This window comes from Pseudomonas putida W15Oct28, from assembly GCF_000708715.2.
GTDB lineage: Bacteria > Pseudomonadota > Gammaproteobacteria > Pseudomonadales > Pseudomonadaceae > Aquipseudomonas > Aquipseudomonas putida_R.
In genome coordinates this window covers 1-113083 of the sequence record NZ_JENB01000004.1, presented here as the reverse complement: position 1 = coordinate 113083, position 113083 = coordinate 1, and the positions used below count along the sequence as shown (strand labels likewise).

Sequence of the window (113083 nt, the reverse complement as noted above, 5' to 3'; positions counted from 1 at the left end):
CGGCTGCCGAGCAGGTCGATGAAATCGGTGACCAGGCGCTTGGCTTCGGTCATCCACGGCGTATTGGCAGGTAGCTGGCGCAGTTGCAGCAGCAGGCATTCGCCCAGGTTGCGGGCGCCGACACCCGCCGGTTCGAACTGCTGGATGCGGTGCAGCACCGCTTCGACTTCGTCCAGCTCGATGTCCAGCTCCGGGTCGAAACCGGCGCAGATTTCTTCGAGGGTGTCTTCCAGGTAGCCCTGGCCGTTGATGCTGTCGATCAGGGTAACGGCGATCAGGCGGTCGGTGTCGGACATCGGCGCCAGGTTCAGTTGCCACAGCAGGTGGCTTTGCAGGCTTTCGCCGGCCGATGTGCGGGTGGTGAAGTCCCACTCGTCGTCATCGTTGCTCGGCAGGCTGCTGGCGCTGGTCTGGTAGATGTCTTCCCAGGCGGTATCGACCGGAAGCTCGTTGGGAATGCGCTCGCTCCATTCACCGTCTTCCAGGTTGTCGGCACTGACGGTGCTTTCCTGGAAGCTGTTGTCCTGGGCTTCGGCTGTCGGCTTGTTCTCGGCGTTGTCCGCCATCGGGTCGCTGTTGTCGAAGTCCTCGCCGTCTTCCTGACGTTCGAGCATCGGGTTCGACTCCAGCGCTTCCTGGATTTCCTGTTGGAGGTCCAGGGTGGAAAGCTGGAGCAGGCGGATGGCCTGTTGCAACTGCGGTGTCATCGTCAGTTGCTGGCCCATTTTTAGGACGAGCGATGGTTTCATGGCAGGGGCTTGTACCTTGTTCGCCGGCGCGCATGCGCCATCCACTACACGAGGGCGCCGGGGCGCCAGATCAAGCAAGTTTTATGCCTTAAATTGTAGCGTTTGCCTAGAGCACCGTAACAACTTTACCCGCCGTTGTGCGGCTATTTTCCGGTGCTCCAGGCGCGTGCCGGGGTCAGAGACGGAACTCGTGGCCCAGGTACACCTCTTTGACCAGGTCGTTGGCCAGGATGGTTTCGGCGTCGCCTTCGGCGATCAGTCGGCCATCGTTGACGATATAGGCGGTTTCGCAGATATCCAGGGTCTCGCGCACGTTGTGGTCGGTGATCAGTACACCGATGCCCTTGGCCTTGAGGTGGTGGATGATCTGTTTGATGTCGCCGACCGAGATCGGGTCGACACCGGCGAATGGTTCGTCCAGCAGGATGAACTTGGGTGCGGTCGCCAGGGCGCGGGCAATTTCGACGCGACGGCGTTCACCACCAGAGAGGCTCATGCCGAGGTTGTCGCGGATGTGGCTGATGTGGAACTCCTGCAGCAGGCTTTCCAGCTCCTTGCGCCGGCCGTCGCGGTCGATGTCCTTGCGGGTCTCGAGAATGGCCATGATGTTGTCGGCCACCGACAGCTTGCGGAAGATCGAGGCTTCCTGCGGCAGGTAGCCAATGCCAGCACGGGCGCGGCCGTGCATGGGCTGATGGCTGACATCGAGGTTGTCGATGAGCACGCGCCCCTGCTCGGCCTGGACCAGCCCGACGATCATGTAGAAGCAGGTGGTTTTGCCGGCGCCGTTGGGGCCAAGCAGGCCGACGATCTGGCCACTGTCGATCGACAGGCTGACATCACGTACCACCTGCCGGCCCTTGTAGCTCTTGGCCAGGTGCTGGGCTTTGAGGGTTGCCATTTACTCGGCCTTCTTCTTGGGCTGGATCACCATGTCGATACGCTGACGCGGTGTAGTCACGTTGCCACCACGACCGGCGGTCGCCACCTGGGTCTGGGTGTTGTAGACGATTTTCTCGCCTTCGGTGGTGTTGCCTTCGTTCTCGACCTTGGCGCGGTCAGTGAGGATCACCAGGTCTTTCAGCGACTGATACTGGATGGTCACGCCCCAGCCTTTCATCTTGTCGGGCTTGGCCGCGCTTTGCTGCTGCTCGAAGTAGGCCAGGTTGCCCACCGAGGTCACCACATCGATGTCGCCGGAAGCGGAGCGGGTGATGGTCACGGTGTTGCCTTTGATCATCATCGAGCCCTGGGTAATGACCACGTCGCCGGTATAGGTGGCTACGCCTTGCTTGTCATCCAGGTGGGCCTGGTCGGCCTGGATGCGGATCGGCTGATCACGGTCATTCGGCAGTGCGAAGGCGCTCGCGCTTCCCAGTGCTGCGCTCAGGCTGAGCAAAAGGGGGAGGGTTTTAACGAGCCTCATACTGTCCTCTTACGTTAGAGAGCAGGTCCATCCTGCTTTCTTTCAAATACGCTTTCATTCCTTTGCCCGTAGTTGTGCCACCGGCGCCGTCGATTCTAACGGCTTGCTCGGTCTGCGCATATTGCTTCTGCGGGAACACGGTCATGCGTGAGCTGGTAATGATGGTTTCACGCTGCTTTTCGTCGATGCGTGCAATCCGTACCTTGTCGATCAGTTCGACCTCGGTGCCGTCCGGATTGACCTCGGCGCGGGTGCTCTGAACGTGCCACGGGTATTCAGTACCGCGGTACATGTGCAGGTCCGGCGTGGTCAGCAACGTGATTTCGCTGGCCTTGAGGTGCTCGACCTTGTCGGCAGTCATTTCGTACTGCAGCTTGCCATCAGGCAAAAACTGCACGCTGTGGGCGTTGATCGCATAGTAGTCGATGGCGCTTTCGTCGACCTGGGCCACAGGCTTGTCGAGGAAGCTTTCAGGGCTGACATTCCAGTAGCCGACCGCCGCCAGCAGGGCGGCAATCACTGCTAGCAGCGCAACATTGCGGGCTTTCTTGCTGAACATGGGCAGCCTTACAGGTAGTTGGCGTTGGCAGCGTCCAGGGTGCCCTGGGCCTGCATGATCAGTTCGCAGAATTCACGGGCTGCGCCTTCGCCGCCGCGTGCCTGGGTCACGCCGTGGGCGTGCTGGCGAACAAACGGTGCGGCGTTGGCCACGGCCATGCCCAGTGCTACCCGGCGAATGACCGGCAGGTCGGGCAGGTCGTCGCCCAGATAGGCCACTTGATCATAGCTTAGGCCCAGTTCGGCGAGCAGGCCGTCAAGCACGACCAATTTGTCCTCGCGCCCCTGGTACAGGTGCGGGATGCCGAGGTTTTTCGCCCGGCGCTCGACCACAGGGGTTTTGCGCCCGCTGATGATCGCGGTGGTCACGCCCGAGGCCATGAGCATCTTGATGCCCTGGCCGTCGAGGGTGTTGAAGGTCTTGAACTCGCTGCCGTCCTCGAGGAAGTACAGGCGCCCGTCGGTGAGCACGCCGTCCACATCGAACACTGCCAGCTTGATGGCTTTGCCACGTTGCATGAGATCCTGGTTCATTCCATCGCTCCTTACATTACACCGGCGCGCAGCAGGTCGTGCATGTTCAGGGCGCCGGTCGGGCGGTCCTCGCGGTCCACCACCACCAGTGCGCCGATCTTGTGGTCTTCCATGATCTTCAGGGCTTCGGCAGCCAGCATTTCGGCGCGGGCCGTCTTGCCGTGCACGGTCATCACTTCGTCGATCAGGGTAGTGTGTACGTCGATGTTGCGGTCCAGGCTGCGGCGCAGGTCGCCGTCGGTGAAGATCCCGGCCAGCGTGCCGTCGGCTTCGACGATCACGGTCATGCCCAGACCTTTGCGGGACATTTCAAGCAGCGCATCCTTGAGCAGGGTGCCGCGGGGTACCTGGGGCAGCTCGTCGCCGCTGTGCATCACGTTCTCGACCTTGAGCAGCAGGCGGCGGCCCAGTGCACCGCCCGGGTGCGAGAAGGCAAAGTCCTCGGCGGTGAAACCGCGGGCTTCGAGCAGGGCGATAGCCAGGCAGTCGCCCAGCACCAGCGACGCCGTGGTGGAGGAGGTGGGTGCCAGGTTAAGCGGGCAGGCCTCTTGCTCGACGCGGGCGTCGAGGTTGACCTCGGCGGCCTGGGCCAGGGGCGAATCCGGGTTGCCGGTCAGGCTGACCAGCTTGATGCCCAGGCGCTTGATCAGTGGCAGCAGGGTGACGATTTCGGCAGTGCTGCCGGAATTCGACAGGGCAAGGATGACATCGTCGCGGGTGATCATGCCCATGTCGCCATGGCTGGCTTCAGCCGGGTGCACGAAAAACGCCGGCGTACCGGTGCTGGCCAGGGTGGCGGCGATCTTGTTGCCGATATGCCCGGACTTGCCCATGCCGACCACGACCACTCGGCCCTTGCTGGCCAGGATCAGTTCGCAGGCTTTGACGAAATTGTCGTCGATGCGCGCCAAAAGGGCCTCTACGGCCTCGAGTTCCAGGCGCAGGGTGCGTTGGGCGGATTGGATCAGCTCGCTGGATTGGCTCATGTCGAGAAAGCAATGCCTGATGAAAAGGCCGCGATTATACGCGCAATGACGAAAACCCTCACCCCTTCGATTGCTGTAGCGAATGTCATCAAAGCCTGTCACAGGGCTGAACGACTGCTTGCCTGGCCTTGGGGCGGCGCCGTCAGCGGTGCTATAGTTCGCCGCTATTCGGCCTGCCAGGGGCGCTTGTGCCTTCCTGATGGAGGCCGGCGTCCACTAGGACGAGGCTGCACTAGCAAGGAGTCTAGATGAGTGTGGATAGCGCCTACGCGGTCGAGTTGAAGGGGGTTACCTTCAAACGCGGTTCGCGCAGCATTTTCAGCAACGTCGACATTCGCATCCCGCGCGGCAAGGTCACCGGCATCATGGGACCATCGGGTTGCGGCAAGACCACGTTGCTTCGCCTGATGGGCGCGCAACTGCGCCCCTCCAGCGGTGAAGTATGGGTTGCCGGCCAGAACCTGCCGACGCTGTCGCGCAGCGATCTGTTCGACGCCCGCAAGCAGATGGGTGTGCTGTTCCAGAGTGGCGCGCTGTTCACCGACCTCGATGTGTTCGAGAACGTCGCGTTTCCGCTGCGCGTGCACACCCAGCTGTCGGACGAAATGATCCGCGACATCGTGCTGATGAAGCTGCAGGCCGTGGGCCTGCGCGGTGCCATCGACCTGATGCCTGACGAGTTGTCCGGTGGCATGAAGCGCCGTGTAGCGCTGGCCCGGGCAATTGCTCTGGACCCGCAGATCCTCATGTACGACGAACCGTTCGTCGGCCAGGACCCGATCGCCATGGGCGTACTGGTGCGCCTGATCCGCCTGCTCAACGATGCCCTGGGCATCACCAGCATCGTCGTCTCCCACGACCTGGCAGAAACCGCCAGCATTGCCGACTACATCTACGTGGTAGGCGATGGGCAGGTGCTGGGGCAGGGTACGCCCGACGAGCTGATGGGCTCGGACAACCCTCGCATCCGCCAGTTCATGAAGGGCGACCCGGACGGCCCGGTACCCTTCCACTTTCCTGCGCCTGACTACCGCGCCGACCTGCTGGGAGCGCGTTGATGCGCAGAAAATCCTTACTCGAACGTGTCCGCCTGCTGGGCCGTTCGGCAATCGACGTGCTGGCCGTGCTCGGGCGTTCCTGCCTGTTCCTGTTCCATGCGCTGGTCGGCCGTGGCGGCATCGGCGGCGGCTTCCAGCTGCTGACCAAGCAGCTGTACTCGGTAGGCGTGCTGTCGTTGGCGATCGTTGTCGTGTCCGGTGTGTTCATCGGCATGGTGCTGGCGCTGCAGGGCTACAGCATCCTGACCAAGTACGGTTCGGAGCAGGCGGTGGGGCAGATGGTCGCCCTGACCCTGTTGCGCGAGCTTGGCCCGGTGGTAACGGCGTTGCTGTTTGCCGGCCGTGCAGGTTCGGCGTTGACCGCCGAGATCGGCAACATGAAATCCACCGAGCAGCTGTCGAGCCTGGAAATGATCGGCGTCGACCCGCTCAAGTACATCGTCGCGCCGCGCCTGTGGGCCGGTTTCATCTCGCTGCCGCTGCTGGCGCTGATCTTCAGCGTGGTCGGCATCTGGGGTGGTTCGTGGGTGGCCGTGGACTGGCTGGGCGTCTACGAGGGCTCGTTCTGGGCCAACATGCAGAACAGTGTTTCTTTCACTGACGACGTGCTCAACGGCCTGGTCAAGAGCCTGGTGTTCGCCTTCGTCACAACCTGGATCGCCGTATTCCAGGGGTACGACTGTGAGCCCACCTCAGAAGGGATCAGCCGTGCCACCACCAAGACCGTTGTCTATGCCTCGTTGGCAGTGCTGGGTCTGGACTTTATTCTGACCGCCTTGATGTTTGGAGATTTCTGATGCAAAACCGCACCCTGGAAATCGGTGTCGGCCTGTTCCTCCTGGCCGGGATCCTGGCGCTGCTGCTGCTGGCCCTGCGTGTCAGCGGGCTGTCGGCCAGCCCGAGCAGCGATACCTATAAAGTTTATGCCTACTTCGACAATATCGCCGGTTTGACGGTCAGAGCTAAAGTGACCATGGCCGGTGTGACCATCGGCAAGGTTACCGCCATCGATCTGGACCGCGATTCCTACACCGGTCGGGTGACGTTGCAGCTGGACAAGACGGTGGACAACCTGCCGACCGACTCCACTGCCTCGATCCTGACCGCCGGTTTGCTTGGCGAGAAATACATCGGCATCAGCGTGGGCGGTGAAGACGAAGTGCTCAAGGATGGCGCGACCATCCACGACACCCAGTCGGCACTGGTGCTGGAAGATCTGATTGGCAAGTTCCTGCTCAACTCCGTTGGCAAGGAACCGAAAGAAGCGCAACCGGCTAATTAAGGAGTTTCCATGATTTCGATCCTGCGACGTGGCCTGCTGGTCCTGCTGGCGGCTTTCCCCCTGTTGGTCGTGGCCGCGCAGACGCCCCACGATGTGGTTCAAAGCACCACCACCGAACTGTTGGGTGACCTCAAGGCTAACAAGGAACAGTACAAGTCCAACCCAGGTGCCTTCTACGATGCGCTCAACCGCATCCTCGGCCCGGTGGTTGACGCCGACGGTATTTCCCGCAGCATCATGACCGTCAAGTACTCGCGCAAGGCCACGCCTGAGCAGATGCAGCGCTTTCAGGAAAACTTCAAGCGCAGCCTGATGCAGTTCTATGGCAACGCGCTGCTCGAATACAACAACCAGGGCATCATCGTCGACCCGGCCAAGGCCGATGACGGCAAGCGCGCCAGTGTCGGCATGAAGGTCACCGGCAACAACGGTGCCGTGTACCCGGTGCAGTACACCCTGGAAAACATCGGTGGCGAGTGGAAGGTGCGTAACGTCATCGTCAACGGCATCAACATCGGCAAGCTGTTCCGTGACCAGTTCGCCGATGCCATGCAGCGCAACGGCAACAACCTGGACAAGACCATCGACGGCTGGGCCGGCGAAGTGGCCAAGGCCAAGCAAACCGCCGACAGCTCGCCAGACAAGGAAGTGAAATGAGTGATGCCGGTGTGAGCATGGCCGAACCAGGCGTGCTGCGCCTGGCTGGCGTGCTGGATTTTCGCAGCGGCCCGGGCTTGCGCAAACAAGGCAAGATGTTGATCGAAGCCTCTCGCGAGCCACGCCTGGTGCTTGATTGCTCGGCTGTCGAGAAGTCGTCGAGTGTCGGCCTGTCGCTGTTGCTGGCGTTCATTCGCGATGGCCAGGCCGCCGGCAAGGCCTTCGAGGTGCGTGGCATGCCCGACGACATGCGGGAAATTGCCGAGGTTTATGACCTCGATGAAGTGCTGGCGAGCTGATGGCTCGCCACTGATTGAGGCCCCTCGGTCAGCGCACGCCCTATGTGGGCTTCGCAGGCGAGGGGCTTTTTTGTATGATGGCCGACCCGTGCGCATCGGGCGCCGATTGAGGTTGAGCATGCAGGCCCTAGAAGTTAAGAGCTTCCTTGAAGAAAAATTGCCGGGATCCCTGGTCGAAGTTGAAGGCGAAGGCTGCAACTTCCAGTTGAACGTGATCAGCGACGAGTTGGCTGGCCTGAGCCCGGTCAAGCGCCAGCAGGCGATCTATGCTCACCTTAATCCCTGGATCGCCAATGGCAGCATCCATGCGGTAACCATGAAATTTTTCAGCAGCGCAGCCTGGGCTGAGCGCACCTGAGCCAACTTGGCGGCGAGACTCCAATGGACAAACTGATTATTACTGGCGGCGCTCGCCTTGACGGCGAGATCCGCATTTCGGGCGCGAAGAACGCAGCCCTGCCGATTCTGGCGGCGACCCTGCTGGCCGATGGCCCGGTCACCGTGGGCAACCTGCCGCACCTGCACGACATCACCACCATGATCGAGCTGTTCGGCCGCATGGGCATCGAGCCTGTGATCGACGAAAAGCTGTCGGTGGAGATCGACCCACGTACCATCAAGACCCTGGTCGCGCCTTACGAGCTGGTCAAGACCATGCGCGCCTCGATCCTGGTACTGGGCCCGATGGTTGCCCGTTTCGGCGAAGCCGAAGTGGCCCTGCCTGGCGGTTGCGCGATTGGTTCGCGCCCGGTCGACCTGCACATCCGCGGCCTCGAAGCCATGGGCGCGAAGATCGAAGTGGAAGCTGGCTACATCAAGGCCAAGGCGCCTGAAGGTGGCCTGCGCGGCGCGCACTTCTTCTTCGACACCGTCAGCGTCACCGGTACCGAGAACATCATGATGGCCGCTGCCCTGGCCAAGGGCCGCAGCGTGTTGCAGAACGCCGCGCGCGAGCCTGAAGTGGTCGACCTGGCCAACTTCATCAATGCCATGGGTGGCAATGTCCAGGGCGCCGGTACCGACACCATCACCATCGATGGCGTCGAGCGCCTGCACTCGGCCACCTACCGCGTGATGCCGGACCGTATCGAGACCGGTACCTACCTGGTCGCTGCTGCCGTCACCGGTGGCCGCGTCAAGGTCAAGGACACCGACCCGACCATCCTTGAAGCCGTATTGGAAAAACTCAAGGAATCCGGTGCCGACATCAACGTCGGCGAAGACTGGATCGAGCTGGACATGCACGGCAAGCGGCCGAAAGCCGTCAACCTGCGTACCGCCCCGTACCCGGCGTTCCCGACCGACATGCAGGCGCAGTTCATTTCGCTGAACGCCATTGCCGAAGGCACTGGCGCGGTGATCGAGACCATCTTCGAAAACCGCTTCATGCACGTTTACGAAATGCACCGCATGGGCGCGCAGATCCAGGTCGAAGGCAACACTGCCATCGTCACTGGCGTCAAGTCGCTCAAAGGCGCACCGGTCATGGCCACCGACCTGCGTGCTTCCGCCAGCCTGGTGCTGTCGGCGCTGGTTGCCGAAGGCGATACCCTGATCGACCGCATCTACCACATCGACCGTGGTTACGAGTGCATCGAAGAAAAACTGCAGATGCTCGGCGCGAAAATCCGCCGCGTACCGGGTTAGTAGCCCGCTGGTGCAAGGATGCACCTTTCGAATTGAATGCGGCCAGGTCGATGACCTGGCCGGCAGTAGCCGCTTAAGGACCGACGTTCCAATGTTGACCATCGCGCTTTCCAAAGGCCGTATTCTCGACGATACCCTGCCGCTGCTGGCCGAGGCCGGCATCGTGCCGACCGAAAACCCGGACAAGAGCCGCAAACTGATCATCCCCACCACGCAGGACGATGTGCGCCTGCTGATCGTGCGTGCCACTGACGTGCCGACCTATGTCGAGCATGGTGCCGCCGACCTGGGTGTGGCGGGCAAGGACGTGCTGATGGAGTACGGCGGCCAGGGTATGTACGAACCCCTGGACCTGCAGATTGCCCAGTGCAAGCTGATGACTGCTGGCGTGGTCGGCGCACCCGAGCCCAAGGGCCGCCTGCGCGTGGCCACCAAGTTCGTCAACGTAGCCAAGCGCTACTACGCCGAACAGGGCCGCCAGGTCGACATCATCAAGCTGTACGGTTCGATGGAGCTGGCACCGCTGATCAACCTCGCCGACAAGATCATCGACGTGGTCGACACTGGCAACACCCTGCGTGCCAACGGCCTGGAGCCCCAGGACCTGATCGCCACGATCAGCTCGCGCCTGGTGGTCAACAAGGCCTCCATGAAAATGCAGCATGCCCGCATCCAGAGCCTGATCGACACGCTTCGTCAGGCGGTCGAATCCCGACACCGCGGTTGACTCCTGCGCGCGACCTTCGCTGTCGCGCCCGTCTATCCGCGTCATAGCCACTTTTCTCGGGTGCCCGCGCGGATGGACTGGTAGCTTGGGATTGTGCGAAAAGTCGCCGAGCGGCGATCAGGCAAGATGAAAACAGATGAGGAACGGCCGGGGTCGCGCCCGACTTTGCTGGTTGCAAATGAGCATTCCGAGCCTGTTTTTAACGTAGCATGATCGTCGCGCAGGCACTTTTCGCACAATCCCCTAGGGCGCCTGAGCATTCGCTAATATTACGAGGCCCTCGCCATGACCGTGTCCACTGCAATTGCCCGTCTCAACGCTGCTGATCCGGATTTCGCCCGACATCTGGATCATCTGCTGAGCTGGGAAAGTGTGTCCGATGACGCGGTCAACCAGCGCGTGCTCGACATCATCAAGGGCGTGCGCGAGCGCGGCGATGCGGCATTGGTGGAATTCACCCAGCGTTTCGACGGCGTTGCCGCCAACAGCATCGATGACCTGATCCTCGGCCGCGAGCGCCTTGAGCTGGCCCTGACCCGCATTACCCCAGTCCAGCGCGAAGCCCTGGAAAAGGCCGCCAACCGTGTACGCATGTACCACGAGCGGCAGAAGCAGGACTCCTGGCAGTACACCGAGGCCGACGGCACCGTGCTCGGCCAGAAGGTCACCCCGCTGGACCGTGCAGGCCTGTATGTGCCGGGCGGCAAGGCGTCGTACCCGTCGTCGGTGCTGATGAATGCCATCCCGGCCAAGGTTGCCGGCGTCGCCGAAGTGGTGATGGTAGTGCCGACCCCGCGTGGCGAAATCAACGAACTGGTGCTGGCTGCCGCCTGCATCGCCGGTGTCGACCGCGTGTTCACCGTCGGTGGTGCCCAGGCGGTCGCAGCGCTGGCGTACGGCACCGAAAGCGTGCCGCAGGTGGACAAGATTGTCGGCCCGGGCAACATCTACGTGGCCACTGCCAAGCGCCACGTGTTCGGCCAGGTGGGCATCGACATGATCGCCGGCCCGTCGGAAATCCTCGTGGTATGCGACGGCCAGACCGACCCGGACTGGATCGCCATGGACCTGTTCTCCCAGGCCGAGCACGACGAAGACGCCCAGGCCATCCTGGTCAGCCCGGATGCTGCGTTCCTCGACCGCGTTGCCGCCAGCATCGACAAGCTGATGCCGACCATGGAGCGTGCCGGGATCATCGAGAAATCGATCAACGGCCGTGGTGCGCTGATCCAGGTGCGTGACATGCAACAGGCCATGGAAGTGGCCAACCGCATCGCCCCGGAGCACCTCGAGCTGTCGGTGGCCGACCCGCAAGCCTGGCTGCCACACATTCGCCACGCTGGCGCGATCTTCATGGGCCGCCACACCAGCGAAGCGCTGGGCGATTATTGCGCCGGCCCCAACCACGTGCTGCCTACCTCCGGCACCGCGCGTTTCTCGTCGCCGCTGGGGGTGTATGACTTCCAGAAGCGTTCGTCGATCATCTTCTGCTCCGAGCAGGGCGCGTCCGAGCTGGGCCACACCGCTTCTGTGCTGGCCCGTGGCGAGTCGCTGACCGCCCACGCCCGCAGTGCTGAATACCGTATCCTGACCCAAGAGAAGGGGAACTGAGCATGAGTCGATTCTGGAGCCCCTTCGTCAAGGACTTGGTGCCTTACGTGCCGGGCGAGCAGCCCAAGCTGGCCCGTCTGGTCAAGCTCAACACCAACGAAAACCCCTATGGCCCGTCGCCCAAGGCGCTGGAGGCCATGCGCGGCGAGCTGAACGACAACCTGCGCCTGTACCCGGACCCGAACGGCGACCGGCTTAAGCAGGCGGTTGCCGAGTACTACGGCGTGACCCCGGGGCAAGTATTTGTCGGCAACGGCTCGGACGAGGTGCTGGCGCACATCTTCCACGGCCTGTTCCAGCACGATGCACCGCTGCTGTTCCCGGACATCAGCTACAGCTTCTACCCGGTCTATTGCGGCCTGTACGGGATTGCCTTCGAGCAGGTGGCGTTGGACGAGCAGTTCCAGATTCGCATCGAGGACTACAACAAGCCCAACGCCGGCATCATCTTCCCCAACCCCAACGCGCCGACTGGCTGCCTGATGCCGCTGCAGGCGGTGGAGCAGTTGCTGCAGGCCAACCGTGACTCGGTGGTGGTGGTCGACGAGGCCTACATCGATTTCGGTGGCGAGACGGCCATCAGCCTGGTGGACCGCTACGACAACCTGCTGGTGACCCAGACCCTGTCGAAGTCGCGCTCCCTGGCCGGCCTGCGGGTTGGCCTGGCGGTCGGGCACCCGGACCTGATCGAGGCGCTGGAGCGGATCAAGAACAGCTTCAACTCCTACCCGCTGGACCGTGCGGCGATCGTTGGCGCGGCGGTGGCGTTTGAAGACCGCGAGTACTTCGAGCAAACCTGCCGCAAGGTCATCGACAGTCGCGAAGTGCTGGTCGGGCAGCTTGAGGCCAAGGGCTTCGAGGTACTGCCTTCGGCCGCCAACTTCATCTTCGCACGCCACCCGCAGCAGGATGCCGCCGAGCTGGCAGCACGTCTGCGCGAGCAAGGCGTGATCGTGCGTCACTTCAAGCAGTCGCGCATTGCCCAGTTCCTACGCATTACCATCGGCACGCCAGAGATGAACCAGGCGCTGCTTGATGCGTTGAACTGACGCTTTCCGCAGACTTTGTGGGAGCGGCCTCGTGTCGCGATAGGGCCGCGCAGCGGCCCCAGGATTTCAGCATTCAAGCAAGAATTGCCGGGGCCGCTTTGCGGCCCTATCCGACCGGTCCGGCGCCCCGGCAAGGCCGCTCCTACAAAAAGCGCGCCTTCCATCTAGTAGCTGCTCTCTTCAATGACAAACGCCTTGGCGGCTGGCCGGTTGCGCACCGCCGTCGGTGTGCCATCAAGCACCAGCACGTAATCGTTCTGCTTCTCCATCCCCTGCGGATCAGTCCATTGCCCGTCCCTGGCCGGTACCTGTGCAACCACATGCCCGTTCTTCAGAATCGTCAGGTAGCCAGTGGCATTGCTGTTCCAGCGTAACCGCCCCTTGTGTTCATCGGCTCGAACCTTGCGCGCACCGGTTTTACCCAGCAAAGGCGTGCCATCCAGTCGCCATTCCGGCTGCAGCGTCAGGCCCATGTGGCGCAGCACAGTAGGTGCCACCGAAGTCTGCGCGGGAAGGCCGTACAGGCTGTTGGGCCCAGGCATTTCCGCAGGAATGCTCAGCTCGGTCAGCTCCTGATTCAGCGGCTTGTTGCTGGCGATGAAGATGCTCTTTTCCTGCTCCGAAGCGCTGCCATGGCCTTTCCCCCAGTAATCGCGCCCATGGTCTGTGCTGATGATCACCAGCCAGTCTTCCTGCCGGTGCAGGCGCCGGCGTTCGTCGACCTTGTCCAGCAAATGCCCGATCTGGCTATCGAGTGTGCGCAACGCCTGCTGATAGTGATCGCCAAAGCCACTGTCGTGCCCGACCTGGTCTGCCGCATCCAACTGAATGAAGGTGAAGTCGGCGGGCGTGTTGGCCAGGATCTGCAACGTTCGTTCGATTACCCGCGCATCTGACAAACCGCTCTCGCGTACATCGGCACCATGGGCATCTTCCAGCAGGAATGCCGTGTTCAGCGGTGACCAGCCGACCACGCTGGACAGGTAGGCGTTGGGCATGGCCAGGCGCAGTCGTTTGAACAGGCTGGGAAACGCCGGATCTACCCGCAACGATTCGGTATCCGAATCGACGCCATGCTTGTTGCTCCAGACGCCGGTCAGCAGCGTGACCCAGCCTGGGCCGCTCAAGGTAGGCTGCTCGCTGGCCTTGCCATTGACTCCGCCAGTGTAGGCCTTGCCGTAATACAGCCGTTGTTTCAGGTGGGTGGCATCGCCCAACTGCAGATATTGCTCCAGTTGCACACCGTCGAGCCCGATAAGCAAGGCTTTGGGACGGCTGGGGTGTCTGGCCGGATCGCAACCCGGCAGCATTGCCAGAAACAACATTAACAGCAGGCTCGCCAGTCGCATGTAAGTACACCCTTGAAAGAACAGCACGAGCGTTGCAACAAAGGGTTTTGTTCACAACTGGCAGAAATACCAGGTGGTTTGCGGCGTTGACCGGCATCCATTAAGCTGTGCAAATTCATCGGATGATTGGTTGAGTAAGATGAGCACCGAGTTGACCAAGCGTTCCCTGGTCGAACTGGCTGTGGAGCGCATGCGCGAGCGCATCGTCATGGGCGACTGGCAAGTCGGCCAGCGTTTGCCGACCGAGCCGGAGCTGGCACTTGAGCTGGGCATCAGCCGCAACACCGTGCGCGAGGCCATGCGCGTGCTGGCGTTCAGTGGCCTGGTGGAAGTTCGCCAAGGCGACGGCAGCTACCTGCGCACGGCCCAAGACCCTTTGCAGGCGGTGCAGGCCATGTCCCGCTGCACCCCCGAGCAGGCCCGTGAAACCCGCCATATCCTCGAAGCCGAGGCCATTGGCCTGGCGGCGTTGCGCCGTACGGATGCCGACCTGCAAGCGCTGCGTGATGCCCTGGCCGGCAGTGCCGGGCACTTTCACGGCGATGTCGATGCTTATGTAGCCTGTGACCTGGTGTTTCACCAGCGGCTGGTCGATGCCGCCCACAACCCGGCATTAAGCGAGCTGTATCGGTACTTTTCCGGGGTGGTGGCTGCCGCACTGCAGCGCAACATGGCGACCGTGCCCCGTTGCCAGGCAACGTTCGATCTGCATGGGCAGATCCTCGACGCCATCGAACAACGTGATGCGGAGCAGGCCAAGCGCCTGAGCCGTACCCTCATCGAATCCTGACTCCGAGAAGGCCATGGCTGAATCCATCACCCGTAACAACCCGCGCAACCAGCGGGACCTCGACGAGCTGCTGATCGACGCTGAAGCGGACGACGAGCAGGTGCAGCAACAGCCTGTGGTGTTGCGGCGGCCGTGGCTGTTGCTGCTTGGCCTGGTGCTGGTGGCATTGAACCTGCGCCCTGCGTTGTCGAGCATGGCGCCGGTGCTGGGGCAGGTTACCGAAGGCCTGGGGCTGAGTGCCTCGCAGGCCGGGTTGCTGACCACCTTGCCGGTGCTGTGCCTGGGGCTGTTCGCCCCACTGGCGCCGGTGCTGGCGCGGCGCTTTGGCAGCGAGCGGGTGATCTTGGGCATCCTTGTCACCCTGGCGCTTGGCATTGTGGTGCGAAGCACCTTTGGGGCCATCGGGGTGTTCCTCGGCAGCCTGATGGCGGGGGCCAGCATCGGCATCATCGGCGTGTTGTTGCCAGGTATCGTTAAACGCGACTTCCCGCAACACGCTGGCACGTTGACTGGCGTGTACACCATGGCGTTGTGCCTGGGCGCGGCCATGGCGGCGGGGGCGACTGTTCCTTTGGCCCAGCATTTCGACGGTAGCTGGGCGGTGGGGCTGGGCTTCTGGATGCTTCCGGCGCTGCTGGCCATGCTGGTGTGGCTGCCGCAGGCCCGCCAGGGGCATGGCCTGCACAAGGTGGCCTATCGCGTGCGTGGCCTGTGGCGTGACCCGCTGGCTTGGCAGGTGACCCTTTACATGGGCCTGCAGTCATCGCTGGCTTACATCGTGTTCGGCTGGTTGCCATCGATCCTCATCGGCCGCGGCCTGAGCCCGACCGAGGCGGGCCTGGTGTTGTCGGGGTCGGTGATCGTGCAACTGGTCAGCTCGCTGAGTGCGCCCTGGCTGGCCACCCGCGGCAAGGACCAGCGGCTGGCGATCGTGCTGGTCATGCTGATTACCCTGGCTGGCCTGTTCGGTTGCCTGTATGCACCGGTGTCCGGGCTGTGGGGATGGGCCGTGGTGCTGGGCCTGGGGCAGGGCGGAACCTTTGCCCTGGCGCTGACCTTGATCGTGCTGCGCTCGAAAGATGCCCATGTGGCGGCGAACCTGTCGAGCATGGCCCAGGGGGTAGGTTACACCCTGGCGTCGATGGGGCCGTTTGCGGTGGGCCTGGTGCATGACCTGACAGGGGGCTGGGCGGCAGTAGGGTGGATCTTTGCTGTGCTGGGTATTGGCGCCATTGTGTTCGGGCTGGGTGCCGGGCGGGCGTTGCATGTGCAGGTGACCAGCGAAAAAGTCTGAAGCTGCTGTCGGCAACACTGGCCCTATCGCCGGCAAGCCAGCTCCCACAAGGAAACCACAATCTTCGGAGCCGTGAGCTTCCTGTGGGAGCTGGCTTGCCGGCGATAGGGCCGGTACTGGCGTAAGCCACCGGGGCAGATTATCGTGGCTGCTTTCGACCCCAGGACGGACCTGCCCCATGAGCGACGCCAACCGCGACCTGATCACCCGCTTCTACCAGGCCTTCCAGCGCCTGGACGCCGAGGCCATGGTGGCCTGCTACAGCGACGATATCGTTTTCAGCGACCCGGTTTTCGGCACCCTGCGCGGCAAGGATGCCGGCGACATGTGGCGCATGCTCACCACCCGCGCCAAAAACTTCACCCTGACATTCGACAGCGTCCGCGCCGACGAGCGCAGTGGCGGTGCGCACTGGGTGGCAACCTACCTGTTCAGCCAGACCGGCCGTATTGTGGTCAACGACATCCAGGCCCGCTTTGTGATCCGCGATGGGCTGATCTGCCAGCATGACGATACCTTCGACCTGTGGCGCTGGTCGCGACAGGCGCTGGGTGTGCCGGGTATGTTGCTGGGCTGGTCGCCACTGGTGCAGAACAAGGTGCGCCTGCAGGCATTCAAGGGATTGCGCGCATTCCAGCAGGCCCAGGGTGAGTGATGTCCTTGAAACGGTTGTTGGCAAACCCTGGTATGTCTACCTGGTAAGGGCTGCCAATGGCTCGCTGTACTGTGGCATCAGTGATGACCCGCAGCGCCGGTTTACCGCGCATCAGAAGGGGCAGGGTGCCCGTTACTTCAAGACCAGCCCTGCCCAGGCGCTGGTGTATGTGGAGCAGTGGCCGGACAAAGGCGAGGCGTTGCGCCAGGAGCGGTTGGTCAAGCGGCTGCGCAAGTCGGCAAAGGAGGCGCTGGTGGCCTCCTTCAGCGGCCTTGGGGGTATCAGTCCTTGCGCCGCTTCAGCTGGTCCACCAGGGTTGTAGGCAGGCCCTTGATGATCAAGGTCCCTGCCTCTTCGTCATACTCCACCTTGTCGCCCAGCAAGTGCGCCTCGAAGCTGATCGACAGCCCCTCGGCACGCCCGGTGAAGCGGCGGAACTGGTTGAGGGTGCGTTTGTCTGCGGGGATTTCCGGCGACAGGCCGTAGTCCTTGTTGCGGATATGATCGTAGAACGCCTTGGGCCGGTCCTCGTCGATCAGGCTGGACAGTTCTTCCAGCGTTACCGGCTCGCCCATTTTGGTCTGGCTGGTCGCGTACTCGACCAGGGTCTGGGTTTTTTCGCGGGCGGACTCTTCTGGCAAGTCTTCGCTCTCGACGAAGTCACTGAAGGCTCTGAGCAGGGTGCGGGTTTCGCCCGGGCCGTCGACGCCTTCCTGGCAGCCGATGAAGTCGCGGAAATAGTCCGAGACCTTTTTGCCGTTCTTGCCCTTGATGAACGAAATGTACTGCTTGGAGCTTTTGTTGTTCTTCCATTCCGACAGGTTGATGCGCGCTGCCAGGTGCAGTTGGCCAAGGTCGAGGTGGCGCGAAGGGGTCACATCAAGCTCGGCGTTCACCGCCACGCCTTCACTGTGGTGCAGCAGGGCAATTGCCAGGTACTCGGTCATGCCTTGCTGGTAGTGGGCAAACAGGGTGTGGCCGCCGGTGGACAGGTTGGACTCTTCCATCAGTTTTTGCAGGTGCTCCACTGCCACGCGGCTGAAGGCGGTAAAGTCCTTTTCTTCGTCGAGGTACTGCTTCAGCCAGCCACTCAGCGGGTAGGCCCCGGACTCACCGTGAAAAAAACCCCAGGCCTTGCCTTGCTTGGCGTTGTAACTGTCGTTGAGGTCTGCCAACAGGTTTTCGATGGCGTCAGAAGCGGCCAGCTCAGCGTCGCGGGCATGCAGTACAGCAGGGCTGCCATCGGGCTTTTTGTCGATCAGGTGAACGATGCAATGACGGATTGGCATGGGATTCTCGGCGAGCTGCAAAAGGCGTCAAGTTTACCCTAGACACAAGGTGATGCAGTGGCCGTATGTTGGCAGATATGTCGGTTGTTCGTTTTTTGTTCAGTTTTGCGCGTTTTAGGCTAAAACCCCCGAAAAACCTGCATTAAATCGAAGTGCGCAGCGGATATTTATCCATTCCTGTGGTAGTTTTGCGCGGTCTTGCGCCCCTCGTGTGGCGCATTGCTGGCAGCGTGCTGTCGTCGTGTCGAACCAAACGCCGATTTACGTATCTACATACGCGATTGGCGCGGCCCTCCACTGTAAGGGGCTGGCCCGATAACGTCGTAGTTCGCTGCATAACCATCGAATTTGATAGGGAAGGAACATCACCATGGCATTGACCAAAGACCAACTGATTGCCGACATCGCCGAATCGATCGCCGCGCCAAAAGCCACCGCTAAAAACGCTCTGGAGCAACTGGGCCAGATCGTTGCCGACCAACTGGAAAACGGCGCTGAAATCACTCTGCCAGGCATCGGCAAGCTGAAAGTCTCCGAGCGTCCTGCCCGTACCGGCCGCAACCCTTCGACTGGCGCTGCCATCGAAATCGCTGCCAAGAAAGTCGTCAAGTTCGTTCCAGCCAAAGTGCTGACCGACGCCATCAACAAGTAATTGTTGAAGCGTTGACAAAAACCGCGCCTGGCTTGCCCAGGCGCGGTTTTTTCATGCCTGTGATTTACGCTGGGCGTGCCAGGCCTGGCGCGCGGCGGCGTCCTGGAAGCTCCAGGCGACCATGCGGCTCTGTTTTTGCCCCTGGCCCATCTCAATGATGCGCACGGCCTTGGCGCCGGCCTTTTTCAGCGCGGCCTCGATCCCCGGAAGGTTGCCGGCCTTGGACACCAGGCTGGTGAACCACAGCACCCGTTGGGCGTATTGCACGCTTTCGCCAACCAGTTGGGTGACAAAGCGGATTTCGCCGCCTTCGCACCACAGTTCATTGTTCTGGCCGCCGAAGTTCAGCACCGGCAACTTGCGCTTGGGGTCCTGCTTGCCGAGGTTCTTCCACTTGCGCTGGCTGCCACGGGTGGCTTCCTCGCGCGAGGCATGGAAGGGCGGGTTGCACAGGGTCAGGTCGAAGCGCTCGTCATCCTGCAGCAAGCCGCTGAGGATGTGCGCGCGGTTGGCCTGCTGGCGCAGGGTGATGGCCTTGCCCAGGCCGTTGGCCTGGACAATGGCCTTGGCCGAGGCCAGGGCCACGGGGTCGATGTCCGAGCCGAGGAAGCGCCAGCGGTAGTCGCTGTAGCCCAGCAGCGGGTAGATGCAGTTGGCGCCAACGCCGATATCCAGCGCACGCACCTTGGCGCCCTTGGGGATCTCACCGGCATTGTCGTCGGCCAACAGGTCGGCGGCCGCGTGGATGTAGTCGGCGCGACCCGGAATGGGCGGGCACAGGTAATCGGCGGGAATGTCCCAGTGCTGGATGCCGTACTGGGCCTTGAGCAGCGCACGGTTGAATACCCGCACGGCTTCGGGGTTGGCGAAGTCGATGCTGGGTTTGCCGTGGGGGTTGGTGATGGTGAAGCGCGCCAGGTCAGGGTGGGCCTTGATCAGGCTGGGGAAGTCGTAACGGCCCTGGTGGCGGTTGCGCGGGTGCAGGGTGGGTTTGTTCGGGGTCATGGCAGTGTGTCCAGCCCTATACGAGCGGTGGCTTAATAGAGCCTAGGGCTGCTTTGCAGCCCTTTCGCGACACAAGGCCGCTCCCACAGGATGGTAGCGCCTGTAAACCCGGCGCCGTCCTGTGGGAGCGGCCTTGTGTCGCGAAAGGGCCGCGCAGCGGCCCCGACGGTCTCTCTAGTGATTAGAGCGCTGCAATCCGCGCATGCTGCTCGGTGAAGTTGGCCAGGGCCTGTTCGGACTCGGCCAGCTTGGCGCGTTCCTTCTCGATCACCGCAGGCGGTGCCTTGTCGACGAAGGCGGCATTGGACAGCTTGCCACCCACGCGCGCGACTTCGCCTTGCAGGCGCTGGATTTCCTTGTTCAGGCGCGCCAGCTCGGCATCCTTGTCGATCAGGCCGGCCATTGGCACCAGCACTTGCAGGTCACCGACCAGGGCCGTGGCCGACAGCGGCGCTTCGTCGGCATCGCCAAGGACGGTGAACGACTCGACCTTGGCCAGCTTCTTCAGCAGCGCTTCGTTTTCGTGCAGGCGGCGCTGGTCGTCGGCGTTGGCGTTCTTCAGGAACAGCGGCAGCGGCTTGCCCGGGCCGATGTTCATTTCGGCGCGGATATTGCGCAGGCCGACCATCAGTTCCTTCAGCCACTCGATGTCGCCTTCGGCAGCCACATCGATGCGGCTTTCATTGGCCACCGGCCACGGCTGCAGCATGATGGTCTTGCCTTCGATACCGGCCAGCGGCGCGATGCGCTGCCAGATTTCTTCGGTAATGAACGGCATGAACGGGTGCGCCAGGCGCAGTGCCACTTCCAGTACGCGAACCAGGGTGCGACGGGTGCCGCGGGCGCGCTCGACCGGGGCGTTTTCGTCCCACAGTACCGGCTTGGACAGCTCCAGGTACCAGTCGCAGTACTGGTTCCAGATGAACTCGTACAGCGCCTGGCTGGCCAGGTCGAAGCGGAACTGCTCCAGCTGGCGGGTCACTTCGGCTTCGGTGCGCTGCAGCTGCGAGATGATCCAGCGGTCGGCCAGCGACAGCTCGTAGGCTTCGCCGTTCTGGCCGCAGTCCTCGCCCTTGTCCAGCACGTAGCGGGCGGCGTTCCAGATCTTGTTGCAGAAGTTGCGGTAGCCTTCGACGCGGCCCATGTCGAACTTGATGTCGCGGCCGGTGGAGGCCAGCGAGCAGAAGGTGAAGCGCAGGGCGTCGGTGCCGTAGCTGGCAATACCTTCGGGGAACTCGGCCTTGGTCTGCTTGGCGATCTTCTCGGCAAGCTTGGGCTGCATCATGCCGCTGGTGCGTTTTTCCAGCAGGGCGTCGAGGGTAATGCCGTCGACGATGTCCAGCGGGTCGAGGACGTTGCCCTTGGACTTGGACATCTTCTGGCCCTGGCCGTCACGCACCAGGCCGTGCACGTACACGGTCTTGAACGGTACCTGCGGGGTGCCGTCTTCGTTCTTGATCAGGTGCATGGTCAGCATGATCATGCGCGCAACCCAGAAGAAGATGATGTCGAAGCCGGTCACCAGCACATCGGTGGAGTGGAACTTCTTGAGAAACTCGGTCTGCTCCGGCCAGCCCAGGGTGGAGAAGGTCCACAGGCCCGAGCTGAACCAGGTGTCGAGTACGTCGTCGTCCTGGCGCAGGGCCACGTCGGCGCCCAGATTGTGCTTGGCACGCACTTCTGCCTCGTCGCGGCCAACGTAGACCTGGCCGGCCTCGTCGTACCACGCCGGGATGCGGTGGCCCCACCACAGCTGGCGGCTGATGCACCAGTCCTGGATGTCACGCATCCAGGAGAAGTACATGTTCTCGTACTGCTTGGGCACGAACTGGATACGGCCATCTTCCACGGCAGCAATGGCAGGTTCTGCCAGCGGCTTGGTGGAGACGTACCACTGGTCGGTCAGCCACGGCTCGATGACGGTGCCCGAACGGTCGCCTTTCGGCACTTTCAGGGCGTGGTCGTCGATGCTCACCAGCAGGCCCTGGGCGTCCAGGTCGGCAACGATCTGCTTGCGCGCGACGAAGCGGTCGAGGTTGGCGTACTGGGCCGGCAGGCGGGTGTCGACCTGCTCGTTGATGCTGCCGTCGAGGTTGAAGGCCTGGGCGCTGGCCAGCACGAAGGCATTCTTGTCGAAGATGTTCAGCAGCGGCAGGTTGTGGCGCTTGCCGACTTCGTAGTCGTTGAAGTCGTGAGCCGGGGTGATCTTCACGCAGCCGGTACCGAACTCAGGGTCGCAGTAGTCGTCGGCGATGATCGGAATGCGGCGGCCAACCAGCGGCAGTTCGACGAACTTGCCGATCAGCGCCTGGTAGCGTTCGTCGGTCGGGTTGACCGCAACGGCCGCGTCACCCAGCAGGGTTTCCGGACGGGTGGTGGCAACCACCAGGTAGTCCAGGCCCTCGGCGGTCTTGGCGCCGTCGGCCAGCGGGTAGCGCAGGTTCCACAGGTGGCCTTTTTCGTCGTGGTTTTCCACTTCGAGGTCGGAGATGGCCGTGTGCAGCTTGGTGTCCCAGTTGACCAGGCGCTTGCCGCGGTAGATCAAGCCGTCTTCATGCAGGCGCACGAAGGCTTCCTTGACTGCTTCGGACAGGCCGTCGTCCATGGTGAAACGCTCGCGGCTCCAGTCTACAGACGAGCCCAGGCGGCGGATCTGGCGGCTGATGTTGCCACCGGACTGGTCCTTCCATTCCCAGACTTTTTCCAGGAACTTCTCGCGGCCCAGGTCATGGCGGTTCTGGCCCTTGGCTTCGAGCTGGCGCTCGACCAGCATCTGGGTGGCGATACCGGCGTGGTCGGTACCTGGCTGCCACAGCGTGTCGCGGCCTTGCATGCGGCGGAAACGGATCAGGGCATCCATGATCGCGTTGTTGAACCCGTGGCCCATGTGCAGGCTGCCGGTCACGTTCGGCGGCGGGATCATGATGGTGTAGGACTCGCCTGCACCTTGTGGGGCGAAATAGTTCTCGGACTCCCAGGTGTTGTACCAGGAAGTTTCGATGGCGTGCGGCTGGTAGGTCTTATCCATGCGCGGCGGGACCCTGTGCATTTATTCGGGAAAGCCGGGAAGTATAACCAAGCTGGGGTGTTGAGGCGACAGCCGCTGGGGCTGCTTTGCAGCCCATTCGCGGCACAAGGCCGCTCCTACAGGCACCGCGATCCCTGTAGGAGCGGCCTTGTGCCGCGAATGGGCCGCAAAGCGGCCCCGGAATATCACTCGGTACGCTTGATCAACCGCTCGATCCGCGCATCCAGCCGGCGCTTGATCTCGTTCTCGATATGCGGGGTGAAGTCGTTGATCACGTCCTGCATGATCATCTGCGCCGCTGCGCGCAGCTCGCTTTCCAGGTGCAGCAGGGTGTCCTGCCGGCGTGTCTGCGAGTCGTCCTCGGGCTGGGCGGCTACCGGCTCGACGACTGGCGCAGGGTTACCGGCAGGTTCTTCCAGCAGCAACGGGATCTGCTCCACCGTCTCGGTCAGCAGCGGCGGTTGCAGGTCGGCGTCGCCAAGCAGCTGGCGGATCGACTCGAGGTCATCGAGCAGATGGGCGGAGTCGGGCAAAGGTGAGGGCTTGTCCATCGTCGTCAAAGTCGCTGTAAGCGGTGGTCTTGCAGAGCATAGCCCTGTTCGCGGTAGAAACGGAATCGCTCACGGGCTGATTGGCGGATGCCAGGCTCTTCGACCACGATTTCGGCCACCCGCTCGAACTGGCCGACGAAGCCCGGCACGCCGGCCCCCAGGTTGATCAGCAGGTCGCGGTGCTCGCCCGCGTTGTCAGCCAGGCCAAGGGCCACGCCGGCATCGGCATGCAGCTCGGCCAGGTCGTGGGGCACGAAGGCCTCGCCCTTGAAGCGCCACAGACGCAGGTCCAGCTCGCTGCGCTGTTCTTCATCCTGGCAATGCAGATAGACCCGGTGGCCGAGGCGCCAGGCCTTTTCGCACAGTTTGCAGGCGAAATCGAGCCGCGCCGACAGCGAGTCGGTGGGCAAGATGTAGAAGTCGACTTTGCTCATGTTTGTAATCGCCGGCCGGTGGTGCGCAAGGCACCCCCGGCCTCAGGCGTCAGGCGCCAGCGCGGTCCAGCAGGTACTGGGTCAGCAGGGGCACCGGGCGGCCTGTGGCGCCTTTGTCCTTGCCACCACTGATCCAGGCGGTACCGGCGATGTCCATGTGCGCCCAGTTGTAGGCCTTGGCGAAGCGCGACAGGAAGCAGCCTGCGGTGATGGTGCCGGCCTTCGGCCCGCCGATGTTGCCCATGTCGGCGAACGGGCTGTCCAGCTGCTCCTGGTATTCATCGAACAGCGGCAGCTGCCAGGCACGGTCGTCGGCGCGCTTGCCGGCGTCGAGCAACTGGCCGACCAGGTCGTCGTTGTTGCCCATCAGGCCGGTGGTGTGGCTGCCCAGGGCGACGATGCAGGCGCCGGTCAGGGTGGCGATGTCGATCACCGCCTGCGGCTTGAAGCGCTCGGCGTAGGTCAGGGTGTCGCACAGCACCAGGCGGCCTTCGGCGTCGGTGTTGAGGATTTCCACGGTCTGGCCGCTCATGGTGGTGACGATGTCACCTGGGCGGGTGGCGCCGCCGCTTGGCATGTTCTCGGCACAGGCCAGCAGGCACACCAGGTTGATTGGCAGTTGCAGTTCGAGCACCGCACGCAGGGTGCCGAACACGCTGGCAGCACCGCACATGTCGTACTTCATTTCGTCCATGCCGGCGCCTGGCTTGAGGCTGATGCCGCCGGTATCGAAGGTGATGCCCTTGCCCACCAGCACGAACGGCTTGTCAGCCTTTTTGCCGCCCTGGTAGTTGAGCACGATCAGGCGGGGTGGCTGGTCGCTGCCCTGGCCCACGGCGTAGAACGCGCCCATGCCCAGGTCCTTGATCTTCTTCTCGTCCAGCACCTCGACCTTCAGCCCCTTGTGCGCCTTGCCCAGCTCCTTGGCCTGTTCGGCGAGGAAGCTTGGGTGGCACAGGTTAGGCGGCAGGTTGCCCAGGTCGCGGGTGAAGGCCATGCCGGTGGCAATGGCGCTGGCGTGCTTGACGGCGCGCTCGAGCTCGGCCTGGCCGGCCTTGTCGGCCAGCAGGGTGACTTTTTTCAGGGCGCGTGGCTCGACCTTCTGGCTCTTGAAGCGGTCGAACACGTACTCGCCGTCGAGCAGGGTTTCGGCCAGCAGGCGGTATTTGCCGTAGTGTGCATCGCGGTTGTTGACCGCGACATCGTCCAGGGCCAGCACTGCATCGGCGCCATTCAGGCCCTTGAGCACGCCGGCCACGCTGGCGACCAGTTTGCGCCAGGTGCGATCGCCCAGGGCTTCGTCCTTGCCACTGCCTACCAGCAGCACGCGCTCGGCTTTCAGGCCCTGCAGGTTCTGCAGCAGCAGCGTCTGGCCTGGCTTGCCAGCCAGGTCGCCGCGCTTGAGCACGGCGCTGATGGCACCTTCGCTGGCAAGGTCGACAGCCTTGGCAACAGCGCCCAGCTTGCGGTTTTCACCTACCGGAATGACCAGGGTGGCGGTTTTTACGGATGCAGCAGCTACGCTTTTTACAACCAGTTCCATGTCAGGGTCCCCGAATGATCGATACGAATGGCGCTGTGTGTTCCAGCGCTCTGGACGGGCCTGGCGGCACAGTCGCGCGCCAGCGGAAAAGCTGCCAGTTTGAGCCTGCGGCAAGCGTGCTGACAACCCCGTTATGCGCCTTCATGCGCGGCCAAGTGACAGGCGCGGTCAATCACAGGATAATGCGCGCACTTTACATGGAGGTTCGCCTTTGGCGAACCGGCATTGGTCTTGGCTGTACTAAGTCATTGTTTGGCGCCATTGCATGGCAGTCCGCCCTGACAACCCAGGAGTGTCTGGTTTGATCGTCTTTCGTTATCTGTCCCGCGAGGTCCTGGTGACCTTGAGCGCCGTCAGCGCTGTGCTGCTGGTGATCATCATGAGTGGGCGCTTCATCAAGTATCTGGCCCAGGCGGCCCAAGGCGTGCTCGACCCGGGCGTGCTGTTCCTGATCATGGGTTTCCGGCTGCCGGGTTTCCTGCAACTGATCCTGCCTCTGGGGCTGTTCCTCGGCATTCTCCTGGCTTACGGGCGGCTGTACCTGGAAAGCGAGATGACCGTGCTGTCCGCAACCGGTATGAGCCAGCAGCGGCTGTTGGGGCTGACGATGGCGCCGGCGGCGCTGGTCGCCCTGCTGGTGGCCTGGCTGAGCCTGAGCCTTGCGCCGTTGGGCGTTGCCCAGGTGCAGCAGATCATCGCTCAGCAGGACACGCTGACCGAGTTCGACACCCTGGTGCCGGGCCGCTTCCAGACTTTGCGTGACGGCTCGCGGGTTACCTACACCGAGCAGCTGTCGGACGACCGCGTCAACCTGGCCGGGGTGTTCATCTCCGAGAAGCGTTTCAACCAGGACAAGACCAAGGACCGCGCCCCATCGGTACTGGTCGCTGAAAAAGGTCACCAGGAGATCCAGGCCGACGGCAACCGCTACCTGGTGCTGGAAAACGGCTATCGCTATGACGGGAACCCGGGCCAGGCCGATTACCGCGCGATCAAGTACGACACTTATGGTGTGCTGCTGCCCAAACCGGAAGTCGCCGAGGAAGTGACCGAGCGCGAAGCCATCCCCACTTCCCAGCTTATCGGCAAGAAGGGCCTGCGGGAGCGTGCCGAGCTGCAATGGCGGCTGTCGCTGCCGATCCTGGTATTTGTGGTTACCCTGTTGGCGGTACCGCTGTCCCGGGTCAACCCCCGCCAGGGCCGCTTCCTCAAGCTGCTGCCGGCAATTCTCTTGTACATGGCCTACCTGACAATGCTGATTTCCGTACGCGGCGCCCTCGAGAAGGGCAAATTGCCGATTGGCCTGGGCATGTGGTGGGTCCACGGCCTGTTCCTGCTGATCGGCCTCGGCCTGTTGTACTGGGAGCCGATGCGCCTCAAGCGCGCCGCCCGTCGTGCGGAGGTGGCCCATGGGTAAGCTGGACCGCTACATCGGCCAGAGCGTACTGCTGGCCATCCTGGCTGTGCTGGGCATCATCCTCGGCCTGGCCTCGCTGTTCGCCTTCATCGACGAGATGAGCGACCTGAGTGACACCTACACAGTGATGGAAGCGGGCAACTTCGTCCTGCTTACAGCACCTCGGCGGCTGTACGACATGCTGCCGATGGCCGCCTTGATCGGCTGCCTGATCGGCCTGGGCAGCCTGGCCAGCAGCAGCGAACTGACCATCATGCGTGCGGCCGGGGTGTCCATCGGCCGCATCGTCTGGGCGGTGATGAAGCCGATGCTGGTGCTGATGCTGGTCGGCCTGCTGATCGGCGAATACGTGGCACCGGTGACCGAGAACAAGGCCCAGGCCGACCGTTCCCTGGCCCAGGGCGGTGGTGAGGCGCAAAGCTCCAAGCGCGGTATGTGGCACCGCCAGGGTGAAGAGTACGTGCACATCAACGCCGTGCAGCCCAATGGCCTGCTGCTGGGTGTGACCCGTTACCGCTTCGACAGCGAGCGCAAGATTGTCACCTCGAGCTTCGCCCGCCGCGCGCAGTACCAGAGCGACCACTGGTTGCTCGCCGACGTGCGTACCACCTACTTCCGTGGCGACCACACCGAAGTTGTCAGCGCGCCGCAGGAGCGCTGGGACGTTTCGCTCACGCCAGAACTGCTCAATACGGTGATCCTGGCGCCGGAGTCGCTGTCCATTACCGGGTTGTGGGATTACATCCACTACCTGTCCGACCAGGGCCTGAACAACGCCCGTTACTGGTTGGCGTTCTGGACCAAGGTGCTGCAGCCGATGGTCACCGCGGCGCTGGTGCTGATGGCGATTTCCTTCATCTTCGGCCCGCTGCGCTCGGTAACCCTTGGCCAGCGCGTGTTCACCGGTGTACTGGTGGGCTTCGTGTTCCGCATCGCCCAGGACCTGCTGGGGCCTTCGAGCCAGGTGTTCGGTTTCCCGCCGCTGCTGGCAGTGGTGATCCCGGCTGCCATCTGTGCGCTGGCGGGTGTGTGGTTGTTGCGCCGGGCAGGGTAGTGGCCTGAGCTGCACAAAAAAGCCGACCCTAGGGTCGGCTTTTTCATGGGTGTGGGCTTGTGCTGGCCTCTTCGCGGGCATGCCCGCTCCCACAGGGATCGCGCAGATTTCGGATCCTGTGCTGTACCTGTGGGAGCGGGCGCGCCCGCGAAGAGGCCCGAGCAGGCCATACAAGTCTTTGGCTTACTTCTTCTGCTTAGGCACCCGCACCAGCTGGGTTTCCGAATAGATGTCATGCCAGCCACGCTTGCGCTTGTCGATCAGCACCCAGAAAAAGCCCAGCCCCAGGCACAGCCAAGAGGCAATCGACACTACGAAACGCAACAATGCCTGCCACAGGCTGATAGCCGAACCATCGGCATTCTGCACGCGCACGCCCCACACCTGCATGCCCAGCGTCTGCCCGCCATGGGTCCAGAACTTGGCAAAGAAGCCGAACAAAGCGAACAGCAGTACCGTCGACAGTAGCGGGTCGCCGTCCAGTGCGCCGGCTTCGGTCAGCTCACGCATGCGCGCTTCGCCAATGATCGCCATCTGGATCAGTTTGTAGGCACCGGCGGTCACGATCAGCAGCGCAGTACAAAGCAGGAAGTCGTAGAACATCGCAGCCAGTCGTCGGCCGAGGCCAGCGGCGGGGAAGTCACCCTGCGGGAGAAGGTGTGGCTTGGGCATCGCTGGGCAGCTCCAGAGAGGAAAAAAGCTCATTCTATGGAATTGCACGCAAAAAAAAGCCCCTGCGCGTCAACGCAAGGGCTCTTTTTTAGAAGTATCAGGCTTCTGGCTGGACTTCGTCAGCCTGCATGCCTTTTTGGCCTTGTACAGCAACGAAGGTCACTTTCTGGCCTTCTTTCAGGCTCTTGAAGCCGTTGCCTTGGATGGCGCGGAAGTGCACGAACAGATCCGGACCGCTCTCTGGGGTGATGAAACCGTAACCTTTTTCGTCATTGAACCACTTGACGGTACCGTTCTGACGCTGGGACATTGTCTTAATTCCTATGAAACTTAAATTGTTATGACAGTTACTTTCGCACTTGTTTGTAAGCGAAAGATTACTGGGCTGGGTTGCAGGAAAGTAAGAGACGTCGAACGGGTTGTAGCAAATTGCGGCTACTGGCCCAGGTCACGAACTGTTGCGACCCATGCAAACACAGTGCTGAGACTCTACGACAACTCCCGAGCGAAAAACAAGCCCTTGGTCGTATGGGAAATCGGCCGCTTGCCGATAACCGACCAATTTGTCGGAAACGGCATGGCGCCTGGCCTGGCGCCATGTTCAAAAGTTATTGGGCAGGTTCGAAAACGAATATGTCGAACCTGCCCATAACCTTCACAAAGCTGTTTCAACCACGGTAGTAACGTTGCGCCACGAAAGGCATTTTGCTGACTTTCAAGGCAACCTTCTTGCCGCGCACCACGGCAAACAGTGCGGTGTCGAGTGCAGCATGTTCACTATCGATATAACCCATTGCGACAGGTGCGCCGAGTGTCGGGCCAAAGCCGCCGCTGCACACTTTACCCACCGGTTTATCGTTTGCATCGACAATATCCGCGCCTTCACGTACCGGCGTGCGCTCCTGCGGCAACAGGCCGACACGTTTGCGTGCCACACCGTCGCGCTGGTGGGCAAAGATCGCTTCGGCGCCGGGGAAGCCGCCCGCACGTGCACCGTCGGCACGGCGCACCTTGGAAATCGCCCACAACAGGCTGGCTTCGATCGGGGTGGTTTCGGTATTCATGTCATGGCCATACAGGCACAGGCCGGCTTCCAGGCGCAGCGAGTCGCGCGCGCCCAGGCCGATAGGCTGTACTTCGGGCTGATCCAGCAGGTGGCGGGCCAAGGCGTCGGCAGCGTCCACCGGTACCGAAATTTCGTAGCCGTCTTCGCCGGTGTAGCCCGAGCGGCTGACGAAGCAGTCTTCACCCAGCAGTTTTACCGGGCGGAACTGCATGAAGGTCATGCCGGCCACTTCCGGGGCCAGGCGCTCCAGCACCTTGACCGCTGCCGGCCCTTGCAGGGCGAGCAGGGCACGTTGCTCGAACAACGGCTGCACTTCGCAACGGCTGCCGATGTGCGTTTGCAGGTGGGCCAGGTCCTGGTCCTTGCAGGCGGCGTTCACCACCAGGAACAGGGTGTCGTCGCCCAGGTTGGCAACCATCAGGTCGTCAAGGATGCCGCCTTGTTCATTGGTGAACATGGCATAGCGCTGCATGCCCACCGGCAGGTCGATGATATCCACCGGCACCAGGCTTTCCAGGGCCTTGGCGGCCTCGGCACCGCGCAGGATGATCTGGCCCATGTGCGAGACATCGAACAGGCCGGCCTGCTCGCGGGTGTGCAGGTGTTCCTTGAGCACGCCCAGCGGGTACTGCACCGGCATGTCGTAGCCGGCGAACGGCACCATGCGCGCACCCAGTTCCAGGTGCAGGGCGTGCAGTGGGGTCTTGAGCAGTGTTTCGGACATCGGTGACTCCTTGGTTTTATTGTTGGGTCAACATTCGATGATGTTGACGGCAAGACCGCCGCGGGCGGTCTCCTTGTATTTGCTTTTCATGTCGGCGCCGGTCTGGCGCATGGTGCGGATGACCTTGTCGAGCGACACGAAGTGCTGCCCGTCGCCGCGCAAGGCCATGCGCACCGCGTTGATGGCTTTCACCGAACCCATGGCATTGCGCTCGATGCAGGGCACCTGTACGAGTCCGCCTATCGGGTCGCAGGTCAGGCCAAGGTTGTGTTCCATGCCAATTTCCGCAGCGTTCTCCACCTGTTGCACGCTGCCACCCATCACTTCGCACAGCGCCCCTGCGGCCATCGAACAGGCCACGCCAACCTCGCCCTGGCAGCCCACTTCGGCGCCGGAGATGGAAGCGTTCTCCTTGTACAGGATGCCGATCGCCGCGGCGGTGAGCAGAAAACGCACCACCCCGTCGTCGCTGGCGCCCGGCACGAAGCGCATGTAGTAGTGCAGCACCGCCGGGACGATGCCCGCCGCGCCGTTGGTGGGGGCGGTAACCACCCGCCCGCCATTGGCGTTTTCCTCGTTCACTGCCAGGGCGTAGAGGTTGACCCAGTCGAGCACCGACAGCGCATCGCGCAGGCTGGCCTCTGGGTGACGGCTCAGCTGGCGGTACAGGGCTGGCGCCCGCCGCTTGACCTTGAGCCCGCCCGGCAGGATGCCTTCATGCTGGCAACCGGCTTCGACGCAATCCTGCATCACTTGCCAGATATGCAGCAGCCCGGCGCGGGTCTGTGCCTCCGGGCGCCAGGCGGCCTCGTTGGCCAGCATCACCTGGCTTACCGACAGGTTCTGCGTGGTGCAGTGGCCAAGCAGTTCCTTGGCGGTCTTGAACGGGTAGGGCAGCACGGTGCTGTCCTCGACGATGCGGTCGTGGCCGGCGGCGTCCTCATCAACCACGAAACCACCGCCCACCGAGTAGTATTCGCGGCTGCGGATTTGCAGACCGGCGTCATCGAAGGCGCGGAAGATCATGCCGTTGGGGTGGTAGGCCAGCGGCTTGCGGATCATCGCCAGGTGCTGCTTTTCGATGAACGCAATGCGCTGTTCGCCCAGCAAGTTGATGTGACCGCTTTCGCGGATGGCCTGCAGGCGACCGGGGATGGCGTCGGTGTCGACGGTGTCGGGGTGTTCACCTTCAAGGCCTAGCAGTACGGCCTTGTCACTGCCGTGGCCCTTGCCGGTGGCGCCCAAGGAGCCATACAGCTCGGCCTTGACGCTAACCGTGCCGGCCAGCAGGCCGTCGCGGCGCAGGCCTTCGGCGAACCGCGCGGCGGCGCGCATCGGGCCGACCGTGTGGGAGCTGGAGGGGCCGATGCCGATCTTGAACAGGTCGAAGACGCTCAGTGACATGGTGAGACCTCCTGATTTGGGGCTGCTGCGCAGCCCTTTCGCGACACAAGGCCGCTCCTACAGGGATAGGTGCCGCCCTTGTAGGAGCGGCCTTGTGTCGCGAAAGGGCCGCAAAGCGGCCCCAGCTTTTCCAAGGCCGCGTCAGGCGTCCTGATAGCTCTCGATCGACGGGCAGGCGCACACCAGGTTGCGGTCGCCGAACACGTTGTCGACCCGGCCGACCGGCGGCCAGTACTTGCTTTCCACCAGGCTTGGCAGCGGGTAGACCGCCTGCTCGCGGCTGTAGCCGTGGGCCCACTCGCCAACCAGCTCGGCCGCAGTGTGCGGGGCGTTCTTCAGCGGGTTGTCGTCCTTGTCCAGGCTACCGCTTTCGACCGCACGGATCTCTTCGCGGATCTGGATCATCGCGTCGCAGAAGCGGTCCAGTTCTTCCTTGGCCTCGCTTTCGGTCGGTTCGATCATCAGCGTGCCAGCCACCGGGAAGGACATGGTCGGGGCGTGGAAGCCGAAGTCGATCAGGCGCTTGGCCACGTCGTCGACGCTGATGCCGCTGGTGTCCTTCAGCGGGCGCAGGTCGAGGATGCACTCGTGGGCCACCAGGCCATTGCCACCGGTATACAGAACAGGATAGTGCTCTTCCAGGCGGCGGGCGATGTAGTTGGCGTTGAGGATCGCCATCTGCGAAGCACGCTTGAGGCCGGCACCGCCCATCATGCGAATGTACATCCAGGTGATCGGCAGGATGCTGGCGCTGCCGAACGGTGCGGCGCATACCGCACCTTCGGTGTTTTCCAGCTGCGCATGGCCTGGCAGGAACGGCGCCAGGTGCGACTTGACGCCAATCGGGCCAACGCCCGGGCCGCCACCACCGTGCGGGATGCAGAAGGTCTTGTGCAGGTTCAGGTGGGACACGTCGCCGCCGAACTTGCCCGGTGCGCACAGGCCGACCATGGCGTTCATGTTGGCGCCGTCGATGTACACCTGGCCACCGTTGTCGTGGATGATCGCGCAGATTTCGCCGATCGCTTCCTCGAACACACCGTGGGTCGACGGGTAGGTGATCATGATCGCGGCCAGGCGCTCGCGGTGCTCGATGGCCTTGGCGCGCAGGTCCTCGACATCGACGTTGCCGCGGGCGTCACAGGCGGTGACGACGACGCGCATGCCAGCCATGTGTGCGGTGGCCGGGTTGGTGCCGTGGGCGGACGACGGGATCAGGCAGATGTCACGGTGGCTTTCGCCACGGCTGCGGTGGTAGGCGCGGATGGCCAGCAGGCCTGCGTACTCGCCCTGGGAGCCGGCGTTGGGCTGCAGCGACACGGCGTCATAGCCGGTGGCGGCGCAGAGCATGGCTTCCAGCTCGGTGGTCATCTGCAGGTAGCCTTGGCTCTGCGCGGCCGGGGCGAATGGGTGCAGGTTGCCGAACTCGGCCCAGGTGACCGGGATCATTTCGCTGGCGGCGTTCAGCTTCATGGTGCACGAGCCCAGCGGGATCATGCTGCGGTCCAGCGCCAGGTCCTTGTCGGCCAGGCGGCGCAGGTAGCGCATCAGCTCGGTTTCGCTGTGGTAACGGTTGAACACCGGGTGTTCGAGGATGGCCGACTGGCGCAGCAGGGCGGCAGGCAGCAGCGAGCCGGTGCTGGCGGCCAGGGCGGCGAAGTCAGGCTGGGCCTTGTCGTCACTGAACAGCTGCCACAGGGATTCTACGTCAGCCTGGCTGCTGGTTTCGTCCAGCGACAGGCCCACGTGGGCGGCGTCGACCTGGCGCAGGTTGATGCCCTGGGCGCGTGCCTTGTCATGCAGCGTTGCGGTGGCAGTGCCAGTCGCCAGGGTCAGGGTGTCGAAGGCGCTGGCGCCCACTACCTGTACGCCCAGCGCCTTCAGGCCGGCGGCCAGGATCGCGGTCAGCGCATGGGTACGCTCGGCAATGCGTTTGAGGCCGGCCGGGCCGTGGTACACGGCAAACATGCTGGCGATGTTGGCCAGCAGCACCTGGGCGGTGCAGATGTTGCTGGTGGCCTTTTCGCGGCGGATATGCTGCTCGCGGGTTTGCATGGCCAGGCGCAGGGCGGTTTTGCCGAAGCGGTCGATCGATACGCCGACCAGGCGGCCCGGCATGTCGCGCTTGAACGCGTCACGGGTGGCGAAGTAGGCCGCGTGCGGGCCACCGAAGCCCAGTGGTACGCCAAAACGCTGGGCGCTGCCGATGGCCACGTCGGCGTCGAACTCGCCCGGTGGGGTCAGCAGGGTCAGGGCCAGCAGGTCGGCCGCGACGGCGACCAGGGCGTTGGCGGCGTGGAAGCGCTGCACCACTTCACGGTAGTCGAACACATCACCGTTGCTGGCCGGGTATTGCAGCAGGGCGCCGAAGAAGGCGCTGACATCGCCCAGTTCGCGCTCGTCGCCGACGACTACCTCGATACCCAGCGGCTCGGCACGGGTGCGCAGCACGTCGAGGGTTTGCGGATGGCAGTGCACGGAGGCGAAGAAGGCATGGCTGGCCTTGTTCTTCGACAGGCGCTTGCAGAAGGTCATGGCTTCGGCCGCCGCCGTGGCTTCGTCGAGCAGCGAGGCGTTGGCGATCGGCAGGCCGGTCAGGTCGCTGATCAGGGTCTGGAAGTTCAGCAGGGCTTCCAGGCGGCCTTGGGAGATTTCTGGCTGGTACGGGGTGTAGGCGGTGTACCAGGCCGGGTTTTCCAGCAGGTTGCGCAGGATCGGCGCCGGGGTGTGGGTGTTGTAGTAGCCCTGGCCGATGTAGCTTTTGAACAGCTGGTTCTTGCCGGCGATGGCCTTTAGCGCGGCGAGCGCGTCGGCTTCGCTCTGGCCGTCGTGCGAGCCAAGTACGCTGGTGCCCTTGATGCTGTCGGGGATGACTGCGGCGGTCATGGCGTCCAGCGAGTCGAAGCCCAGGGCCGAGAGCATGGCTTGCTCGTCAGCGGCGCGCGGGCCGATGTGGCGGGCGATGAATTCGTTGGCGGTGCTGAGGTTGATGGTCATGGTGGGGTTCCTCAGGCGTCGTCGTTGGCTTTGATCAGGCGGTCGTAGGCGTCCTGGTCGAGCAGGGCGGTGACTTCGCTCATGTCGGCCGGGTTGAAGCGGAAGAACCAGCCTTCGCCCATCGGGTCTTCGTTGACCAGTTCCGGGCTGCTTTCGAGCTGGCCGTTGACCTCGACCACTTCGCCGGTCAGGGGCATGTACACGCCGCTGGCGGCCTTGACCGATTCGACGGTGGACGCTTCGCTGCCTTTCTCATACTGCTGCAACTCGGGCAGTTGCACGAAAACCACATCGCCAAGGGCGTTCTGGGCGTAGGCGGTGATGCCCACGGTGACGCTGCCATCGGCTTCGACGTGCAGCCATTCGTGATCTTCAGTGAAACGCAACTCGCTCATGGGGAATCCTCGGGAAGCAGGGCGTTGGGCGCGGTGGCTCCGCGCTCTTGAGTTGGGATTCCCTAAGCAATATTGCGGCCAATCACAAAAAGCCTTTTAAATCAGCTAGTTAGAAAATTACTGAACTGTATTTGTGATTCTTGTGGAATGAAAACGCTACAGTTGGCGAGAAGGGGGAAAGGGTTTTGGGATCAAACCCTTGTGCAGACGCATTCGAATGCGTGTGTATCGATTTCAATCCGTCGTATTGAAATCGATACACGTGAGGGTTGTGGGGGTTCAACCTCCAGTAAGGAAGGGCAATGCCAGGTACAACTTGATCACGATCACATTGATGATGTCGATGAAGAATGCCCCCACCATCGGCACCACCAGGAAGGCAATGTGCGAGGCGCCGTAGCGCTGGGTTACCGCCTGCATGTTGGCGATGGCCGTTGGCGTCGCCCCCAGGCCGAAGCCGCAGTGCCCGGCAGCCAGTACTGCTGCATCGTAGTTGCGGCCCATCACCCTGAACGTCACGAAGATCGCGAACAGGGCCATGACCAGTGTTTGCGCGGCCAGCAAGATGAAGAAGGGTAAGGCCAGTGCGGCCAGGTCCCACAATTTGAGCGACATCAAGGCAATGGCCAGGAACAGCGACAAACTGACATTGCCCAGTACCGATACTTCCCGCTCGAATACACGGTAGAAGCCGAATGCGGAAAGACCGTTGCGCAACATCACGCCGACGAACAACACGCACACGAAGGTCGGTAATTCAAATGCAGTGCCTTTCAACAAACCGTTAAGCAAGGTGCCCGCCAGCAAGCTGACCGCAATCAGTGCCAAGGTTTCGATAAATGAAAATGATGTAATCAGGCGCTCTTTATTCGGCTGTTCAAAGCCTTTTGGCAGTTGGGGTGCTTCTTCTTCGATGCCGTGTGTTTTTACCCGCTTGATCAACAGCCTGGCAACCGGGCCACCAATCAGACCGCCCAGCACCAGGCCGAACGTTGCAGAGGCCACCGCCAGTTCCGAAGCCGAAGCCAGGCCAAACTTTTCGGTGAACGTCGCGCCCCAGGCAGCGCCCGTGCCGTGCCCACCCGACAGGGTGATCGAACCGGCCAGCAGGCCCATCAGTGGGTCGAGCCCCAAGGCCGTGGCCAGGCCGATGCCCATGGCGTTCTGAACCAGCAGCAAGCCAGTCACCACCAGCAGGAACACGGCGACCACACGCCCGCCTTTCTTCAGGCTGGCGAAGTCTGCACTCAAACCGATGGTGGCGAAGAACGCCAGCATCAACGGTGTTTGCAATGAGGTATCAAACTGGACCTGTACATCGAAACTGCGCAATGCCAAGAGCGCCAAGGCAACGACCAATCCGCCTGCAACAGGTTCCGGGATATTGTAAACGCGCAGAAAACCAATGCGTGCGACCAGCCCGCGCCCCAATAGCAGTACTAAAGAGGCGGCTACAAGTGTCCCGTAAAAATCGAGTTCAAACATCAAGGTACTCTTCGTTCAAGGTGACATGCGAAATTACGATGTCACCATTCTACGGCGAGCACTCCAGTCAATTGCGGCTACGCGGCTAGGAAAAGTCTGAATGAGCTGTCGGTTTTGACGACACGTATCAAAGTTTCCCGGATATTCCATACTTACGCAGCCGCTGGGCAATAGCGGTATGCGAAGTTTGCAAGCGCCCGGCCAGTTGCCGTGTCGACGGGTAACTGGCATACAGGCGCTGTAACAGTTCGCGCTCGAAATCACCCACGGCCTGTTCCAGGCTGGCCACTTCGCCGTCCTGCCCGCGGGCCACCGAGGTGCCGGCAATGTCCAGGTCGCCGATATCCACCAGGTTGCCCTCGCAGATGGCCGCTGCGCGGAAAATCACGTTCTGTAGCTGGCGCACATTGCCCGGCCAAGGGTTGGCCAGCAGTGCAGAGTGGGTGGCGGGGGTGAGCCGGCAAGGTGGGCGCTGGATCTGTGTGCAGGCTTGCTGCATGAAGAAGTGCGCCAGCATCAGGATGTCCTGGCCCCTGTCGCGCAGGGGCGGTACCTGCAGGTTGAGCACGTTGAGGCGGTAGAACAGGTCTTCGCGGAAGCTGCCTTCGGCGACCATGCGCTCCAGGTCGCGGTGGGTGGCGCTGATGATGCGCACATCCACCTTCACTTCGCGGTCGCCGCCCACCCGGCGGAAGCTGCCATCGCTGAGAAAACGCAGCAGCTTGGCCTGCAGGTACGGCGACATTTCGCCAATTTCATCGAGAAACACCGTGCCCTGGTTGGCCAGCTCCATCAGCCCGGGCTTGCCACCGCGTTGCGCGCCGGTGAAGGCGCCGGGGGCGTAACCGAACAACTCGCTCTCGGCCAGGCTTTCGGGCAGTGCGGCGCAGTTCAGGGCCAGGAACGGTGCGGCGTGGCGGCTGCTGATGGCATGGCAGGCGCGGGCTACCAGCTCTTTGCCGGTGCCGGTTTCGCCATGCACCAGCAGCGGTGCATCGAGCGCCGCCACGCGCAGGGCGCGGGCCTTGAGGGTGCGGATGGCGGGCGACTCGCCAAGCAGGGCATCGAAGCCTTCGGCATGGTCGTGGTGCAGGGCCGACAGGCGTTCGCCCATGCGCGTTGGGGGGTACAGCGTCAGCAGGCCACCGGCGTTGGTGATCGGCATGGCGTCCAGCAGCAGGCTTTGGCCGTTCAGCTGCATCTCGCGCATGGGCAGGTGGAAGTTGTTGTCCAGCAGCGCTTGCAGCAGCGCGGGGTCGCCAAACAGTTCCCCCACCGAGCGCCCGGCGGATTCGCGGCCGCACAGGGCGATCAGCGCCGGGTTGGCCAGCAGCACCATGCCTGCGCTGTCCACCGCCAGCACCGGGTCGCTCATCGCTGCCAGCAGGGCATCGAGCTGCAGGTGGCGGCGCTGGCCGGGAAGGATGTCGACCACGTCCACCGATTGCACGCCCTGCACCTCGAATAGCGCGTCATGCAGTTCTTCGAGCACGGCGGGGCTGAGGGTGGGGGCGTCGATGTAGACGTTCGGCGGGACCATCTCCACGGCGTCCAGGTTGAGGTGGCGGGCACCGAGCAGGGCGAGGACTTCCTGGGTGATGCCGACGCGGTCGATGAAGCTGACGTGGATGCGCATGGGGAGGCGAAAGGTGGTGGCCGGGGAGGGCGGTAGTATGCCTTAACATCGCCGGGGCCGCTGTGCGGCCCTATCGCGACACAAGGCCGCTCCTACAGGCTGCGCGCCGGTTTCAGGCTTCGCGCGGTATCTGTAGGAGCGGCCTTGTGTCGCGAAAGGGCTGCAAAGCAGCCCCAAAATTCTGAAATCATTCCAGATGTTCAGGCTTGATAGAGTCGCCCGACTTCACATCCAGTTTGGCGCGGATGTCTTCGAACATCGCGTCGTAGATCTTGTGTGGCGAGCTGAGGGTTTCGAATTTCTTGGGTGCTGCAAGATGAGCCTGGGCCTTGCGGCTCAGTACCATCAAAAAGCTGGGCAGTGCCTGATCCTTGGGCAGAAAGAACTTTTCATCGACCGTCTTGCCCTCGATGCTGCCATGCATGTGGAACAGTATCCCTCGGCCTTCCTTGGGATCTTGTGTCGTCGCCTCGTACTCGATGTTGAGGTCGTAGCTATGGTCGGCGCTGTTCAGCGCAGTGCGCTCGATGTGCACGTGACCGGGTTGAAACTGAGCCATGGCGGAATTCTCCGGAAGGTCGAAAACGACGGGCGCCAGGCGCCCGCCCACTGCATTCAACGGTAGCTGATCCCAGGCTTCGCGGTGGAAACGCGGGTGCCGGCGGTGCCCTTGACGATGTCCTCGATGTTTTCCAGCGAGCTGATCACCGCCACCTTGCCGGTGTTGCGGGCAAAGTCACTGGCAGCTTGCACTTTCGGCCCCATGGAGCCGGCGGCGAAGCCGAGGCGTTCGAGTTCGTCCGGGTGGGCCTGGGCAATGGCTTTTTGCGTCGGCTTGCCCCAGTCAATGTAAGCCGCATCGACGTCGGTGGCGATAATCAGAAGGTCGGCTTCCAATTGCTCGGCCAGCAGTGCCGAGCACAGGTCCTTGTCGATCACCGCTTCGATGCCTTTGAGCTTGCGGTTTTCATCGTACATGGTGGGGATGCCGCCACCGCCTGCGCAAATCACGATGCTGTTCTTTTCCAGCAGCCACTTGATCGGGCGGATTTCAAAGATGCGCTTGGGTTTCGGGCTGGCCACCACACGGCGGTACTTGTCGCCATCGGCCTTGACCACCCAGCCTTTCTCTTTGGCCAGGCGCTCGGCCTCTTCCTTGCTGTAGACCGGGCCGATGAACTTGGTCGGGTCCTTGAAGGCGGGGTCGTTGGCGTCCACTTCCACCTGGGTCAGCAGGGTGGCGAACGGCACCTCGAAGGCCAGCAGGTTGCCCAGCTCCTGTTCGATCATGTAGCCGATCATGCCCTCGGTTTCGGCGCCCAGCACGTCCAGCGGGTAGGCCTCGTCGGGCTTGTAGGACAGCGCCTGAAGCGACAGCAGGCCGACTTGCGGACCGTTGCCGTGGGCAATGACCAGTTCGTTGCCAGGGTGGATCTTGGCGATCTGTTCGGTGGCGGTGCGGATATTGGCACGCTGGTTGTCAGCGGTCATGGGCTCGCCGCGACGCAGCAGGGCGTTGCCGCCCAATGCAACAACGATACGCATGGGGAATGTCCTTTAACGAAAGATGAATGTGCTGCTGCACTGAAAACTGTGGGGTTCCCTGTGGGAGCGGGCATGCCCGCGAAGAGGCCAGACCAGACATCACCAATGATGCAGCTGACGTTTTCGCGGGCTCGCCCGCTCCCACAGGTCCCTTGCAGTCTCGGCGGTAGCGGAAGCTACTTACAGGTCAGCCAGGGTCGAAACCAGTATCGCCTTGATGGTGTGCATGCGGTTTTCCGCCTGCTCGAAGGCGATGCAGGCCGGCGACTCGAACACGTCGTCAGTCACTTCGATGCCGTTGGCCAGGTCCGGGTACTGTTCGGCGATCTGCTTGCCTACTTTGGTGTCGGAGTTGTGGAACGCCGGCAGGCAGTGCATGAACTTGGTCCGCGGGTTGCCGGTGGACTTCATCAGGTCGGCGTTCACCTGGTAAGGCTTGAGCTGCTTGATGCGCTCACCCCAGGCTTCGATCGGCTCGCCCATCGATACCCACACGTCGGTATGCACAAAGTCCACACCCTTGACCGCCGCTTTCGGGTCTTCGGTGAGGGTGATGCGGGCGCCGCTTTCTTCAGCGTACTTCTTGCAGCGCTCGACCAGGTCGTCATGCGGCCACAGTGCCTTCGGCGCGGCGATGCGCACGTCCATGCCGAGCTTGGCGCCAATCAGCAGCAGCGAGTTGCCCATGTTGTTGCGGGCGTCGCCCAGGTAGGCGTAGCTGATGTCGTGCAGCGGTTTGTCGCTGTTCTCGCGCATGGTCAGCACGTCAGCGATCATCTGGGTGGGGTGGTACTCATCGGTCAGGCCGTTGAACACCGGCACACCGGCGAACTTGGCCAGTTCTTCGACGATTTCCTGCTTGAAGCCACGGTACTCGATGGCGTCGTACATGCGCCCCAATACGCGGGCGGTGTCCTTCATGCTTTCTTTGTGGCCGATCTGCGAAGAGTTGGGGTCGATGTAGGTAACGTTCGCGCCCTGGTCGTAGGCCGCCACTTCGAAGGCGCAGCGGGTACGGGTGGAGGTTTTTTCGAAGATCAGGGCAATGTTGTTGCCCTTCAGGTGCTGCTGCTCGGTACCGGTGTACTTGGCGCGCTTGAGGTCGCGGGACAGGTCCAGCAGGTAGCGCAGCTCGCGGGTGGTGTGGTGTTCCAGGCTGAGCAGGTTACGGTTGTGAATGTTGAACGCCATGATTGCTTCTCCTTGAGTTCGGTAGTGTCCCGGCCGGCGCTTTGTGGGCGCGGCCGGGTGCAATGGTCGTTAGTAGTCGATCGGGTCGCGCACAATCGGGCAGGTCATGCAGTGGCCGCCGCCACGGCCCCGGCCCAGTTCGCCGGCGCTGATGGTGATGACCTCGATGCCGGCCTTGCGCAGCAGGGTGTTGGTGTAGGTGTTGCGGTCGTAGCCGATGACCACCCCCGGCTCGATGGCCACCACGTTGTTGCCGTCATCCCACTGTTCGCGCTCGGCGGCGAAGCTGTTACCGCCGGTCTCGACCACGCGCAGCTTGTCTTTCTTGCCCAGCAACTGCTCGGATACCACCTCGAGGAACGAGGCATCCTGCGGCGCGATGTTCATGCCATAGGGCTTGCTGGAGTCTGGGGTGATGATGAATGGCTTGATCTCTTTCACCACCTCTGGGAATACCGTTACCAGGTCGCGGTCGCAGAAGCTGAACACGGTGTCCAGGTGCATCGCCGCGCGGGACTTCGGCAGGCCAGCGACGATGACTTTCTCGGCCGCGCCTTTCTCGAACAGGTTCTGAGCCAGTTGTCCGATGGCATGGCGCGATGTGCGCTCACCCATGCCGATCAGCACGATGCCCTTGCCGACCGGCATCACGTCGCCGCCCTCGAGGGTGGCGTTGCCGTGATCCTTGTCCGGGTCGCCATACCAGACCTGGAAGTCGGCACCGGTGAACTCTTTGTGGAACTTGTAAATGGCTGTGGTCAGCAGGGTTTCCTGGCGTCGCGCAGGCCAGTACATCGGGTTGAGCGTCACGCCACCGTAGATCCAGCAGGTGGTGTCGCGGGTGAACTGGGTGTTGGGCAGCGGCGGCAGAATGAAGCTGGAGTGGCCCAGGTACTTGTTGTACATCTTGATCACTTCGGCGCCTTCGCTTACTGGAAGGTCCTGGCCTGCCACGCCGCCAATCAGGAACTCCGCCAGGTGGCGTGGTTCCAGCCCTTCGAGCCAGCTGCGCACCTCGTTGGTCAGGCCGACACCCACGGTGTCAGAGGTAATCTTGCGGTCCAGGATCCACTTGAGGGCTTCGGGTTGCTGCACGATGTCGGTCAGCAGGTTGTGCATTTCCAGCACATCCACGCCGCGCTCGCGCATTTTGGTGACGAAGTCGAAATGGTCACGCTTGGCCTGGTCGACCCAGATAACATCGTCGAACAGCAGCTCGTCACAGTTGCTCGGCGTCAGGCGCTTGTGCGCCAGGCCCGGCGAGCAAACCATCACTTTGCGCAGTTTGCCGGCTTCGGAGTGGACACCGTACTTCTGTTTTTCAGCGGACATGGTTTCATTCCTCCAATTGAACGAAGACGTGGATCAAAGAGTCAGGAAGCCGTCATACAGGCCAAAGGCTGCCACCAGGGCGCCGATGACCACGGCTGCGAAGATCAGTTTTTCCACGTTGGTGAAAACGGGTTGGCCTACTTCACGCTTGGCCTTGGCGAACAGGATGGCGCCAGGTGCATAGAGCAGGGCCGAGAGCAGCAGGTATTTCACGCCGCCGGCATACAGCAGCCAGAGGGCGTACAACAGGGCGATGCTACCGATGACCAGGTCTTTCTTGCGTTCGGCCAGGGCCTGCTCGTAGGTTTCGCTGCGCAGTGCCAGCAAGAACGCATAGGCCGCCGACCACAGGTAAGGCACCAGGATCATCGAGGTGGCGAGGTAGATCAGCGACAGGTAGGTGCTGTTGGAGAACAGCGTGATCACCAGGAAGATCTGCACCATGGCATTGGTGAGCCACAGGGCGTTGGCCGGTACCTGGTTGGCATTTTCGCGGCGCAGGAACTCCGGCATGGTGTGGTCTTTGGCGGCGGCGAACATGATCTCGGCGCACAGCAGTACCCACGACAGCAGGGCCCCCAGCAGCGAGATGATCAGGCCGACGCTGATCAGCACCGCGCCCCAGTGGCCGACCACATGCTCAAGTACGGCAGCCATCGACGGGTTCTGCAGCTTGGCCAGTTCCGGTTGGGTCATGATGCCCAGCGACAGCACATTGACCAGCACCAGGAACAGCAGCACGGTGACAAAGCCGATGACAGTGGCCTTGCCCACGTCAGAGCGTTTTTCCGCCCGTGACGAGAAGATGCTCGCGCCCTCGATGCCGATGAACACCCACACGGTGACCAGCATCATGTTGCGCACCTGGTTCATCACGCTGCCCAGCTCCGGTGTACCCAGGGCCCAGATGTCGGCGGTGAAGATGTCGAGCCTGAAGGCGAACAGGCAGATCAGGGCGAACAGCACCAGCGGCACCACTTTGGCCACGGTAGTGACCAGGTTGATGAACGCCGCTTCCTTGATGCCACGCAGCACCAGGAAGTGCACTGCCCACAACAGAACCGACGCGCCCACGATGGCGGCCGGCGTGTTGCCTTCACCGAAGATCGGGAAGAAGTAGCCCAAGGTGCTGAACAACAGCACGAAGTAGCCGACGTTGCCCAGCCAGGCACTGATCCAGTAGCCCCAGGCCGAAGAGAAGCCCATGTAGTCGCCGAAACCGGCCTTGGCGTAGGCATACACCCCGCCATCCAGGTCAGGCTTGCGGTTGGCCAGGGTCTGGAACACAAATGCCAGGGTCAGCATGCCGACCGCGGTGATGCCCCAGCCGATCAGCACAGCGCCAACCCCTGCGCTGGCGGCCATGTTTTGCGGCAACGAGAATATCCCGCCGCCAATCATCGAGCCGACGACAAGTGCAACTAACGCGCCGAGCTTTAGTTTTCCGGATGAATCAGACATTTAACAACTCCTGCCAGGAGAAAGTTGACGTCAGCATAAATCCGACGCCGTTGCCGTAAGCTGACTTGTGTCAGTTTAAGGCGACGTGAAGGTAGGAAATTTCCTTCACGGGTGCTCCTGGAGAGTGCCGACAGCTGATGCTGCAAGCCTTGCGCGCTGGCACCTCCATGTCTTTCTAGAGCAAACGCTCTGTTCAGCTTGCGATGCTTGAAGCTAGCTGCTTTTGCCGCTTTCGCAAATTTTTCACAAGAATTTTGAGTTTTATCAGGAACTTTTCTAGTTGCTGTGCAGCTGCTAGCTTTTAAAGGAATGGTGCATAGACAAAGCAGTTATGAGTGCTATAGCTTGAATGGCTTGTTCCATTATAAGTAACAACATCTATATGGCCCGCAGGGCTGTTTCAAAGGCATGACAGCGCGAGAAAATGGGGGTTGCATGAGCGAACCGGGACAGAAGCTGCGCCTGGGCGCGCTGATCGCGCTGGTGGTCGGCTCGATGATTGGTGGCGGGATTTTTTCGCTGCCGCAGAATATGGCGGCGCGTGCCGATGTCGGGGCGGTGCTGATCGGCTGGTGTATCACCGCCGTTGGCATGCTGGCCCTGGCCTTCGTATTCCAGACCCTGGCCAACCGCAAGCCGGAACTGGATTCGGGGGTGTACGCCTATGCCAAGGCAGGCTTCGGCGACTACATGGGCTTCTCTTCGGCCTGGGGCTACTGGATCAGCGCCTGGCTGGGCAACGTCGGCTATTTCGTACTGCTGTTCAGTACCCTGGGCTTCTACTTTCCGGTTTTCGGAGAAGGCAACACGCCGATCGCCATCGGTTGTGCCTCGCTGCTGCTGTGGTCGGTGCATTTCCTGGTGCTGCGCGGCATCAAGGAAGCCGCGTTCATCAACCAGGTGACCACCGTGGCCAAGGTGGTGCCGTTGCTGATGTTCGTGGTGATTGCGGCGTTCGCCTTTCGCGCCGACATTTTCACCCGTGACATCTGGGGCTTGAGCAACCCGCAATTCGGCAGCGTGCTGGAGCAGGTGCGTAACATGATGCTGGTGACCGTATTCGTGTTCATCGGCATCGAGGGGGCCAGCGTGTACTCCGGGCGCGCCGAGCGTCGTTCGGACGTGGGCAAGGCCACCGTCATCGGCTTTCTCGGGGTGCTGGCGCTGCTGGTGCTGGTCAACGTGTTGTCGCTGGGGGTGATGACCCAGCCGGAACTGGCCGGGCTGCAGAACCCCTCGCTGGCCTCGGTGCTGGAGCATATCGTCGGCCCCTGGGGCGCCTTGCTCATCAGCCTGGGCCTGGCGGTCTCGTTGCTAGGCGCCTTGCTGTCCTGGGCGCTGCTGTGTGCCGAGATCCTCTTTGCCACGGCGCGGGACAAGACCATGCCGCGCTTCCTGGCCAAGGAAAACGCCAACCATGTGCCCGCCAACGCCCTGTGGCTGACCAACTGCATGATCCAGGGCTTCCTGCTGATTACGCTGTTCTCGGCCGGTACCTACACCAGCCTCATCTACCTGGCATCGTCGATGATCCTGGTGCCCTACCTGTGGTCGGCAGCATACGCTGTGCTGCTGGCGGTACGTGCAGAAACCTATGCCGGGCAGCCAGGGTTGCGGCGCAAGGACTTGCTGGTGGCGCTGGTTGCCTTGCTGTATGCCGTATGGCTGTTGTATGCCGGCGGGCTCAAGTACCTGCTGCTGTCGGCGCTGCTGTATGCCCCCGGTGTGATCCTGTTTGCCAGGGCCAAGCATGAGCAGGGCAAGGCGTTGTTCACCACCTGGGAAAAGCTGATTTTCGCCGCCGTGCTGGCGGGCGCTGCACTGGCGGCCTACGGCCTGTATTCAGGGTTGTTGAGCTTGTGACGGGGCAGGGCAGGCGTGCTCCGGGCGTGACCAGATCCACAGGTTGCCCAGGGTCATGCCGGCGATTGCCAGGAACACCGGCCAGTGGTGTTCCAGAAACGTCAGCATCAGCCCCGCGCACAGCAGCATGCTGATGGTCGCGCTTACCTTGGCCCGACGCTGGATCACCTTGCCATTGCGCCAGTTGTAGAGGATTGGCCCGAACAGCCGATGGTTCTCCAGCCAGGCAGACAGGCGCGGCGAGCTGCGGGTCGCCGCCCAGGCGGCCAGCAGGATGAATTCGGTGGTGGGCAAGCCGGGAATGACGATCGCGACCAGGCCCACCCCGAGGCTCACGTAAGCCAGGATTCCATACAACAGGCGGGCGATCTTCGAGCGGGCAGGTTGGGTCATGGTCTCACTGCAAAACGGTTCGGCCACCGGTAGGGTGGCCGGGTACGGCGTATCAGACCAGCGCGGCATCCGCAGCATAGGCATGTTTGAGCAGTTCGGTGAAACGCTCGAAGGCCGCAACTGCACCGCGCTCGGCAGCGGCTTCCTCTTCAGCCGACAGCTCAAGGCCGTCGAGGATGCGAGTGAACTGTTTCCAGCCCTCGGCACGTCCACCGGCTGGCTCGCCCAGGTGGCGGGCACCGAAGCTGTCGGACAGCTCCAGGGCCACGGCACGCTTGATCAGAAACGCAGCGCCCAGTTTGGAGCCTTCAGAGACGAAGATCCAGCCCATTGCCTCGCCCAGGCTCGGCTTGCCCACGGCGCCCGGCACGGCGGCTGGCACTTCGGTGTCGAGGTCGGCGAGGTCCAGGCGGGCCTGGTCGGCACGGCAGCGCTCGGCCAGGTCGGGGACGATGGCGATCAGCTGCGGGTCGTTGTACAGGGCTTGCAGCTCGGACTGGAACAGGTACTGGGCAACGACGAAGCGGGCGAAGCTTTCGCGGCTGTCGAAGGGCGCGTGGGATTTGACCAGGGCATCCAGCTCGGCGTGCGGGGCGTGGGTGATCTGGTTCAGGCGCTGGGAGCGCAGGGCTGGGCGTTCGGTCATGGGGGCAGTCCTTGGAAAGAGGGGCGTCTAGATACAAGACGAAACAGAGGGGGCGGGACAGTAAAAAAACTGGGTTTTAGTGTTGTCTGTACCGGCCTCTTCGCGGGCATGCCCGCTCCCACAGGTTCAACGCAGGCCTTGGACCTGTGATGTTCCTGTGGGAGCGGGCGCGCCCGCGAAGAGGCCGGTACAGGCGTGAGGGATCAGATATCCCAAACCACATTGATACCGAAGTTGCGCCCCGGCATGGTCAGGCGGTCGATGTTGGCTGGCTGGGTCACAGCCGCTTCACCCTGGCCGTCGTAGCTGCGTACCGAATCCCACTGCCAGTACTTCTTGTCGGTGAGGTTGTACAGGCCGGCGTTGATGGTCACGTCGTCGGTGACCTTGTAGAAGCCGGTCAGGTCCAGCACGCCGTAACCCGGGGTGCGGAACTTCGAACTTGAACCGTCGGGCGAGTAGAAGCTGGAGTCGTCGACACGGGTCTTGCGCTTGACCAGCGTCCAGCTCAGCAGGCCGCCGTAGTTCTGCTGCTCGTAACCCAGGCCGAGCACGCCCTTCAGCGGGTTGATGCTGTTCAGTGGCTCACCGGTGTCATCGTTGCGACCATAGGTGTAGGCAATCGAACCCTGGGTATACAGGCCTTGCGGCGCGCCGAAGTGGTCGAGGTTCAGGCGGCCCTTGAACTCGGCCCCCTTGATGGTGGCGTGCTTGATGTTGTTGGCCTGGAAGGTCTGTTCCAGGTTGGCGCTTTGCACCGCATCTTCGTCGATGAAGTCGCGGTACTTGTTGTAGAACACCGCCACGTCGAAGTTACCTGCGTCGAAGTTGCCACGCAGGCCGGTTTCGTAGCTCTTGCTCTTTTCCGGTTCCAGGCCTGGGTTGCCTTCTACGCGGTAACCTTCCTCAAGGTTGACGAATTTCCCGTACATGGACTTGGCGGTCGGGGTGCGGAAGCCTTCGGCGTACTGGCCATACCAGGTGTAGTTGTCGTTGAAGGTGTAGGTCATGCCGAACTTGGGCGAAACGCGGTGCCACTTCTTGTCCGAGTCGTCCTGGGAGGTGGGGGCTGTGCCGGTGGACTCCAGGCCACGCAGGAATTCTTCGGTGAACTTCGGTTCCATGTGCGTGTAGTCGTAGCGTGCACCGGGCATGAAGGTCCAGTTGTTCCAGCGGATTTCGTCCTGCACGAACAGGCTGTAGGTGTTCACGGTCGGGTCCGGGAAGTCGCTGACCAGCACCTGGCCGTCTGCCGGGCGTTCGGCGCCGGCGGCGGAGCAACCGGAGCCCACGGCCAGGCAGGTGCCGGTGCCGCTGCGCGAACCCGTGATTTTCTCGTGCTTGATCGTGGTGCCATAGGTCAGCAGGTGGTCGGTGACGCCGATGCTGAAGGCCTTGTCCAGCTGGGCGTCGAACACCCACTGGCGGTCCTTGTAGGTGGTGTCGCGGGTGCGCAGTACCTGGCGACCAGGTGGTGCGTAGACTTCTTCGGTGTGCTGGTCGGTCTTGGCGATCTGGTAGTTCAGGCTCCACTTGACGTGGTCAGCGACCAGCGAGTCCAGGCCGAACTCATGGTTGATGCCGAAGCGCTCGCGGCTGATGGTGTCGTTGCCACTGCGCGCCTTGTAGTAGCCCGTGCCGCCAAAGCCCGGAATGAACGGCCCGCCCACGGCGCTGAGGATGTTCTGGTCGCGGTCATCCTTGTAGCGCTCGTAGGTGACGCCCAGGCGCGCGTCGTCGGCGTAATTCCAGCCAAGCTTGGCCAGTACGTTGGTGGTGCGCACGTCCATCGGGTTGGCTTCGGTGCGCGACAGGCCGGCACCGCTGTGGCTGCCGTGGGTTTCGGTCTCGTGGCCGTTGCGTTGGCTCAGGTGCAGCAGGCCATCGAAATCACCCTCGCGGCCGGCGACGGTGGCGGAGGTCAGCCAGCTCTCGTCGGCCGAGCTGTAGCCGGTCTTCAGCCGCGCACCCACGTCCTTGCCGGGCTTGATGATGTCGTCGGGGTCGAGGGTGAAATAGCTCACCGCGCCGCCGATGGCGTTGCTGCCGTACAGCACCGAGGCCGGGCCGCGGAGGATTTCCACGCGCTTGACGATTTCCGGGTCGACGTAGTTGCGTTGGGTCTGGGCATAGGGGCCGTAGAAGAAGCTGTCCGGGATCGACACGCCGTCCACCTGGGTGAGGATCCGCTCGCCGTCGATACCACGGATGTTGTAGCCGTTCGTGCCGCTGCGCTGGCCGGTACCGGCCACCGACACACCCGGCTCGTAGCGCACCAGGTCCTGGATGTTGTTGACGTTCTGCCGGTCCAGTTGCTCGCGGGTCTGCACGCTGACGGTGCTCGGCACCTGGCTGACGTCCTGGGCGCTACGGGTGGCGCTGACGGTCACCTGCTGCAGGGCGATCACGTTGCCGCCAGTCTGGCGCTCAAGCACCACGTTGCCGTTGCTGATCTTGCGAAAACTCAGCCCGGTACCCTGCAGCAGGCGCTTGAGGGCGGCATCTGGCGGCAGTGAGCCTTGCACACCCGGCGAAGCCACGCCGTCGGCCAGCTCGGCGCTGAAGCCGACCTGCCAGCCGGTGACCTGGCTGAAGGCGTTGATCGCCGACACCAGCGGCTGCTGGCCGATGCTGAAGCGGTAGTCACCCATGCGCGGGCTGCTGGCCTGGGCCGGATCGGCGGCAAGCGCCGGCAGGCTGCAGGCGCCACTGGCGAGCAGGGCAAGATTCAGCAACGAAAGGCTCAGCAGGGACAGTTGCCCTGTACGGCCAGGAAGGGTGGACGAGCGGGTTGGACCAGTGGACATCGAAAGCGCTCCCTGATGCGCGGGCTGTTATAGGTGATTGCTGTTCTCGTTTTCAAACAAGAATCAGTTGCATTGGCTATAACGAGACGGGCGGGGCAGGGCGATCGCGTAAAAATAATTTCGGGGTCAGTTCAGAATCACCAGCGCAGGGTACTCATGCAGCTGTGCCGAGGTGATGTGGGCCAGTGCGCGCAGGGTTTCCAGCGGCTGGTCGAGGCGGTAGTTGCCAGTGACTGCAACGTCTTCCAGCTGGGCATTGCGGCTGATGATCCAGCCTGGGTAGTAGCGCCGTACTTCAGCCAGCACCTGGCTCAACGGGCAATTCTCGAACACCAGGCGGCCGTCGACCCAGGCCAGGTCCTTTTGCATGTCGGCGCGTTGGCGTTGGCCGAAGCCCTGCGGGCCAACGCTGATGCTGTCTCCGGCACTCAGGCGGATGCGCTGGTCGCGTGCCCCTTGCAGGTCGACATCGCCGCGTTGCACCCGCACCTGGGCCTCACCATCGAGGTAGCGCACGGCAAAGTCGGTATCGCGCACCTGTGCGCGCAACGGCCCGGCCTCTACCTCAAGCGGCAGCAGTGCGCCCTCGGGTATCTGGAAGTAAGCCTCACCCTGCAGCAGGCGGGCGACCTGGCGGCCGTCCCGGCGGTCGCTGGCAAATGCCGAGTTGGTGTTGAGCAGCACTTTCGCGCCGTCTTCCAGCTGCAGGCGCTGGCGCTCGCCCACCACGGTCAGGTGGTCGGCCTGCAAACGGGTGGGCAGGTTACCGACGGTGAACAGCCCGACCAGCAGCACTGCGGCGGTGGCCAGGGGTTTCCAGTGGCTGCGCATGCGCCCGCGCCACGAGCGGCGTTGCTGCTGGTGCATCTGCGTGGCCGCCTGGTGCAACGGCGTACCGTTCCACAGTGCTTCTGCCTCGACATAGGCCTCGGCGTTTTCCGGTGCGGCGCTCAGCCAGGCTTCAAAGGCCTGGGTGTCCTCGGTATCGGCGCATTGCAGGCGCACCAGCCAGTCCAGCGCCTCGTCCATGGCACGAGCACGGGCACAGGGCCCGGCAGGTGACGGGCGAGAGGCGGGGCTGTCAGTCACGGCGAATCCTTGAATGGTTTTTGCGAATGATCAAGGCTAAGGCGGGGTGTGGCAAGGGCTTTGCGTTACCGCTCGGCTGCGCCCGGACTACTTGAGGCGCTCGGCAACACCCATGCAGATCGCCATGATCAGTTTCAATTCCTTCTGCACCGTGCTGGGCGAAACACTCAGTTGTTCGGCAATTTCCAGGTAGGTGGCGCCATGCAGTCGGCTGAGGATGAAGATGCGCTGCTGGCGTTCGCTCAGCTGGTTGAGGCTGACACTCAGGTGCTTGAGCAACTGCTCGGCATGGGCGGCATCCTCGCTGCTGGTAGCGGGCGCGGCCACGCTGTGCAGCACTTCGTCAGGGACATCGTCGACCAGCATGCGTGCCTGCACCCGGCGTGCGCGCAGGTGGTCCAGCGCCAGGTTGCGCGCGGTCTGGAACACGAACGGCTCGATATGCTCGATGGGCCGCTCGCCCAAGGCGCGAGACACCCGCAGGTAGGTTTCCTGCAGCAGGTCTTCGGCCGTGCTGGGGTTGCCGACCATGCGCTGCAAGGTGCGCAGCAGGGTAAGGCGCTGGACGAGGAAGACGGAGTTGAACCGGGACTGACTCACGGGGGGACCTGGCCGACGAAAGGTTAATGATAATGCTTATCATCTATGCCGTTGGTCAAGTGTGGAAATGTTAGGAAAAGGTAAAGATTGTGAGTAGCTGGCGGTCGGAGTGCTTTTTGTGGGAGCGGCCTTGCGTCGCGAAAGGGCTGCAAAGCAGCCCCAGAAATTTCTGCGCAAATGCCGAAATCCGGGGGCCGCTTTGCGGCCCTTTCGCGACGCAAGGCCGCTCCCACAAAGGCTGCGTCAGCCTGCCCGATGTAACGCCAGGCAGTTATCCAGCATGCGGTTGCTGAACCCCCACTCGTTGTCATACCACGCCAGCACCTTGAGCATGCGCCCGTTGGCCCGGGTATGGTTGGCATCGAAAATGGAAGACAGCGGGTTGTGGTTGAAATCGCAGGAAACCAACGGCAAGGCGTTGTAGCCCAATACCTTGGAATGCTTGCTGGCTTCAAGGAACAGCTGGTTGACCTGCTCGGCCGTGGCCTCGCGTTGGAGGTTGACGGTGAGGTCCACCAGCGACACGTTGATCACCGGCACCCGCACGGCCATGCCGGTCAGCTTGCCGGCCAGCTCCGGCAGCACCAGGCCCACGGCCTCGGCGGCGCCGGTCTTGCTCGGGATCATCGACTGGGTGGCCGAACGCGCACGGTACGGGTCGCTGTGGTACATGTCGGTCAGTACCTGGTCGTTGGTGTAGGCGTGAATGGTGGTCATCAGGCCTTGTTCGATGCCGAACTCGCGGTGCAGCACCTGGGCGATCGGCGCCAGGCAGTTGGTGGTGCAGGAGGCGTTGGAAATGACCTGGTGCGAGGCCCGCAGGATGTCATGGTTGACCCCGTACACCACAGTGGCATCGGCACCCTTGGCGGGTGCCGAGACAATCACCTTGCCCGCCCCTGCAGCAAGGTGTGCAGCGGCCTTGGCGCGGTCAGTGAACAGCCCGGTGCATTCGAACACCACGTCGATCGCCTCGGCCTTCCAGGGCAGCTCGGCCGGGTTGCGGATGGCACTGACCGCGATACGGTCACCATTGACCGTCAGGCTTTCATGGTCGGCCTCGACCGTGGCGTCGAAAGTGCCGTGCACGCTGTCGTACTTGAGCAGGTGGGCGTTCATGGCGCTGTCGCCCAGGTCGTTGATGGCGACGACCTGCAGGTCCTGGCGGTAGCCTTGGGTATACAGTGCGCGCAGGACGTTGCGCCCGATGCGGCCGAATCCATTGATGGCGATGCGTAGGGTCATGGCAGTACCTCTGGCAGTCCGAGTGAAACCTGTGGCAAAAAGGAGCTTCACTGAAACGGTTTTGTTGTTGGAATTACAAGATTATTCACTGGGCGATAGAAAACAAGCCTTTTTAGTGGCAGTATTTTGTTTAAACATACAACGAGTGGTTGGGCGATGTGCTTCCACCGATGCAGCAGGCTCCTTACCTTGAGCCTAGGCCGCAATCGTTTGGAGGGGAAATGCCCGGTAAACCGCCCTTACAATTAGCCTGGAGTCCAGTACATGCATCCGCGCATCCTTGAGGTCACCCAGCGGCTGATCGAACGCAGCCGTGCCACCCGCGAACGCTACCTGCAGCTGATTCGCGGCGCGGCCAGTGAAGGCCCCATGCGTGCCAGCCTGCAGTGCGCCAACTTCGCCCATGGCGTGGCCGGCTGCGGCAGCGAGGACAAGCAGACTCTGCGCCTGATGAACGCGGCCAACGTGGCCATCGTCTCGGCCTACAACGACATGTTGTCTGCCCACCAGCCGTACCTGCACTTCCCCGAACAGATCAAGCAGGCCCTGCGCGAGGTCGGCTCGGTCGGCCAGTTCGCCGGTGGCGTGCCGGCCATGTGCGACGGCGTGACCCAGGGCGAGCCGGGCATGGAGCTGGCCATCGCCAGCCGCGAAGTCATCGCCATGTCCACGGCGGTAGCGCTGTCGCACAACATGTTCGACGCCGCGCTGATGCTGGGCATCTGCGACAAGATCGTCCCTGGCCTGATGATGGGTGCGCTGCGCTTCGGCCATCTGCCGACCATCTTCGTCCCGGGCGGGCCGATGGTGTCGGGCATTTCCAACAAGCAGAAGGCCGACGTGCGCCAGCGCTATGCAGAAGGCAAGGCCAGCCGTGAAGAGCTGCTGGAGTCGGAAATGAACTCCTACCACAGCCCGGGTACCTGCACCTTCTACGGCACCGCCAACACCAACCAGCTGGTGATGGAGGTGATGGGCCTGCACTTGCCGGGCGCTTCGTTCGTCAACCCGTACACCCCCCTGCGCGACGCACTCACCGCCGAGGCCGCGCAGCAGGTGACCCGCATGACCAAGGCCAGCGGCAGTTTCATGCCGCTGGGCGAAATCGTCGACGAGAAGGCACTGGTCAATTCCATCGTTGCCCTGCACGCCACGGGCGGCTCGACCAACCACACCCTGCACATCCCGGCGATTGCCCAGGCGGCAGGTATCCAGCTGACCTGGCAGGACATGGCCGACCTCTCCGAAGTGGTGCCGACCCTGTCCCACGTCTACCCCAACGGCAAGGCCGACATCAATCACTTCCAGGCCGCCGGTGGCATGGCCTTCCTGATTCGCGAACTGCTCGATGCCGGGCTGCTGCACGAAGACGTCAACACCGTGGCCGGCCACGGCCTGCGCCGCTACACCCAGGAGCCGTTCCTCGACAATGGCCAACTGGTATGGCGTGAAGGGCCGCAACAGAGCCTGGACGAAAGCATCCTGCGCCCGGTGGCGCGGCCGTTCTCGGCTGAAGGCGGCCTGCGGGTGATGGAAGGCAACCTGGGCCGTGGCGTGATGAAGGTTTCTGCCGTAGCCCCCGAGCACCAAGTGGTCGAGGCCCCGGCGCTGGTGTTCCACGACCAGCAGTCGCTGGCCGATGCGTTCAAGGCCGGCGAGCTGGAGCGTGACTTTGTCGCCGTGGTGCGCTTCCAGGGCCCGCGTTGCAACGGCATGCCCGAATTGCACAAGCTCACACCGTTCCTCGGTGTGCTGCAGGACCGTGGCTACAAGGTAGCGCTGGTTACCGACGGGCGCATGTCCGGTGCCTCGGGCAAGATCCCTGCTGCCATCCACGTTTGCCCTGAGGCGTATGACGGCGGCCCGCTGGCGCGGGTGCGCGATGGTGATATCGTGCGAGTCGATGGTGTCGAAGGCACGTTGCGGGTGATGGTGTCGGCCGAAGAACTGGCCAGCCGGGACCTGCCGCCGGCCCCCCAGGGCAACGACCTGGGCTGCGGCCGTGAGCTGTTCGGCTTCATGCGCATGGCGTTCAGCCCGGCAGAGCAGGGCGCCAGTGCGTTCACCTCGGCCCTGGAGCACCTCAAATGAAGGACCTGCTGGTTGGCGACATCGGTGGCACCAATGCCCGTTTTGCGTTGTGGCGTGACAACCAGCTGCATGAGGTAAAAGTCTTCGCCACTGCGGATTACACCAGCCCGGAGCAGGCCATCGAGGTTTACCTCGAAGGCCAAGGCATCGCCCGCGGCGGGTTGGCGGCTGTATGCCTGGCGGTAGCCGGGCCGGTCGATGGCGATGAATTTCGCTTTACCAACAACCATTGGCGCCTGAGCCGTACGGCTTTCTGCAAGACCTTGCAGGTCGAGCGGCTGTTGCTGATCAACGACTTCACCGCCATGGCGCTGGGCATGACCCGCCTGCGCGAAGGGGAGTACCGCGAGGTGTGCCCCGGTCAGGCTGACCCGTTGCGGCCTGCGTTGGTGATTGGGCCTGGCACTGGCCTGGGCGTCGGTTCGCTGCTGCGCCTGGGTGAACATCACTGGCAAGCCTTGCCGGGGGAGGGCGGCCATGTCGACCTGCCGGTGGGCAATGCCCGCGAAGCGGCGATCCACCAGCAGATCCACGGGCAGATCGGCCATGTCAGTGCCGAGACCGTGCTCAGTGGCGGTGGCCTGGTGCGGCTGTACCAGGCAATCTGTGCGCTGGATGGCGACACACCCAGGCACAAGACCCCAGCGCAGATTACCGACGCCGCGCTGGGCGGCGAGCCCCGGGCGCTGGCGGTGGTCGAGCAGTTCTGCCGGTTCCTTGGGCGTGTGGCGGGTAACAACGTGCTCACGCTGGGGGCGCGAGGTGGGGTCTATATTGTCGGCGGCGTGATTCCGCGTTTTGCCGAGCTGTTCCTGCGTAGCGGGTTTGCTGCGAGTTTTGCCGACAAGGGCTGCATGAGTGGCTATTTCGCGGGCGTGCCGGTGTGGCTGGTGACGGCAGAGTTTTCCGGGTTGCTGGGCTCTGGTGTGGCCTTGCAGCAGGCTTTGGATCATAGCTAGGCGTAAGGGGGCCGCTGCGCGGCCCATCGCGACACAAGGCCGCTCCTACAGGGACCGCGCAGTGTGTAGGAGCGGCCTTGCGTCGCGATGGGGCGCGAAGCGGCCCCAATAACAGGCATCCAAGACCTGTAACTGACAAGAGGAAGGACCACCTTGAGCACTGCCGGCAAATCGATCCTGATGGTCGACGACGACCAGGAAATCCGCGAACTGCTGCAAACCTACCTGAGCCGCTCCGGCTTCCAGGTGCATGCCGAAGCCGATGGAAAGGGCTTTCGTCACGCGCTGGAAACCACCCCCTGCGACCTGGTCATCCTCGACGTCATGCTGCCCGACGAAGACGGCTTCAGCCTGTGCCGCTGGGTGCGTCAGCACCCGCGCCAGGCACGGGTGCCGATCATCATGCTCACTGCCAGCTCCGATGAAGCCGACCGGGTCATCGGCCTGGAACTGGGCGCTGACGACTACCTGGGCAAACCGTTCAGCCCTCGCGAACTGCAAGCAAGGATCAAGGCCCTGCTGCGCCGCGCCGAATTCGGCCAGTCGGCGCCGGGCAGTGCCGTGCTGGCCTTCGACGACTGGCGCCTGGACACGGTCAGCCACCGTCTGTTCCACCACGACGGTGAAGAGGTGATTCTGTCCGGCGCCGACTTCGCCCTGCTCAAGCTGTTCCTCGACCATCCGCAGCAGATTCTCGACCGCGACACCATCGGCAACGCCACCCGTGGTCGCGAGCCGATGCCGCTGGACCGCATCGTCGACATGGCGGTCAGCCGCTTGCGCCAGCGCCTGCGCGACACCGACAAGCCCCCCCGGCTGATCCGCACGGTGCGTGGCAGCGGCTACCTGTTGGCGGCGCATGTCTGCAGTGCGCCCTGAGCGGCGCTGGCGCCTGCTGCCACGCTCGCTACTGGGGCGCATGCTGCTGCTGACCCTGTTGGTGGTGCTGCTGGCCCAAGGTTTGTCGAGCATCATCTGGGTGGCCCAGTTGCGCGCCAGCCAGCTGCAGGGCCTGCGCGCCAGCGCCAGCAGCCTGGCCCATTCCATGAGTGCCAGTGTCAGTTACTTCCGCTCGTTGCCGGTGGCCTATCGGCCGATGGTGCTCGACCAGTTGCGTAGCATGGGCGGCACGCGCTTTTTCGTCTCGCTCAACGCCAAGCCGCTGGACATGCAGGTGCTGCCCATCACCCCACGCAAGCAGGCAGTGATCGATGTGTTCCAGCAGGTGCTGCACGAACGGCTGGGCTCGCAGATGGATATTTCCGTTGAGTTCGTCGCGCCCGACGAGCTGCGCATTTTCAACAGCGGCCTGAAACTCGACGAGCTGCCAAGCTCCTGGGCGCATTACTCGCTGACCCTGGAGCCGCTCAAGCCGCCGGTACTGGTGACGCAGATCCGCCTGGGCGAGGGCGAGTGGCTGTACATTGCCTCGCTGCTGCCCGAGCCCTATACCAGCCTTGAGGCCGAACGCCTGCCACGCCAGCAGATCGGTTTCATCGTGCTCACCACCGCCTTGCTGCTGTTGTTCATCGGTTTGCTGGTGCACTGGCAGAGCTGGCCGCTCAAGCGCCTGGCGCGCGCTGCGCGGGAGATGTCGCTGGGCGCGGATGTGGCGCCAGTCGCTGAAGGCGGTGGCAGCGAGGTGGTCGAGGTAAGCCGGGCGTTCAACAGCATGCGTGAGCGTATCAGCCGCTACCTGACCGAACGCAGCCAGCTGTTCAGCGCCATCTCCCACGACCTGCGCACGCCGATCACCCGCCTGCGCCTGCGTGTCGAACTGCTGGAGGACGAGCGCCTGCAGGCCAAGTTCAGCCAGGACCTGGACGAGCTGGAGCTGCTGGTCAAAGGTGCGTTGCAGTGCGTGAAGGACACCGATATCCACGAGAACATAGAGCCGGTCGACCTCAACCAGGTGCTGGAGATTCTGGCCGAGCCTTATCTGCGTGATGGCCGCATCACGGTCGAAGGCCGGGCGCTGGCGCCTTACCCAGGCAAGCCGCTGGCGCTGCGACGCTGCATCGGCAACCTGATCGACAACGCCATCAAGTACGGCGAGCGGGCACGGCTGCGCATCATCGACAGTGCCGAGGGCTTTGTGCTGCAGGTGGACGACCAGGGGCCGGGGGTGCCGCAGCAGCAGCTGGAGCAGGTGTTCGAGCCGCATTTCCGGCTGGCCGGGCAGCAGCAGGGGTATGGGCTGGGGTTGGGGATTGCGCGCAACATTGCCCACAGCCATGGGGGCGAGGTGAGCTTGCTGAACCTGCGCGAGGGCGGGTTGCGGGTGACCTTGTACCTGCCGCGGGGTTTGGACTGAATTGTTGTGCTGCCGTCACCGGCAATGTAACCAAACGATGACATTCACGCATCGCTTCGTTACCTGGCGGGGCGGGCACGCTGTTTAGACTCCATGCAACGCAAGCGACCGACTTGCACGGCATAACAACAAGAAAGGTGCTTCGATGAATCCCACGCTCCGTCTCGCTGCCGCAATTTCCCTGGCTTCCTTACTCCCGCTCAGTGCCCAGGCTGCCGAACCCAAAGGCAGTGTCGAGGTGGTGCACTGGTGGACCTCCGGGGGTGAAAAAGCGGCTGTCGATGTGCTCAAGGCACAGGTCGAGAAAGACGGCTTTACGTGGAAGGATGGCGCCGTCGCTGGCGGTGGCGGTGCCACGGCCATGACCGTGCTCAAGAGCCGCGCCGTAGCCGGCAACCCGCCGGGTGTCGCACAGATCAAAGGGCCAGACATCCAGGACTGGGCGGCCACCGGCCTGCTCGACGGCGATGTACTCAAGGATGTGGCCCAAGAGGAAAAGTGGGACGCATTGCTCGACAAGAAAGTCGCCGACACCGTGAAGTACGACGGCGATTATGTCGCCGTGCCGGTAAACATCCACCGTACCAATTGGCTGTGGATCAACCCCGAAGTCTTCAAGAAAGCTGGCATCGACAAGGCGCCCACCACCCTCGACGAATTCTACGCTGCTGCCGACAAGCTCAAGGCTGCCGGTTTCATCCCGCTCGCCCATGGCGGTCAGCCGTGGCAGGACAGCACGGTGTTCGAAAGTGTGGTGCTGTCGGTAATGGGGACAGACGGCTACAAGAAGGCCATGGTCGACCTCGACAGCGCCGCCCTGACCGGCCCGGACATGGTCCGGGCGCTGACCGAACTGAAAAGGGTCGCCACCTATATGGACCCGGATGGCAAAGGCCAGGACTGGAACCTGGAAGCGGCCAAGGTCATCAACGGCAAGGCCGGCATGCAGATCATGGGCGACTGGGCCAAGAGCGAATGGACCTTGGCGCAGAAAACCGCCGGCAAGGATTACCAGTGCGTGCCGTTCCCCGGCACCGAGAAGGCCTTCCTCTACAACATCGACTCGCTGGTGGTGTTCAAGCAGAACAACGCCGGCACCTCTGCCGGCCAGCAGGACATTGCCCGCAAGGTGCTGGGCCAGGACTTCCAGAAGGTCTTCAGCAGCAACAAAGGGTCGATCCCGGTGCGTAACGACATGCTCGCCGACATGGGCAAGTATGGCTTCGATGCCTGCGCGCAGGCGTCAGCCAGGGACTTCCTGGCCGACGCCAAAACTGGCGGCCTGCAGCCGAGCATGGCGCACAACATGGCCACCACGCTGGCCGTGCAGGGCGCATTCTTCGATGTGGTGACCAACTACATCAACGACCCCAAGGCCGACCCGGCCGATGCGGCGAAGAAGCTGGCGGCGGCGATCAAGTCTGCCCAATAAAGCGACGTCAGGCCCGTGCGGGCTGGTTGTGGGAGCGGCCTTGCGTCGCGATAGGACCGCGAAGCGGTCCCAAAACCAGGCCGCGTAGTCCTTTCAGAGCAGCTTCGTTCATCAGGCCCCCGGGGCTGCTGCGCAGCCCTTTCGCGACACAAGGCCGCTCCCACAAAAAGCGTGCGGCGGCGCCTTTGAGGTGAACCATGACCACAACTACCGCCCAACTGCGGGCCTCACCCCTGGACGCGCTTCAGCGCTGGCTGCCCAAGCTGGTGCTGGCGCCCAGCATGCTCATCATCCTGGTGGGCTTCTACGGCTACATCCTCTGGACCTTCGTACTGTCCTTCACCACCTCGACCTTTCTGCCCACCTACAAGTGGGCCGGCCTTGCGCAATACGCCCGGCTGTTCGACAACGACCGCTGGTGGGTGGCAAGCAAGAACCTGCTGCTGTTTGGTGGCCTGTTCATCGCCATCAGCCTGGCCATCGGTGTGTTGCTGGCGGTGCTGCTGGACCAGCGCATTCGCCGCGAGGGCTTCATCCGCACCATTTACCTGTACCCCATGGCGCTGTCGATGATCGTCACCGGCACCGCCTGGAAGTGGCTGCTCAACCCCGGCATGGGCCTGGACAAGTTGTTGCGCGACTGGGGCTGGGAGGGCTTTCGCCTGGACTGGCTGATCGACCCCGACCGGGTGGTGTATTGCTTGGTGATCGCGGCCGTGTGGCAGGCCTCGGGCTTCATCATGGCGATGTTCCTCGCCGGCCTGCGTGGCGTCGACCCGTCGATCATCCGCGCGGCGCAGATGGATGGCGCCAGCCTGCCGCGCATCTACTGGACCGTGGTGCTGCCCAGCCTGCGCCCGGTGTTCTTCAGTGCACTGATGATCCTTTCGCACATTGCCATCAAGAGTTTCGACCTGGTGGCGGCGATGACCGCGGGCGGCCCGGGCTACTCGTCCGACCTGCCGGCAATGTTCATGTACTCGTTCACCTTCAGCCGCGGCCAGATGGGCATGGGCTCGGCCAGCGCCATCCTCATGCTCGGGGCGATCCTGGCGATCCTCGTGCCGTACCTGTACTCGGAGCTGCGGAGCAAACGCCATGCATAGCCCTGTCGACAAACCGGCGCTCAGCCTGAGCCGCATCGCCATCCACGCGGTGTTGCTGATCGCTGTGCTGCTGTACCTGGTGCCGCTGGTGGTGATGCTGCTGACCAGCTTCAAGAGCCCCGAAGACATCAGCACAGGTAACTTGCTGAGCTGGCCGACGGTGATTACCGGCATTGGCTGGGTCAAGGCCTGGGGCACGGTCAGCGGTTACTTCTGGAACTCGATCATGATCACCGTGCCAGCGGTGCTGATCTCCACCACCATTGGCGCGCTGAACGGCTATGTGCTGTCGATGTGGCGTTTCCGTGGTTCGCAGCTGTTCTTCGGCCTGCTGCTGTTCGGCTGCTTCCTGCCCTTCCAGACCGTGCTACTGCCGGCCTCGTTCACCCTCGGCAAGTTGGGCCTGGCCAGCACCACCGGCGGCCTGGTGCTGGTGCACGTGGTCTACGGCCTGGCCTTTACCACGCTGTTTTTCCGCAACTTCTACGTGAGCATCCCTGATGCGCTGGTGAAGGCCGCGCGCCTCGACGGTGCCGGCTTCTTCACCATCTTCCGGCGCATCATCCTGCCGATGTCCACGCCCATCATCATGGTTTGCCTGATCTGGCAGTTCACCCAGATCTGGAACGACTTCCTGTTCGGCGTGGTGTTTTCCAGCGGTGATTCGCAACCGATCACCGTGGCCCTGAACAACCTGGTCAACACCAGCACCGGGGCCAAGGAATACAACGTCGACATGGCGGCAGCGATGATCGCCGGCCTGCCAACCCTGCTGGTGTACGTGGTGGCAGGCAAATATTTCGTCCGCGGGCTGACGGCCGGCGCGGTAAAGGGGTAAGTCATGGCAACGCTCGAACTTCGCAATGTGAACAAGACCTACGGCAGCGGCCTGCCGGACACCCTCAAGGACATCCAGCTGTCGATCAAGGATGGCGAGTTCCTGATCCTGGTCGGCCCCTCTGGCTGTGGCAAATCGACCTTGATGAACTGCATCGCCGGCCTGGAGCAGATCACCGGCGGTGCGATCCTCATCGATGAGCAGGACGTCAGTGGCATGAGCCCCAAGGACCGTGACATCGCCATGGTCTTCCAGTCTTACGCGCTGTACCCCACCATGAGCGTGCGCGAGAACATCGAATTCGGCCTGAAGATCCGCAAGATGCCGCAGGCGGCCATCGACGAAGAAGTGACGCGAGTGGCCAAGCTGCTGCAAATCGAGCACCTGCTGGCGCGCAAGCCGGCACAACTGTCCGGTGGCCAGCAGCAACGGGTAGCCATGGGCCGGGCGCTGGCGCGACGGCCGAAGATCTACCTGTTCGATGAACCGCTGTCCAACCTCGACGCCAAGCTGCGGGTGGAGATGCGCACCGAAATGAAACTGATGCACCAGCGCCTGAAGACCACCACCGTGTACGTCACCCATGACCAGATCGAGGCCATGACCCTGGGTGACAAGGTGGCGGTGATGAAGGACGGCATCATTCAGCAGTTCGGCACCCCGCAGCAGATCTACAACGACCCGGCCAACCAGTTTGTCGCCAGTTTCATCGGTTCGCCGCCGATGAACTTCATTCCGGGGCGTTTGGCCAGGCAGGATGGCCGCTGGCTGGCGCTGCTGGACAGCGGCCAGGCGCGCTGCGAGTTGCCGCTGGGGCTGGCGGCTGACGAACTGGATGGCCGCGAGATCATCCTGGGCATCCGCCCTGAGCAGATCGCCCTGGGCGCTGCAGAGGGCAATGGTTTGCCGGCTATTCGCGCCGAGGTGCAGGTTACCGAACCTACCGGCCCGGACCTGCTGGTGTTCGTCACCCTCAACCAGACCAAGGTGTGTTGCCGCCTGGCGCCGGATGTGGCGTGCCGTGTAGGTGACACCCTCAACCTGCAATTCGACCCGGCCCGGGTGCTGCTGTTCGACGCCGACAGTGGCGAGCGCTTACACCTGGCCAGCACGGGCGCAACCGCAAAGGACAACGTGGCTCACTTCAAAGGCCGTTGACTCGTCTACACCATCAATAAGAAAAAAGAGGACGCAAAGGGATGGAACAGCGCAAACGTATCAGGACATTGGGCTCGCTGGCTTTGCTCGCCGTTGTCGGCAGCAGCGGCGCGCAGGCTGCCGAGGCCTTTTCCAGCGAATCGAAATGGATGACCGGCGACTGGGGCGGCACCCGTACCGAGCTGCTGGACAAGGGCTACGACTTCACCCTCGACTACGTCGGCGAGGTGGCTGGCAACCTGCACGGCGGCTACAACGACGACAAGACTGCACGCTACAGCGACCAGTTTGCCCTTGGCGCACACCTGGATTTGCAGAAGATCTTCGGTTGGCACGATGCCGAGTTCAAGCTGGCGATCACCGAGCGCAGCGGCCGCAACCTGTCCAACGACCGCATCAGCGACCCGCGGGCCGGGCAGTTCAGCTCGGTGCAGGAAGTGTGGGGCCGCGGCCAGACCTGGCGCCTGACCCAGATGTGGATCAAGCAGAAGTACTTCGACGGCGCGCTGGACGTGAAGTTCGGTCGCTTCGGCGAGGGCGAGGACTTCAACAGCTTCCCCTGCGACTTCCAGAACCTGGCCTTCTGTGGCTCCCAGGTGGGCAACTGGGTGGGCGGCATCTGGTACAACTGGCCGGTCAGCCAGTGGGCGCTGCGGGTGAAATACAACATCACCCCGGAATTCTTCGTACAGGTCGGCGCCTTCGAGCAGAACCCCTCCAACCTGGAAACCGGCAACGGCTTCAAGCTCAGCGGCAGCGGCACCAAGGGGGCGATATTGCCGGTGGAAGCGGTGTGGTCGCCCAAGGTCAACGGCCTGCCGGGCGAGTACCGCCTGGGCTACTACTACAGCACGGCCAAGGCCGACGATGTGTTCGACGACGTCAACGGCAACCCGCAGGCGCTGAGCGGCGGGGCCTTCAAGTCGCATTCCAGCAAGCACGGTTGGTGGGTAGTGGCGCAGCAGCAGGTCACTGCCCAAGGTGGCGACGTCAACCGAGGCCTCAGCCTGTTCGCCAACTTCACCGTGCACGACAAGGCTACCAACGTGGTCGATAACTACCAGCAGGTGGGGCTGGTCTACAAAGGCGCCTTCGACGCCAGGCCCAAGGATGACATCGGCTTCGGTGTGGCGCGTATTCATGTGAATGACGACGTTAAGAAGCGCGCTGAACTGCTCAACGCCCAGAGCGGTATCAACGATTACGACAACCCAGGCTTCGTGCCGCTGCAACGCACCGAGTACAACGCCGAGCTCTATTACGGCTTCCACGTCACCAACTGGCTGACCGTGCGGCCCAACCTGCAGTACATCAAGAGCCCGGGCGGGGTGGATGAAGTGGACAACGCGCTGGTCGCAGGCTTGAAGATTCAGTCGTCATTCTGAGGGCATTTGTTGTAAATTTACGCCAATCCCTTTTCGGTTCCCGGCATCCACTGGCCTGCAGTGGTTGTCGGGGATAGGCCGAGACAGCGCTATCTCAAACAACAAGAGCTCTGAACCATGCCCGAACATCCGCTCCATCGCTTCTTTTCCTCGCAGCGGCCAAGGCCGACATTCGAGTGGGAGCGTTACCAGCAGCGCGATGTGCTGATCATCGATCACCCCCGTTGCCAGGCGGTGTTCAGCCGCCAGGGTGCGCAGCTGCTGCACTTTCAGCCGGCAGGTGAACGGCCGTGGCTGTGGTGCGCCGAGCAGTGGCCGCAGGTGGGGGCCATACGTGGCGGCGTGCCGGTGTGCTGGCCGTGGTATGGCCGCCACCCCAGCGAGGACCTGTGGCCGGCCCATGGCTGGGCGCGCCTGCTGGACTGGAAGCTGGTGGACAGCCGCGAAGACGAGGAGGGCGTGACCTTGAAGTGGCGCCTGGACCTGTGCGACTGGCAGGTCGACCTGCACGCAAGGCTAGGTAGCCGGATGGAGCTGAGCCTGAGCACCGAGCACCAGGACAGCGAACCCTGCCAGCTGAGCCATGCGCTGCTGGCCTACTGGCGTATCAGCGACGTGTCCGAGATAGCGCTGTCTGGGCTGGAGGATATCGAAGGTTACGACCGCCTCAACCGCCAGGCCTGCCGTGAAGAGGGCGCGCTGAAGCTCAAGGGCGGCTGTCAGAAGGTGTACCCGGGCACGCCGCGGGTGCAACTGCAGGACCCGGCCTGGCAGCGCGAGCTGTGCATCGATACCGGCGACAGCGACGACACCGTGGTCTGGCACCCGGGCAACCGACCGCTGATGGGCGTGACTGGCCGCGAAAGCCAGCGCTTTGTCTGCGTCGAGGCTGCCAGCGGCAGTGGCGAGGGCCTGAGCCTGGCGCCGGGGCAGCGCGCGCACCTGCGCCTGCAGGCGCACCGGCTCAGTTGAGTTCGTCGTCCTCGATCGGGTAGCGGCTGGCGTTCAGGCTTTCCTTGATCTTGCGCAGGTGCGGCTGGAAGTCGACGCCGCGGCGCAGGGTCATGCCGGTGGCCAGTACATCAAGCACCGTCAGCTGGATGATCCGCGAGGTCATCGGCATGTAGATGTCGGTGTCCTCCGGCAACGGAATGTGCAGGCTCAGGCTGCAGGCGTTGGCCAGCGGCGAGCCGGCGGCGGTCAGGCCCAGCACCGAGGCGCCGTTTTCACGGGCCAGGCGGGCCACTTCGACCAGTTCGCGGGTGCGCCCGGTGTAGGAAATGATCACGAACAGGTCGCCGGTGTGGGCCACCGAGGCCAGCATGCGTTGCATCAGCACATCGGCGTGGGCCGACACCGCCAGGTTGAAACGGAAGAACTTGTGCTGGGCGTCCAGGGCCACCGGGGCCGAGGCGCCCAGGCCGAAGAAGTGGATCTGCCGGGCCTGGATCATCATGTCCACGGCGCGGCTGACCTGCTGAGGGTCCAGCTGTTGGCAGGCGCCGTCGAGCGAGGCGATGGCACTGGCGAAGATCTTCTGGGTGTAGGCAGCCGGGTCATCGTCGGCCTCTACTGCGCGGCTGACGTAGGCGGCGCCGCTGGCCAGGCTCTGCGCCAGTTGCAGCTTGAGTTCGGGGTAGCCGCTGACGCCGAACGAGCGGCAGAAACGGTTGACGGTAGGTTCGCTCACCTTGGCCGCCTGGGCCAGCGCAGCAATGCTGAAACGGGTGGCTTGTTGCGGGTTGAGCAGGATGACTTCGGCGACTTTGCGTTCGGCCTTGTTCAGCTCGTCGAGGCGTCCCTGGATCTGCTCCAGGAGGTTTCGCACGCGGTCCATGGGTGTGTCCTTGGGTCGGGAAGACAGCCGGCTGACGAAGCAGCAGGCTTTTTGCACGGTCGTCTATCGTACTTGTCGGTGCGGGTGGCGCACCACTTGTCTGTAATACTTGTGTGTAATGTTGTGGTTTTTACTACATTATCCCTTGAAAACCGTATTCGAAAGCGGTATTCCTAGACCAACTTTAGGAAAGAACCTACATCATGGCTGCGATCAGTGTCGATCCTTGCACGTTTGCCCTGTTTGGCGCCTTAGGCGACCTGGCATTGCGCAAGCTGTTTCCTGCGCTCTACCAGCTCGACCGGGCCAACCTGCTGCACCCGGACACCCGCCTGCTGGCGCTGGCCCGCGAGGCAGGCAGCGCACAGGAGCACCTGAACAGCATCGAAGCCCACCTGCGCCGGCATGTGTCCGAGGCCGATATCGAGCCTGCTGCATTGGGCCGCTTCCTCGCGCGGTTGAGCTACCAGCACCTGGACTTCCTGCAACCTGAGGGTTACCAGGCCCTGGCCGAGCAGTTGCCGGGCGACCTGCCGCTGATCGCTTACTTCGCCACGGCGGCAGCGGTGTACGGGGCCATTTGCGAAAACCTCGACAACGCCGGGCTGGCCCCGCGTACCCGGGTGGTACTGGAAAAGCCCATCGGCCACGACCTGGAGTCGTCGCGCCGGGTCAACGATGCCGTGGCGCGGTTCTTCCCCGAAAACCGGGTTTACCGTATCGACCACTACCTGGGCAAGGAGACGGTGCAGAACCTGATTGCCCTGCGGTTCGCCAATAGCTTGTTCGAAACCCAGTGGAACCAGAATTCCATCTCCCACGTGGAGATCACTGTCGCCGAAAAGGTCGGTATCGAAGGCCGCTGGGGTTACTTTGACAAGGCCGGCCAACTGCGCGACATGATCCAGAACCACCTGCTGCAGTTGCTGTGCCTGATCGCCATGGACCCGCCCAGCGAGCTGTCCGCCGATGCCATTCGTGACGAGAAAGTGAAGGTGCTAAAGGCCCTGGCACCGATCACGGGCGAGGGTTTGAGCACCCAAGTGGTGCGTGGTCAGTACATTGCCGGCTACAGCGAGGGCAAGCCGGTGCCTGGCTACCTTGAGGAAGACAATGCCAACGCCCGCAGCGACACGGAAACCTTCGTCGCCCTGCGTGCCGACATCCGCAACTGGCGCTGGTCGGGCGTGCCGTTCTACCTGCGCACCGGCAAGCGCATGCCGCAGAAGCTGTCGCAGATCGTCATCCACTTCAAGGAAACGCCGCACTACATCTTCGCCCCGGAACAACGTTTGCAAATCGGTAACAAGCTGATCATTCGCCTGCAACCGGACGAAGGCATTTCTTTACGGGTGATGACCAAGGAGCAGGGCCTGGATAAAGGCATGCAACTGCGCAGCGGCCCGTTGCAGCTTAATTTTTCCGACACCTGGCGCAGCACGCGGATTCCGGATGCCTACGAACGCCTGTTGCTCGAAGTGATGCGCGGCAACCAGAACCTGTTCGTGCGCAAGGACGAAATTGAATATGCCTGGAAGTGGTGCGACCAGTTGATCGCTGGCTGGCGTAATGCGGGCGATGCGCCCAAGCCTTACGCGGCGGGCTCCTGGGGGCCGATGAGCTCGATTGCATTGATCACTCGCGATGGGAGGGCGTGGTATGGGGATATCTGAACTGAAGTTGCCGGCAGCCGTGAAGGTTCACGACCTGGCGGACGCCAAGACGCTGGCTGCAACCCTGGCCCATGACGTGGCTGAACGCCTTCGTGCAGCCATTGCTGCCAAGGGCCAGGCCTGCGTGGTGCTGTCCGGTGGCCGCAGCCCGGTGCCATTCCTTGAGCAGCTGGCCAGTGAAAACCTGGACTGGGCCAAGGTCACCGTCAGCCTGGCCGATGAGCGCTGGGTGCCGGTGGAGCACGCTGATAGCAACGCTGGCCTGTTGGCCCGCCACCTGCTCAAGGGTGCGGCGGCCAAGGCCCGCTTTGTTGGCCTGTACCAGCAGGCGGAGAACCTTGAGGCCGCTGCCCTCAAGGCAGACCAGGCCTTGGCCGGGCTGCCGCCGATCGACGTGCTGGTGCTGGGCATGGGTGACGATGGCCATACCGCCTCGCTATTCCCCGCCAGCCCCAACCTGGAAGCAGGCCTGGACCTTGCCGGCCCGCGTCGCTGCCTGCCGTTGCTGGCGCCGAGCGTGCCCCACCAGCGCCTGTCGATGACCCGTTCGCTGCTGGCCAGCGCCGCCTTCATCGCGCTGTCCGTGCAAGGGCCGGGCAAACTCGCTACCCTGCGCGCCGCGCTGGCTGGCAACGACCTTACTGAAATGCCGATTCGCGCTTTTCTTCACGACCCCCTGGACATCTACTGGTGCCCATGAGCCAAGGATCCACTGTCATGACCACCCTCGAACGCCCACAGCCAAAGCTCTCGATGGCCGACAAGGCCGCCCGGATCGACGCCATCTGCGAAAAGGCGCGCATCCTGCCGGTAATCACCATCGCCCGTGAGCAAGACATCCTGCCGCTGGCTGATGCCCTGGCCGCCGGCGGTATCCGTACCCTGGAAGTGACCCTGCGCTCGCAGCATGGGCTCAAAGCCATCCAGGTGCTGCGTGAGCAGCGCCCGGAGTTGTGCGTAGGGGCCGGCACCGTGCTGGATCGCAGCATGTTCACCGCCGTCGAGGCTGCCGGCGCACAGTTCGTCGTTACCCCGGGCATTACCCAGGACATTCTCGAAGCGGGCGTGGACAGTGAAATCCCGCTGCTGCCAGGCATCAGCACGCCATCTGAAATCATGATGGGCTATGCCCTGGGTTACCGCCGCTTCAAGTTGTTCCCGGCGGAAATCAGCGGCGGCGTGGCGGCGATCAAGGCCTTTGGCGGCCCGTTCGGCGATATTCGTTTCTGTCCAACCGGCGGCGTGAACCCGGCCAACGTGCGCAACTACATGGCGTTGCCCAATGTGATGTGCGTAGGCGGCACCTGGATGCTCGACAGCAGCTGGATCAAGAACGGCGACTGGGCGCGGATCGAGGCGTGCAGCGCGGAGGCGATGGTGCTGCTGGACGCCAACTGAATTTGTTGTGTGCTTTACGGCTTATGGGGCGCTTGGTCGGCGCCCCTTTTTTTTGCCCCGAAAATTTCATTTCCTATAGAACGTTTCCTGGTGAGGAAAAATGAACATATAGGCGCGGTCGGCCAGGCAAATTAGTCTCGTGCACCCCAATACTATTTAGAGGTGTGCGATGGCAGAGTATGAATTTTTGTCACCCGATGACTTTCCGAGTTTCAGTGGCTCCTACCTGATTGAGAAGTATCTCGTTGGCGAAGATGAGTTTCATCGCGGGTGTTGGGTGGAAGGTGAAACTGTTCATGGCAGTTTTGCGCTTCCGGCAGGAAACAAAAATGTGCTTACCCGCCCTGTTTTTGCCTACCTGGATTACTTGGGCACCCATGCAGCCTTAGGGGCTGAGGAATGTGAGCTTGAGATCTCTCGATCCAGTGGGCATGAAGTCTGGTTTGCTCATGAGCCCGAGCGCTTTTCTGCCCCCAAAGCGCTTGAGTTGGTCAATGTAGTCTCGGAATTGCTACCTGGCGTTTGTCCTTCGGAAAATTGGCAGCCGCACTCATCGGTTGGGCACACGGTACGGGTATCAGGGGCCGAGCGCTATATGGCTTGCCAGATGAAATTGGTCTACGCGCATTGGTTGAAAGAGGGCACACCCGAGTGCGCTGATTTTTTTTCGGTGCAGCCGGTATCTGCGCAGGGCAATAACGATGGGGTTTTCTTTCTCTCCACCGTTTCCACGGATTTGGTATTGGTAAGGCCTGCGTCAATTGAAATCAATGCGCCAATTTCGCGCAAGATGATTTACCACCTGGTATTCAACTTGGCATTTGAAGCGACTGGCTCCAATGGCTGGAGCTTTGATGAGCAGGCAGTGAATAGCAAATTCTTGCAGTACTGAACCGGTGGGGCTGAAGCCAATGAGTAACCCAGTAGATGAGATTATTCAGTATCCGTTGATGAGAGGGTCGTACGAAATCGAGCAGTACCTGATAGGCGACGAACTCAAGGCCGGATGCTGGATTGATGGTGATACGAAATACGGTGATGTGCACTGTGGCAACCAGGATTGGGCCACCTATACGCGCCCCGTCTTTGCCTACTTGCAGCATGTCGCCACGATTCGATCCAATGTACAGACGGAGCATGAGCGTGAAGTGGTTGTTTGCGAGGGCTTCAGCAAGAGCTTTTCCAAAGGTGTCGAGTTTTCAGTAGGCTTCTCTGCTGACTTCGGAGCAGTCAACGTGGGGGCGGAACTCTCCGCCATGTTCTCGGTGACAGAAACTATCAGTAGTTCTGAATCAATCAAGCGCACCCTTAAGGTCAAAGGAGAAGGAACAATCATGGTGTATCAAGTGCACCTGGTTTACGCTCACCATTTGACGTCTGCGGGGACGCTTGCCGGGATGGTCCCTTACTCCAGGCATGCAGAAATATTCGATAACGATGGGCGGCTGGTGCGGGAAGACCTTACCCTGCTTTCTTCGGTGGTCTGCGATCAGCTTGTTCCGGTGAAGCTGGAAAAATCAATAAAACCGCTGACCTGGAAGCAGGTCAATCAGGCTGTCTTGTTCAATCAATATAAGAAAGAGCCAGGCGCCAGGCGGTGGACCTTCGATTACTCCGTCGCGTGAACGGCTACTTTTAATAAAAAAGCCCGCTTCCAGGAAGCGGGCTTTTTGCATGCCGGTATTACTCAGGCGGCCTTGGCATCCTGCTGGCTCAGCGAGCGGTTCAACGCACTGAACAATGCCTTGAAGCTGGCCGTGGTGATGTTTTCATCGATGCCCACACCATGCACCGGGCGGCCACCGGCCACACGCAGTTCAATGTAGGCCGCGGCCTTGGCATTGGTGCCCGCGCCAATGGCGTGCTCGTTGTAGTCCATGATTTCCACCGAAATCGGCAAACCGGCCACCAGGGCTTCCAGGGCGCCATTGCCCTTGCCGCGCCAGTGCAGGGTGGTTTCGCCTTCGCCGGCCACTTCCACTTCCACGGCGCTGTGGCCGTTTTCTTCCTGTAAGCGGTGGCTGACCAGTGCGTACGGCGCGTTAGCCTGGAGGTATTCCTTCTGCAGCAGGCTGTAGATCTGCTTGGCAGTCATTTCCAGGCCCAGGCGGTCGGTTTCACCCTGCACCACCTGGCTGAACTCGATCTGCATGCGGCGCGGCAGGCTGATGCCGTATTCCTGTTCGAGCAGGTAGGTAATGCCGCCTTTGCCCGACTGGCTGTTGACGCGGATCACCGCCTCGTAGCTGCGGCCGAGGTCGGCCGGGTCGATCGGCAGGTACGGCACTTCCCACCGTTCGCCTTCCTGCTGCTTGGCGAAGCCTTTGCGGATGGCATCCTGGTGCGAGCCGGAGAACGCGGTGTGGACCAGGTCGCCCACGTACGGGTGGCGCGGGTGTACCGGCAGCTGGTTGCACTCCTCGACCACCTTGCGCACGCCGTCGATGTCGGAGAAGTCCAGCAACGGGTCGATGCCTTGGGTGTAGAGGTTCAGTGCCAGGGTCACCAGGTCGACGTTGCCGGTACGCTCGCCGTTGCCGAACAGGCAGCCTTCGGCGCGGTCGGCACCGGCCATCAGGCCCAGCTCGGTGGCGGCGATGCCGGTACCACGGTCGTTGTGGCAGTGCAGGCTGATGATCACGCTGTCGCGGCGGCTGACGTTGCGGCAGAACCACTCGATCTGGTCGGCGTAGATGTTCGGCGTGGACACTTCCACGGTGGCCGGCAGGTTGAGGATGATCTTGTGCTCAGGCGTCGGGTTCCACACTTCGATGACCGCGTCGCAGACTTCCTTGGCGAAGTCCATCTCGGTGGCGCTGAAGGTTTCTGGCGAGTACTGGAAGGTCCACTGGGTTTCCGGCTGCTGGGCAGCGTACTTGACGAACAGCTTGGCCGCGTTGACCGCGATGTCCTTCACGCCTTGCTTGTCCTGGTTGAAGACAATGCGGCGGAACGACGGGCTGGTGGCGTTGTACAGGTGGACGATGGCCTTCTTCGCACCGCGCAGCGATTCGAAGGTGCGTGCGATGAGGTCTTCACGGGCCTGGGTCAACACCTGGATGGTGGTGTCGTCCGGGATGTGGCCGTCCTCGATCAGGGTACGCACGAAGTCGAAATCGGTCTGCGAGGCAGACGGGAACGAGGCTTCGATTTCCTTCACGCCCACCTGCACCAAGGTCTTCCAGAAGCGCAGTTTCTTCTCCGAATCCATCGGCTCGATCAGCGACTGGTTGCCATCACGCAGGTCGGAGCTGCACCAGATCGGCGCGGCGGTGATGGTTTTCGACGGCCAGGTACGGTCGGGCAGGTCGATGGTCGGGAAAGCGCGGTACTTCTTCGAAGGGTCTTTGAGCATGGACATGGAAGCAATCCTTTTGTGTGCGGCCGAGATCGGGCCTGCCGAGCGATAACGAGATGAAGAGGCGAGGCGACGCGATTCAGCCTGGTAGTCGGGCGCTGACCAGGCAGAGGCTGCGATGTTGTCGGAGCAGGATGAGGGTGCTGAAGGTTTTCATGCCTTCAACCCTAACCAGAGAGGTGAGGGATGGCAAGTGTTCAGCAAAAATTGAGAGGAATGCTTAAAAAACGGTAATGGGCGAGATTTTATGGCTGTAATTTGCTGACTGTTTCTTGATTTTTGCGCGGTATATTTCGATGGCGCAACCCAGTGGTATGGGTGCTGACAGCGCTGGCCTCTTCGCGGGCTCGCCTGCTCCCACAGGTACAGCGCAGCCTGCGGGCGCGGCGCAAAACCTGTGGGAGCGGGCATGCCCGCGAAGCAGGCGCCGCCGATATCAGGGTTGAAACGCGCCGATGAAAATCGCCGGATCCACCCGCGCGTCGTTCAGGCTGACGTTCCAGTGCATGTGCGGCCCGGTTGCCCGCCCGGTCGAGCCCACGCGCCCGACTACGTCGCCACGGCGCAGTGTTTGCCCGACCTGCGCATCGATCTTGGACATGTGGCAGAACATGCTGATAAAGCCCTGGCCATGGTCGACGAACACCGTGCGGCCATTGAAGAAGTAATCCCCCACCAGAATCACCTTGCCATTGGCCGGGGTCTTGATCGGCGTGCCCGCTGGCACCGCGAAGTCCAGCCCGGCATGCGGGTTGCGCTCTTCACCGTTGAAAAAGCGGCGCACGCCGAACTTGCTCGACAGCGGGCCGTTGACCGGTTTGTCGAGGATCAGGTTGCTCGGCAGGCTTGGGCTGAAGCTGCGGTAAGCCTTGATCTGCTCGGCCAGCTCGCGGTCGATGCGCTTGAGGTCGGCCGGGTTCGGGTTGACCTGGCGAGTGTTCTTCAGGGTGATGCGCTGCTCGGGGTACTTCTTGCTCCCGACGCTGAAGGGCAGGGTGCGGCCGTCCTGGTTCAGCACGGCAGTGCCGGGCTTTTGGGTCAGGGGGATGCCGACGATGGCCAGCCAGTTGTCCTGCTCCTTCACCACCAACACCGGTTTGCCGTCGAAACGGGCGCTGGGCGCGCTGGCGGAGCGGCCCAGGTCGACCACCGCCACACCGCCGGGTACCGGTTTGTTAAGCGTGCGGGTGATGTAGCTGGCCTGGGCGCCGCCGGCCAGCAGCAGCAGGGAAAGGGCAAGCAAGGGCGCGAGCAGGCGGGGCATGTGTCAGTCCAGTAGTGAGAGGGTGACCGGGGTCAGGTGGTTGTCTTCGACCCGCACCTGCAGTTCGCCTTCGTTCAGGCGGGCGGTGAGGCGCTGGCCGTTGCGGGTCTGTTCGGCGCTGCGAATGGCCTGGCCCTGGTCGTCCAGCAGGATGCTGTAGCCGCGGGCGAGGGTGGCCAGCGGGCTGACCACTTGCAGGGTTTGCAGCTGGGCCTGGAAGCGTTGGCGACGGTCTTTCAACACATCGCGCATGGCACGTGGCAGGCGCTCCGCCAGGCTTTCGAGGCGCTGGCTCAGCAGTTTCAGGTTGCGCCCCGGGTGCTGCGCGGCCAGGCGGGTGTCCATACGTGCCAGGCGCTCGCGGCGCTGGTTGAGGTTGAGCATGAATGCGCGGCGCAGGCGCATGTCCAGGTCGTCCAGGCGCTGGGCCTGCTGGCGCAGGCGCTCGCCCGGGTGGCGCAGGCGCCGGGTCAGTGACTCCAGGCGCAGGCGGTCATGGGTCAGGCGGTTTTGCATGCGCAGCAGCAGGCGCCGTTGCAGGCCGTCCAGGCGTTGCTGCAGGCCACTGTTGTCGGGGGCCAGCAGTTCGGCGGCGGCAGACGGCGTGGGGGCGCGCACGTCGGCGACGAAGTCGCTGATCGATACGTCGGTTTCATGGCCCACGGCGCTGACTATCGGGGTAACGCAGGCGGCTACGGCCCGCGCCACGGCTTCTTCGTTGAAGCACCACAGGTCTTCCAGCGACCCACCACCCCGGGCCAGGATCAGCGCATCGAAACCAAGGCTGTCGGCCAGGCGAATGGCGCGCACGATCTGCGCGATGGCTTCGCGGCCCTGTACCGCCGTGGGGATCAGGTTCAGTTCCACCTGTGGGGCACGGCGGCCGAACACGCTGATGATGTCGCGGATGACGGCGCCAGTAGGCGAGCTGATGATGCCGATCCGTTGAGGGTGGGCCGGTAGCGGTTTTTTGCCTTCGGCGCTGAACAGCCCCTCGGCGCTGAGCTTTTCCTTCAGTGCCTCGAAGGCCAGGCGTAACGCGCCGTCGCCGGCCGGCTCGACGGTGTCGAGAATCAGTTGGTAGTCGCCACGCCCTTCGAACAGCGAAACCTTGCCGCGTACCCGCACCGCCAGGCCGTCGCGCAGGGCCTGACGCACCCGCGTGGCGTTCTGCCGGAACAGCGCGCAGCGCACCTGGGCGCCGCTGTCCTTGAGGGTGAAGTACATGTGGCCGGACGCCGGACGGGCGAGGTTTGAGATTTCGCCTTCCACCCAGACGCTGCGGAACACGTCTTCCAGCAGCACGCGGGCGCGGCCGTTGAGTTGGCTGACGGTAAGGACCTCACGGTCCAGGCCGAGTCGTTCGAAGGGGTCTTTGATCATGGCAGGCATCATAAAGGACATCGGCCCCGGTTGTCTGTGCCAGCCCTGTCACCGGGCTTGTCGCGGTCCTTGTAGGAGCAGCCTTGTGCTGCGAAGAGGCCGGTAGGGCTAATGATCATCTTCGGCTGCAATGGCCTCTTCGCAGCACAAGGCTGCTCCTACCGGGTGATGCGGTTGCTTCCACAAGCCTCAGTCCTGCATGGCCGCCACAAACTGCCGTGCCATCTGCCCCGCATCACGGCGACAGGCCAGCGCCACTGTGCTCTGGCAATCACCTTCCAGCGCCACGAAGCTGACCGAAGCCGGCGCAATCTCCCGCATGCATTCAGGCAACAACGCCACCCCGAACCCCGCCTGAATCAACTGCAATTGCGTAGTCTTGCGTGACAGCACCTGCGCCGCCTGCGGGAAGAACCCGGCCTCCATGCACAACGAGGCCGACAAATAGCTCAACCCGCCGCGGTCCCGGTGTGGAATGGAAATGAAGCGTTCTTCCCGCAACTGCTCCAATTTCACCCGCGGCGTGCTGGCCAAAGGGTGCCCGGCAGCGACCGCCAGCAACAAGGGTTCGCTGAACAGTTCCTGCAGCACCACACCTTCGTGCTGGCGCAGCACAGGCAAGCGCAGCAGGCCGATATCCAGTCGCCCGGCAGCAATGTCTTCCAGCTGTGCCTCCGAAGACTGCTGCGCGATCTCCAGCGAAACCCCCGGGTTGTCTTTCAGGTAGTTGCCCAAGCGAGCCAGCAGCGTGCCGGTCAGCGGCACGGTACTGGAATGGTTCAGGCGCAGGCTGCCTTGCAGCCCCTGGCCAATGTCGCGGGTTACGCGCTCGGCCTGTGCCAGATCGGCCAGCAAGCGCCGCGACCGTTCAAGAAAGGCCTGGCCGGCCAGTGTCAGGCGTGGCAGGCGCGCAGTGCGCTCGAACAGCGGCGTGCCCAGTTGCTGCTCCAGCTCCTTGATCTGCCGGCTCAGCGCCGACTGGGCGATGTACAGCCGTTCGGCGGCAGCGCTGAAACTGCCGCATTCGGCGATTTCCACGAAGTAACGCAATTGGCGGATCGACGTCATGTCATGCCTTTTCGAGATAGCTGTGGCGATAAAGGCATATTAGTCGGCATGGCTCATCGCTGGCTAACCTTGGCCTGTCTTCCCAGGAACTGCTGCCATGCTCGCCCAACTGTCGTTTTCCGGCCTCGACTGGCTGCCCATCCTGCTGGGTGTCGGTGTTGCCTACATCGTTTTCGGCATTGCCGGTTTTGGTACCGCGCTGGTGGCCGGGCCGGTACTGATCCATTTCATGCCGTTATCACGCATTATCCCGCTGCTGGTGCTGCTGGACTTCGTTGCCGCGTTCGGCAACCTGCTGCCGTCGCGCCGGGATGTGGTGCGCAGCGAGTTGTTACGGCTGTTGCCGTTCATGGCCCTTGGGTGCACGTTGGGCGTGGTGTTCCTTCTGCAACTGAAGTCCGACCTTTTGCTGCTGATGATGGGGGTATTCGTGACCGCCTATGCGTTGTACGGGCTGGCAGTGAAAGTGCGGCCGGCGAGCCTGTCCGGCTTTTGGGCGGTGCCGATGGGTACGGCAGGCGGGTTGTTCGGGGCTTTGTTCGGCAGCGGCGGGTTTCTGTATGCCCTTTACCTGAGCGCACGGCTGGAGGTAAAGGAACAGGTTCGTGCCACCCAGAGCGCGCTGATCAGTTGCAGCACGGTCGTGCGCCTGACGCTGTTCCTGATAGCCGGTGTCTATGCCGACCAAAGCCTGCTGCTGCTCGCTGCCTGCTTGCTGCCAGTCATGGTCGCAGGCCTCTGGGTGGGGCGCCGGCTGACCAACCGGCTCTCCCGTGAAGCCTTTGTGCGCCTGGTCACCTGGCTGGTGCTGGCCAGTGGGCTGGCGTTGATTGGTCGCTACCTGAGCGCCTGAGCGGTAGAATTGCGTCATTACCGGCGTTTTTCAGGCTTGTCCCGTTCATGAACACCCAGAGCATCATCGTTCCCAAGCTGTCCACCGTCCCGGTGCATGAAGCCCGCGCCCGCGCCATCCTGCGCTGGCTGGTGCGCGAGAAAGTCGTCGAAGAACAACTGACCACCTGTGGCCGCACCGGCAACCGCATGGGCCATGCCCTGGCCGCCGGGGCGCGCAAAGTGGCGCTTCATCCGGAAAAACTGCCCTTTGACCAGCAGGTCAACGGCATGGAGGTGATGCTCAAGCGCTGCATCTACACCCCCACCGAAGGTTTTCTCGAAGAAGCAGGCTGCCCGGAGTGCCGCCGCGAGGTGGGCGAGCCGCTGTTCGAAAGCCTGGAAGAATGGATGCCGCGCGTCAGTGATAACTTCACCTGCCCGCTGTGCGGCTTCGAAGATGACATCAATGGCTTCATTTACCTGCAGCCATGTGCCTTTTCCAACCTGGGGTTCATCTTCAACAACTGGGGCGAGGCCGGGTTTACCCAGGCCTTTCTCGACAGCTTTGCCGACTGGCTCGACCAGCCGGTGGTCGTGGTACAGGTAAAAGTGCCACAAGGCTGACCGAAGGCCCTTATTTTGCATTGAGCGGCGCGCCGTGCATGAGTATAATGGCGCGCTTCCATTTTTCCCGCCCGGGAGCCCCCGCGATGCTGCGTATCAGCCAAGAAGCCCTGACCTTCGACGATATCCTCCTTGTACCTGGCTATTCCGAGGTACTGCCCAATGAAGTCAGTCTCAAGACCCGTTTGACCCGTGGCATCGAGCTGAACATTCCGCTGGTTTCCGCCGCCATGGATACCGTGACCGAAGCGCGTCTGGCCATTGCCATGGCCCAGGAAGGCGGCATCGGCATCATCCACAAGAACATGACCATCGAACAGCAGGCCGGCGAAGTACGCAAGGTCAAGAAGTTCGAGGCTGGCGTGGTCAAGGACCCGATCACCATCGAAGCCGACGCCACCGTGCGTGACCTGTTCGACCTGACCCGCCTGAACAACATCTCCGGTGTTCCGGTGCTGGCGAACGGCGACCTGGTTGGCATCGTCACCTCCCGTGACGTGCGCTTCGAAACCCGCCTGGACGCCAAGGTCCGCGACGTGATGACGCCTAAAGAGCGCCTGGTCACCGTCCGAGAAGGCGCCGACAAGAACGAAGTCCGCGAGCTGCTGCACAAGCACCGCCTGGAAAAAGTCCTGATCGTCGACGACAAGTTCGCCCTCAAGGGCATGATGACCGTCAAGGACATCGAAAAAGCCAAGGCCTACCCGCTGGCCAGCAAGGACGACCAGGGTCGCCTGCGCGTCGGCGCCGCGGTCGGCACCGGCAAGGACACCGGCGAGCGCGTTGCCGCCCTGGTTGCCGCTGGCGTTGACGTGGTGGTTGTCGACACCGCACACGGTCACTCCAAAGGCGTGATCGACCGCGTGCGCTGGGTAAAAGAAACCTACCCGCAAGTGCAGGTGATCGGCGGCAACATCGCCACTGGCGCTGCTGCCAAGGCCCTGGCCGAAGCGGGCGCTGACGCCGTCAAGGTCGGTATCGGCCCAGGCTCGATCTGCACCACCCGTATCGTTGCCGGTGTCGGCGTGCCGCAAATCAGCGCCATCGCCAACGTCGCCGCCGCACTGGAAGGCACTGGCGTGCCACTGATCGCCGACGGCGGTATCCGCTTCTCCGGTGACCTGTCCAAGGCCATCGTTGCCGGTGCTTCCTGCGTGATGATGGGTTCGATGTTCGCCGGTACCGAAGAGGCCCCGGGTGAAGTCGAACTGTTCCAGGGCCGTTCCTACAAGGCCTACCGCGGCATGGGCTCGCTGGGTGCCATGGCACAGGCGCAAGGCTCGTCCGACCGCTACTTCCAGGACTCCTCGGCCGGCGCCGAGAAGCTGGTACCGGAAGGCATCGAAGGCCGTGTGCCTTACAAAGGCGCCCTGGCCGCGATCATCCACCAGCTGATGGGCGGCCTGCGTTCGTCCATGGGCTACACCGGCAGCGCAACCATCGAAGAGATGCGCACCAAGCCGGAATTTGTACGCATCACCGGTGCCGGCATGGCCGAGTCCCACGTGCATGACGTGCAGATCACCAAAGAAGCCCCTAACTACCGCGTAGGCTGAGGCTTCCAGCTATATAAGGATGCGGGGCTGTCACGACAGCCCCGCGTCGTTTCCGATTTCCACTGACGAGATTGAGTCATGGCCCTCGACATTCACGCTCACCGCATCCTGATCCTCGATTTCGGTTCCCAGTACACCCAGCTGATTGCCCGCCGCGTGCGCGAAATCGGCGTGTACTGCGAACTGCACCCGTTCGACATGGACGATGAAGCGATCCGCGAATTCAACCCGCGCGGCATCATCCTCGCTGGCGGCCCCGAGTCGGTCCACGAAGCCAACAGCCCGCGCGCCCCGCAGGCCGTGTTCGACCTGAACGTACCGCTGTTGGGCATCTGCTACGGCATGCAGACCATGGCCGAACAGCTGGGCGGCAAGGTCGAAGGCTCCGAACTGCGCGAATTCGGTTATGCCCGCGTTGATGTGGTCGGCAAGAGCCGCCTGCTCGACGGCATCGAAGACCACGTTGACGCCGATGGCGTACTGGGCCTGGACGTGTGGATGAGCCACGGTGACAAGGTCACCCAGATGCCTGGCGACTTCCACGTGCTGGCCAGCACTCCGAGCTGCCCGATCGCCGGCATGTTCGACGATTCTCGTGGCTACTACGGCGTGCAGTTCCACCCGGAAGTGACCCACACCAAGCAGGGCGGTCGCATCCTGTCCCGCTTCGTGCAGGACATCTGCGGTTGTGAAGCCCTGTGGACCGCCTCCAACATCGTTGAAGACGCCATTGCCCAGGTGCGTGCGCAAGTCGGTTCGGCCAACGTCCTGCTCGGTCTGTCCGGCGGCGTCGACTCGTCCGTGGTTGCCGCGCTGCTGCACCGTGCCATCGGCGACCAGCTGACCTGCGTCTTCGTCGACAACGGCCTGCTGCGCCTGCACGAAGGCGACCAGGTGATGGCCATGTTCAAAGAGAACATGGGCGTCAAGGTGATCCGTGCCGATGCCGAGGCTCAGTTCCTGGGTAACCTGGAAGGCGAAGCCGACCCGGAGAAGAAGCGCAAGATCATCGGCCGCACCTTCATCGACATCTTCGATGCCGAAGCCAGCAAGCTGGATAACATCCAGTTCCTTGCCCAGGGCACCATCTACCCGGACGTGATCGAGTCGGCTGGCGCCAAGAGCGGCAAGGCCCACGTGATCAAGTCGCATCACAACGTGGGTGGCCTGCCAGAGGAAATGAACCTCAAGCTGGTCGAGCCGCTGCGTGAACTGTTCAAGGACGAAGTGCGCAAGATCGGCCTGGAACTGGGCCTGCCGTACGACATGGTCTACCGCCACCCGTTCCCGGGCCCGGGCCTGGGCGTGCGCATCCTGGGTGAAGTGAAGAAGGAATACGCCGACATCCTGCGTCGCGCCGACCACATCTTCATCGAAGAGCTGCGCAAGGCCGACTGGTACCACAAGACCAGCCAGGCGTTCGTGGTGTTCCAGCCGGTCAAGTCGGTTGGCGTCGTTGGCGACGGCCGTCGCTACGCCTGGGTCGTTGCCCTGCGTGCCGTCGAGACCGTGGACTTCATGACCGCGCGTTGGGCACACCTGCCGTACGAGCTGCTGGAAACCGTCAGCGGCCGTATCATCAACGAAATCGAAGGCATCTCGCGCGTTACCTACGACGTGTCGAGCAAGCCGCCGGCCACTATCGAGTGGGAATAAGTTGAGCCACAAGGGCGCCGCAAGGCGCCCTTGTCGTATCTGGCGACAGGGTATGCCCGCTGTTCAAGGGCGCACGTAACGCAAGCCTCGGCGGGCGAGTGCGTCGCGTAACTGTGCCAGGCCATCCAGGCGGCGTCCGCTGATCCATGGCCAGTCAGGTTTTTCGATATGGACGTATCGCCCGTCCTGGCGCACCGGGGTGTATTTCAGTTGCCCGTCGTGGCTGCGATGGACCAGGGTCAGCTGGCCATCGAGGTCGCTGAAAGCAAACATGCCCTTGTTCACCAGCGCCGCTTCCAGGTTGCCGCTGCCCTTGGCGTGCTGCGCCACTGCAACCTGCATGCGCAAGTCGCCCTGAACGCGCTGCAGGCTAAAATCGTCGCTGACAACCGTGCGTCCCGGGTCGACCTCTATACCGCCCACTTTGCCGAACTCGATGTCTTCAAAGCGCAGGCCGACAGCGCCTTGCAGTTCGCTCAGCCCGGGTACGCCTTCATAGGTGTTCGAGTGCGTACTGCCCACCAGGGCTATCCACTTGCCGGGGCCGCGGGTGGCCTGGTCGGCGTCGATGGTCAGGTGCGCGAAGTAGTTCATCATCTTTTGCCGAATCTGCGGCAATGGCGTGCCTTCCCACGCCTGACGGTAGCTGGCCATGCAATCGATGGGCTGGATGCGGATGCCCTGTTTCTGAGCGGCGATCAGTACTTGCTTGAAGGTGTAGCGGCCTGAGCGGTCGGTCCAGTGCCCCTCGTCCAGGGTCTCCACATAGGTCTGCAGGTCTTTTGGCATTTGCCCTGTGCGATTGAATACGTCCAGGTCCGCCTGCTGGAAGTCCGTCAGAAAATGCTCCATGTACAAGACGCTGACTTTCTGCTTTTTCAGCAGCGCCATGTTGTCGATCAGAAAGCGCTTGCTGCCCAGCTGCGAATGGCCTTCACCGACAACAAGGCCGTGGCTGCGCTCATACAGGCTGCGGATGATCTGCTTCGGGCCCGACTCGCGGGGCAGTTCGGGCAGTTCGGGGCGAGGTGGCAACTGTACCGTTTCGAGGAACTGGCTGGCGTCGGTGGCCAGGGCATTGCGACGCCTTCTGAATTCGGCATAGCGCTCATTGGCTACCGGGTCCAAGTCGGCAAAGATGCCGCTGAGTACCCGGTCATTGCCCCCTTGAGCGGCGGCTTTCAAACCGCTGCGCATGGCTTGAGGAATGTTGTAGGGGCTGTCGGGCAGTTCAGCCACTGCAGCCCCGGAAACCCTGCCCCAGCGAGCCAGCAACTTGCGTGGCAACATGCCGCCGCGTAACCCTGGGCGTTCGAAAGGCTGCCACTGTCCATCCGCGCCCAGGCGGATGGGGACGTTACGGTAGAAAGAGAATGGGTGCTCGGGGTCTACCACGACCCAGGTATTCATTTCTGCAACAAAGCGCACCTGATAGGGCTGCTCGTCGATCAACGCATAGAAGTTGCCTTCCTGGGTGTAAATCCCTTCGAGGGTGCCGCTGCCAGGCTTGCTGGCCAGCACGGCATTGGTCTCGAAAGGCGCCAGCAGGGCAAGTTGGCCAAGTGGCCTGTGCGGCTCCGGGACCCAGGCTTCGATTTCGCCGGGGGTGGCAGGCAGCAGATCATCTTCAGGTTCCGGTTCATGGCCTGTTTCTGCGCCCTCGGCCTCGTCAAGCTCGGCGAACTCATCCAGCGGCTTGCCTGCTACGCCGGTGAGCAGTGTCGCATTGAACAGGGTATTGATGGCGGCCAGCACGGCGCCGGTCACCCCCTGCTGGCGTTCGGCGGTGGTGTGGCCAGTGATCGCCTGGTCGATATTCAGCCCGGTCTCAGCCAGCCCCGCCCCGACCGCCGCCAGGGCGATCGGCCAGTCGACTGCGGCCATGGCTCCGGCAATCTCGCCGAAGGCTGTCAGGTAGCCGATCCACAATTGTTTGCGCAAGTCGGCATTGGAGCGCAGGGCGAAGTGGGCATCGTCGTTCATGCGCTGGCGGGCGGCGTCGCGCAGGTGGCTGAACGCATCGCCGGTCAGGGTGTGGTCCAGCTGGTTGAGGCAGTGATGGTCATCGCCTCCCCAGTTGAAGAACAGCAGGTCGATCATGTGGTTCAGGCCGACGCTGCTGGCCTTTTCGGCATGGCTCTCAAGTGCGAAGTGGCCCATGAAGCGTGCCCGGTTATCGGCCTGGTTGGTGTTCATCAGCACCCATTGATACAGCTCGCTGCGGTTGGCGAACAGGTGCAGCGCCTCGCTCTCGCCAGGGGTGTAGAGCAGTTGATAGCCATCGTCCATCTCGACCCGCAGGATGTCAGTGGCCAGGTGGCCGCCAATATCGAAGGTACAGACGCGGTAGCCAGCGGCGGGACTGGCGTGCTGTTGCAATTGCTCCAGGCTCGGCGGCCAGGTGCTGGTACCTGCAAGGGCGGCGGCGACCCGGTGAGCACGCCTGGCCAGCTCGCTGCGGGGGGAGTCCGAGCGCACCTCCAGAACCTTGGCGAGGAAATTGACCTTGGCCAGGGTGCGGTAGCCATCGGCGTGTTGCTGCCAGAAGTCATGCAGGCGTTGGTGGAATGTGCTGCTGAAGTCGATTTGCCAGAAGTCCTGCAGGATCGACTGTGGGGCGATGGGTATTTCGTTGTGCTCATCGTACACGTCCTTGCCCGCGCCATCTTTGTAGAAGCCGGTGAGGTAACTGAGCAGGTCGGCATTGTCCTGGTCGTGAACATCGAAGCGGTGCATGACCAGTTGCGGCAGGGTCAGCGATTGGACCGGTGGGTCGAAGTGCTGCCAGCCGCTGAATGTTCGCGGGCTGCTGACGGCCGTGGCAAAACGGTTGAGATAGACCTGGTCAGGGTCCAGCGCCGGATGCTGATGCTTGGCCAGGATGGCAAGGGCGGTATCCCGCGCTATCTGGCGCATGTCCGGGCAGGCGGTGACCAGTGGCATGGCCAGTTGCTGCAGCTGTTGGAGGGTTTTCTGCTGTTGGGTAGAGAGGTCCATGGGCATTTCCTCGATGAAGGACAATGGCCAAGCCTGCATCGGCAGCGGGTGTGGGTCGGGGTAGATATTGCTGGGGGGTAAATGTGCTGCGGCAACACTTCACTTAATCTTTCCCATTTGCAGGTGTATCGTATTCGCCCTTCATCGCCAGCCACTGCTGGCAGCTTGATTGCGCAGAACACGAGGTACCCGCACCGATGTCCTTCACCCGTCGACAAATGCTCAAAGGCCTCACCGGCCTGGTTGTGGTTGGCCTGGGCGCCGGTGGCGCAGCGCGTTACTGGCTGGGCAAGGTCGAAGACGACAACGCCGGGCATGACTACGAGCTGATCGCAGCGCCGCTGGACGTCGAACTGGTGCCGGGCTTCAAGACCGAAGCCTGGGCGTTCGGCCCATCGGCGCCAGGCACCGAGTTGCGCGTGCGCCAGGGCACCTGGTTGCGGGTACGCTTCATCAACCACCTGCCGGTCGAAACCACCATCCACTGGCACGGCATTCGCCTGCCGCTGGAAATGGACGGCGTGCCCTATGTCTCGCAACTGCCGGTCAAGCCTGGCGAGTACTTCGACTACAAGTTCCGCGTGCCGGACGCCGGCAGCTACTGGTATCACCCGCACGTCAGCAGCTCCGAAGAGCTCGGCCGCGGCCTGGTCGGCCCGCTGATCGTCGAGGAGCGTGAGCCTACCGGGTTCCAGCATGAGCGCACATTGAGCCTGAAAAACTGGCACGTGGACGAGCAGGGGGCCTGGCTGCCTTTCAGCATCCCTCGCGAGGCGGCGCGCAATGGCACCGCCGGGCGCTTGATCACCATCAATGGCCAGGCCGGCTCGGTCACCGAGTTGCCGGCTGGCCAGGTGGTGCGGGTGCGCCTGCTGAACCTGGACAACACCTGGACCTACCGCCTCAATCTCAAGGGCAACTGCGAGGCGAAAATCTATGCCCTCGACGGCAATCCGGTGACCCCGCGACCACTGGAGGACGAGTACTGGCTCGGCCCCGGCATGCGCATCTGCCTCGCCATCCGTATTCCCGAGGCAGGCGAGGAGATCTCCCTGCGCGATGGTTTCGTGCGCCTGGGTACCCTGCGTTCGGTGGCCAGCAATGACGCGCCGAGTGACTGGCCGCCAGCGCTGCCGGCCAACCCGATCGCCGAGCCGGACCTGGAGAATGCCGAAAAGCTCAACTTCAATTTCGAGTGGGCGGCCAGCGTCTCGGTCACGCCAGACCCGAACAAGCCGTCGAGCATGTGGCAGATCAACGGCCAGGCCTGGGATATCACCGACAAAACCTGCGCCGACCGCCCCATCGCCACGTTGAAAAAGGGCAAGAGCTACATCTTCGAGCTGAAGAACATGACCCAGTACCAGCACCCGATCCACCTGCATGGCATGAGCTTCAAGGTGATCGCCTCCAACCGTCACGACATCAAGGAGCCGTGGTTCACCGACACCTATCTGTTGGGCAAGAACGAGCGCGCCCAGGTGGCACTGGTGGCGGATAACCCGGGCACCTGGATGTTCCATTGCCACGTCATCGACCACATGGAAACCGGCCTGATGGCCGCGATTGCGGTGGTCTGATGCGCCCGCAGATCATCGATCGCAGCCGCGATCAGGAATTCATGCGCCTGGCCCTGGCTTTGGCCGCCGAAGGTGCTGCGCTGGGCGAGGTGCCCGTGGGTGCGGTGCTGGTACAGCATGGGCAGGTGATCGGCCAGGGCTTCAACCGGCCGATCCTCGACAGCGACCCCAGTGCGCATGCCGAGATGGTGGCCATCCGTGCAGCGGCGAAATCAGCCAGCAACTACCGCCTGCCCGGCAGCACCCTGTACGTGACCCTGGAGCCGTGCAGCATGTGCGCAGGGCTGATTGTGCATTCGCGGGTGATGCGCGTGGTTTTTGGCGCGCTGGAGCCCAAGGCGGGCATTGTGCAGAGCCAGGGGCAGTTCTTCGGCCAGGGGTTCCTCAACCATCGGGTGATGGTGGAGGGTGGGGTGCTGGCGGAGGAGTGCGGGCAGATCCTCAGCGACTTCTTCAAAGCCCGCCGGGCCAAGGCTTGACCTGAACCGGCCTCTTCGCGGGCACGCCCGCTCCCACAGGAATACCAATCCCCTCGGGCCTGTGGTGTACATGTGGGAGCGGGCGCGCCCGCGAAGAGGCCGGTTCAGGCCTACATCGGCGGCGACTGTTCCGCCGGCTTGGTCTTGTTGACCCCGGGCACATGCAGGTTGCCCTCGGCGACCTGGCCTTCGAGCTGCGGCTGGGTCACCCAGGTGAGGATGTCGTAGTAACGGCGGATGTTGGCCACGAAGTGCACCGGCTCGCCGCCACGGGCGTAGCCGTACTTGGTCTGGCGATACCACTGCTTCTGCGACAGGCGCGGCAGCATCTTCTTCACGTCCAGCCACTTGTTCGGGTTGAGCTTCTCGCGCTTGGCCAGGGTACGGGCGTCTTCCAGGTGGCCGCCGCCGACGTTATAGGCCGCCAGGGCGAACCAGGTGCGGTCCGGCTCCTGGATGCTGTCGTCCAGCTCGGCCTTGATCTTCATGAAGTATTTGGCACCACCCTGGATGCTCTGTTTCGGGTCCAGCCGGTTGGACACGCCCATGGCCTGGGCGGTGCGCTGGGTCAGCATCATCAGGCCGCGCACGCCGGTCTTGGAGGTGACCTCCGGCTGCCACATCGATTCCTGGTAGCCGATGGCGGCCAGCAGGCGCCAGTCCACCTGCTCGACCTTGGCATAGCTCTTGAAGTGCTTTTCGTACTTGGGCAGGCGCTGTTGCAGGTGCTGGGCGAAGGTGTAGGCACCCACATAGCCCAGTACGTCTACATGGCCGTAATAACGGTCTTTCAGGCGCTGCAGGGTGCCGTTCTTCTGTGCCTTGTCGAGAAATTCGTTGATTTCGTTGAGCAGGCTGTTGTCTTCGCCCGCAGCCACTGCCCAGCGCTGGTCGCGGGTGTCGCCCACGTCGAAGGCAACGCGTACGTTGGGGAAGTACACCTGGTTCATCGCCAGCTCGTTGGAGTCGACCAGGGTCAGGTCGATCTGGCCTTCGTCGACCATGCGCAGCAGGTCGACCACCTCCACGGCATCCGACTCTTCATATTCCAGGCCAGGGTTCTGCTTTTTCAGCTCGGCCAGCAGGTCGGCATGGCTGCTGCCTTTGAGCACCATGATTTTCTTGCCGACCAGGCCCTTGGCATTGGTCGGGCGGGGCCGGCCGTTGCGATAGATGACCTGCGGGGTCACTTCCAGGTAAGGGTGCGAGAATTTCGCCTGCGCCGCGCGCCGCTCGCTGCTGACCAGGCCGGCGGCTGCCAGTACCGGGCCGGAGGGCTTGCCGAGGTCGTCGAACAGCTCATCGAGGTTGTCGGCAGTCTCGATCTCCAGCTTCACACCGAGATCGTCGGCGAAATGCTTGACCAGCTCGTACTCGAAACCGGTTTCGCCGTTGCGATCCTGGAAGTAAGTGGCCGGGCTGTTGCGGGTGATCACGCGCAGCACGCCATCCTCCTTCACGCGCTCGAGGGTGCTGGGTTTTTCAACGCAGGCACCGAGCAGCAAAAAGAGTCCGGTTGCGAAAAGCCATTTGGCGCAACGCTGGCGCAAAGCAGTGTGGGCGAACATAGGTTGCAGTATACGCAAAGGACCGGTTCAACCATATCTCGACAACGGTTAGCTTGTCTGGTAGCGGGTTTTGTGTTGCGGGGGCGTGGCGGAGGATTGTGTTTGGGCTTTCGGGTGCTTGCCGTGGGAGGTGTGGCGCTCGATCTCCCAGGCCATAAACCTCTTGAGGCGAGCACCCGAAATATTGACCCGCAAGTCCGGTTACGCCGCCCGGCAGCCGTGGCGTAGAGCGGGTGCCGAAAGCCATCGAATTAGGCTAGAATGCACGGCCTCTAAGCACACCCCTTCCTGAGGCTGTCCCGACGATGTTGATCCTGCGCGGCGCTCCTGCCCTTTCTGCCTTTCGCCACGGTAAATTACTCGAGCAACTGAGCCAGAAAGTCCCCGCTGTTACTGGTTTGTATGCCGAATTCGCCCACTTCGCCGATGTCGACGGCGAGCTGACCGCCGACCAGCAGCAGGTGCTGGGCCGTCTGCTCAAGTACGGCCCGAGCGTGCCGGTACAGGAGCCGACCGGCCGCCTGTTCCTGGTCGTGCCGCGGTTGGGCACCATTTCGCCGTGGGCCAGCAAGGCCAGCGACATCGCCCACAACTGCGGCCTGCAGTCGATCCAGCGCCTGGAGCGCGGCATCGCCTACTACGTTGCCGGCACCCTGAGCGACGCTGACGCTGCATTGGTCGCCGCCGAACTGCACGACCGCATGACCCAGCGTGTGCTGGCTCAGCTGGAGCAGGCGGCCGACATGTTCAGCCATGCCCAGCCCAAGCCGATGACCTCGGTGGACATCCTGGCCGGTGGCCGCGACGCGCTGGCCAAGGCCAACATCGACCTGGGCCTGGCCCTGGCCGAAGACGAGATCGACTACCTGGTCAATGCCTTCCAGGGCCTTGCGCGCAACCCGAACGACATCGAACTGATGATGTTCGCCCAGGCCAACTCCGAGCACTGCCGCCACAAGATTTTCAACGCCAGTTGGGACATCGACGGCCAGGACCAGGAAAAAAGCCTGTTCGGCATGATCAAGAACACCTACCAGATGCACAGCGAAGGCGTGCTGTCTGCGTACAAGGACAACGCCTCGGTCATCGTCGGTAACGTGGCCGGCCGTTTCTTCCCGAACCCTGAAACCCGCCAGTACGGCGCGGTGCAGGAGCCGGTGCACATCCTGATGAAGGTGGAAACCCACAACCACCCGACCGCCATCGCCCCGTTCTCCGGCGCCTCCACCGGCTCCGGCGGCGAAATCCGCGACGAAGGTGCTACCGGCCGTGGCGCCAAGCCCAAGGCGGGCCTGACCGGTTTCACCGTGTCCAACCTGCGCATTCCGGGCTTCGAACAGCCTTGGGAGCAGGCCTACGGCAAGCCTGAGCGTATCGTCGACGCCCTCGACATCATGATCGAAGGCCCTCTGGGTGGCGCTGCGTTCAACAACGAATTCGGTCGCCCGGCCCTGACCGGCTACTTCCGTACCTTCGAGCAGTCGATCAACACCCCGCACGGCGAAGAAGTGCGCGGCTACCACAAGCCGATCATGCTCGCAGGTGGCATGGGCAACATCCGTGAAGACCACGTGCAGAAGGCAGAGATCACCGTCGGCGCCAAGCTGATCGTGCTCGGCGGCCCAGCCATGCTGATCGGCCTGGGCGGCGGCGCCGCTTCGTCGGTGGCGACCGGTGCCAGCTCGGCCGACCTGGACTTCGCTTCGGTACAGCGCGAAAACCCTGAAATGGAGCGCCGTTGCCAAGAGGTCATCGACCGCTGCTGGCAGCTGGGCGACAACAACCCGATCGCCTTCATCCACGACGTTGGCGCGGGCGGTATCTCCAATGCCTTCCCGGAACTGGTCAACGACGGTGGCCGTGGTGGCCGCTTCGAGCTGCGTAACGTGCCCAATGACGAGCCGGGCATGGCCCCGCACGAAATCTGGAGCAACGAATCGCAAGAGCGTTACGTGCTGGCTGTCAGCGCGGTCGACTTCGAGCGTTTCCAGGCCATCTGCGAGCGTGAGCGTTGCCCGTTTGCCGTGGTCGGCGAAGCGACTGAAGAGCCGCACCTGACCGTAAGCGACAGCCACTTCGGCAACACGCCTGTGGACATGCCGCTGGACGTGCTGCTGGGCAAGCCGCCGCGCATGCACCGTTCGGTTACCCGTGAAGCCGAGCTGGGCGATGACTTCGACCCGAGCGAGCTGGACCTGGACAATGCCGTCCAGCGCGTACTGAACCACCCGGCCGTGGCCAGCAAGAGCTTCCTGATCACCATCGGCGACCGCACCATCACCGGCCTGGTTGCTCGCGACCAGATGGTCGGCCCGTGGCAGGTACCGGTCGCCGACTGCGCCGTCACCGCCACCAGCTTCGACGTGTACACCGGTGAAGCCATGGCCATGGGCGAGCGTACCCCGCTGGCGCTGCTGGATGCCCCGGCGTCCGGCCGCATGGCCATCGGCGAAACCCTGACCAACCTGGCCGCTTCACGCATCGAGAAGCTGTCCGACATCAAACTGTCGGCCAACTGGATGTCCGCCGCCGGCCACCCAGGTGAAGACGCCCGCCTGTACGACACCGTCAAGGCTGTCGGCATGGAGCTGTGCCCGGAGCTGGGCATTACCATTCCGGTCGGCAAAGACTCGATGTCGATGAAGACCAAGTGGAGCGATGAGGGCGGCGAGAAGAGCGTCACCTCGCCAATGTCGCTGATCATCACCGGCTTTGCCCCGGTCACCGACATCCGCAAGACCCTGACCCCTGAACTGCGCATGGACAAGGGCGAAACCGACCTGATCCTGATCGACCTGGGCCGTGGCAAGAACCGTATGGGCGCCTCGATCCTGGCCCAGACCTACGGCAAGATCGCTGCCCAGGCACCGGACGTCGACGACGCCGAAGACCTCAAGGCCTTCTTCGCCGTGATCCAGGGCCTGAATGCCGACGGTCATCTGCTGGCCTACCACGACCGTTCCGACGGCGGCTTGCTGACCACCGTGGTGGAAATGGCCTTCGCCGGCCACTGCGGCCTCGACCTGCAACTCGACCCGCTGACCGACAACCGCAAAGACGTGCCGGCCATTCTCTTCAACGAAGAGCTGGGTGCGGTCATCCAGGTTCGCCAGGATGCCACCCCGGACGTACTGGCACAGTTCAGCGCCGCTGGCCTGGGCGAAGAGTGCGTCGCGGTGATCGGCAAGCCGGTCAACAACGCCGAAGTGTCCATCAGCCTGAACGGCGAAGTGCTGTTCGACGACGACCGTCGCATGCTGCAGCGCCAGTGGGCCGAGACCAGCTACCAGATCCAGCGCCTGCGCGACAACGCTGACTGTGCCGACCAGGAATTCGACCTGCTGCTTGAGGAAGACAACCCGGGCCTGTCGGTCAAACTGGGCTTCGACGTCAACGACGACATCGCCGCGCCGTACATCAAGAAGGGCGTGCGCCCGCAAGTGGCCATCCTGCGTGAGCAGGGCGTCAACGGCCAGGTCGAGATGGCCGCTGCCTTCGACCGTGCCGGCTTCGCCGCCATCGACGTGCACATGAGCGACATCCTCGCGGGCCGTGTCGACTTCGAGGCCTTCAAGGGCCTGGTCGCCTGCGGTGGCTTCTCCTACGGTGACGTGCTGGGTGCCGGTGAAGGCTGGGCCAAGTCGGCGCTGTTCAACGCCCGTGCCCGTGACGCCTTCCAGGCCTTCTTCGAGCGTACCGACAGCTTCGCCCTGGGCGTGTGCAACGGTTGCCAGATGATGTCCAACCTGCACGAGCTGATCCCGGGCACCGAGTACTGGCCGCACTTCGTGCGTAACCGCTCGGAGCAGTTCGAGGCACGCGTGGCCATGGTCGAGGTGCAGAAGTCCAACTCGATCTTCCTGCAGGGCATGGCCGGTTCGCGCATGCCAATCGCCATCGCCCACGGTGAAGGCCATGCCGAGTTCGCCAACGAAGCGGCACTGCTGGAAGCCGACCTGTCCGGTTGCGTGGCCCTGCGCTACGTCGACAACCACGGTAAGGTCACCGAAGCCTACCCGGCCAACCCGAACGGTTCGCCGCGTGGTATCACCGGCCTGACCAGCCGCGACGGCCGCGTGACCATCATGATGCCGCACCCGGAGCGTGTGTTCCGCGCCGTGCAGAACTCCTGGCGCCCGGATGAGTGGCAGGAAGATGCCGCGCTGATGCGTATGTTCCGCAACGCGCGGGTGTGGGTGAACTAAGGCGTGTACAAGCTCGCCTTCTTTGTCCCCGCCAGCCACGTCGAAGTGGTCAAGGCCGCTGTGTTCGCTGCGGGTGGCGGGCGCATCGGTGACTATGACCACTGCGCCTGGCAAACCCTGGGCCAGGGCCAGTTCCGCCCGTTGGACGGCAGCCAGCCGTACCTCGGGCAAACCGGTCAGGTCGAGGTGGTGGAGGAGTGGAAGGTAGAGCTGGTGGTGGCTGACGACCTGATTGCACAGGTCGTCGCAGCGCTAAAGCAAAGCCACCCGTACGAGACGCCAGCCTATGAAGTCTGGCGGCTCGCCGAGTTCTAGACCGCATCAAGGCTATTCGCGGCGGTTCGACGCCTCGACACGCCCGCTCCCACAGGGATCGCACATTACTCGAAGGTTGTGCGATCTCTGTGGGAGCGGGCGTGCCCGCGAATAGGCCCTATAACCCAGCCACAATCTCCTTGCCGGGCTCAGGCCGCTTCAACCACGCACAAGCCAGCAACCCCACCTCGAACAGCACCCACATCGGCACCGCCAGCATTGTCTGCGAAAACACATCCGGCGGCGTCAGGATCATCCCCACCACAAAGCACCCGACGATCACGTAGGGCCTGCTGCGCCTCAGTGTGGGTACATCCGCCAACCCCACCCAGACCACGATGAACGTCGCCACCGGGATCTCGAATGCCAGCCCGAACGCCAGGAACAGCGCCAGGATGAAGTCCAGGTACTGGCTGATGTCGGTCATCATCGCCACGCCGTCCGGCGTAACGCTGGCAAAGAAACCGAACATCATCGGGAACACCAGAAAGAACGCGAACGCCATGCCGGCATAGAACAACACGATGCTCGACACCAGCAGCGGCAGGGCAATGCGCCGCTCACGGCGGTACAGCCCCGGCGCCAGAAAACCCCAGGCCTGGTGCAGCAGCAGCGGCATGGCCACGAACAGCGCGCACATCGCGGTCAGCTTGAACGGCGTCAGAAACGGCGAGGTGACGCTGGTGGCGATCATGCTCGCGCCTTCCGGCAAAAAGCGCCGCAGCGGCTCGGAAATGAGCGTGTACAGCGTCTGGGCGAACGGGAACAGGCCGGCGAACACCAATGCCACCAGCGCCAGGCAACGCACCAGGCGTTTGCGCAGGTCGCGCAGGTGTTCGGTCAGCGGCATGCTGGCCGCCGGGTCCATGGCAATACTCATGAGGCGTTTTCCTTGGGCAGCGCGACCGTGGCCGCGTCATTGGCCGGCTCTGTGTTCAGGCTGATACCTTGGCGGATCTCCTGTTCCAGGCGTTGCAATGGGGCGCTGTCGAGGTTGGGCAACTCGATCTCGCGTTCTACCTGCGTGCGCAAGGCGTGCATGGCCCGGCGCGCCTGGCCCAGGCCGCGGCCGAGGGTGCGCGCTGCCACCGGCAGGCGCTCCGGGCCCAGCACCAGCAGCGCGACGACGCCAACCAGCAGCAGCTCGCTGAAGCCTACCTCGAACATCAGGCCTGACGGTCCGCTTGAGGCTGCTGCGTGGCCTGGCCGGTCAGCGGGGCCTGTTGCTGAACCTGCGCCTGGCCAGGTGCGCTGGCGTCAGCGTCGCCGCCCATGGACTTGCGAAAACCCTGGATCGCCTCGCCCACATCGCTACCCAGGCCCTTGAGGCGCTTGGTACCAAACAGCAGAAATACGATCAGCAGTACGATCACCAGTTGCCAGATTCCAATGCCACCCATTGCGACTACTCCTGTAAGGCCATGAAAAGGAAGGGCAATCCTGCCTCGTGTAGATGACGTGCACATGACGAACCGGCATTGCCATCTACCTGCAACACGCCGCGTGTTGACTGGCGTCTTTATTGCGCGAGCGAGGCACGCACGGATGGGTGGCAGGCAACAGCAGGGTGCGGCCCTGTTGATGGTGATGGTGGTGCTGGCAATGCTGGCGGCGGGCATGGCCTGGCTGGTGGAAGATGGCCGGCGCCAAGTGGATGAAGTGCGCCTGCTGCACCAGCGGGTGCAGGCGCGGGCCATGGAGCAGGCCGGCCTGGCCTATGCAGAGCAGGCCCTGCGCGACCCCGCCTGGCGGCTTAGCCCGTTGTTCTGGCAGGCCTTGCGTGGGCAGCCGCTTAAATACGATTTTGGCGCAGGTCAGGCGCAGTTACGGGTGCGCGACCAGCACACCTGCTTCAACGTCAATGCGCTGCTGGGCGCCGATGGTGAGCGTGCCGAGCGCCAGTTGCGCTACCTGCTGGGCGACGACATGGCTGCCGAGCGCCTGGTCGATGCGCTGGCCGACTGGCTCGACGCCGACAGCGACACCCGCCTGCAGGGCGCCGAAAGCGCCCAGTACCTGCGCCAGCAACCGCCGCGCCTGGCGGCCAACCAGCCGATGCTCGACACCAGCGAGCTGAACCTGCTGCTGGAGCCGGACGCCGCCCGCCAGGCTCGCTACCCGATGCTGTGCGCCTTGCCCCAGGTCACCGGCTGGCGCCTGAACGCCAATGCGCTTGGGCTGGAGCACCTTCCGTTACTGGAAGCGCTGTACGAAGGGCGCTATTCGCGGTCGTTGCTCAGCCGCATCATCAGCGGGCGGCCGGCGTCGGGGTACGTGGATGCAGCCGCGTTGCGCCAGGCGTTGGGCGCGGTGGATGACGAGACGTTTGAACGGCTGAGTGAAGGTTTGCTGCTCAACAGCGGGTACTTCCTGCTGCAGCTGTCGTTCGAGGAAGAGGGGCGGGCGATACGCAGCGAATTCCAGGTGGAGGCGCTGGGGGTGGTGCAATGGCATGCCCGGGTGCCGGCGCAGCAAGTGCGGGTGCGCAGCCGGGAGCCGATGGCCTGGTAGGGCTTGAGATTGCCGGGGCTGCTGTGCAGCCCTATCGCGACACAAGGCCGCTCCCACAACAACCGCGCGGTACCTGAAGGCTGCGCGGTTGTTGTGGGAGCGGCCTTGTGTCGCGAAAGGGCCGCAAAGCGGCCCCAGATTTATCAGGCAGTCCCGATCTCGCCGCCATCAACCCGCTGAATCACCACCGTCGAAGCCCGCGGCCTTACCTTGGCCCCAGCCGGGGTAGCATCGGTAGCCTTGTCGGTATACGGCCAGTTCCCCGGGTGCTGAATGTTGACGAACAGCGTCTTGTTGTCCGGGGTAAAGGCAATCCCGGTCACCTCGCAATCATTCGGCCCGACGAAGAAGCGGCGCAGGTCCACCTGGTTCTGTGCGTTCACCGGCACCTGCTTGCCGGTGGCGTCCACCAGGTCGGTAGGGATCACCGCCAGCAGCTGGTCGTTGGTGTAATCGGTGAGGGTGCTCTCGCCGTTGTCGGTCTCGAACCACAACACGCCACGGCTATCGAAGCTCATGCCGTCAGGGCTCGCGAACTGGTTCAGTTCGGTCAGGCCGGAGCGGTTGATGTCGGCAGTACCGGCCGCGTTGGCGCCGAACACGAAGATGTCCCAGTTGAAGCTCAACTGGTCGTCGCTGTCGTGCCAGCGAATGATGTGGCCGTGGCGGTTCGGGCCGCGCGGGTTGGCCGCATCGACCTTTTCCGGGGTGCGCGCGCTGTTGTTGGTCAGGGTCAGGTACACATCGCCGTTCAGCGGATTCACCGTCGTCCATTCCGGGCGGTCCATCGGCGTCGCGCCTACGGCATCGCCAGCCCCACGGGTGTTGAGGATGATGCCTGGCAGGTCACCATACAGCGCACCCAGGGTGCTGCCGCCCGTGGTGGCAGTGGCCACGTCCAGCAGCAGCCATACGCCGGTCCCGTCGGCATTGAAGCGGGCCACGTAGAGCTTGCCCTGGTCCAGGTACTTGGCGCCGGTGGCCAGGCGGTTGGCCGGGTTGGCATCGGCGGCATCCCACACAGCGGTGGAAACCCACTTGTACAGGTACTCGTTGTTCGAGTCGTCACCCATGTACCACACCAGCGGCTTGCCGGCGACCGGCAGGCCTGGGGCGCAGCCCTCGTGGCGGAAGCGGCCCAGCGCGGTGCGCTTGGTGGCCAGGGTGCTGCTGTTGTACGGGTCGATCTCGACGATGTAGCCGTAGGTGCTGGCTTCGTTGCGGTAGTCGTCGGTGGCGCTGGCGCCCTTGACGGTGACGTCGAAACGGGCGAATTCGTCGGCCACTTCGGTGCTGTCACCGGCAGCGGTTTCCCACTTGTACTGGCCGCTGGAGGTGCCCACGCCAATGCGGCGCTGGTCTTCGGGGCGGGTGCCCTTGTTGACGAAGATGCCCGGCCAGTTCTCTTCACAGGTCAGGTAGGTGCCCCACGGGGTGTAACCGTTTCCGCAGTTGTTGTTGGTGCCGCGGCAGTGGGTACCGGCGCTGGAGTACTTGGTCTTGACGTGGTCGGTGCCGCGCAGCGGACCGGTGATTTCCATGCGCGAGGCGGTGGTGAAGCGGCGGTTCAGCGGGTCGTTGTCGACGACCTGCCAGCGGCCGCTGACTTTCTTCAGGCGCACCACGCCAGCCCCATGGGCGTTGATTTCCTTGCGCACTTCCTCGACCGGGCGCTTGCCGTTGACATCGGTGGTCGGGCCGGCCGGGTGCAGGGCTGCGGCGTCGATGTACTCGAAGTTGATCGCCAGCAGGCCGTCTTCCGAGCTGCCGTTGATGGGGAAGAAGTGCATGCCGTCATGGTGCATGCCCATGGCGTTGGCCTGGTCGGTCGAGGTGTTGCTGCCGTCGGACTTCCATGGGTTGCCGTTGCTGTTCAGCGGCGTGCCCCACGGCGCCAGCACGTAGGCGCTGTAGCCGGCGGCAACCACACAGGCGTCGGTGCGCGAGCCCGGGATGGACTGGAAGCCCAGTGCCAGTTTCGGCACCTCCGGCTCGGTGACAGGCGGCTCGGTCACCGGTGGCTCGGTGACCGGATCATCGTGATCGGAACCACCACCGTCGAAGCAGCCTGTCAGGCCGGTACCGGCAATCATGGCGATGGCGGCGCCCAGGCTGCCGCGCATCACGCTGCGGCGGCTCAGGTAGGCGTCCATGACCTTGGCCATCGGCATGTTGGCGCTGTGGTTCCGGTCCAGGTTGTCGCCGGTATCTCGACTCATCAGGGTGTCCTTATAGTGGCTGAGTTAGAGGAACTCGCGACTCTAGTGGGGAAATATGATGATTGATTGGCAGAAATGTTAAGGGGTTTTTAAAACGACTCGCTCTTAGAAGATCTTCTGACAGATCAATTTGGAATTGTTGTCGGATTTCTGCCATCAAACTGTAATGCCAACGCCGCAACATCCGGGGCCCTGAATGAGTGTGAAAAAGGATGGCGGGTGCGATGGCGAGCAGTGTGCACAGGCGCGAAGTGATCGGCTGGATGGGTATCGGGGCATTGGCACCGCTGCTCGGCGCCTGTTCCGCCTTCCCAGGGCAGCAGGGCGGCAACGCCCGGCTCGACCTGCTGTACGTGGCCGATACCCTCGATGCCCGCCAACCCGGCCAGGCCGTGGTGCCTGCCACCCGCCTGGGGCCGGTCAGCCACCTGGGCCGCGCGCCGTGGATGACCGGCAGCAGTGCCAGCCTTGCCTACCCGCAACTGGCGCCGCTGCTCGATACCAGCCAGGCAGCCGCTGCGCAGCTGGGCGGCTATGCGGTGCTGGCGGCGCTGCTGGAGCAACTGCGCGGCGAGGCCGGCGCAGGCAACAGCCTGACCCTGGAGAATGGCCAGGGCTGGAACGGCAGTGGCCTGGCCTACCTGACTCAAGGCGAAAGCGGGGTGCAGGGCAGTCAGCTGCTGGGCACCGAAGCGCGGGTCAGCAGTGACGAGCGTGTGCTGTGGCCACAACGCAGTACAGGGCTGTATCGCCAGGCTGGCGCCGTTACCCTCGGCGCTGGATTGGCGGACGGGCAGCGCCAAGCCCTGGGCCTTGAAGCTTTGCACGTCTTCGAGCGCGGTGGCGCACGGATTGCCGTGGTCGGCGTGACCGACCCCTATGCCCAGGACCAGAAAGCCTCCCTCAAACAGTGGTACCAGTCGCTGCAGCCCGTGTTCGAGCAGGCCCGGCGCGAGGCCGACCTGGTGGTTGCCATGGCCGATGTCGGCACCGGCCCCGGCCTGTGGCTGGCCGAGCGGGTGCCGCAAATCGATGTGCTGTTGTGCGCCCGTGGCCAGGACCTGTGGCCGGCGCCCGTCGAGGTAACCCAGGCCAGTGGTCGCCGTGTGCCGGTGCTGTTTGCCGGTTGCCGGGGCAGCGGTGCCTTCCGCCTGCGTTGTCAGCGCGTGGCCGGGCTGTGGCAGTTCGACGGGCGTTTCTTCCCGGCCTTTGAACAACAACTGGCGCCTGCCGCGCAACTGCGCGTCGGGCCATTGCAGGCAGAATTGCGCCAGCAACGTGCCGGTCACGCGGCGTGGCTCGACCAGCCGCTGGCCCGCGCGCCACAGGCCTTGTGGCGTCGCGATACCCGTGGCGGCAGCTGGGACCGCCTGCTGCATCAAGCCTTGGCCGATGACAGCGGCATGCCCGTGCTGTTGCCCGGCCTGCGTTACGACTACCCGCTGCCCGCAGGTGCGTCGATCACACGTGAACACCTGATCAGCCTCACCGGCGGCTACCCGGCGCCGGTGGTCGAAGCGCCGGCCCGGCAGGTGGAGCAAGTGCTGGAGAACGCTGCAGAGCAGCTGTTCGGCGACCCGCTGCTGCTCGACAACAGCCAGGACCTGCCGCGCTGGCAGGGCCAGGCCTGGGGTGTCAGCTACAGCCCGCAAGGCAAGCGCATCATTGGGCTGGAGCCAGTGCAGGGCCTGTGCCGCACCTTCGGCCTGCAGTTTGAAAGCCAGGCTGGCGAACCGCTGTGGCAACGGGTCGAAGCCTGGCTCGCCCGCCAGCATGGCGACTGGCAACTGGCGCCGCTGCAACTGCCCGAAGTGCGTTACGTGCAGGGTCACCCGGGCTGGCACCCACGGCAGTTGGCCTCGTGACACTCGCCTCGCGCTTATTCACCGGCGCTGGCCTGACCCTGGCCGGCTGGCTGGCCGCCCAGTGCGTGCTGCAACTGAGCCGCCAGCCGCAACCGGCCATGGCGCCGGCGGCAGCCGTAAGCCCGCTGCCCGGGCTGATGGTCGGTCACTGGCAAGCGCCCATCGACGACGGCGCCATCGCCATTACCCGCCTGCCATTGCACTACCTCGGCGGCCTCAGGGCGCAGCCGCTGTCTTCCAGTGTGGTGGTGCTGCGCTACGGCGAGCAGGTGCGCACCCTGGCCCGCGGTCAGCGCCTGGCGCCGGGGATCGTGCTGCAGGACATCGACACCGATGGCCTGATTTTCAACAACCAGGGGCGGCGTGAACGCCTGCCCTGGCCGCCACGCCCCGCCGTGACCGGCTTCAAGCGGCAAGGATGAACGATGCCTGTTAGATACTGCGTGGCCGCCGTGCTGAGCCTGGCCCTGGCCGTAGGCCTACCTGAGGCCCGCGCCGAAGAGCCGGTGTTCGATGAAAATGGTACGCCTATGTACGAGGTGAACTTCGTCGATACCGAACTGGGCGAATTCATCGAAAGCGTGTCGCGCATCACCGGCACCACCTTCATCGTCGACCCCCGGGTCAAGGGCAAGGTCACCGTGCGCACCGTCGACCTGCACGACGCCGATGCCATCTACGACATCTTCCTGGCGCAGTTGCGCGCCCAGGGCTACGCCACCGTCGACCTGCCCAACGGCAGTGTGAAGATCGTCCCCGACCAGGCCGCGCGCCTGGAGCCGGTGCCGGTGGAGGCGGGTGGGCAGCAGGGCGCAGGCAGTGACAGCGTGGCGACGCGGGTATTCAACGTGCGCAACGCCGCCAGCGAGCAGGTGCTGGGCATCCTCAAACCGCTGATCGACCCACGGGTCGGGGTGATTACACCGTACCCGGCAGCGCACCAGTTGGTGGTGACCGACTGGCGCAGCAACCTGGACCGTATCGCCAGCCTGCTGCGCCAGCTCGACCGCCCCCAGGAAGCACCCGGCAACGGCAGTACCCAGGTCATTTACCTGCGGCACGCCAATGCAGGTGAAGTGGTCAAGGTGCTGCGCGGGCTGAGCCAGGAAGGCATGGCGCCGGCTGAAGGCACGGGCGAAGGCGAAAGCAAGGACAGGCCGTTAATGGCCGCCACCGGTGGCCCGGGCATTCGCCTGGAGTACGAAGAAGGCACCAACGCCGTGGTCATGGTCGGCCCCGACAGCGAGCTGGCCGCCTACCGCAGCATCGTCGAACAATTGGACATCCGCCGTGCCCAGGTGGTGGTGGAAGCCATCATCGCCGAGGTGTCCGACAGCAGCGCCCAGGAGTTGGGCGTGCAATGGCTGTTTGCCGACGAAAAATTCGGCGCCGGCATCGTCAACTTCGGCAGCAACGGGGTGAACATCGCCAACATCGCCGGGGCTGCTGCCAGTGGTGACAACGAGGCGCTTGGCGACCTGTTGTCCGCAACGGCCGGCGCCACGGCGGGCATCGGCCATTTCGGCGGCGGGTTCAACTTTGCCATGCTGGTCAATGCACTGAAGGGCAAGAGCGGCTTCAACCTGCTGTCCACGCCCACCCTGTTGACCCTGGACAACGCTGAAGCGTCGATCCTGGTTGGCCAGGAGGTGCCCTTCGTTACCGGCTCGGTCACGCAAAACAACGCCAACCCGTACCAGACCATCGAGCGCAAAGAGGTCGGGGTGAAGCTGCGCATCAAGCCGCAGATCAACATCGACAACAGCGTGCGTCTGGACATTGTCCAGGAGGTGTCGTCGATTGCCGAGTCCAGCGCGGCCAGCGACGTGATCACCAACAAGCGCGAGATCAAGACCAAGGTCATGGTCGAAGACAATGGCCTGGTCATTCTTGGCGGCCTGATCAGCGACGAGTTGAGCACCAGCAACCAGCGCGTGCCGCTGCTCGGTGATATCCCTTACCTGGGCCGGCTGTTCCGCTCCGATGCCACCAAGAACACCAAGCAGAACCTGATGGTGTTCATCCGCCCGCGCATCTTGCGGGACGGGCCGAGCCTGGCCGGGCTCAGCGAAGACAAATACCGCACCTTGCAGCAGACCACACCGCTGCAACTGCCGGACCTTGCAGAGGGCACGCCGCTGTTGCAGGTATTCCCCTCCAGCCGCGCGCGCCTCGAAGGCGGTGCCTGGTGATGCTGCCGTACCGCCAGGCACGGCAGAGCGGGGTGACCATGACCACGACGGAACAGGGCTGGCAGCTGTGGCTGCGGCCCGACGCCGACAGCGCCCAGTTGCAGGAACTGCTGCGGGTACATGGCCAGCCCTGCACGCTCGAATACCTGGAACCTGCCGTGTTCGACGAGCGCCTCGGCCAGCTGTACCAGGCTGGCGATGGCGCCAATCAAGCGCTGATCGAAGGCATCGGCGACCAGGTCGACCTGGACAGCCTGATGAGCGAGATGCCGCAGATCGAAGACCTGCTGGAAAGCGATGACGAAGCCCCGGTAATCCGCCTGATCAACGGTCTGTTCGGCCAGGCCTTGCGCCTGCGCGCTTCGGACATCCATATCGAAACCTTCGAGCAAAGCCTGGTGGTGCGCCTGCGGGTCGATGGCCACCTGCGCGAAGTGCTGCGCCCGCCGCGTGCGCTGTCGGCCATGCTGGTGTCACGGATCAAGGTCATGGCACGGTTGGATATTGCCGAGAAGCGCCAGCCCCAGGACGGCCGTATTACCCTGCGCGCGGCAGGGCGTGAGGTGGATGTGCGGGTCTCGACCCTGCCCGGCATCCACGGCGAGCGCGTGGTCATGCGTGTGCTCGACAAGCAGGCCAGCCTGCTGGCACTGGGCAACCTGGGCATGCCGCCCGCGGTATTACAGGGCCTGCACAGTTGCCTGGCCCGGCCCAACGGTATCGTGCTGTCTACCGGCCCGACCGGTTCGGGCAAGACCACCACCCTGTACGCCAGCCTCAACAGCCTCAACGATGGCAGCCGCAATATTCTTACCGTCGAGGACCCGGTGGAATACGCCATCGCCGGCATCGGCCAGACCGCCATCAACCCGCGTGCGGGGCTGACCTTCGCCAGTGGCCTGCGCGCCATCCTGCGCCAGGACCCGGACGTGATCATGCTCGGCGAAATCCGTGACCAGGAAACCGCGCAGATCGCCGTGCAGGCCAGCCTGACCGGCCACCTGGTGCTGTCCACCTTGCACACCAACAGTGCCGTGGGGGCGGTGACCCGTCTGCGTGACATGGGCATCGAGCCCTTTTTGATCGCCTCGTGCTTGCGCGGTGTACTGGCCCAGCGCCTGGTGCGACGCTTGTGCAGTTGCGCCGTAGCGCACCCGCTGCAACCTGCCGAGCGTGACCTGTGGCCGGAACTGGCGGCGCTGGGCAGCAGCTACTACGCGGTGGGCTGCGAGCAGTGCCAGGGCAGCGGCTATGTGGGGCGCCTGGGCCTGTACGAATTCATCGAGCTGGATGCCGGGCTGATCGGCTTGCTGTATGACGGCGCCAGTGAACTGGCCATGCAGGATTACCTGGCCGAGCGCCGGCAAAGCCTGGTCGCGATGGCCAGCGACTGCCTGGCACGTGGCGAGACCAGCCTGGCCGAAGTGCTGCGTGCGGTGCAGGGTTAAGGCATGCCGACCTATCGCTACGTGGCCGTCGACCTCGCCGGCAAGACCCGCAAGGCCAGCCTGCAGGCTGACAACGAACGCCATGCGCGCCAGTTGTTGCGCGATCAGGGCTTGTTTGCCCGCCAGTTGCAGCGACAGGACAGCGGTAACCGGCAACCCCGGCGCCAGCGCTTGAGCCGTGCCCAGCTGTGTGAACTGACCCGTCAGCTGGCCACATTGATCGGTGCCGGCATCCCCTTGGTCGATGCCTTGGGCACCCTTGAACGCCAGTTGCGTCAGCCTGCCCTGCACAGTGTGCTGGTGGCCCTGCGCGGCTCCCTCGCCGAAGGCCTGGGCCTGGCCCGAAGCCTGGCGCGCCAGGGGGCACCGTTCACTGGCTTGTACTGCGCGCTGGTCGAGGCCGGTGAACGCTCAGGGCGTCTGGCCCAGGTGCTGACCCGGCTGGCCGACCACCTTGAACAGGTACAACGGCAACAGCACAAGGCGCGTACTGCGCTGATCTATCCCACTGTACTGATGGGCGTATCGCTCGCCGTGGTCATCGGCCTGATGACCTTTGTCGTACCCAAACTCACCGAGCAGTTTGCCCACGCCGGGCAAAGCCTGCCGCTGATCACTGCATTGCTGATCGGCCTGAGCCAAGGGCTGGTGCAGGCCGGGCCTTGGTTGCTGGCCCTGGCGCTATTGATGGGCGTGCTCGGCACCTTGCTGTTGCGCAAGCCGCACTGGTGCCTGCGTCGCGACCAGTTACTGCTGCGCCTCCCGCGTATCGGCAGCCTGCTGCAGGTGCTGGAAAGCGCACGCTTGGCGCGCAGCCTGGCGATTCTCAGCGGCAGTGGCGTGGCCCTGCTCGAAGCCTTGCAAGTGGCTACCGAAACCGTCGGCAACCGGCGCATCCGCCTGGCCATGGAGCAGGTGCGCCAGCAAGTGCAGGGCGGCACCAGCCTGCACCGTGCGCTGGATGCCAGCCAGCAATTCCCGCCGCTGCTGGTGAACATGGTCGGCAGCGGCGAGGCCAGCGGCACCCTGGCCGACATGCTTGAGCGCGTGGCCGACGACCAGGAGCGTGGCTTTGCCCGCCAGGTGGATACGGCCATGGCGCTGTTCGAACCCCTGATGATCCTGGTGATGGGCGCCGTGGTGCTGTTCATCGTGCTGGCGGTGCTGCTGCCGATCATGCAACTCAACCAGGGCCTGCAATTGTGAATACAAGGAGTACTGTCATGCAGCATCAACGTCGCCGCCAGCGCGGTTTCACCCTCATGGAAATCATGGTGGTGATCTTCATCATCGGCCTGCTGATCGCCGTGGTCGCGCCCAGCGTGCTAGGGAACCAGGACAAGGCCATGAAGCAGAAGGTGATGGCCGACCTGGCCACCCTGGAACAGGCGCTGGACATGTATCGCCTGGACAACCTGCGCTTTCCCAGCAGCGAACAGGGCCTGGCCGCGCTGGTGAAAAAGCCGAGCCAGGAACCGTTGCCACGGTCCTGGCGCAGTGACGGCTATGTGCGTCGCCTGCCGGAAGACCCGTGGGGCACCCCGTACCAGTACCGCATGCCCGGTGAGCATGGCCGGGTCGATGTGTACTCGCTGGGTGCCGATGGCCAGCCGGGCGGCGAAGGCCAGGATGCCGACCTGGGCAACTGGGCGCTGTAAGGGTGCGCCGTCAGCGGGGCTTCAGCCTGATCGAGTTGCTGGTGGTGCTGGCCATCGCCAGCCTGATGACGGGCCTGGCGGTGGCCGGGCTTGGCAGCGGCCAGGCGCGTGTCGATCAGGCCCTGCAGCGCCTGGCCAGCGAAACCCGGGCCCAGGCGGCGCTGGCCCGGCATGCCGGGCAACTGCGTGGGCTGCGCTGGAATGGTCAGCGCCCCGAGTTCGTGCGGCGCGAGGGCAGTGGCTGGGTGGTTGAAGCGGTCGCGCTCGGCGACTGGCCCAAGGGCCTGCACCCGGACTGGCCCGCCAGCCCGCAGCCCCATGTGCTGTTCACCCCGCATGGCTGGGCACAGCCGGGCGGCGTGCGCTGGCGCTGGGCCGATGGCAGCCAGCAATGGGCCTGGGGCCGTGATGGCCGCTTGCAGGTGGCGGTTGCGCCATGAAGCAACGTCAGCGTGGCTTCACCTTGCTGGAGGTCACTGTGGCCTTGGCGATTGCCGCCGTGCTGGCGGTGATCACCAGTCAGGTTCTGCGTCAGCGTTTGGCCGTGCAGGACAACTTGCAACAACACCGCCTTGGCCTGTTGTGCGCGCGCGAACTGCAAACCCGTTTTGCCGTCGAGCAATTCTGGCCTTCTGCCAATCAGGTGAAGGGTGAACTGAGCCAGGGTGGTCAGCCGTGTCATTGGCAACTGCAACTGCGCCGCACCGGCGTGCGCGACCTGCGCCGTGGCGAACTGCAACTGTACGCCGACCGTGACCAGCGTTTGCCGCTGGGCCAGTACACCGTGTTTCTGGAGCGCCCATGACTTACAGAAATCGTGAGGCTTGCACGATCCCTGTGGGAGCGGGCATGCCCGCGAATCAGGCGACCCGGTGGATGGCACCGGCTATGCCGGTGTTCGCGGGCGCGCCCGCTCCCACAGGGGGGAAGTGTCTCCAGCAGCAAAGAGTACGGCCCATGAAAAGCCGCCAGGCAGGCCTGACCCTGATCGAACTGATGGTCGCCCTGGCCCTGACTGTCTTGCTCGGCATCATGCTCGCTGCGTTGGTCAATGGCTGGATGAAAGTGCGCGAACGCCTGCAAGTGACCACCCAGGAAACCTCGGTGCTGGACTTCTGCCTGGCCCTTGAGCGTCGTTTCGACAGCCCGGTGCTGCGCCGCGTCTACGACCAGCGCCTGCCCCTGGCCAGCCGCTGGCTGGACTGGCAACCGGCAAGCCACCAATTGCAGTGGGTTGCCACCACCGGCCTGCCGGAGGCCGAAGGCGGCTCGCGGCTGCAACGCCAGCGCCTGCGCTTCGAGGCCCGTGAGCAGCGCCTGCTGCTGGAAAGCTCGGCTGACCTGTACGCCGCCGCCGCGCCGCGCTGGGTCCAGCGTGAGCGGCTCGACCGGGTCGGCGCCATGAACGTTCTTTATTACCAGGGCGGCCAGTGGCTGGCCTGGCCTTCTGACCAACCTGCACACCCCGGCCGTGGTGTGCGCCTGGAACTGCAGCGTGATGGAGCACCCTATGTCTGCACCTTCGCCCTCCCGTGGGGGCGCTCATGAAATTTGAATGGCGACAGCGTGCACCTGCTCAAACGTGGTTGTTGCTGCGCCCGGGTGTTGTCTGGCACTGGGCGCTGGCCGAGGGCGGCATCGTGCAACGCCAGGGGCAGGGTGAGCCACCGGCTAACCTGCAAACCCGGGTTGCCCTTGTTCTGCCTGCCGAGGCCTGTAGCGTCTTCCACGTGCCTGCCCCACCCGGGCTCAAGCGAGAGGAGTGGCCGTTGCTGCTCGAAGACCGCTTGCTGCAAACGCCGGACGAGGTGACCTGCGCCTGTCTGGCCCGTCAGCCCGGGCACCTTCGCTTGCTGGTGGTGGCGCGCCAGCAACTGGACGACTGGCGCGGGCAGTGTGCTGCATGGGGCTGGCAGGTAGAGCGTTGCTGGGCGGAGTTGCAGTTGCTGCCGGGGCTTGAGGCAGGCACTGCCTGGCATTGGCAGCGCACGCCCGGCATGTCCTTGTACAAAGGGCTGGCCGAGGACGAACAGGAGCATTGGCTGGCATGGCCGCAAGCGCTGGGTGAGGTGCCGCAGCAACCTTGGGCACACCTGCAAAGCCTGCCGCTGAGTGGCGACTGGCCAAGCGCGCTGGCGCCACTCGACACGATACCCGGCCTGTTCGAGCGCGCTCGCAAGGCACCTTCGTTGCCCGTCGTTTCACGCCCACAGCAACGACTGCTGGCAGCCTGCCTGGTACTGGCGGCAGTCTGGGGCGGGCTGTGGCTGAGCCAGCAATGGCGCCAGGCACAGCTCTGGCGCGCCCAGGTGTTTGCCGTGACGGGCGAGCAAGCCAGCCCACGGCACGCCGCGCAGGCCCTCAAACGCCTGCGCGAAAGCGAGCTTCAACAGCAATTACGCACTCGCCAGCTCGAAGACCTGCAGGCAGCTTTGCAGGCCTGGCTGCATGATCACCCCGGCTGGCGTCTGCAAGCAGTGCGCTTCGATGGCCAGCGCTGGCACCTGCGGCTAGAGGGCGACGGCGCCACGCCGCCCTGGCAAGACATGGCCAACGCTGCCGGTGCTGCTGTACAGGTACAAGGTGGCGAAGTGGTGTTCGACTTGGGAGCCGCCGCATGAACCGGGACTGGATGCAGCGTCATCGGCTGAAGTTCGCCTGGTTGCTGATTACTTTGTTGCTTACTGTTCTGGCCCTGCGCGAGGGCCTGGCGCAATGGCGCGAGCTCAGCCAGTGGCGGGGGCTGGCTGAGCAAGCCGCAAGCCTGCGTGGCGGCACGGGCTTGAGCCTGGAGCGCCTGAAGCAGTCGGCCGAGGCGCGGCGGGTCGCATTGGCCGAGGTCGATGTGCAAGGCAAGGCCTGGCAATTGCGTGGCCAGGTGGCCGATGAGCGGGTACTGCAAGGCTGGTTGCAGTCCCTGCATGAAGAGGGCGCAACGCCGCTGCAATGGGGGCTGGAACAGGATGGCAAGGCATTGCGCTTCGACCTGGTGGTGCAGCCATGAGCCGTAAAGGTGCGGCGTGGGTGTTGCTGGTTTTCGGCCTGACCCTGCTCGTTGAGCTTCCCGCCGCCTGGGTGGCTCGCGGGGCAGGTCTGCCGGTGCGTGATGCCAGTGGCAGCCTGTGGCAGGGCCAGGCGCAACAGCTGGGGCCGGTGGGGCCTCTGCGCTGGTCGGTGCAGCCTTGGCGCTTGCAGGCAGCTGCGCAGTTGGGGTTTCAGGGGCAGGCCTGGCAGTTGCGCGCCGAAGGCTGGCCGTGGCGCTGGCGGCTGGAGGCAACGGCGATGGGCGCCCAGGCGACGGTGGCCACGGATTACCGCCTGGCCGGGCTGTGGCAGGGCGCAGTTCGCATTCAGGGGGCAGGGCGCCAATGCCTGGGCAGCGAAGGCCGTGTAACGGTAAGCGACCTGGCGCTGAGCGAGCCATGGTCGCTGGGCCTGGGGCAGGGCTGGTTGGAAATGGACTGCCGCAGTGGCTGGCGCCTGCGTGGCCAACTGGCGCAGCAGGGGCAGCATCAGTTGGCCGTGGAGGCTGGCCTGCCAGGTCGGCAGGCCCAGGTGGTGTTCGAGCTGCAACCGGAGGCGGCGTTGACGCCCTTGCTGCGGGGCGCGCAGTGGCTTGGGCCACAGGCGCTGTCTGGGCAACGCGACCTGCGCTGGTAAGCTGTGGGAGCGGCCTCGTGTCGCGAAAGGGCCGCAGAGCGGCCCCGGCAATTGATGTACAAACTCCGAACTCCGGGGGCCGCCCTGCGGCCCTTTCCGACCGGTCCGGCGCCCCGGCAAGGCCGCTCCCACAGGAGACCGTGTTCCGGCCCGGAGCTAGGCGCTACAAGCCTTAGGGGCGGATTTCGATCAGCGTGCCATCGCGCACCAGTTCCCACACTTCCTGCATGTCATGGTTGCGCATGGCAATACACCCATCGGTCCAGTCCAGGGTATGGAAGTACCACTCCGGGTACTCGTCGTTGATCGGCGTGCCATGGATCATGATCATGCTGCCGGCACTCACCCCTTCACGGGTGGCGCGGGCGGCGTCGCTGATGTTCGGGTAGTTGATGTGCATGGCCAGGTTGAAGCGGTCGCTTTGCTTGCGCCAGTCCAGCCAGTACAAACCCTCAGGGGTTTTCTTGTCGCCTTCGCGTTCCTTGGCGCCCTTCGGTTGCTTGCCCAGGGAAATGCGGTAGGTTTTCAGCGGCTCGCCGCGGCTGATCAGCTGCAGGCGCCGCTCGGACTTGATCACCAGCACCTTGTCGATCAGCGGCTGCATCGCCCGCTGCGAAGGCGACGGCGTTTGCGCTGCCGGCACGGGCTTGCGGATGATGGTCTCGGTGAAAGCCGCCTGGGACACCGAAGTAACGCAAAGGCAGAAAAGGGCAAGCAACCAGCGCATGTAACGGTATCCCTGAAGGCTTCTTCTAAGTAGAGGTCGAGGTCGAGACGTTCATCGGCGGCAGGTACTCATGGCCTATGGGGTAGTGCTGCCCGATGCGGTCGCGATAGTAGCATTCTAGTGTGCGTGTGACGGTGCGGAAAGCCAGCTCGCCCCACGGTATCTCATGTTGTTCGAACAACCGCACTTCCAGGCTTTCGACACCCACATCAAACGCCAGGTCCGCCAGCTCTGCGCGGAAGAACACATGCACCTGGTCGATGTGCGGCAAATCGAACAGCTGGTACAGGCTCATCGGCCCGACCCGGGCGCAGGCTTCCTCGACGGTTTCGCGACGGGCGGCCTGGTCGAGGGTTTCGCCGTTCTCCATGAAACCGGCGGGCAGGGTCCAGAAGCCGCGCCGTGGCTCGATGGCACGCCGGCACAGCAGCACCTGGCTGCCCCAGGTCGGTAGCACGCCGGCGACGATGTTGGGGTTCTGGTAATGGATGGTCTGGCAAGACTCGCAGACAAACCGCAGGCGGCTATCGCCCTCGGGAATCCGCTGAGTGACCGGCTGGCCGCACGCGCTGCAGAATTTCATGTGAGGTTCGTTCCTTTTGTTCAAGGCTATCTTGGCGCGCCGGCAGGGCCGCCGCAAGCGCAGGGGCTTGGGTGCTTCGCGGCTTTGGTGCATCATGCAAGGCAGGCCTTGGATACGAGCGTGCGCAATGCTGGACGAGCTACTTCGCCGAATGAGCAATCACCAACCCGCATCACTGGAAACCGACCGGCGGTTCCCCGAAGCGGCGGTCCTTTTGCCCATTACCCGCAGCGAAGCGCCCGAACTGGTCCTGACCCTGCGTGCCAAGGGCTTGTCCACCCACGGTGGCGAAGTGGCCTTTCCCGGTGGCCGACGCGACCCGGAAGACCCGGACCTGGTGTTTACCGCCCTGCGTGAAGCCGAAGAAGAAATCGGCCTGCCACCCGGGCTGGTGGAAGTGATAGGCCCGCTCAGCCCGCTGATTTCACTGCACGGCCTTAAAGTGACGCCATTCGTCGGGCTTATTCCCGACTTCGTCGAATACCGCGCCAACGATGCCGAAATCGCGGCAGTATTCACCGTGCCGCTGGAATTCTTCCGCCAGGACCCGCGCGACCATACCCACCGTATCGATTACCAGGGGCGCAGCTGGTACGTGCCCAGCTACCGCTATGGCGAATACAAGATCTGGGGGTTGTCGGCGATCATGATCGTCGAACTGGTCAACGTGCTGTTCGATGCCGGCATCAGCCTGCACCAGCCCCCTGAGCGTTACATCGAAAACTGAGCGGGGCCTACCCCGCCGTCTGCGTTCCAGCCTGAGGAGCATGCATGAAATACCGCCTGGGCGACCTGCGGGTCGAAAGCCACCCCACCAGTTGGGCCGCACCCAACGCCACGCTGATCGGCAACGTGCGCCTGCAGGCCAATGCCAGTGTGTGGTTTGGCGCGGTGCTGCGCGGCGATAACGAGCTGATCGATATCGGCGAAGGCAGCAACGTGCAGGATGGCACGGTGATGCACACCGACATGGGCTCGCCGCTGACCCTGGGCAAGGGCGTCACCGTTGGTCACAACGCCATGCTGCATGGCTGCACGGTGGGCGACTACAGCCTGGTCGGTATCAATGCCGTGATCCTCAACGGCGCGCGCATTGGCAAGCACTGCATCATCGGCGCCAATGCCCTGATCGCCGAGGGCAAGGAAATCCCCGACGGTTCGCTGGTGGTCGGCTCGCCCGGCAAGGTCGTACGTGAATTGACCGAGCAGCAGAAGCGCATGCTTGAAGCCAGTGCCGCGCATTACGTGCACAATGCCCAGCGTTATGCGCAGGAGCTGGTGGTTGATGATGAGTAATGTAGTAGAGCGTCCGGTGGCCTCGCCATGCGTGAGCATCTGCGCGCTGGATGAGCAGGACATCTGCACCGGGTGCCAGCGTACCGTGGCGGAGATTGGCCGCTGGGGGCGGATGGAGCGCCGGGCGGTGTTGAAACTGTGCCATGAGCGAGCAGTAGAAGCCGGCCTTATCCTGTAGGTTGACGCAGACCCTGTGGGAGCGGGCATGCCCGCGAATCAGGCGACGCGGTGGATGGCACCGGCTGCGCCGGTGTTCGCGGGCATGCCCGCTCCCACAGGGATGGTGTAAAGCCAGCAGTTGTCACCCTACCTGTGGGAGCGGGTTTACCCGCGAAGAAGCCAGCGGTAATCTGTACGGCTTGCCCACAGACGACCCGCCATGTTCTATCTGATTGCCTACATCAGCAGCGTAGTGCTGATCAACTACGCCTTTTCCAGCGCCCCGCACCTGGACATCATCTGGTCCGCCTGGGGCGGCCTGGTGTTCATTCTGCGCGACATGGTGCAGACCCGCTTCGGCCATGGCGCCCTGGTTGCCATGCTGGTGGCCCTGGTGCTGTCCTATGTCACCTCGGAACCGGCCATCGCCCTGGCCAGCGCTACCGCGTTCTTCATTTCCGAGCTGATCGATTGGCTGGTGTTCAGCATCACCCGTCGGCCGCTGCGCGACCGCTTGTGGCTAAGCTCGGCGCTGAGCATCCCGGTGGATACCTTCATCTTCTTCGGCATGATCGGCGCCCTGACCCCAGCGGTGATCGGCACCGCCATGGCCTCGAAGTTCGCCGGTGTCACGGCCGTGTGGCTGGCCATGGCATTTCGCGCCCGACGGGCTGCCGTGGCCGGTTGATGGTGTAGAATAGTGGTCCTTTTTCAGCGGGCGGCGCACAGCCTGGCGCGGCCCCGGACGCCTTCGAGGACCTGAAATGACCCGTATCGGAACCCCCTTGTCGCCTACCGCGACCCGTGTACTGCTGTGCGGCTGTGGCGAGTTGGGCAAGGAAGTGGTGATCGAGCTGCAGCGCCTGGGCGTCGAAGTGATCGCCGTCGACCGCTACGCCAATGCCCCGGCCATGCAGGTAGCGCACCGCAGCCACGTGGTCAACATGCTCGATGGCGTTGCCCTGCGCGCGGTGATCGAGGCCGAGAAGCCGCACTACATCGTGCCGGAAATCGAAGCCATCGCCACCGCCACCCTGGTCGAGCTGGAAAACGAAGGTTTCAACGTGGTGCCGACTGCCCGCGCCACGCAGCTGACCATGAACCGCGAAGGCATCCGCCGCCTGGCCGCCGAAGAGCTGGACTTGCCGACCTCGCCGTACCACTTTGCCGACACCTACGAAGACTACGCCAAGGCCGTGGCCGATGTCGGTTACCCGTGCGTGGTCAAGCCGGTGATGAGCTCGTCGGGCAAAGGCCAGAGCCTGCTGCGCAGCGATGCCGACCTGCAGAAGTCGTGGGACTACGCCCAGGAAGGCGGCCGCGCCGGCAAGGGCCGGGTGATTGTCGAAGGCTTCATCGACTTCGAATACGAAATCACCCTGCTGACCGTGCGCCACGTTGGCGGTACCACCTTCCTGGAGCCGGTTGGCCACCGCCAGGAGAAGGGCGACTATCAGGAGTCGTGGCAGCCGCAGGCCATGAGCCCGAAAGCGCTGGCCGAGTCGCAGCGCGTGGCCAAGGCAGTCACCGATGCCCTGGGCGGTCGCGGCCTGTTTGGCGTGGAACTGTTCGTGAAGGGCGACCAGGTGTGGTTCAGCGAAGTGTCGCCGCGCCCGCATGACACCGGCCTGGTCACCCTGATTTCCCAGGACCTGTCGCAGTTCGCCCTGCATGCCCGTGCCATTCTCGGCCTGCCGATTCCGGTGGTGCGCCAGTTTGGCCCGTCGGCCTCGGCGGTGATCCTGCCGGAAGGGCAGTCGCAGCAGACCAGCTTCGCCAACCTGGGCGCAGCGCTGAGCGAGCCGGATACTGCCATTCGCCTGTTCGGCAAGCCGGAAATCAACGGCACCCGCCGCATGGGCGTGTGCCTGGCGCGTGACGAGTCGGTAGAGCTGGCGCGGGCCAAGGCGACCCGCGCTTCGCAGGCGGTCAAGGTCGAGTTCTGATTCGACTGGGGCTGCGTTGCAGCCCTTCGCTGGCACGCCCGCTCCCACAGGGGTTGTGGGAGCGGGCGTGCCAGCGAAGGGCCGCAAAGCGGCCCCCATTGCTTACAGCTCGGTATTACGGGTCTCTTTCAGGCACAGCACGGCAATCAGGCTGATCACCGCTGCCACCGACACATAGCCCCCCACCCAGCTCAAGCCACCCATGCTCACCAGCTTCTGGGCAAAGAACGGTGCCGCCGAGGCCCCGACAATCCCGCCCAGGTTATACGCCGCCGAAGCGCCGGTATAACGCACGTGGGTAGGGAACAGTTCAGGCAGCAGTGCCCCCATCGGCGCAAAGGTCACGCCCATCAGGAACAGCTCGATGGCCAGGAACAGCGCCACACCCGTCGTCGAGCCCGAGGTCAGCAGTGGCTCCATGGCAAAGCCCGACGCTACTGCCAGCAGGCCGCCGACGATCAGCACCGGTTTGCGCCCGTAACGGTCGCTGAGCCAGGCCGACAGTGGCGTGGCCAGGGCCATGAACACCACCGCGAAGCACAGCAGGCCCAGGAATGTTTCGCGGCTGTAACCCAGCGTGGTCACGCCATAGCTCAGCGAGAACACCGTAGAGATATAGAACAGCGCGTAGCACACCACCATCGCCGCAGCGCCCAGCAGGGTGGGTACCCAGTAGTTGGAAAACAGCTCGACCACTGGCATTTTCACCCGCTCATGGCGGGCGACAGCCTTGGCGAACACCGGGCTTTCTTCGAGCTTCAGGCGTACATACAGGCCCACCAGCACCAGCGCGGCACTGAGCAGGAACGGAATACGCCAGCCCCATTCACGGAACTGCTCGTCGCTGAGCGTCAGGGCCAGGGTCAGGAACAGGCCGTTGGCGGCCAAAAAGCCGATCGAAGGGCCCAGCTGTGGGAACATGCCGAACCAGGCGCGCTTGCCTTCGGGGGCGTTCTCGGTGGCCAGCAGCGCCGCGCCACCCCATTCACCGCCCAGACCCAGGCCTTGGCCAAAGCGCAGCAGGCACAGGATGATCGGCGCCCACACGCCAATGCTGTCGTAGCCCGGCAATACGCCGATGGCCGTGGTGGAGACACCCATCAGCAGCAGCGAGGCGACCAGGGTCGATTTGCGGCCGATACGGTCGCCAAAGTGGCCGAACAACGCCGAACCCAGCGGACGGGCGAGAAAGGCGATGCCGAAGGTGAGGAAGGCTGCCAGCATTTGCGCGGTGCCCGACCCGGACGGGAAGAACACCGGGCCAATCACCAGGGCTGCAGCGGTGGCGTACACGTAGAAGTCGTAGAACTCGATGGCGGTGCCGATGAAGCTGGCGGTGGCTACCCGCGCGGGCGAGTTGACCGGCGCGGCAGGCGCTTCGGCGTAGGTGCTGCTTGTCATTAGTTAGGTCCCTAACAGTCTGGTCCGGCTCCATGGGCATGGTCCGCGCGGTGTGCTGAGCAAAAGGGCAGGCACGGTTGCGCGGACGCCGGAGCGTTTTGTTGTTGTGTGCGCCCGACTGACGATAGCCCAAGGGGGGTAGGGG

The 113083-nt window shown here is 63.4% G+C and carries 105 protein-coding genes (1 of these 105 cut by a window edge); 59 read left to right on the top strand and 46 right to left on the bottom strand.

Features of this window, described 5'->3' with window-relative positions:
• The 6 genes from AK81_RS03880 to AK81_RS03855 all read right to left on the bottom strand — a co-directional run.
• Positions 1 to 749, bottom strand: the 5' portion of a protein-coding gene (locus AK81_RS03880; RefSeq protein WP_043196900.1) for an RNA polymerase factor sigma-54. The gene continues 745 nt to the left of window position 1, outside the view; only the first 749 of its 1494 coding nucleotides appear in the window; its start codon is at positions 747 to 749; its stop codon lies off the left edge, out of view.
• 175 nt (positions 750 to 924) lie between these two features.
• Complete coding sequence (gene lptB / locus AK81_RS03875; protein ID WP_016501334.1) at positions 925 to 1650, bottom strand: LPS export ABC transporter ATP-binding protein; 726 nt, start codon at positions 1648 to 1650, stop codon at positions 925 to 927.
• Positions 1651 to 2175, bottom strand: a complete 525-nt coding sequence (gene lptA / locus AK81_RS03870; RefSeq protein WP_043196899.1) for a lipopolysaccharide transport periplasmic protein LptA — start codon at positions 2173 to 2175, stop codon at positions 1651 to 1653. It lies immediately after the preceding gene.
• Entirely contained in the window at positions 2162 to 2734 is a 573-nt protein-coding gene (lptC, locus tag AK81_RS03865) for an LPS export ABC transporter periplasmic protein LptC (protein WP_043196898.1), read from the bottom strand. The genes lptA and lptC overlap by 14 nt, the downstream gene beginning before the upstream one ends.
• 8 nt (positions 2735 to 2742) lie before the next feature.
• Entirely contained in the window at positions 2743 to 3267 is a 525-nt protein-coding gene (locus tag AK81_RS03860; RefSeq protein ID WP_043196897.1) for a KdsC family phosphatase, read from the bottom strand.
• A gap of 11 nt (positions 3268 to 3278) precedes the next feature.
• The gene (locus AK81_RS03855; protein ID WP_043196895.1) at positions 3279 to 4253 is read right to left on the bottom strand and encodes a KpsF/GutQ family sugar-phosphate isomerase; all 975 of its coding nucleotides are present in this window, start codon (positions 4251 to 4253) and stop codon (positions 3279 to 3281) included.
• Positions 4254 to 4501: 248 nt separating this feature from the next.
• Here AK81_RS03855 and AK81_RS03850 point away from each other — a divergent pair, with 248 nt between their 5' ends.
• From AK81_RS03850 to hisC, 10 genes are all read left to right on the top strand, one after another.
• Positions 4502 to 5311 carry an ATP-binding cassette domain-containing protein gene (locus AK81_RS03850; protein ID WP_012270662.1) on the top strand — a complete coding sequence of 270 codons (810 nt, stop codon included), beginning with the start codon at positions 4502 to 4504 and terminating at the stop codon, positions 5309 to 5311.
• Complete coding sequence (mlaE, locus tag AK81_RS03845) at positions 5311 to 6108, top strand: lipid asymmetry maintenance ABC transporter permease subunit MlaE (RefSeq protein WP_012270663.1); 798 nt, start codon at positions 5311 to 5313, stop codon at positions 6106 to 6108. The genes AK81_RS03850 and mlaE overlap by 1 nt, the downstream gene beginning before the upstream one ends.
• The gene (gene mlaD / locus AK81_RS03840) at positions 6108 to 6593 is read left to right on the top strand and encodes an outer membrane lipid asymmetry maintenance protein MlaD (RefSeq protein ID WP_043196893.1); all 486 of its coding nucleotides are present in this window, start codon (positions 6108 to 6110) and stop codon (positions 6591 to 6593) included. The genes mlaE and mlaD overlap by 1 nt, the downstream gene beginning before the upstream one ends.
• A 9-nt stretch (positions 6594 to 6602) precedes the next feature.
• The gene (locus AK81_RS03835) at positions 6603 to 7250 is read left to right on the top strand and encodes an MlaC/ttg2D family ABC transporter substrate-binding protein (protein WP_043196892.1); all 648 of its coding nucleotides are present in this window, start codon (positions 6603 to 6605) and stop codon (positions 7248 to 7250) included.
• Entirely contained in the window at positions 7247 to 7549 is a 303-nt protein-coding gene (locus tag AK81_RS03830) for an STAS domain-containing protein (protein WP_043196891.1), read from the top strand. The genes AK81_RS03835 and AK81_RS03830 overlap by 4 nt, the downstream gene beginning before the upstream one ends.
• Positions 7550 to 7667: 118 nt before the next feature.
• Complete coding sequence (locus tag AK81_RS03825) at positions 7668 to 7907, top strand: BolA family protein (protein ID WP_016501324.1); 240 nt, start codon at positions 7668 to 7670, stop codon at positions 7905 to 7907.
• A gap of 23 nt (positions 7908 to 7930) precedes the next feature.
• Positions 7931 to 9196: a UDP-N-acetylglucosamine 1-carboxyvinyltransferase gene (gene murA / locus AK81_RS03820; protein ID WP_043196890.1), complete on the top strand. Its 1266-nt coding sequence runs from the start codon at positions 7931 to 7933 to the stop codon at positions 9194 to 9196.
• A gap of 91 nt (positions 9197 to 9287) precedes the next feature.
• Positions 9288 to 9923, top strand: a complete 636-nt coding sequence (gene hisG / locus AK81_RS03815) for an ATP phosphoribosyltransferase (RefSeq protein ID WP_016485050.1) — start codon at positions 9288 to 9290, stop codon at positions 9921 to 9923.
• Positions 9924 to 10208: 285 nt separating this feature from the next.
• A complete protein-coding gene (gene hisD / locus AK81_RS03810; RefSeq protein ID WP_043196886.1) occupies positions 10209 to 11534 on the top strand; it encodes a histidinol dehydrogenase in 1326 nt (441 codons plus the stop codon).
• A 2-nt stretch (positions 11535 to 11536) separates the two neighbouring features.
• Positions 11537 to 12583 (top strand): histidinol-phosphate transaminase, encoded by a 1047-nt coding sequence (gene hisC, locus AK81_RS03805; RefSeq protein WP_043196885.1) that lies wholly within the window; start codon positions 11537 to 11539, stop codon positions 12581 to 12583.
• A gap of 164 nt (positions 12584 to 12747) precedes the next feature.
• Here the strand turns inward: hisC and AK81_RS03800 are convergent, their stop codons facing one another.
• Complete coding sequence (locus AK81_RS03800) at positions 12748 to 13932, bottom strand: alkaline phosphatase family protein (RefSeq protein WP_043196884.1); 1185 nt, start codon at positions 13930 to 13932, stop codon at positions 12748 to 12750.
• A 139-nt stretch (positions 13933 to 14071) separates the two neighbouring features.
• On the opposite strand from AK81_RS03800, the gene AK81_RS03795 reads away from it, so the two are divergent.
• The 4 genes from AK81_RS03795 to AK81_RS03780 all read left to right on the top strand — a co-directional run bounded on the left by AK81_RS03795 (position 14072) and on the right by AK81_RS03780 (position 16993).
• Positions 14072 to 14722 (top strand): FadR/GntR family transcriptional regulator, encoded by a 651-nt coding sequence (locus AK81_RS03795; protein WP_043196883.1) that lies wholly within the window; start codon positions 14072 to 14074, stop codon positions 14720 to 14722.
• Between the two features lie 13 nt (positions 14723 to 14735).
• Positions 14736 to 16016, top strand: coding sequence for a CynX/NimT family MFS transporter (locus AK81_RS03790; protein WP_043196882.1), 1281 nt, complete (start codon positions 14736 to 14738; stop codon positions 16014 to 16016).
• 178 nt (positions 16017 to 16194) lie between these two features.
• The gene (locus AK81_RS03785; RefSeq protein ID WP_043196881.1) at positions 16195 to 16671 is read left to right on the top strand and encodes a nuclear transport factor 2 family protein; all 477 of its coding nucleotides are present in this window, start codon (positions 16195 to 16197) and stop codon (positions 16669 to 16671) included.
• Entirely contained in the window at positions 16664 to 16993 is a 330-nt protein-coding gene (locus AK81_RS03780; protein ID WP_043196879.1) for a GIY-YIG nuclease family protein, read from the top strand. The genes AK81_RS03785 and AK81_RS03780 overlap by 8 nt, the downstream gene beginning before the upstream one ends.
• Here AK81_RS03780 and yejK read toward each other — a convergent pair.
• Positions 16953 to 17960: a nucleoid-associated protein YejK gene (gene yejK / locus AK81_RS03775; RefSeq protein ID WP_043196877.1), complete on the bottom strand. Its 1008-nt coding sequence runs from the start codon at positions 17958 to 17960 to the stop codon at positions 16953 to 16955. The two genes, AK81_RS03780 and yejK, sit on opposite strands and share 41 nt — an antisense overlap.
• Before the next feature lie 370 nt (positions 17961 to 18330).
• Between yejK and AK81_RS03770 the strand changes: the two genes are divergently transcribed.
• Complete coding sequence (locus AK81_RS03770; protein ID WP_003255106.1) at positions 18331 to 18612, top strand: HU family DNA-binding protein; 282 nt, start codon at positions 18331 to 18333, stop codon at positions 18610 to 18612.
• A 51-nt stretch (positions 18613 to 18663) separates the two neighbouring features.
• Here the strand turns inward: AK81_RS03770 and rlmF are convergent, their stop codons facing one another.
• The 5 genes from rlmF to AK81_RS03745 form a co-directional block, all read right to left on the bottom strand.
• Complete coding sequence (rlmF, locus tag AK81_RS03765) at positions 18664 to 19617, bottom strand: 23S rRNA (adenine(1618)-N(6))-methyltransferase RlmF (protein ID WP_043196876.1); 954 nt, start codon at positions 19615 to 19617, stop codon at positions 18664 to 18666.
• A 181-nt stretch (positions 19618 to 19798) separates the two neighbouring features.
• Positions 19799 to 22645, bottom strand: a complete 2847-nt coding sequence (locus AK81_RS03760) for a valine--tRNA ligase (protein WP_043196875.1) — start codon at positions 22643 to 22645, stop codon at positions 19799 to 19801.
• A 185-nt stretch (positions 22646 to 22830) separates the two neighbouring features.
• Positions 22831 to 23196: a hypothetical protein gene (locus AK81_RS03755; protein ID WP_043196873.1), complete on the bottom strand. Its 366-nt coding sequence runs from the start codon at positions 23194 to 23196 to the stop codon at positions 22831 to 22833.
• 5 nt (positions 23197 to 23201) lie between these two features.
• A complete protein-coding gene (locus tag AK81_RS03750) occupies positions 23202 to 23630 on the bottom strand; it encodes a DNA polymerase III subunit chi (protein WP_043196872.1) in 429 nt (142 codons plus the stop codon).
• A 49-nt stretch (positions 23631 to 23679) separates the two neighbouring features.
• A complete protein-coding gene (locus AK81_RS03745; RefSeq protein ID WP_043196871.1) occupies positions 23680 to 25173 on the bottom strand; it encodes a leucyl aminopeptidase in 1494 nt (497 codons plus the stop codon).
• A gap of 301 nt (positions 25174 to 25474) precedes the next feature.
• Here AK81_RS03745 and lptF point away from each other — a divergent pair, with 301 nt between their 5' ends.
• Together lptF and lptG are read left to right on the top strand one after the other, a co-directional pair.
• Positions 25475 to 26590 carry an LPS export ABC transporter permease LptF gene (gene lptF, locus AK81_RS03740; protein ID WP_043196870.1) on the top strand — a complete coding sequence of 372 codons (1116 nt, stop codon included), beginning with the start codon at positions 25475 to 25477 and terminating at the stop codon, positions 26588 to 26590.
• Positions 26583 to 27644, top strand: a complete 1062-nt coding sequence (lptG, locus tag AK81_RS03735) for an LPS export ABC transporter permease LptG (RefSeq protein WP_043196869.1) — start codon at positions 26583 to 26585, stop codon at positions 27642 to 27644. The genes lptF and lptG overlap by 8 nt, the downstream gene beginning before the upstream one ends.
• Positions 27645 to 27827: 183 nt before the next feature.
• Here lptG and AK81_RS03730 read toward each other — a convergent pair whose 3' ends face one another.
• The 13 genes from AK81_RS03730 to arcD (AK81_RS03670) all read right to left on the bottom strand — a co-directional run bounded on the left by AK81_RS03730 (position 27828) and on the right by arcD (AK81_RS03670) (position 43552).
• Complete coding sequence (locus tag AK81_RS03730; protein ID WP_043196867.1) at positions 27828 to 28316, bottom strand: RDD family protein; 489 nt, start codon at positions 28314 to 28316, stop codon at positions 27828 to 27830.
• Between the two features lie 97 nt (positions 28317 to 28413).
• On the bottom strand, positions 28414 to 28626 hold the full coding sequence (locus tag AK81_RS03725; RefSeq protein ID WP_043196865.1) for a cold-shock protein: 213 nt from the start codon (positions 28624 to 28626) through the stop codon (positions 28414 to 28416).
• 358 nt (positions 28627 to 28984) lie between these two features.
• Positions 28985 to 30106, bottom strand: a complete 1122-nt coding sequence (gene gcvT / locus AK81_RS03720; RefSeq protein ID WP_043196864.1) for a glycine cleavage system aminomethyltransferase GcvT — start codon at positions 30104 to 30106, stop codon at positions 28985 to 28987.
• Positions 30107 to 30133: 27 nt separating this feature from the next.
• The gene (locus AK81_RS03715) at positions 30134 to 31510 is read right to left on the bottom strand and encodes an L-serine ammonia-lyase (RefSeq protein ID WP_043196863.1); all 1377 of its coding nucleotides are present in this window, start codon (positions 31508 to 31510) and stop codon (positions 30134 to 30136) included.
• Positions 31511 to 31651: 141 nt separating this feature from the next.
• A complete protein-coding gene (gene gcvP / locus AK81_RS03710; protein ID WP_043196862.1) occupies positions 31652 to 34507 on the bottom strand; it encodes an aminomethyl-transferring glycine dehydrogenase in 2856 nt (951 codons plus the stop codon).
• A gap of 11 nt (positions 34508 to 34518) precedes the next feature.
• On the bottom strand, positions 34519 to 34902 hold the full coding sequence (gene gcvH / locus AK81_RS03705) for a glycine cleavage system protein GcvH (RefSeq protein ID WP_043196861.1): 384 nt from the start codon (positions 34900 to 34902) through the stop codon (positions 34519 to 34521).
• A gap of 279 nt (positions 34903 to 35181) precedes the next feature.
• Positions 35182 to 36387 carry a sodium/glutamate symporter gene (gene gltS / locus AK81_RS03700; protein ID WP_043196860.1) on the bottom strand — a complete coding sequence of 402 codons (1206 nt, stop codon included), beginning with the start codon at positions 36385 to 36387 and terminating at the stop codon, positions 35182 to 35184.
• Between the two features lie 127 nt (positions 36388 to 36514).
• Positions 36515 to 38023: a sigma-54-dependent transcriptional regulator gene (locus AK81_RS03695; RefSeq protein WP_043196858.1), complete on the bottom strand. Its 1509-nt coding sequence runs from the start codon at positions 38021 to 38023 to the stop codon at positions 36515 to 36517.
• 187 nt (positions 38024 to 38210) lie between these two features.
• Positions 38211 to 38582, bottom strand: a complete 372-nt coding sequence (locus AK81_RS03690; RefSeq protein ID WP_043196857.1) for a DUF5064 family protein — start codon at positions 38580 to 38582, stop codon at positions 38211 to 38213.
• Positions 38583 to 38638: 56 nt separating this feature from the next.
• Complete coding sequence (gene arcC, locus AK81_RS03685; protein WP_043196856.1) at positions 38639 to 39568, bottom strand: carbamate kinase; 930 nt, start codon at positions 39566 to 39568, stop codon at positions 38639 to 38641.
• A 180-nt stretch (positions 39569 to 39748) separates the two neighbouring features.
• On the bottom strand, positions 39749 to 40759 hold the full coding sequence (locus AK81_RS03680) for an ornithine carbamoyltransferase (protein ID WP_043196855.1): 1011 nt from the start codon (positions 40757 to 40759) through the stop codon (positions 39749 to 39751).
• A 69-nt stretch (positions 40760 to 40828) separates the two neighbouring features.
• Positions 40829 to 42091 (bottom strand): arginine deiminase, encoded by a 1263-nt coding sequence (gene arcA / locus AK81_RS03675; RefSeq protein WP_019471749.1) that lies wholly within the window; start codon positions 42089 to 42091, stop codon positions 40829 to 40831.
• A gap of 33 nt (positions 42092 to 42124) precedes the next feature.
• On the bottom strand, positions 42125 to 43552 hold the full coding sequence (arcD, locus tag AK81_RS03670) for an arginine-ornithine antiporter (RefSeq protein ID WP_043196853.1): 1428 nt from the start codon (positions 43550 to 43552) through the stop codon (positions 42125 to 42127).
• A gap of 435 nt (positions 43553 to 43987) precedes the next feature.
• On the opposite strand from arcD (AK81_RS03670), the gene arcD (AK81_RS03665) reads away from it, so the two are divergent.
• A complete protein-coding gene (arcD, locus tag AK81_RS03665) occupies positions 43988 to 45415 on the top strand; it encodes an arginine-ornithine antiporter (RefSeq protein ID WP_043196852.1) in 1428 nt (475 codons plus the stop codon).
• On the opposite strand, the gene AK81_RS03660 is transcribed toward arcD (AK81_RS03665), so the two are convergent.
• The 6 genes from AK81_RS03660 to gap form a co-directional block, all read right to left on the bottom strand.
• Positions 45395 to 45808 carry a YbaN family protein gene (locus AK81_RS03660; RefSeq protein WP_019471746.1) on the bottom strand — a complete coding sequence of 138 codons (414 nt, stop codon included), beginning with the start codon at positions 45806 to 45808 and terminating at the stop codon, positions 45395 to 45397. The genes arcD (AK81_RS03665) and AK81_RS03660 overlap by 21 nt on opposite strands.
• Positions 45809 to 45860: 52 nt before the next feature.
• Positions 45861 to 46454 carry a biliverdin-producing heme oxygenase gene (locus AK81_RS03655; protein WP_043196851.1) on the bottom strand — a complete coding sequence of 198 codons (594 nt, stop codon included), beginning with the start codon at positions 46452 to 46454 and terminating at the stop codon, positions 45861 to 45863.
• A 203-nt stretch (positions 46455 to 46657) separates the two neighbouring features.
• The gene (locus AK81_RS03650; protein WP_043196850.1) at positions 46658 to 49261 is read right to left on the bottom strand and encodes a TonB-dependent receptor; all 2604 of its coding nucleotides are present in this window, start codon (positions 49259 to 49261) and stop codon (positions 46658 to 46660) included.
• Between the two features lie 126 nt (positions 49262 to 49387).
• A complete protein-coding gene (locus AK81_RS03645) occupies positions 49388 to 50350 on the bottom strand; it encodes a FecR family protein (RefSeq protein WP_043196848.1) in 963 nt (320 codons plus the stop codon).
• A gap of 87 nt (positions 50351 to 50437) precedes the next feature.
• Positions 50438 to 50950, bottom strand: a complete 513-nt coding sequence (locus tag AK81_RS03640; protein WP_003255059.1) for an RNA polymerase sigma factor — start codon at positions 50948 to 50950, stop codon at positions 50438 to 50440.
• Positions 50951 to 51193: 243 nt separating this feature from the next.
• Positions 51194 to 52195 (bottom strand): type I glyceraldehyde-3-phosphate dehydrogenase, encoded by a 1002-nt coding sequence (gene gap, locus AK81_RS03635; protein ID WP_043196847.1) that lies wholly within the window; start codon positions 52193 to 52195, stop codon positions 51194 to 51196.
• A 264-nt stretch (positions 52196 to 52459) separates the two neighbouring features.
• On the opposite strand from gap, the gene edd reads away from it, so the two are divergent.
• The 10 genes from edd (at position 52460) to AK81_RS03585 (ending at position 64450) form a co-directional block, all read left to right on the top strand.
• Positions 52460 to 54286: a phosphogluconate dehydratase gene (gene edd / locus AK81_RS03630; RefSeq protein ID WP_043196845.1), complete on the top strand. Its 1827-nt coding sequence runs from the start codon at positions 52460 to 52462 to the stop codon at positions 54284 to 54286.
• Complete coding sequence (locus AK81_RS03625; RefSeq protein ID WP_043196843.1) at positions 54283 to 55245, top strand: glucokinase; 963 nt, start codon at positions 54283 to 54285, stop codon at positions 55243 to 55245. Before edd ends, AK81_RS03625 begins: the two co-directional genes overlap by 4 nt.
• A 153-nt stretch (positions 55246 to 55398) precedes the next feature.
• Positions 55399 to 56124 (top strand): two-component system response regulator GltR, encoded by a 726-nt coding sequence (gltR, locus tag AK81_RS03620; protein WP_043196841.1) that lies wholly within the window; start codon positions 55399 to 55401, stop codon positions 56122 to 56124.
• A complete protein-coding gene (locus AK81_RS03615; protein ID WP_043196839.1) occupies positions 56105 to 57559 on the top strand; it encodes an ATP-binding protein in 1455 nt (484 codons plus the stop codon). Before gltR ends, AK81_RS03615 begins: the two co-directional genes overlap by 20 nt.
• A 145-nt stretch (positions 57560 to 57704) precedes the next feature.
• Complete coding sequence (locus AK81_RS03610) at positions 57705 to 58991, top strand: ABC transporter substrate-binding protein (RefSeq protein ID WP_043196838.1); 1287 nt, start codon at positions 57705 to 57707, stop codon at positions 58989 to 58991.
• 197 nt (positions 58992 to 59188) lie between these two features.
• Positions 59189 to 60097, top strand: a complete 909-nt coding sequence (locus AK81_RS03605) for a carbohydrate ABC transporter permease (protein ID WP_043196837.1) — start codon at positions 59189 to 59191, stop codon at positions 60095 to 60097.
• Positions 60090 to 60935 carry a carbohydrate ABC transporter permease gene (locus AK81_RS03600; RefSeq protein ID WP_043196836.1) on the top strand — a complete coding sequence of 282 codons (846 nt, stop codon included), beginning with the start codon at positions 60090 to 60092 and terminating at the stop codon, positions 60933 to 60935. The genes AK81_RS03605 and AK81_RS03600 overlap by 8 nt, the downstream gene beginning before the upstream one ends.
• A gap of 3 nt (positions 60936 to 60938) precedes the next feature.
• Entirely contained in the window at positions 60939 to 62093 is a 1155-nt protein-coding gene (locus tag AK81_RS03595; RefSeq protein WP_043196835.1) for an ABC transporter ATP-binding protein, read from the top strand.
• Between the two features lie 41 nt (positions 62094 to 62134).
• A complete protein-coding gene (locus AK81_RS03590) occupies positions 62135 to 63478 on the top strand; it encodes a carbohydrate porin (RefSeq protein WP_043196834.1) in 1344 nt (447 codons plus the stop codon).
• Positions 63479 to 63595: 117 nt separating this feature from the next.
• Entirely contained in the window at positions 63596 to 64450 is an 855-nt protein-coding gene (locus AK81_RS03585) for a D-hexose-6-phosphate mutarotase (protein ID WP_043196831.1), read from the top strand.
• On the opposite strand, the gene hexR is transcribed toward AK81_RS03585, so the two are convergent.
• Positions 64443 to 65306, bottom strand: coding sequence for a DNA-binding transcriptional regulator HexR (hexR, locus tag AK81_RS03580; protein ID WP_169725179.1), 864 nt, complete (start codon positions 65304 to 65306; stop codon positions 64443 to 64445). The genes AK81_RS03585 and hexR overlap by 8 nt on opposite strands.
• A 212-nt stretch (positions 65307 to 65518) precedes the next feature.
• Between hexR and zwf the strand changes: the two genes are divergently transcribed.
• From zwf to AK81_RS03555, 5 genes are all read left to right on the top strand, one after another.
• Positions 65519 to 66988: a glucose-6-phosphate dehydrogenase gene (gene zwf, locus AK81_RS03575; RefSeq protein WP_043196830.1), complete on the top strand. Its 1470-nt coding sequence runs from the start codon at positions 65519 to 65521 to the stop codon at positions 66986 to 66988.
• Positions 66975 to 67688 (top strand): 6-phosphogluconolactonase, encoded by a 714-nt coding sequence (gene pgl / locus AK81_RS03570; RefSeq protein ID WP_043196829.1) that lies wholly within the window; start codon positions 66975 to 66977, stop codon positions 67686 to 67688. The genes zwf and pgl overlap by 14 nt, the downstream gene beginning before the upstream one ends.
• A gap of 17 nt (positions 67689 to 67705) precedes the next feature.
• Positions 67706 to 68386 (top strand): bifunctional 4-hydroxy-2-oxoglutarate aldolase/2-dehydro-3-deoxy-phosphogluconate aldolase, encoded by a 681-nt coding sequence (locus AK81_RS03565; protein WP_043196827.1) that lies wholly within the window; start codon positions 67706 to 67708, stop codon positions 68384 to 68386.
• A 169-nt stretch (positions 68387 to 68555) separates the two neighbouring features.
• A complete protein-coding gene (locus AK81_RS03560; protein ID WP_043196826.1) occupies positions 68556 to 69278 on the top strand; it encodes a monalysin family beta-barrel pore-forming toxin in 723 nt (240 codons plus the stop codon).
• Between the two features lie 19 nt (positions 69279 to 69297).
• The gene (locus tag AK81_RS03555; protein ID WP_043196825.1) at positions 69298 to 70011 is read left to right on the top strand and encodes a monalysin family beta-barrel pore-forming toxin; all 714 of its coding nucleotides are present in this window, start codon (positions 69298 to 69300) and stop codon (positions 70009 to 70011) included.
• 62 nt (positions 70012 to 70073) lie between these two features.
• Here the strand turns inward: AK81_RS03555 and leuA are convergent, their stop codons facing one another.
• The 4 genes from leuA to AK81_RS03535 all read right to left on the bottom strand — a co-directional run bounded on the left by leuA (position 70074) and on the right by AK81_RS03535 (position 75459).
• Positions 70074 to 71747, bottom strand: a complete 1674-nt coding sequence (leuA, locus tag AK81_RS03550; RefSeq protein WP_043196824.1) for a 2-isopropylmalate synthase — start codon at positions 71745 to 71747, stop codon at positions 70074 to 70076.
• A gap of 433 nt (positions 71748 to 72180) precedes the next feature.
• Positions 72181 to 73008, bottom strand: coding sequence for a M23 family metallopeptidase (locus AK81_RS03545; protein WP_043196823.1), 828 nt, complete (start codon positions 73006 to 73008; stop codon positions 72181 to 72183).
• Positions 73009 to 73011: 3 nt separating this feature from the next.
• Positions 73012 to 74391 carry an exodeoxyribonuclease VII large subunit gene (gene xseA / locus AK81_RS03540; RefSeq protein WP_043196822.1) on the bottom strand — a complete coding sequence of 460 codons (1380 nt, stop codon included), beginning with the start codon at positions 74389 to 74391 and terminating at the stop codon, positions 73012 to 73014.
• Between the two features lie 189 nt (positions 74392 to 74580).
• Positions 74581 to 75459, bottom strand: coding sequence for a LysR substrate-binding domain-containing protein (locus AK81_RS03535; RefSeq protein WP_043196821.1), 879 nt, complete (start codon positions 75457 to 75459; stop codon positions 74581 to 74583).
• A gap of 97 nt (positions 75460 to 75556) precedes the next feature.
• Between AK81_RS03535 and AK81_RS03530 the strand changes: the two genes are divergently transcribed.
• The 4 genes from AK81_RS03530 to guaA all read left to right on the top strand — a co-directional run bounded on the left by AK81_RS03530 (position 75557) and on the right by guaA (position 80129).
• Positions 75557 to 76312 carry a sulfite exporter TauE/SafE family protein gene (locus AK81_RS03530; protein WP_043196820.1) on the top strand — a complete coding sequence of 252 codons (756 nt, stop codon included), beginning with the start codon at positions 75557 to 75559 and terminating at the stop codon, positions 76310 to 76312.
• Positions 76313 to 76359: 47 nt separating this feature from the next.
• Positions 76360 to 76917, top strand: a complete 558-nt coding sequence (locus AK81_RS03525; protein WP_043196819.1) for a hypothetical protein — start codon at positions 76360 to 76362, stop codon at positions 76915 to 76917.
• Positions 76918 to 77003: 86 nt separating this feature from the next.
• Positions 77004 to 78473: an IMP dehydrogenase gene (gene guaB, locus AK81_RS03520; RefSeq protein ID WP_043196817.1), complete on the top strand. Its 1470-nt coding sequence runs from the start codon at positions 77004 to 77006 to the stop codon at positions 78471 to 78473.
• Between the two features lie 78 nt (positions 78474 to 78551).
• Complete coding sequence (guaA, locus tag AK81_RS03515; protein ID WP_043196815.1) at positions 78552 to 80129, top strand: glutamine-hydrolyzing GMP synthase; 1578 nt, start codon at positions 78552 to 78554, stop codon at positions 80127 to 80129.
• A gap of 63 nt (positions 80130 to 80192) precedes the next feature.
• On the opposite strand, the gene AK81_RS03510 is transcribed toward guaA, so the two are convergent.
• The gene (locus AK81_RS03510; protein ID WP_043196814.1) at positions 80193 to 83126 is read right to left on the bottom strand and encodes a membrane-targeted effector domain-containing toxin; all 2934 of its coding nucleotides are present in this window, start codon (positions 83124 to 83126) and stop codon (positions 80193 to 80195) included.
• Positions 83127 to 83323: 197 nt separating this feature from the next.
• Here AK81_RS03510 and AK81_RS03505 point away from each other — a divergent pair, with 197 nt between their 5' ends.
• Positions 83324 to 84706: a multicopper oxidase family protein gene (locus AK81_RS03505; RefSeq protein ID WP_043196813.1), complete on the top strand. Its 1383-nt coding sequence runs from the start codon at positions 83324 to 83326 to the stop codon at positions 84704 to 84706.
• The gene (tadA, locus tag AK81_RS03500; RefSeq protein WP_043196811.1) at positions 84706 to 85185 is read left to right on the top strand and encodes a tRNA adenosine(34) deaminase TadA; all 480 of its coding nucleotides are present in this window, start codon (positions 84706 to 84708) and stop codon (positions 85183 to 85185) included. The genes AK81_RS03505 and tadA overlap by 1 nt, the downstream gene beginning before the upstream one ends.
• A gap of 110 nt (positions 85186 to 85295) precedes the next feature.
• On the opposite strand, the gene mltF is transcribed toward tadA, so the two are convergent.
• On the bottom strand, positions 85296 to 86753 hold the full coding sequence (mltF, locus tag AK81_RS03495) for a membrane-bound lytic murein transglycosylase MltF (RefSeq protein ID WP_043196809.1): 1458 nt from the start codon (positions 86751 to 86753) through the stop codon (positions 85296 to 85298).
• Between the two features lie 305 nt (positions 86754 to 87058).
• On the opposite strand from mltF, the gene purL reads away from it, so the two are divergent.
• Together purL and AK81_RS03485 are read left to right on the top strand one after the other, a co-directional pair.
• A complete protein-coding gene (purL, locus tag AK81_RS03490) occupies positions 87059 to 90958 on the top strand; it encodes a phosphoribosylformylglycinamidine synthase (RefSeq protein WP_043196807.1) in 3900 nt (1299 codons plus the stop codon).
• A gap of 3 nt (positions 90959 to 90961) precedes the next feature.
• Positions 90962 to 91273, top strand: a complete 312-nt coding sequence (locus AK81_RS03485; protein ID WP_043196806.1) for an NGG1p interacting factor 3 protein, NIF3 — start codon at positions 90962 to 90964, stop codon at positions 91271 to 91273.
• Between the two features lie 118 nt (positions 91274 to 91391).
• On the opposite strand, the gene tatC is transcribed toward AK81_RS03485, so the two are convergent.
• From tatC to tatA, 3 genes are read right to left on the bottom strand one after another with little or no spacing between them, the layout of a single operon-like run.
• Complete coding sequence (gene tatC, locus AK81_RS03480) at positions 91392 to 92153, bottom strand: twin-arginine translocase subunit TatC (protein ID WP_043196804.1); 762 nt, start codon at positions 92151 to 92153, stop codon at positions 91392 to 91394.
• The gene (tatB, locus tag AK81_RS03475) at positions 92150 to 92440 is read right to left on the bottom strand and encodes a Sec-independent protein translocase protein TatB (RefSeq protein WP_043196801.1); all 291 of its coding nucleotides are present in this window, start codon (positions 92438 to 92440) and stop codon (positions 92150 to 92152) included. The genes tatC and tatB overlap by 4 nt, the downstream gene beginning before the upstream one ends.
• A complete protein-coding gene (gene tatA, locus AK81_RS03470) occupies positions 92440 to 92673 on the bottom strand; it encodes a twin-arginine translocase TatA/TatE family subunit (RefSeq protein WP_043196800.1) in 234 nt (77 codons plus the stop codon). The genes tatB and tatA overlap by 1 nt, the downstream gene beginning before the upstream one ends.
• Positions 92674 to 92818: 145 nt before the next feature.
• Here tatA and gspK point away from each other — a divergent pair, with 145 nt between their 5' ends.
• On the top strand, positions 92819 to 93784 hold the full coding sequence (gene gspK / locus AK81_RS03465) for a type II secretion system minor pseudopilin GspK (RefSeq protein WP_043196799.1): 966 nt from the start codon (positions 92819 to 92821) through the stop codon (positions 93782 to 93784).
• A gap of 143 nt (positions 93785 to 93927) precedes the next feature.
• Here the strand turns inward: gspK and AK81_RS03460 are convergent, their stop codons facing one another.
• Positions 93928 to 96003 carry a PhoX family protein gene (locus AK81_RS03460; protein WP_043196798.1) on the bottom strand — a complete coding sequence of 692 codons (2076 nt, stop codon included), beginning with the start codon at positions 96001 to 96003 and terminating at the stop codon, positions 93928 to 93930.
• Between the two features lie 224 nt (positions 96004 to 96227).
• Between AK81_RS03460 and AK81_RS03455 the strand changes: the two genes are divergently transcribed.
• From AK81_RS03455 to gspN, 12 genes are all read left to right on the top strand, one after another.
• Positions 96228 to 97868 carry a lipoprotein UxpA gene (locus AK81_RS03455; RefSeq protein ID WP_043196797.1) on the top strand — a complete coding sequence of 547 codons (1641 nt, stop codon included), beginning with the start codon at positions 96228 to 96230 and terminating at the stop codon, positions 97866 to 97868.
• A complete protein-coding gene (locus tag AK81_RS03450) occupies positions 97865 to 98290 on the top strand; it encodes a pilus assembly protein PilZ (protein WP_043196796.1) in 426 nt (141 codons plus the stop codon). Before AK81_RS03455 ends, AK81_RS03450 begins: the two co-directional genes overlap by 4 nt.
• 3 nt (positions 98291 to 98293) lie before the next feature.
• Positions 98294 to 100060, top strand: a complete 1767-nt coding sequence (gspD, locus tag AK81_RS03445; RefSeq protein ID WP_193393746.1) for a type II secretion system secretin GspD — start codon at positions 98294 to 98296, stop codon at positions 100058 to 100060.
• Positions 100060 to 101508 (top strand): GspE/PulE family protein, encoded by a 1449-nt coding sequence (locus tag AK81_RS03440; protein ID WP_043196793.1) that lies wholly within the window; start codon positions 100060 to 100062, stop codon positions 101506 to 101508. Before gspD ends, AK81_RS03440 begins: the two co-directional genes overlap by 1 nt.
• Positions 101509 to 101511: 3 nt before the next feature.
• Positions 101512 to 102714: a type II secretion system inner membrane protein GspF gene (gspF, locus tag AK81_RS03435; RefSeq protein WP_043196792.1), complete on the top strand. Its 1203-nt coding sequence runs from the start codon at positions 101512 to 101514 to the stop codon at positions 102712 to 102714.
• 17 nt (positions 102715 to 102731) lie between these two features.
• Positions 102732 to 103166 carry a type II secretion system major pseudopilin GspG gene (gene gspG / locus AK81_RS03430; RefSeq protein ID WP_043196791.1) on the top strand — a complete coding sequence of 145 codons (435 nt, stop codon included), beginning with the start codon at positions 102732 to 102734 and terminating at the stop codon, positions 103164 to 103166.
• A gap of 2 nt (positions 103167 to 103168) precedes the next feature.
• A complete protein-coding gene (gspH, locus tag AK81_RS03425) occupies positions 103169 to 103606 on the top strand; it encodes a type II secretion system minor pseudopilin GspH (protein WP_043196790.1) in 438 nt (145 codons plus the stop codon).
• Positions 103603 to 103971 (top strand): type II secretion system protein GspI, encoded by a 369-nt coding sequence (locus tag AK81_RS03420; RefSeq protein ID WP_043196789.1) that lies wholly within the window; start codon positions 103603 to 103605, stop codon positions 103969 to 103971. Before gspH ends, AK81_RS03420 begins: the two co-directional genes overlap by 4 nt.
• Before the next feature lie 152 nt (positions 103972 to 104123).
• On the top strand, positions 104124 to 104714 hold the full coding sequence (locus tag AK81_RS03415; RefSeq protein ID WP_043196788.1) for a prepilin-type N-terminal cleavage/methylation domain-containing protein: 591 nt from the start codon (positions 104124 to 104126) through the stop codon (positions 104712 to 104714).
• The gene (gene gspL / locus AK81_RS03410) at positions 104711 to 105787 is read left to right on the top strand and encodes a type II secretion system protein GspL (RefSeq protein ID WP_043197005.1); all 1077 of its coding nucleotides are present in this window, start codon (positions 104711 to 104713) and stop codon (positions 105785 to 105787) included. Before AK81_RS03415 ends, gspL begins: the two co-directional genes overlap by 4 nt.
• Positions 105784 to 106170: a type II secretion system protein GspM gene (gene gspM / locus AK81_RS03405; protein WP_043196785.1), complete on the top strand. Its 387-nt coding sequence runs from the start codon at positions 105784 to 105786 to the stop codon at positions 106168 to 106170. The genes gspL and gspM overlap by 4 nt, the downstream gene beginning before the upstream one ends.
• Complete coding sequence (gspN, locus tag AK81_RS03400) at positions 106167 to 106826, top strand: type II secretion system protein N (protein ID WP_043196783.1); 660 nt, start codon at positions 106167 to 106169, stop codon at positions 106824 to 106826. The genes gspM and gspN overlap by 4 nt, the downstream gene beginning before the upstream one ends.
• 172 nt (positions 106827 to 106998) lie before the next feature.
• Here gspN and AK81_RS03395 read toward each other — a convergent pair whose 3' ends face one another.
• Complete coding sequence (locus AK81_RS03395; protein WP_043196782.1) at positions 106999 to 107553, bottom strand: L,D-transpeptidase family protein; 555 nt, start codon at positions 107551 to 107553, stop codon at positions 106999 to 107001.
• Between the two features lie 25 nt (positions 107554 to 107578).
• Entirely contained in the window at positions 107579 to 108136 is a 558-nt protein-coding gene (locus tag AK81_RS03390) for an NUDIX hydrolase (protein ID WP_043196781.1), read from the bottom strand.
• A 127-nt stretch (positions 108137 to 108263) separates the two neighbouring features.
• Here AK81_RS03390 and AK81_RS03385 point away from each other — a divergent pair, with 127 nt between their 5' ends.
• The 5 genes from AK81_RS03385 (at position 108264) to purT (ending at position 111537) form a co-directional block, all read left to right on the top strand.
• On the top strand, positions 108264 to 108863 hold the full coding sequence (locus AK81_RS03385; protein WP_016501240.1) for a CoA pyrophosphatase: 600 nt from the start codon (positions 108264 to 108266) through the stop codon (positions 108861 to 108863).
• A gap of 44 nt (positions 108864 to 108907) precedes the next feature.
• The gene (locus AK81_RS03380; RefSeq protein ID WP_016501239.1) at positions 108908 to 109432 is read left to right on the top strand and encodes a gamma carbonic anhydrase family protein; all 525 of its coding nucleotides are present in this window, start codon (positions 108908 to 108910) and stop codon (positions 109430 to 109432) included.
• Positions 109422 to 109610: a DUF1289 domain-containing protein gene (locus AK81_RS03375; protein WP_043196779.1), complete on the top strand. Its 189-nt coding sequence runs from the start codon at positions 109422 to 109424 to the stop codon at positions 109608 to 109610. The genes AK81_RS03380 and AK81_RS03375 overlap by 11 nt, the downstream gene beginning before the upstream one ends.
• Before the next feature lie 201 nt (positions 109611 to 109811).
• Entirely contained in the window at positions 109812 to 110279 is a 468-nt protein-coding gene (locus AK81_RS03370) for a VUT family protein (protein WP_010952556.1), read from the top strand.
• Between the two features lie 76 nt (positions 110280 to 110355).
• The gene (gene purT / locus AK81_RS03365; RefSeq protein ID WP_016501237.1) at positions 110356 to 111537 is read left to right on the top strand and encodes a formate-dependent phosphoribosylglycinamide formyltransferase; all 1182 of its coding nucleotides are present in this window, start codon (positions 110356 to 110358) and stop codon (positions 111535 to 111537) included.
• A 102-nt stretch (positions 111538 to 111639) separates the two neighbouring features.
• Here the strand turns inward: purT and AK81_RS03360 are convergent, their stop codons facing one another.
• A complete protein-coding gene (locus AK81_RS03360; protein ID WP_043196776.1) occupies positions 111640 to 112938 on the bottom strand; it encodes an MFS transporter in 1299 nt (432 codons plus the stop codon).
• Positions 112939 to 113083: the final 145 nt, after the last annotated feature.

What these genes read in the sequence shown, in the direction of transcription:
- AK81_RS03460 (WP_043196798.1), bottom strand. Translation starts at nt 96,003, where the DNA reads ATGAGTCGAGATACCGGCGACAACCTGGACCGGAACCACAGCGCCAAC.
- AK81_RS03590 (WP_043196834.1), top strand. Translation starts at nt 62,135, where the DNA reads ATGGAACAGCGCAAACGTATCAGGACATTGGGCTCGCTGGCTTTGCTC.
- AK81_RS03745 (WP_043196871.1), bottom strand. Translation starts at nt 25,173, where the DNA reads ATGGAACTGGTTGTAAAAAGCGTAGCTGCTGCATCCGTAAAAACCGCC.
- AK81_RS03440 (WP_043196793.1), top strand. Translation starts at nt 100,060, where the DNA reads ATGCTGCCGTACCGCCAGGCACGGCAGAGCGGGGTGACCATGACCACG.
- hisG (WP_016485050.1), top strand. Translation starts at nt 9,288, where the DNA reads ATGTTGACCATCGCGCTTTCCAAAGGCCGTATTCTCGACGATACCCTG.
- AK81_RS03695 (WP_043196858.1), bottom strand. Translation starts at nt 38,023, where the DNA reads ATGCGCATCCACGTCAGCTTCATCGACCGCGTCGGCATCACCCAGGAA.
- gspN (WP_043196783.1), top strand. Translation starts at nt 106,167, where the DNA reads ATGAGCCGTAAAGGTGCGGCGTGGGTGTTGCTGGTTTTCGGCCTGACC.
- AK81_RS03385 (WP_016501240.1), top strand. Translation starts at nt 108,264, where the DNA reads ATGCTGGACGAGCTACTTCGCCGAATGAGCAATCACCAACCCGCATCA.
- AK81_RS03660 (WP_019471746.1), bottom strand. Translation starts at nt 45,808, where the DNA reads ATGACCCAACCTGCCCGCTCGAAGATCGCCCGCCTGTTGTATGGAATC.
- AK81_RS03585 (WP_043196831.1), top strand. Translation starts at nt 63,596, where the DNA reads ATGCCCGAACATCCGCTCCATCGCTTCTTTTCCTCGCAGCGGCCAAGG.
- lptB (WP_016501334.1), bottom strand. Translation starts at nt 1,650, where the DNA reads ATGGCAACCCTCAAAGCCCAGCACCTGGCCAAGAGCTACAAGGGCCGG.
- AK81_RS03530 (WP_043196820.1), top strand. Translation starts at nt 75,557, where the DNA reads ATGCTCGCCCAACTGTCGTTTTCCGGCCTCGACTGGCTGCCCATCCTG.
- xseA (WP_043196822.1), bottom strand. Translation starts at nt 74,391, where the DNA reads ATGATCAAAGACCCCTTCGAACGACTCGGCCTGGACCGTGAGGTCCTT.
- AK81_RS03600 (WP_043196836.1), top strand. Translation starts at nt 60,090, where the DNA reads ATGCATAGCCCTGTCGACAAACCGGCGCTCAGCCTGAGCCGCATCGCC.
- mltF (WP_043196809.1), bottom strand. Translation starts at nt 86,753, where the DNA reads ATGTTCGCCCACACTGCTTTGCGCCAGCGTTGCGCCAAATGGCTTTTC.
- purL (WP_043196807.1), top strand. Translation starts at nt 87,059, where the DNA reads ATGTTGATCCTGCGCGGCGCTCCTGCCCTTTCTGCCTTTCGCCACGGT.
- pgl (WP_043196829.1), top strand. Translation starts at nt 66,975, where the DNA reads ATGGGGATATCTGAACTGAAGTTGCCGGCAGCCGTGAAGGTTCACGAC.
- edd (WP_043196845.1), top strand. Translation starts at nt 52,460, where the DNA reads ATGCATCCGCGCATCCTTGAGGTCACCCAGCGGCTGATCGAACGCAGC.
- gspF (WP_043196792.1), top strand. Translation starts at nt 101,512, where the DNA reads ATGCCGACCTATCGCTACGTGGCCGTCGACCTCGCCGGCAAGACCCGC.
- purT (WP_016501237.1), top strand. Translation starts at nt 110,356, where the DNA reads ATGACCCGTATCGGAACCCCCTTGTCGCCTACCGCGACCCGTGTACTG.
- AK81_RS03730 (WP_043196867.1), bottom strand. Translation starts at nt 28,316, where the DNA reads ATGCCCAAGCCACACCTTCTCCCGCAGGGTGACTTCCCCGCCGCTGGC.
- AK81_RS03525 (WP_043196819.1), top strand. Translation starts at nt 76,360, where the DNA reads ATGAACACCCAGAGCATCATCGTTCCCAAGCTGTCCACCGTCCCGGTG.
- AK81_RS03565 (WP_043196827.1), top strand. Translation starts at nt 67,706, where the DNA reads ATGACCACCCTCGAACGCCCACAGCCAAAGCTCTCGATGGCCGACAAG.
- AK81_RS03790 (WP_043196882.1), top strand. Translation starts at nt 14,736, where the DNA reads ATGGCTGAATCCATCACCCGTAACAACCCGCGCAACCAGCGGGACCTC.
- gspM (WP_043196785.1), top strand. Translation starts at nt 105,784, where the DNA reads ATGAACCGGGACTGGATGCAGCGTCATCGGCTGAAGTTCGCCTGGTTG.
- tatC (WP_043196804.1), bottom strand. Translation starts at nt 92,153, where the DNA reads ATGAGTATTGCCATGGACCCGGCGGCCAGCATGCCGCTGACCGAACAC.
- lptG (WP_043196869.1), top strand. Translation starts at nt 26,583, where the DNA reads ATGGGTAAGCTGGACCGCTACATCGGCCAGAGCGTACTGCTGGCCATC.
- gspL (WP_043197005.1), top strand. Translation starts at nt 104,711, where the DNA reads ATGAAATTTGAATGGCGACAGCGTGCACCTGCTCAAACGTGGTTGTTG.
- gcvT (WP_043196864.1), bottom strand. Translation starts at nt 30,106, where the DNA reads ATGTCCGAAACACTGCTCAAGACCCCACTGCACGCCCTGCACCTGGAA.
- gcvH (WP_043196861.1), bottom strand. Translation starts at nt 34,902, where the DNA reads ATGAGCGAGTTGCGTTTCACTGAAGATCACGAATGGCTGCACGTCGAA.
- AK81_RS03415 (WP_043196788.1), top strand. Translation starts at nt 104,124, where the DNA reads ATGAAAAGCCGCCAGGCAGGCCTGACCCTGATCGAACTGATGGTCGCC.
- AK81_RS03360 (WP_043196776.1), bottom strand. Translation starts at nt 112,938, where the DNA reads ATGACAAGCAGCACCTACGCCGAAGCGCCTGCCGCGCCGGTCAACTCG.
- AK81_RS03830 (WP_043196891.1), top strand. Translation starts at nt 7,247, where the DNA reads ATGAGTGATGCCGGTGTGAGCATGGCCGAACCAGGCGTGCTGCGCCTG.
- gspG (WP_043196791.1), top strand. Translation starts at nt 102,732, where the DNA reads ATGCAGCATCAACGTCGCCGCCAGCGCGGTTTCACCCTCATGGAAATC.
- lptA (WP_043196899.1), bottom strand. Translation starts at nt 2,175, where the DNA reads ATGAGGCTCGTTAAAACCCTCCCCCTTTTGCTCAGCCTGAGCGCAGCA.
- AK81_RS03420 (WP_043196789.1), top strand. Translation starts at nt 103,603, where the DNA reads ATGAAGCAACGTCAGCGTGGCTTCACCTTGCTGGAGGTCACTGTGGCC.
- AK81_RS03755 (WP_043196873.1), bottom strand. Translation starts at nt 23,196, where the DNA reads ATGGACAAGCCCTCACCTTTGCCCGACTCCGCCCATCTGCTCGATGAC.
- AK81_RS03715 (WP_043196863.1), bottom strand. Translation starts at nt 31,510, where the DNA reads ATGTCACTGAGCGTCTTCGACCTGTTCAAGATCGGCATCGGCCCCTCC.
- AK81_RS03535 (WP_043196821.1), bottom strand. Translation starts at nt 75,459, where the DNA reads ATGACGTCGATCCGCCAATTGCGTTACTTCGTGGAAATCGCCGAATGC.
- arcD (WP_043196852.1), top strand. Translation starts at nt 43,988, where the DNA reads ATGAGCGAACCGGGACAGAAGCTGCGCCTGGGCGCGCTGATCGCGCTG.
- tatB (WP_043196801.1), bottom strand. Translation starts at nt 92,440, where the DNA reads ATGTTCGAGGTAGGCTTCAGCGAGCTGCTGCTGGTTGGCGTCGTCGCG.
- AK81_RS03690 (WP_043196857.1), bottom strand. Translation starts at nt 38,582, where the DNA reads ATGGCTCAGTTTCAACCCGGTCACGTGCACATCGAGCGCACTGCGCTG.
- rlmF (WP_043196876.1), bottom strand. Translation starts at nt 19,617, where the DNA reads ATGACCCCGAACAAACCCACCCTGCACCCGCGCAACCGCCACCAGGGC.
- AK81_RS03455 (WP_043196797.1), top strand. Translation starts at nt 96,228, where the DNA reads ATGGCGAGCAGTGTGCACAGGCGCGAAGTGATCGGCTGGATGGGTATC.
- AK81_RS03545 (WP_043196823.1), bottom strand. Translation starts at nt 73,008, where the DNA reads ATGCCCCGCCTGCTCGCGCCCTTGCTTGCCCTTTCCCTGCTGCTGCTG.
- murA (WP_043196890.1), top strand. Translation starts at nt 7,931, where the DNA reads ATGGACAAACTGATTATTACTGGCGGCGCTCGCCTTGACGGCGAGATC.
- AK81_RS03560 (WP_043196826.1), top strand. Translation starts at nt 68,556, where the DNA reads ATGGCAGAGTATGAATTTTTGTCACCCGATGACTTTCCGAGTTTCAGT.
- AK81_RS03380 (WP_016501239.1), top strand. Translation starts at nt 108,908, where the DNA reads ATGAAATACCGCCTGGGCGACCTGCGGGTCGAAAGCCACCCCACCAGT.
- AK81_RS03725 (WP_043196865.1), bottom strand. Translation starts at nt 28,626, where the DNA reads ATGTCCCAGCGTCAGAACGGTACCGTCAAGTGGTTCAATGACGAAAAA.
- AK81_RS03375 (WP_043196779.1), top strand. Translation starts at nt 109,422, where the DNA reads ATGATGAGTAATGTAGTAGAGCGTCCGGTGGCCTCGCCATGCGTGAGC.
- AK81_RS03390 (WP_043196781.1), bottom strand. Translation starts at nt 108,136, where the DNA reads ATGAAATTCTGCAGCGCGTGCGGCCAGCCGGTCACTCAGCGGATTCCC.
- AK81_RS03835 (WP_043196892.1), top strand. Translation starts at nt 6,603, where the DNA reads ATGATTTCGATCCTGCGACGTGGCCTGCTGGTCCTGCTGGCGGCTTTC.
- yejK (WP_043196877.1), bottom strand. Translation starts at nt 17,960, where the DNA reads ATGCCAATCCGTCATTGCATCGTTCACCTGATCGACAAAAAGCCCGAT.
- hisC (WP_043196885.1), top strand. Translation starts at nt 11,537, where the DNA reads ATGAGTCGATTCTGGAGCCCCTTCGTCAAGGACTTGGTGCCTTACGTG.
- AK81_RS03610 (WP_043196838.1), top strand. Translation starts at nt 57,705, where the DNA reads ATGAATCCCACGCTCCGTCTCGCTGCCGCAATTTCCCTGGCTTCCTTA.
- arcD (WP_043196853.1), bottom strand. Translation starts at nt 43,552, where the DNA reads ATGTCTGATTCATCCGGAAAACTAAAGCTCGGCGCGTTAGTTGCACTT.
- tatA (WP_043196800.1), bottom strand. Translation starts at nt 92,673, where the DNA reads ATGGGTGGCATTGGAATCTGGCAACTGGTGATCGTACTGCTGATCGTA.
- gltS (WP_043196860.1), bottom strand. Translation starts at nt 36,387, where the DNA reads ATGTTTGAACTCGATTTTTACGGGACACTTGTAGCCGCCTCTTTAGTA.
- guaB (WP_043196817.1), top strand. Translation starts at nt 77,004, where the DNA reads ATGCTGCGTATCAGCCAAGAAGCCCTGACCTTCGACGATATCCTCCTT.
- lptC (WP_043196898.1), bottom strand. Translation starts at nt 2,734, where the DNA reads ATGTTCAGCAAGAAAGCCCGCAATGTTGCGCTGCTAGCAGTGATTGCC.
- leuA (WP_043196824.1), bottom strand. Translation starts at nt 71,747, where the DNA reads ATGTCCATGCTCAAAGACCCTTCGAAGAAGTACCGCGCTTTCCCGACC.
- mlaE (WP_012270663.1), top strand. Translation starts at nt 5,311, where the DNA reads ATGCGCAGAAAATCCTTACTCGAACGTGTCCGCCTGCTGGGCCGTTCG.
- zwf (WP_043196830.1), top strand. Translation starts at nt 65,519, where the DNA reads ATGGCTGCGATCAGTGTCGATCCTTGCACGTTTGCCCTGTTTGGCGCC.
- AK81_RS03785 (WP_043196881.1), top strand. Translation starts at nt 16,195, where the DNA reads ATGAGCGACGCCAACCGCGACCTGATCACCCGCTTCTACCAGGCCTTC.
- gap (WP_043196847.1), bottom strand. Translation starts at nt 52,195, where the DNA reads ATGACCCTACGCATCGCCATCAATGGATTCGGCCGCATCGGGCGCAAC.
- AK81_RS03770 (WP_003255106.1), top strand. Translation starts at nt 18,331, where the DNA reads ATGGCATTGACCAAAGACCAACTGATTGCCGACATCGCCGAATCGATC.
- AK81_RS03510 (WP_043196814.1), bottom strand. Translation starts at nt 83,126, where the DNA reads ATGGACCTCTCTACCCAACAGCAGAAAACCCTCCAACAGCTGCAGCAA.
- guaA (WP_043196815.1), top strand. Translation starts at nt 78,552, where the DNA reads ATGGCCCTCGACATTCACGCTCACCGCATCCTGATCCTCGATTTCGGT.
- hisD (WP_043196886.1), top strand. Translation starts at nt 10,209, where the DNA reads ATGACCGTGTCCACTGCAATTGCCCGTCTCAACGCTGCTGATCCGGAT.
- AK81_RS03605 (WP_043196837.1), top strand. Translation starts at nt 59,189, where the DNA reads ATGACCACAACTACCGCCCAACTGCGGGCCTCACCCCTGGACGCGCTT.
- arcA (WP_019471749.1), bottom strand. Translation starts at nt 42,091, where the DNA reads ATGTCCGCTGAAAAACAGAAGTACGGTGTCCACTCCGAAGCCGGCAAA.
- AK81_RS03595 (WP_043196835.1), top strand. Translation starts at nt 60,939, where the DNA reads ATGGCAACGCTCGAACTTCGCAATGTGAACAAGACCTACGGCAGCGGC.
- gspK (WP_043196799.1), top strand. Translation starts at nt 92,819, where the DNA reads ATGGGTGGCAGGCAACAGCAGGGTGCGGCCCTGTTGATGGTGATGGTG.
- AK81_RS03800 (WP_043196884.1), bottom strand. Translation starts at nt 13,932, where the DNA reads ATGCGACTGGCGAGCCTGCTGTTAATGTTGTTTCTGGCAATGCTGCCG.
- gspD (WP_193393746.1), top strand. Translation starts at nt 98,294, where the DNA reads ATGCCTGTTAGATACTGCGTGGCCGCCGTGCTGAGCCTGGCCCTGGCC.
- AK81_RS03750 (WP_043196872.1), bottom strand. Translation starts at nt 23,630, where the DNA reads ATGAGCAAAGTCGACTTCTACATCTTGCCCACCGACTCGCTGTCGGCG.
- AK81_RS03825 (WP_016501324.1), top strand. Translation starts at nt 7,668, where the DNA reads ATGCAGGCCCTAGAAGTTAAGAGCTTCCTTGAAGAAAAATTGCCGGGA.
- AK81_RS03505 (WP_043196813.1), top strand. Translation starts at nt 83,324, where the DNA reads ATGTCCTTCACCCGTCGACAAATGCTCAAAGGCCTCACCGGCCTGGTT.
- AK81_RS03850 (WP_012270662.1), top strand. Translation starts at nt 4,502, where the DNA reads ATGAGTGTGGATAGCGCCTACGCGGTCGAGTTGAAGGGGGTTACCTTC.
- AK81_RS03615 (WP_043196839.1), top strand. Translation starts at nt 56,105, where the DNA reads ATGTCTGCAGTGCGCCCTGAGCGGCGCTGGCGCCTGCTGCCACGCTCG.
- AK81_RS03655 (WP_043196851.1), bottom strand. Translation starts at nt 46,454, where the DNA reads ATGACCGAACGCCCAGCCCTGCGCTCCCAGCGCCTGAACCAGATCACC.
- AK81_RS03555 (WP_043196825.1), top strand. Translation starts at nt 69,298, where the DNA reads ATGAGTAACCCAGTAGATGAGATTATTCAGTATCCGTTGATGAGAGGG.
- mlaD (WP_043196893.1), top strand. Translation starts at nt 6,108, where the DNA reads ATGCAAAACCGCACCCTGGAAATCGGTGTCGGCCTGTTCCTCCTGGCC.
- gcvP (WP_043196862.1), bottom strand. Translation starts at nt 34,507, where the DNA reads ATGACCATCAACCTCAGCACCGCCAACGAATTCATCGCCCGCCACATC.
- tadA (WP_043196811.1), top strand. Translation starts at nt 84,706, where the DNA reads ATGCGCCCGCAGATCATCGATCGCAGCCGCGATCAGGAATTCATGCGC.
- AK81_RS03625 (WP_043196843.1), top strand. Translation starts at nt 54,283, where the DNA reads ATGAAGGACCTGCTGGTTGGCGACATCGGTGGCACCAATGCCCGTTTT.
- AK81_RS03650 (WP_043196850.1), bottom strand. Translation starts at nt 49,261, where the DNA reads ATGTCCACTGGTCCAACCCGCTCGTCCACCCTTCCTGGCCGTACAGGG.
- AK81_RS03860 (WP_043196897.1), bottom strand. Translation starts at nt 3,267, where the DNA reads ATGAACCAGGATCTCATGCAACGTGGCAAAGCCATCAAGCTGGCAGTG.
- AK81_RS03680 (WP_043196855.1), bottom strand. Translation starts at nt 40,759, where the DNA reads ATGGCGTTCAACATTCACAACCGTAACCTGCTCAGCCTGGAACACCAC.
- AK81_RS03760 (WP_043196875.1), bottom strand. Translation starts at nt 22,645, where the DNA reads ATGGATAAGACCTACCAGCCGCACGCCATCGAAACTTCCTGGTACAAC.
- arcC (WP_043196856.1), bottom strand. Translation starts at nt 39,568, where the DNA reads ATGCGTATCGTTGTTGCATTGGGCGGCAACGCCCTGCTGCGTCGCGGC.
- AK81_RS03855 (WP_043196895.1), bottom strand. Translation starts at nt 4,253, where the DNA reads ATGAGCCAATCCAGCGAGCTGATCCAATCCGCCCAACGCACCCTGCGC.
- AK81_RS03370 (WP_010952556.1), top strand. Translation starts at nt 109,812, where the DNA reads ATGTTCTATCTGATTGCCTACATCAGCAGCGTAGTGCTGATCAACTAC.
- AK81_RS03795 (WP_043196883.1), top strand. Translation starts at nt 14,072, where the DNA reads ATGAGCACCGAGTTGACCAAGCGTTCCCTGGTCGAACTGGCTGTGGAG.
- AK81_RS03395 (WP_043196782.1), bottom strand. Translation starts at nt 107,553, where the DNA reads ATGCGCTGGTTGCTTGCCCTTTTCTGCCTTTGCGTTACTTCGGTGTCC.